The organism is Pseudomonas sp. IT-P100 (assembly GCF_949767185.1).
GTDB lineage: Bacteria > Pseudomonadota > Gammaproteobacteria > Pseudomonadales > Pseudomonadaceae > Aquipseudomonas > Aquipseudomonas fluorescens_B.
In genome coordinates this window covers 1-112,565 of record NZ_CATKQK010000005.1, presented here as the reverse complement: position 1 = coordinate 112,565, position 112,565 = coordinate 1, and the positions used below count along the sequence as shown (strand labels likewise).

105 protein-coding genes and 1 pseudogene (1 of these 106 running past the window's edge) are annotated in these 112,565 nt (G+C 60.7%); 57 read left to right on the top strand and 49 right to left on the bottom strand.

The annotated features are described in order from the left end of the window. The 6 genes from thiL to ACM6IQ_RS04410 all read left to right on the top strand — a co-directional run. Positions 1-545, top strand: the 3' portion of a protein-coding gene (gene thiL, locus ACM6IQ_RS04435) for a thiamine-phosphate kinase (RefSeq protein ID WP_414878144.1). The gene continues 421 nt to the left of window position 1, outside the view; only the last 545 of its 966 coding nucleotides appear in the window; the start codon falls outside the window, past its left edge; it ends in the stop codon at positions 543-545. Continuing rightward, positions 542-1,045 (top strand): phosphatidylglycerophosphatase A, encoded by a 504-nt coding sequence (locus tag ACM6IQ_RS04430; RefSeq protein ID WP_008033735.1) that lies wholly within the window; start codon positions 542-544, stop codon positions 1,043-1,045. Before thiL ends, ACM6IQ_RS04430 begins: the two co-directional genes overlap by 4 nt. A 24-nt stretch (positions 1,046-1,069) precedes the next feature. Next, a complete protein-coding gene (locus ACM6IQ_RS04425; RefSeq protein ID WP_414878143.1) occupies positions 1,070-1,807 on the top strand; it encodes a substrate-binding periplasmic protein in 738 nt (245 codons plus the stop codon). A gap of 175 nt (positions 1,808-1,982) precedes the next feature. Then, the gene (ribA, locus tag ACM6IQ_RS04420; protein ID WP_008033730.1) at positions 1,983-2,600 is read left to right on the top strand and encodes a GTP cyclohydrolase II; all 618 of its coding nucleotides are present in this window, start codon (positions 1,983-1,985) and stop codon (positions 2,598-2,600) included. Continuing rightward, positions 2,597-3,016: an MFS transporter gene (locus tag ACM6IQ_RS04415; protein WP_414878142.1), complete on the top strand. Its 420-nt coding sequence runs from the start codon at positions 2,597-2,599 to the stop codon at positions 3,014-3,016. Before ribA ends, ACM6IQ_RS04415 begins: the two co-directional genes overlap by 4 nt. Beyond that, on the top strand, positions 3,016-3,816 hold the full coding sequence (locus tag ACM6IQ_RS04410) for a cobalamin-binding protein (RefSeq protein ID WP_414878141.1): 801 nt from the start codon (positions 3,016-3,018) through the stop codon (positions 3,814-3,816). Before ACM6IQ_RS04415 ends, ACM6IQ_RS04410 begins: the two co-directional genes overlap by 1 nt. Positions 3,817-3,967: 151 nt before the next feature. Here the strand turns inward: ACM6IQ_RS04410 and ACM6IQ_RS04405 are convergent, their stop codons facing one another. The 4 genes from ACM6IQ_RS04405 to ACM6IQ_RS04390 form a co-directional block, all read right to left on the bottom strand. After that, a complete protein-coding gene (locus tag ACM6IQ_RS04405; protein WP_414878140.1) occupies positions 3,968-5,851 on the bottom strand; it encodes a TonB-dependent receptor domain-containing protein in 1,884 nt (627 codons plus the stop codon). A 170-nt stretch (positions 5,852-6,021) separates the two neighbouring features. After that, positions 6,022-7,920 (bottom strand): 1-deoxy-D-xylulose-5-phosphate synthase, encoded by a 1,899-nt coding sequence (dxs, locus tag ACM6IQ_RS04400; protein ID WP_017341031.1) that lies wholly within the window; start codon positions 7,918-7,920, stop codon positions 6,022-6,024. Between the two features lie 91 nt (positions 7,921-8,011). Further along, positions 8,012-8,899 (bottom strand): (2E,6E)-farnesyl diphosphate synthase, encoded by an 888-nt coding sequence (gene ispA / locus ACM6IQ_RS04395; RefSeq protein ID WP_017341030.1) that lies wholly within the window; start codon positions 8,897-8,899, stop codon positions 8,012-8,014. Further along, positions 8,896-9,138, bottom strand: coding sequence for an exodeoxyribonuclease VII small subunit (locus ACM6IQ_RS04390; RefSeq protein WP_007894317.1), 243 nt, complete (start codon positions 9,136-9,138; stop codon positions 8,896-8,898). Before ACM6IQ_RS04390 ends, ispA begins: the two co-directional genes overlap by 4 nt. Before the next feature lie 420 nt (positions 9,139-9,558). Between ACM6IQ_RS04390 and ACM6IQ_RS04385 the strand changes: the two genes are divergently transcribed. From ACM6IQ_RS04385 to ACM6IQ_RS04360, 6 genes are read left to right on the top strand one after another with little or no spacing between them, the layout of a single operon-like run. Next, complete coding sequence (locus tag ACM6IQ_RS04385; protein ID WP_414878139.1) at positions 9,559-10,350, top strand: YfaP family protein; 792 nt, start codon at positions 9,559-9,561, stop codon at positions 10,348-10,350. A gap of 37 nt (positions 10,351-10,387) precedes the next feature. Continuing rightward, on the top strand, positions 10,388-12,100 hold the full coding sequence (locus ACM6IQ_RS04380; RefSeq protein WP_414878138.1) for a DUF2138 domain-containing protein: 1,713 nt from the start codon (positions 10,388-10,390) through the stop codon (positions 12,098-12,100). Continuing rightward, positions 12,085-12,735, top strand: a complete 651-nt coding sequence (locus tag ACM6IQ_RS04375) for a DUF1175 domain-containing protein (RefSeq protein WP_414878168.1) — start codon at positions 12,085-12,087, stop codon at positions 12,733-12,735. The genes ACM6IQ_RS04380 and ACM6IQ_RS04375 overlap by 16 nt, the downstream gene beginning before the upstream one ends. Beyond that, positions 12,732-17,297: an alpha-2-macroglobulin family protein gene (locus tag ACM6IQ_RS04370; RefSeq protein WP_414878137.1), complete on the top strand. Its 4,566-nt coding sequence runs from the start codon at positions 12,732-12,734 to the stop codon at positions 17,295-17,297. The genes ACM6IQ_RS04375 and ACM6IQ_RS04370 overlap by 4 nt, the downstream gene beginning before the upstream one ends. Before the next feature lies 1 nt (position 17,298). Then, complete coding sequence (locus ACM6IQ_RS04365; protein ID WP_414878136.1) at positions 17,299-18,918, top strand: DUF2300 domain-containing protein; 1,620 nt, start codon at positions 17,299-17,301, stop codon at positions 18,916-18,918. Between the two features lie 3 nt (positions 18,919-18,921). After that, positions 18,922-19,737 (top strand): YfaP family protein, encoded by an 816-nt coding sequence (locus tag ACM6IQ_RS04360; protein WP_414878135.1) that lies wholly within the window; start codon positions 18,922-18,924, stop codon positions 19,735-19,737. A 244-nt stretch (positions 19,738-19,981) separates the two neighbouring features. Here ACM6IQ_RS04360 and ACM6IQ_RS04355 read toward each other — a convergent pair whose 3' ends face one another. The 14 genes and pseudogenes from ACM6IQ_RS04355 to ACM6IQ_RS04290 all read right to left on the bottom strand — a co-directional run bounded on the left by ACM6IQ_RS04355 (position 19,982) and on the right by ACM6IQ_RS04290 (position 33,580). After that, positions 19,982-21,067 (bottom strand): macro domain-containing protein, encoded by a 1,086-nt coding sequence (locus ACM6IQ_RS04355; protein WP_414878134.1) that lies wholly within the window; start codon positions 21,065-21,067, stop codon positions 19,982-19,984. Then, positions 21,064-21,708 (bottom strand): DUF4433 domain-containing protein, encoded by a 645-nt coding sequence (locus ACM6IQ_RS04350; protein WP_414878133.1) that lies wholly within the window; start codon positions 21,706-21,708, stop codon positions 21,064-21,066. Before ACM6IQ_RS04350 ends, ACM6IQ_RS04355 begins: the two co-directional genes overlap by 4 nt. Continuing rightward, positions 21,705-22,277: a DarT ssDNA thymidine ADP-ribosyltransferase family protein gene (locus ACM6IQ_RS04345; RefSeq protein ID WP_414878132.1), complete on the bottom strand. Its 573-nt coding sequence runs from the start codon at positions 22,275-22,277 to the stop codon at positions 21,705-21,707. Before ACM6IQ_RS04345 ends, ACM6IQ_RS04350 begins: the two co-directional genes overlap by 4 nt. 188 nt (positions 22,278-22,465) lie before the next feature. Further along, positions 22,466-23,059 (bottom strand): annotated as a pseudogene (locus ACM6IQ_RS04340) (restriction endonuclease). A gap of 11 nt (positions 23,060-23,070) precedes the next feature. Continuing rightward, on the bottom strand, positions 23,071-23,385 hold the full coding sequence (locus tag ACM6IQ_RS04335; protein ID WP_414878131.1) for a winged helix-turn-helix domain-containing protein: 315 nt from the start codon (positions 23,383-23,385) through the stop codon (positions 23,071-23,073). Positions 23,386-24,034: 649 nt separating this feature from the next. Continuing rightward, entirely contained in the window at positions 24,035-24,787 is a 753-nt protein-coding gene (locus ACM6IQ_RS04330; RefSeq protein ID WP_414878130.1) for a S24 family peptidase, read from the bottom strand. Positions 24,788-25,013: 226 nt separating this feature from the next. Then, positions 25,014-25,541: an inorganic diphosphatase gene (gene ppa / locus ACM6IQ_RS04325; RefSeq protein WP_003205933.1), complete on the bottom strand. Its 528-nt coding sequence runs from the start codon at positions 25,539-25,541 to the stop codon at positions 25,014-25,016. Positions 25,542-25,654: 113 nt separating this feature from the next. Next, the gene (locus tag ACM6IQ_RS04320) at positions 25,655-26,467 is read right to left on the bottom strand and encodes a zinc-dependent peptidase (protein ID WP_017341021.1); all 813 of its coding nucleotides are present in this window, start codon (positions 26,465-26,467) and stop codon (positions 25,655-25,657) included. Positions 26,468-26,470: 3 nt separating this feature from the next. Next, positions 26,471-27,127, bottom strand: coding sequence for a DedA family protein (locus ACM6IQ_RS04315; protein WP_017341020.1), 657 nt, complete (start codon positions 27,125-27,127; stop codon positions 26,471-26,473). A 364-nt stretch (positions 27,128-27,491) separates the two neighbouring features. Further along, a complete protein-coding gene (locus ACM6IQ_RS04310; protein ID WP_017341019.1) occupies positions 27,492-27,953 on the bottom strand; it encodes a GNAT family N-acetyltransferase in 462 nt (153 codons plus the stop codon). A 114-nt stretch (positions 27,954-28,067) separates the two neighbouring features. Then, a complete protein-coding gene (gene eutC / locus ACM6IQ_RS04305) occupies positions 28,068-28,892 on the bottom strand; it encodes an ethanolamine ammonia-lyase subunit EutC (protein ID WP_414878129.1) in 825 nt (274 codons plus the stop codon). 8 nt (positions 28,893-28,900) lie between these two features. Then, the gene (locus ACM6IQ_RS04300; RefSeq protein ID WP_414878128.1) at positions 28,901-30,295 is read right to left on the bottom strand and encodes an ethanolamine ammonia-lyase subunit EutB; all 1,395 of its coding nucleotides are present in this window, start codon (positions 30,293-30,295) and stop codon (positions 28,901-28,903) included. 198 nt (positions 30,296-30,493) lie between these two features. Beyond that, a complete protein-coding gene (gene eat, locus ACM6IQ_RS04295) occupies positions 30,494-31,864 on the bottom strand; it encodes an ethanolamine permease (protein ID WP_414878127.1) in 1,371 nt (456 codons plus the stop codon). A 195-nt stretch (positions 31,865-32,059) separates the two neighbouring features. Beyond that, a complete protein-coding gene (locus ACM6IQ_RS04290; protein WP_017341015.1) occupies positions 32,060-33,580 on the bottom strand; it encodes an aldehyde dehydrogenase family protein in 1,521 nt (506 codons plus the stop codon). A gap of 449 nt (positions 33,581-34,029) precedes the next feature. On the opposite strand from ACM6IQ_RS04290, the gene ACM6IQ_RS04285 reads away from it, so the two are divergent. The 4 genes from ACM6IQ_RS04285 (at position 34,030) to ACM6IQ_RS04270 (ending at position 38,402) form a co-directional block, all read left to right on the top strand. Next, positions 34,030-35,943, top strand: coding sequence for a sigma-54-dependent Fis family transcriptional regulator (locus tag ACM6IQ_RS04285; protein WP_017341014.1), 1,914 nt, complete (start codon positions 34,030-34,032; stop codon positions 35,941-35,943). Positions 35,944-36,146: 203 nt separating this feature from the next. Beyond that, a complete protein-coding gene (mpl, locus tag ACM6IQ_RS04280) occupies positions 36,147-37,496 on the top strand; it encodes a UDP-N-acetylmuramate:L-alanyl-gamma-D-glutamyl-meso-diaminopimelate ligase (RefSeq protein ID WP_017341013.1) in 1,350 nt (449 codons plus the stop codon). After that, entirely contained in the window at positions 37,493-38,125 is a 633-nt protein-coding gene (gene ubiX, locus ACM6IQ_RS04275; RefSeq protein ID WP_008035761.1) for a flavin prenyltransferase UbiX, read from the top strand. Before mpl ends, ubiX begins: the two co-directional genes overlap by 4 nt. After that, positions 38,118-38,402 carry a YceK/YidQ family lipoprotein gene (locus tag ACM6IQ_RS04270; RefSeq protein WP_017341012.1) on the top strand — a complete coding sequence of 95 codons (285 nt, stop codon included), beginning with the start codon at positions 38,118-38,120 and terminating at the stop codon, positions 38,400-38,402. Before ubiX ends, ACM6IQ_RS04270 begins: the two co-directional genes overlap by 8 nt. 120 nt (positions 38,403-38,522) lie before the next feature. Here ACM6IQ_RS04270 and ACM6IQ_RS04265 read toward each other — a convergent pair whose 3' ends face one another. From ACM6IQ_RS04265 to ACM6IQ_RS04255, 3 genes are all read right to left on the bottom strand, one after another. Continuing rightward, entirely contained in the window at positions 38,523-39,164 is a 642-nt protein-coding gene (locus ACM6IQ_RS04265) for an oxidoreductase (protein WP_017341011.1), read from the bottom strand. 27 nt (positions 39,165-39,191) lie between these two features. Then, the gene (locus ACM6IQ_RS04260; RefSeq protein ID WP_017341010.1) at positions 39,192-40,910 is read right to left on the bottom strand and encodes a C13 family peptidase; all 1,719 of its coding nucleotides are present in this window, start codon (positions 40,908-40,910) and stop codon (positions 39,192-39,194) included. A gap of 102 nt (positions 40,911-41,012) precedes the next feature. Beyond that, positions 41,013-41,468: a MaoC family dehydratase gene (locus ACM6IQ_RS04255; protein WP_017341009.1), complete on the bottom strand. Its 456-nt coding sequence runs from the start codon at positions 41,466-41,468 to the stop codon at positions 41,013-41,015. Between the two features lie 182 nt (positions 41,469-41,650). On the opposite strand from ACM6IQ_RS04255, the gene ACM6IQ_RS04250 reads away from it, so the two are divergent. From ACM6IQ_RS04250 to ACM6IQ_RS04240, 3 genes are read left to right on the top strand one after another with little or no spacing between them, the layout of a single operon-like run. Further along, positions 41,651-42,013, top strand: coding sequence for a CidA/LrgA family protein (locus ACM6IQ_RS04250; protein WP_414878126.1), 363 nt, complete (start codon positions 41,651-41,653; stop codon positions 42,011-42,013). Further along, positions 42,010-42,726: an LrgB family protein gene (locus tag ACM6IQ_RS04245; RefSeq protein ID WP_414878125.1), complete on the top strand. Its 717-nt coding sequence runs from the start codon at positions 42,010-42,012 to the stop codon at positions 42,724-42,726. Before ACM6IQ_RS04250 ends, ACM6IQ_RS04245 begins: the two co-directional genes overlap by 4 nt. Positions 42,727-42,736: 10 nt before the next feature. Further along, entirely contained in the window at positions 42,737-43,327 is a 591-nt protein-coding gene (locus ACM6IQ_RS04240; RefSeq protein ID WP_017341006.1) for an LON peptidase substrate-binding domain-containing protein, read from the top strand. 77 nt (positions 43,328-43,404) lie between these two features. Here the strand turns inward: ACM6IQ_RS04240 and ACM6IQ_RS04235 are convergent, their stop codons facing one another. Together ACM6IQ_RS04235 and ACM6IQ_RS04230 are read right to left on the bottom strand one after the other, a co-directional pair. Then, positions 43,405-44,721, bottom strand: a complete 1,317-nt coding sequence (locus ACM6IQ_RS04235; RefSeq protein ID WP_017341005.1) for a bifunctional DedA family/phosphatase PAP2 family protein — start codon at positions 44,719-44,721, stop codon at positions 43,405-43,407. A 107-nt stretch (positions 44,722-44,828) separates the two neighbouring features. Then, positions 44,829-45,527, bottom strand: a complete 699-nt coding sequence (locus ACM6IQ_RS04230; RefSeq protein WP_031319149.1) for a DNA-3-methyladenine glycosylase — start codon at positions 45,525-45,527, stop codon at positions 44,829-44,831. Positions 45,528-45,716: 189 nt separating this feature from the next. Between ACM6IQ_RS04230 and ACM6IQ_RS04225 the strand changes: the two genes are divergently transcribed. The 13 genes from ACM6IQ_RS04225 (at position 45,717) to ACM6IQ_RS04165 (ending at position 58,295) form a co-directional block, all read left to right on the top strand. After that, complete coding sequence (locus ACM6IQ_RS04225) at positions 45,717-46,988, top strand: glutamate-5-semialdehyde dehydrogenase (RefSeq protein WP_017341003.1); 1,272 nt, start codon at positions 45,717-45,719, stop codon at positions 46,986-46,988. Beyond that, positions 46,957-47,679, top strand: coding sequence for a nicotinate-nucleotide adenylyltransferase (gene nadD, locus ACM6IQ_RS04220; protein ID WP_033037434.1), 723 nt, complete (start codon positions 46,957-46,959; stop codon positions 47,677-47,679). The genes ACM6IQ_RS04225 and nadD overlap by 32 nt, the downstream gene beginning before the upstream one ends. A gap of 73 nt (positions 47,680-47,752) precedes the next feature. Beyond that, the gene (rsfS, locus tag ACM6IQ_RS04215; RefSeq protein ID WP_017341001.1) at positions 47,753-48,247 is read left to right on the top strand and encodes a ribosome silencing factor; all 495 of its coding nucleotides are present in this window, start codon (positions 47,753-47,755) and stop codon (positions 48,245-48,247) included. A gap of 9 nt (positions 48,248-48,256) precedes the next feature. Then, positions 48,257-48,724, top strand: a complete 468-nt coding sequence (gene rlmH, locus ACM6IQ_RS04210) for a 23S rRNA (pseudouridine(1915)-N(3))-methyltransferase RlmH (protein ID WP_007937439.1) — start codon at positions 48,257-48,259, stop codon at positions 48,722-48,724. A 9-nt stretch (positions 48,725-48,733) separates the two neighbouring features. After that, positions 48,734-50,629: a penicillin-binding protein 2 gene (gene mrdA / locus ACM6IQ_RS04205; protein ID WP_017341000.1), complete on the top strand. Its 1,896-nt coding sequence runs from the start codon at positions 48,734-48,736 to the stop codon at positions 50,627-50,629. Positions 50,630-50,660: 31 nt separating this feature from the next. Further along, positions 50,661-51,764, top strand: a complete 1,104-nt coding sequence (gene rodA, locus ACM6IQ_RS04200) for a rod shape-determining protein RodA (protein ID WP_050558263.1) — start codon at positions 50,661-50,663, stop codon at positions 51,762-51,764. A gap of 17 nt (positions 51,765-51,781) precedes the next feature. Beyond that, positions 51,782-52,792: a lytic murein transglycosylase B gene (gene mltB, locus ACM6IQ_RS04195; RefSeq protein WP_017340998.1), complete on the top strand. Its 1,011-nt coding sequence runs from the start codon at positions 51,782-51,784 to the stop codon at positions 52,790-52,792. Then, positions 52,792-53,805 carry a septal ring lytic transglycosylase RlpA family protein gene (locus ACM6IQ_RS04190; protein ID WP_017340997.1) on the top strand — a complete coding sequence of 338 codons (1,014 nt, stop codon included), beginning with the start codon at positions 52,792-52,794 and terminating at the stop codon, positions 53,803-53,805. The genes mltB and ACM6IQ_RS04190 overlap by 1 nt, the downstream gene beginning before the upstream one ends. Positions 53,806-53,986: 181 nt before the next feature. Then, on the top strand, positions 53,987-55,144 hold the full coding sequence (locus ACM6IQ_RS04185; protein ID WP_414878124.1) for a D-alanyl-D-alanine carboxypeptidase family protein: 1,158 nt from the start codon (positions 53,987-53,989) through the stop codon (positions 55,142-55,144). A gap of 80 nt (positions 55,145-55,224) precedes the next feature. Next, positions 55,225-55,500 carry a DUF493 domain-containing protein gene (locus ACM6IQ_RS04180; RefSeq protein ID WP_017340995.1) on the top strand — a complete coding sequence of 92 codons (276 nt, stop codon included), beginning with the start codon at positions 55,225-55,227 and terminating at the stop codon, positions 55,498-55,500. Further along, entirely contained in the window at positions 55,500-56,147 is a 648-nt protein-coding gene (gene lipB, locus ACM6IQ_RS04175; protein WP_017340994.1) for a lipoyl(octanoyl) transferase LipB, read from the top strand. The genes ACM6IQ_RS04180 and lipB overlap by 1 nt, the downstream gene beginning before the upstream one ends. A gap of 1 nt (position 56,148) precedes the next feature. Then, entirely contained in the window at positions 56,149-57,171 is a 1,023-nt protein-coding gene (lipA, locus tag ACM6IQ_RS04170; protein ID WP_007946663.1) for a lipoyl synthase, read from the top strand. 176 nt (positions 57,172-57,347) lie between these two features. Next, on the top strand, positions 57,348-58,295 hold the full coding sequence (locus tag ACM6IQ_RS04165; RefSeq protein ID WP_017340993.1) for a S66 peptidase family protein: 948 nt from the start codon (positions 57,348-57,350) through the stop codon (positions 58,293-58,295). 95 nt (positions 58,296-58,390) lie between these two features. On the opposite strand, the gene ACM6IQ_RS04160 is transcribed toward ACM6IQ_RS04165, so the two are convergent. The 5 genes from ACM6IQ_RS04160 to leuS form a co-directional block, all read right to left on the bottom strand. Continuing rightward, positions 58,391-59,713, bottom strand: a complete 1,323-nt coding sequence (locus ACM6IQ_RS04160) for a lytic murein transglycosylase (protein ID WP_017340992.1) — start codon at positions 59,711-59,713, stop codon at positions 58,391-58,393. Positions 59,714-59,775: 62 nt separating this feature from the next. Further along, a complete protein-coding gene (gene arfA, locus ACM6IQ_RS04155) occupies positions 59,776-59,940 on the bottom strand; it encodes an alternative ribosome rescue factor ArfA (RefSeq protein WP_017340991.1) in 165 nt (54 codons plus the stop codon). Positions 59,941-60,052: 112 nt separating this feature from the next. After that, positions 60,053-61,090 carry a DNA polymerase III subunit delta gene (gene holA / locus ACM6IQ_RS04150; RefSeq protein WP_017340990.1) on the bottom strand — a complete coding sequence of 346 codons (1,038 nt, stop codon included), beginning with the start codon at positions 61,088-61,090 and terminating at the stop codon, positions 60,053-60,055. Between the two features lie 39 nt (positions 61,091-61,129). Continuing rightward, the gene (gene lptE / locus ACM6IQ_RS04145) at positions 61,130-61,735 is read right to left on the bottom strand and encodes an LPS assembly lipoprotein LptE (RefSeq protein ID WP_017340989.1); all 606 of its coding nucleotides are present in this window, start codon (positions 61,733-61,735) and stop codon (positions 61,130-61,132) included. An 86-nt stretch (positions 61,736-61,821) separates the two neighbouring features. Then, a complete protein-coding gene (gene leuS / locus ACM6IQ_RS04140) occupies positions 61,822-64,428 on the bottom strand; it encodes a leucine--tRNA ligase (protein WP_414878123.1) in 2,607 nt (868 codons plus the stop codon). A gap of 279 nt (positions 64,429-64,707) precedes the next feature. Between leuS and ACM6IQ_RS04135 the strand changes: the two genes are divergently transcribed. Together ACM6IQ_RS04135 and ACM6IQ_RS04130 are read left to right on the top strand one after the other, a co-directional pair. Beyond that, a complete protein-coding gene (locus ACM6IQ_RS04135; RefSeq protein ID WP_017340987.1) occupies positions 64,708-65,028 on the top strand; it encodes a hypothetical protein in 321 nt (106 codons plus the stop codon). Between the two features lie 107 nt (positions 65,029-65,135). Next, entirely contained in the window at positions 65,136-65,897 is a 762-nt protein-coding gene (locus tag ACM6IQ_RS04130) for a YdcF family protein (protein WP_414878122.1), read from the top strand. A gap of 22 nt (positions 65,898-65,919) precedes the next feature. Here the strand turns inward: ACM6IQ_RS04130 and lnt are convergent, their stop codons facing one another. The 5 genes from lnt to miaB form a co-directional block, all read right to left on the bottom strand. Then, positions 65,920-67,443 carry an apolipoprotein N-acyltransferase gene (gene lnt / locus ACM6IQ_RS04125; RefSeq protein WP_017340985.1) on the bottom strand — a complete coding sequence of 508 codons (1,524 nt, stop codon included), beginning with the start codon at positions 67,441-67,443 and terminating at the stop codon, positions 65,920-65,922. A 14-nt stretch (positions 67,444-67,457) separates the two neighbouring features. Next, positions 67,458-68,297, bottom strand: a complete 840-nt coding sequence (locus ACM6IQ_RS04120; protein WP_017340984.1) for an HlyC/CorC family transporter — start codon at positions 68,295-68,297, stop codon at positions 67,458-67,460. A gap of 5 nt (positions 68,298-68,302) precedes the next feature. After that, positions 68,303-68,797 (bottom strand): rRNA maturation RNase YbeY, encoded by a 495-nt coding sequence (gene ybeY / locus ACM6IQ_RS04115; RefSeq protein WP_017340983.1) that lies wholly within the window; start codon positions 68,795-68,797, stop codon positions 68,303-68,305. Beyond that, complete coding sequence (locus ACM6IQ_RS04110; RefSeq protein WP_031319147.1) at positions 68,790-69,794, bottom strand: PhoH family protein; 1,005 nt, start codon at positions 69,792-69,794, stop codon at positions 68,790-68,792. The genes ybeY and ACM6IQ_RS04110 overlap by 8 nt, the downstream gene beginning before the upstream one ends. Positions 69,795-70,010: 216 nt before the next feature. Beyond that, entirely contained in the window at positions 70,011-71,339 is a 1,329-nt protein-coding gene (gene miaB / locus ACM6IQ_RS04105; protein WP_031319146.1) for a tRNA (N6-isopentenyl adenosine(37)-C2)-methylthiotransferase MiaB, read from the bottom strand. 135 nt (positions 71,340-71,474) lie between these two features. Between miaB and ACM6IQ_RS04100 the strand changes: the two genes are divergently transcribed. Continuing rightward, complete coding sequence (locus tag ACM6IQ_RS04100) at positions 71,475-71,804, top strand: DUF1820 family protein (RefSeq protein ID WP_007894425.1); 330 nt, start codon at positions 71,475-71,477, stop codon at positions 71,802-71,804. A gap of 179 nt (positions 71,805-71,983) precedes the next feature. On the opposite strand, the gene ACM6IQ_RS04095 is transcribed toward ACM6IQ_RS04100, so the two are convergent. From ACM6IQ_RS04095 to ACM6IQ_RS04080, 4 genes are all read right to left on the bottom strand, one after another. Beyond that, positions 71,984-72,538: a tetratricopeptide repeat protein gene (locus tag ACM6IQ_RS04095; RefSeq protein WP_017340980.1), complete on the bottom strand. Its 555-nt coding sequence runs from the start codon at positions 72,536-72,538 to the stop codon at positions 71,984-71,986. 224 nt (positions 72,539-72,762) lie between these two features. After that, complete coding sequence (gene hemL, locus ACM6IQ_RS04090; protein WP_017340979.1) at positions 72,763-74,046, bottom strand: glutamate-1-semialdehyde 2,1-aminomutase; 1,284 nt, start codon at positions 74,044-74,046, stop codon at positions 72,763-72,765. 29 nt (positions 74,047-74,075) lie between these two features. Next, positions 74,076-74,699 carry a thiamine phosphate synthase gene (gene thiE / locus ACM6IQ_RS04085; RefSeq protein ID WP_017340978.1) on the bottom strand — a complete coding sequence of 208 codons (624 nt, stop codon included), beginning with the start codon at positions 74,697-74,699 and terminating at the stop codon, positions 74,076-74,078. Positions 74,700-74,717: 18 nt separating this feature from the next. Continuing rightward, entirely contained in the window at positions 74,718-75,515 is a 798-nt protein-coding gene (locus ACM6IQ_RS04080; protein WP_017340977.1) for a hydroxymethylpyrimidine/phosphomethylpyrimidine kinase, read from the bottom strand. A 314-nt stretch (positions 75,516-75,829) separates the two neighbouring features. Here ACM6IQ_RS04080 and ACM6IQ_RS04075 point away from each other — a divergent pair, with 314 nt between their 5' ends. The 4 genes from ACM6IQ_RS04075 (at position 75,830) to ACM6IQ_RS04060 (ending at position 82,235) form a co-directional block, all read left to right on the top strand. Continuing rightward, positions 75,830-78,214, top strand: a complete 2,385-nt coding sequence (locus tag ACM6IQ_RS04075; protein WP_414878121.1) for a 7TM diverse intracellular signaling domain-containing protein — start codon at positions 75,830-75,832, stop codon at positions 78,212-78,214. 73 nt (positions 78,215-78,287) lie between these two features. Then, positions 78,288-79,934, top strand: a complete 1,647-nt coding sequence (locus ACM6IQ_RS04070) for an acyl-CoA dehydrogenase family protein (RefSeq protein WP_017340975.1) — start codon at positions 78,288-78,290, stop codon at positions 79,932-79,934. Between the two features lie 88 nt (positions 79,935-80,022). Continuing rightward, entirely contained in the window at positions 80,023-81,522 is a 1,500-nt protein-coding gene (gene amn / locus ACM6IQ_RS04065) for an AMP nucleosidase (protein WP_193393003.1), read from the top strand. Between the two features lie 71 nt (positions 81,523-81,593). Further along, positions 81,594-82,235, top strand: a complete 642-nt coding sequence (locus ACM6IQ_RS04060; protein WP_017340973.1) for a pseudouridine synthase — start codon at positions 81,594-81,596, stop codon at positions 82,233-82,235. Here the strand turns inward: ACM6IQ_RS04060 and ACM6IQ_RS04055 are convergent. Further along, on the bottom strand, positions 82,230-82,439 hold the full coding sequence (locus ACM6IQ_RS04055) for a DUF2788 domain-containing protein (protein WP_007937369.1): 210 nt from the start codon (positions 82,437-82,439) through the stop codon (positions 82,230-82,232). The genes ACM6IQ_RS04060 and ACM6IQ_RS04055 overlap by 6 nt on opposite strands. Positions 82,440-82,653: 214 nt before the next feature. Further along, positions 82,654-83,133 carry an Lrp/AsnC family transcriptional regulator gene (locus ACM6IQ_RS04050; protein ID WP_007894448.1) on the bottom strand — a complete coding sequence of 160 codons (480 nt, stop codon included), beginning with the start codon at positions 83,131-83,133 and terminating at the stop codon, positions 82,654-82,656. A 438-nt stretch (positions 83,134-83,571) separates the two neighbouring features. Here ACM6IQ_RS04050 and ACM6IQ_RS04045 point away from each other — a divergent pair, with 438 nt between their 5' ends. Further along, positions 83,572-84,600: a DUF6515 family protein gene (locus ACM6IQ_RS04045; RefSeq protein ID WP_414878120.1), complete on the top strand. Its 1,029-nt coding sequence runs from the start codon at positions 83,572-83,574 to the stop codon at positions 84,598-84,600. Here ACM6IQ_RS04045 and ACM6IQ_RS04040 read toward each other — a convergent pair. Then, positions 84,585-85,493, bottom strand: a complete 909-nt coding sequence (locus ACM6IQ_RS04040; RefSeq protein WP_017340971.1) for a cation diffusion facilitator family transporter — start codon at positions 85,491-85,493, stop codon at positions 84,585-84,587. The genes ACM6IQ_RS04045 and ACM6IQ_RS04040 overlap by 16 nt on opposite strands. 29 nt (positions 85,494-85,522) lie before the next feature. Beyond that, a complete protein-coding gene (locus ACM6IQ_RS04035) occupies positions 85,523-85,942 on the bottom strand; it encodes a hypothetical protein (protein ID WP_017340970.1) in 420 nt (139 codons plus the stop codon). 109 nt (positions 85,943-86,051) lie between these two features. Here ACM6IQ_RS04035 and hrpB point away from each other — a divergent pair, with 109 nt between their 5' ends. Then, positions 86,052-88,568: an ATP-dependent helicase HrpB gene (hrpB, locus tag ACM6IQ_RS04030; protein ID WP_414878119.1), complete on the top strand. Its 2,517-nt coding sequence runs from the start codon at positions 86,052-86,054 to the stop codon at positions 88,566-88,568. A gap of 61 nt (positions 88,569-88,629) precedes the next feature. On the opposite strand, the gene ACM6IQ_RS04025 is transcribed toward hrpB, so the two are convergent. Further along, positions 88,630-89,550, bottom strand: a complete 921-nt coding sequence (locus tag ACM6IQ_RS04025; protein ID WP_031319135.1) for a LysR substrate-binding domain-containing protein — start codon at positions 89,548-89,550, stop codon at positions 88,630-88,632. A gap of 225 nt (positions 89,551-89,775) precedes the next feature. Between ACM6IQ_RS04025 and ACM6IQ_RS04020 the strand changes: the two genes are divergently transcribed. The 5 genes from ACM6IQ_RS04020 (at position 89,776) to ACM6IQ_RS04000 (ending at position 95,692) form a co-directional block, all read left to right on the top strand. Beyond that, positions 89,776-91,269 (top strand): aldehyde dehydrogenase, encoded by a 1,494-nt coding sequence (locus ACM6IQ_RS04020; RefSeq protein ID WP_414878118.1) that lies wholly within the window; start codon positions 89,776-89,778, stop codon positions 91,267-91,269. A 31-nt stretch (positions 91,270-91,300) separates the two neighbouring features. Next, positions 91,301-92,671 carry an aspartate aminotransferase family protein gene (locus ACM6IQ_RS04015; protein WP_017340923.1) on the top strand — a complete coding sequence of 457 codons (1,371 nt, stop codon included), beginning with the start codon at positions 91,301-91,303 and terminating at the stop codon, positions 92,669-92,671. Between the two features lie 400 nt (positions 92,672-93,071). Next, a complete protein-coding gene (locus tag ACM6IQ_RS04010; protein WP_414878117.1) occupies positions 93,072-94,058 on the top strand; it encodes an ABC transporter substrate-binding protein in 987 nt (328 codons plus the stop codon). Positions 94,059-94,067: 9 nt separating this feature from the next. Next, positions 94,068-94,871, top strand: coding sequence for an ABC transporter permease (locus tag ACM6IQ_RS04005; protein ID WP_008149230.1), 804 nt, complete (start codon positions 94,068-94,070; stop codon positions 94,869-94,871). Continuing rightward, positions 94,859-95,692: an ABC transporter ATP-binding protein gene (locus ACM6IQ_RS04000; RefSeq protein WP_017340921.1), complete on the top strand. Its 834-nt coding sequence runs from the start codon at positions 94,859-94,861 to the stop codon at positions 95,690-95,692. Before ACM6IQ_RS04005 ends, ACM6IQ_RS04000 begins: the two co-directional genes overlap by 13 nt. A gap of 40 nt (positions 95,693-95,732) precedes the next feature. Here the strand turns inward: ACM6IQ_RS04000 and ACM6IQ_RS03995 are convergent, their stop codons facing one another. After that, on the bottom strand, positions 95,733-96,812 hold the full coding sequence (locus ACM6IQ_RS03995; protein WP_414878116.1) for an endonuclease/exonuclease/phosphatase family protein: 1,080 nt from the start codon (positions 96,810-96,812) through the stop codon (positions 95,733-95,735). Between the two features lie 67 nt (positions 96,813-96,879). Beyond that, positions 96,880-97,554 (bottom strand): YciC family protein, encoded by a 675-nt coding sequence (locus tag ACM6IQ_RS03990; protein WP_414878167.1) that lies wholly within the window; start codon positions 97,552-97,554, stop codon positions 96,880-96,882. 178 nt (positions 97,555-97,732) lie between these two features. Here ACM6IQ_RS03990 and ACM6IQ_RS03985 point away from each other — a divergent pair, with 178 nt between their 5' ends. The 4 genes from ACM6IQ_RS03985 (at position 97,733) to ACM6IQ_RS03970 (ending at position 100,830) form a co-directional block, all read left to right on the top strand. Next, positions 97,733-98,479 (top strand): DUF2076 domain-containing protein, encoded by a 747-nt coding sequence (locus tag ACM6IQ_RS03985; protein ID WP_414878115.1) that lies wholly within the window; start codon positions 97,733-97,735, stop codon positions 98,477-98,479. Positions 98,480-98,731: 252 nt separating this feature from the next. Further along, a complete protein-coding gene (locus ACM6IQ_RS03980; RefSeq protein ID WP_017340917.1) occupies positions 98,732-99,211 on the top strand; it encodes an NYN domain-containing protein in 480 nt (159 codons plus the stop codon). Between the two features lie 22 nt (positions 99,212-99,233). Next, positions 99,234-99,845 (top strand): PolC-type DNA polymerase III, encoded by a 612-nt coding sequence (locus ACM6IQ_RS03975; protein ID WP_414878114.1) that lies wholly within the window; start codon positions 99,234-99,236, stop codon positions 99,843-99,845. 469 nt (positions 99,846-100,314) lie between these two features. Then, the gene (locus ACM6IQ_RS03970; protein WP_017340915.1) at positions 100,315-100,830 is read left to right on the top strand and encodes a Bro-N domain-containing protein; all 516 of its coding nucleotides are present in this window, start codon (positions 100,315-100,317) and stop codon (positions 100,828-100,830) included. A gap of 153 nt (positions 100,831-100,983) precedes the next feature. Here ACM6IQ_RS03970 and ACM6IQ_RS03965 read toward each other — a convergent pair whose 3' ends face one another. Next, positions 100,984-101,439: an Lrp/AsnC family transcriptional regulator gene (locus ACM6IQ_RS03965; RefSeq protein ID WP_017340914.1), complete on the bottom strand. Its 456-nt coding sequence runs from the start codon at positions 101,437-101,439 to the stop codon at positions 100,984-100,986. A 165-nt stretch (positions 101,440-101,604) separates the two neighbouring features. On the opposite strand from ACM6IQ_RS03965, the gene yedA reads away from it, so the two are divergent. After that, positions 101,605-102,531 carry a drug/metabolite exporter YedA gene (gene yedA, locus ACM6IQ_RS03960; protein WP_414878113.1) on the top strand — a complete coding sequence of 309 codons (927 nt, stop codon included), beginning with the start codon at positions 101,605-101,607 and terminating at the stop codon, positions 102,529-102,531. A 65-nt stretch (positions 102,532-102,596) separates the two neighbouring features. After that, entirely contained in the window at positions 102,597-103,931 is a 1,335-nt protein-coding gene (locus tag ACM6IQ_RS03955) for a DEAD/DEAH box helicase (protein ID WP_017340912.1), read from the top strand. Positions 103,932-104,034: 103 nt separating this feature from the next. Here the strand turns inward: ACM6IQ_RS03955 and ACM6IQ_RS03950 are convergent, their stop codons facing one another. Both ACM6IQ_RS03950 and ACM6IQ_RS03945 read right to left on the bottom strand, forming a co-directional pair. After that, complete coding sequence (locus ACM6IQ_RS03950) at positions 104,035-105,276, bottom strand: TIGR03862 family flavoprotein (RefSeq protein ID WP_414878112.1); 1,242 nt, start codon at positions 105,274-105,276, stop codon at positions 104,035-104,037. Between the two features lie 220 nt (positions 105,277-105,496). Then, the gene (locus tag ACM6IQ_RS03945) at positions 105,497-106,417 is read right to left on the bottom strand and encodes a histone deacetylase (RefSeq protein ID WP_414878111.1); all 921 of its coding nucleotides are present in this window, start codon (positions 106,415-106,417) and stop codon (positions 105,497-105,499) included. A 91-nt stretch (positions 106,418-106,508) separates the two neighbouring features. Here ACM6IQ_RS03945 and ACM6IQ_RS03940 point away from each other — a divergent pair, with 91 nt between their 5' ends. From ACM6IQ_RS03940 to ACM6IQ_RS03930, 3 genes are all read left to right on the top strand, one after another. Continuing rightward, a complete protein-coding gene (locus ACM6IQ_RS03940; protein ID WP_414878110.1) occupies positions 106,509-107,078 on the top strand; it encodes a GNAT family N-acetyltransferase in 570 nt (189 codons plus the stop codon). Between the two features lie 106 nt (positions 107,079-107,184). Further along, a complete protein-coding gene (gene tesB / locus ACM6IQ_RS03935; protein ID WP_017340908.1) occupies positions 107,185-108,054 on the top strand; it encodes an acyl-CoA thioesterase II in 870 nt (289 codons plus the stop codon). Continuing rightward, positions 108,051-108,638 (top strand): HAD family hydrolase, encoded by a 588-nt coding sequence (locus ACM6IQ_RS03930; protein ID WP_017340907.1) that lies wholly within the window; start codon positions 108,051-108,053, stop codon positions 108,636-108,638. Before tesB ends, ACM6IQ_RS03930 begins: the two co-directional genes overlap by 4 nt. A 12-nt stretch (positions 108,639-108,650) precedes the next feature. Here the strand turns inward: ACM6IQ_RS03930 and ACM6IQ_RS03925 are convergent, their stop codons facing one another. Both ACM6IQ_RS03925 and ACM6IQ_RS03920 read right to left on the bottom strand, forming a co-directional pair. Further along, on the bottom strand, positions 108,651-109,607 hold the full coding sequence (locus ACM6IQ_RS03925) for an alpha/beta hydrolase (RefSeq protein WP_414878109.1): 957 nt from the start codon (positions 109,605-109,607) through the stop codon (positions 108,651-108,653). Continuing rightward, positions 109,608-110,498, bottom strand: a complete 891-nt coding sequence (locus ACM6IQ_RS03920) for a neutral zinc metallopeptidase (RefSeq protein ID WP_414878108.1) — start codon at positions 110,496-110,498, stop codon at positions 109,608-109,610. It lies immediately after the preceding gene. A gap of 253 nt (positions 110,499-110,751) precedes the next feature. Here ACM6IQ_RS03920 and ACM6IQ_RS03915 point away from each other — a divergent pair, with 253 nt between their 5' ends. Both ACM6IQ_RS03915 and ACM6IQ_RS03910 read left to right on the top strand, forming a co-directional pair. Beyond that, entirely contained in the window at positions 110,752-111,528 is a 777-nt protein-coding gene (locus ACM6IQ_RS03915; protein ID WP_017340904.1) for an IclR family transcriptional regulator, read from the top strand. 111 nt (positions 111,529-111,639) lie between these two features. Next, on the top strand, positions 111,640-112,518 hold the full coding sequence (locus ACM6IQ_RS03910; RefSeq protein ID WP_414878107.1) for a DMT family transporter: 879 nt from the start codon (positions 111,640-111,642) through the stop codon (positions 112,516-112,518). Positions 112,519-112,565 lie beyond the last annotated feature (47 nt).

The window sequence follows — 112,565 nt, the reverse complement described above, 5'->3', positions numbered from 1 at the left end:
GCAAGGCGCTGACCCGCAGCGGCGCTCAGGTCGGCGATTTGCTGTGTGTCGGCGGTGAGCTGGGCAACGCCGCCGGGGCCTTGCCCCTGGTGCTCGGTCAGCGAACTGCCGAAGCCGCCATCGCCGATCCGTTGCTGGCGCATTACTGGTCGCCGCAACCGCAACTCGCGTTGGGTCGGGCTTTGCGCGGCAAGGCGACGTCGGCGCTGGACATCTCCGACGGCCTGCTCGCCGATTGCGGGCACATTGCGCTCGCGTCGAAGGTCGGCATTCAGGTTGAACGGGACCGATTGCCGCTGTCGAAGGCTTTAGTGGCCTTCCTCGGTCAACCGGGTGCCGAACACGCTGCCCTGAGCGGCGGAGACGATTACGTGCTGGCCTTCACCTTACCGTCCGTCGAGTTGTCGCGGATGGTGGCAGATGGCTGGCCAATTCATGTGGTCGGGCGTGTGGTGACGGGGCAGGGCGTCGTGCTGCTGGATGCTGCCGGACAAGACATCACCCCGCAAACCCGGGGCTATCAACATTTTCGGGAGACACCGTGACAGATCATCCCAAACAGGTTCCGGCGGAGTTCGTACCGCCGTCGGTCTGGCGCAATCCATGGCATTTCCTGGCGTTCGGCTTCGGTTCGGGCACCTTGCCAAAGGCACCGGGCACCTGGGGTTCCTTGGTTGCGCTACCCTTTATTCCGTTGTGGCAGATGCTGCCCGACTGGGGTTACTGGCTGATGCTGGGCATCACCATGCTGTTCGGCTTCTGGCTGTGCGGCAAAGTGGCCGACGATTTGCGGGTGCACGACCACGAAGGCATCGTCTGGGACGAAATGGTCGGGATGTGGATCACTCTCTGGCTGGTGCCGGAAGGCTGGTACTGGTTGCTCGCGGGTTTTCTGGTGTTCCGCTTCTTCGACATTCTCAAGCCGTGGCCGATTCACTGGATCGACCGGCACGTGCACGGCGGCGTCGGGATCATGCTCGACGACGTATTGGCCGGGGTGTTCGCGTGGTTGGCGATGCAGGGGCTGGTATGGATTTTCGCCTGATGAGTGGCGAAGCAGGAGACTAGGATGGCTCGACGCTGGTTGGCTCTGACGGGTTTCGCCCTGTTTGCTTCCCTCGCCCTGGCGGGGGAGGCAGTGACGACGCCAGCGGTGATTCATCTGGCCAGCGAAGACTGGGAAGACTACACCGCCGCCGATGGCCATGGTCTGGGTTGGGACGTGCTGCGTGAAGTCTTCGAGCCGGCCGGGGTCAAGCTGGACATCCGCACCGAACCTTACATTCGCGCCATCGGCCTGGCCCAGCGGGGCGAAGTGGACGCCTGTGTCGGCGGCTATCGCGATGAAGTCAGCGACCTGCTGTATCCGCGTTGGAATTACGACACCGATCACATCTACGCCCTGGGGCTGGCCAGTAACCCGGCGCCGACCCCGGAGACCCTGGGCAACTATCGACTGGCCTGGGTTCGCGGTTATGATTTCCAGAATTACCTGCCCAACATAAACCGCTATAACGAAGTCGTTCGGCGCACTGGCATTCTGTCGATGCTGACCCACGACCGCGCCGATTTCTACATCGACGCGCTGACCGAGGTGGATTACATCGTCCGCCAGGCCAAGGATCCGTCCCAGTTCCGACGCACGCACATCGCGGAATTGCCGCTGTACCTGTGTTTTGCCGATACGCCCAAGGCGCGGGAGTTGATGGCTCTGTTCGACCGGCGAATGGAGGTGCTGGTCAAAAACGGCCGGCTGAAACCGATCTTCGAACGCTGGAAACAACCCTATCCCTTCGATTCGAACTGAACAAAGCTCCTGCGCAGGTGATGATTCCTGTGTTCGCTCCCACAGGGCTAGAACAGGGCGGGGATCAAACTTTTAGATCGTTATGCTCCATAATTCAGCCTAAGCGTCTGTAGGAACGTGCTGTTACAATGCCGCGTCTGCGAATCTCCAGTACCTATTGATCAGGAGCACACCGGTGCCTGTCGTTTTTGTCGCCGCTTCCAAGCTGCCAACGCCTTTTGCGCAATTCACCATGCACGGCTTTCTCGATGAAGAGAACGGGCGTGAGCACGTCGTGCTGAGCCTCGGTGAGTTCGACGACGGTGCCCCGGTACTCGGCCGCTTGCACTCCGAATGCCTGACGGGCGATGCCTTGTTCAGCCAGCGCTGTGACTGCGGCTCGCAACTCGAGGCCGCGTTGCAGGCCATCGCCCGGGAAGGCCGTGGCGTGTTGCTGTACTTGCGTCAGGAAGGCCGTGGCATTGGCCTGCTGAACAAGATCCGCGCCTATGAATTGCAGGACGGCGGTGCCGACACCGTTGAAGCCAACGAGCGTCTGGGCTTCGCCGCGGACCAGCGCGACTACGCCATGTGCCTGCCAATGCTCGAGCATCTGGGTGTGAAATCCCTGCGTCTGATGACCAACAACCCACGCAAGGTCAAAGCGTTGACCGACATGGGCATTGTGGTTGCCGAGCGCGTTCCGTTGCACACCGGCCACAATCCGCACAACAAACTCTACCTGGCCACCAAGGCCAGCAAGCTTGACCACATGATGGGCAACGAGCATCAGGGCGAGGTAGACCGGGCGTGACCCGCGGTCAGGTGCGGCGGCGACTGGCCGTCAGCTGGTGGCAATACCTGGCGCTGGCCTTGGTGCCGCTGTTCGTGATCAACGGCGTATTCGGCCAGGGCGAGGCGCTTTTGCCAGTGTTGGCGATGCCATTGTTCATCGCCGGTGTGGCGTCGATGTTTGTCAGCCTGAAGTTTTTTGGTGGCTACAAACACGCGCTGATCGTCACCCAGAAAGCCCTCGATACCCCTGAAGAGCCTGCCGCCTGGATTACCCTCGCCGCTAAGCGCCGTTCAGCGTTTCTCGCGGCCGGCCTGCCTGCCTGGATTGGCGCTCTGGCGGTGTTCGTCGGGCTCGAAGCGGTGCCGTTGGTGCTGTTGGCGCTGTCGACAACGGTGCTGTTCTATCTCTACCGTATTCCGCGTCAACTCGGCTGATGCGCCGCATCGGGCTGGCGGTTCTGCTGCTGGCCGTCAGCGGCATGGCCTCTGCTATCGAACGCGTCGTCAGTCTCGCGCCGTCTCTGTCTGAAATCGTTGTTGAACTGGGTTCAGCCGATCTTCTGGTCGGTGTGCTCGATGCCGGCGATCGTCCTGCTGAACTCAAGGACCTTCCTTCCGTTGGCCGCTACGGCCAATTGGACATGGAACGGCTGCTCAGCCTGAAACCTGATTTGCTGCTGCTCTGGCCCGGCAGCGTCGGCCCGGCCCAGCGTGAACAACTCAAGCGCTTGAACATCCCGACCTACGTCGCCGATCCGCACAACCTTGAACAACTGACCGCGCAAATCGAGGCGATCGCCCTGCAGCTCGGCCGTCCCGAGCGTGGCGTTTCATTGGCCAGCGATCTGCGTCAGCGCCTCGATGCACTGCGCCAGCGCTATCGACGGGACGAACCGTTACGAGTGTTTTATCAGGTCTGGGATCGTCCGCTGTACACCGTCGGCGGCGGGCAGATCATCAGTGATGCGCTGGAAGTGTGCGGTGCGCGCAATGTGTTTGCCGACCTGACATTGCCCGCGCCGCAGGTCAGTGTGGAGGCGGTGTTGCAGCGTAATCCCGAGGTGATCCTGGCCAGCGATCAGGCGCAGCTGGAGACGTGGAAGGCCTGGCCACAGGTGGCGGCGGTAGCGCAGGATCAATTGCGGTTGGTGCTGGACAAGGGCCTGGAACGGCCGAGTGGGCAGATGATCGGAGCGACTGCGAAGCTTTGCCACATCATCGCGCCGGACCGCTGACCTGTGGCGAGGGAGCTTGCTCCCGCCGGGCTGCGAAGCGGCCCCAAATCCGTCAGTGCGTTACTTCAGGTGGGATCGCGTCAGCCTGTTTTGCGACTGCTGCGCAGTCGAGCGGGAGCAAGCTCCCTCGCCACAGGTGATCGGGTTGCTCTTAGAGCTCCGGTGTCCACGTCACCCCAAACATCCACGCCCGTTCTTCCTCACGATAGCCAAACTGGCTGCCGTCATGGCTGTACAGCGCCCGGCTGTACCCCTTGTCCAGCAGGTTATCGACCTTCAGCTCAAGCTTGATCTCACGATTCAGCGCCCAACTGCTGCGCAGTCCCAGCAGTGCATACCCGCCTAATGGCTGCTGATTTTTCTCATCGTCATAACTGCTGCTCACCGCTTGCCAACTGGCGCCGAGACCCAGTCGATCGAACTGCCGATCCAGGTCCAGGCTCAACGTCCGCCGTGCGCGACGCGCCAGGGTGTGGCCACTGTCGCGATCCCGCGGGTCTATGATCGCCACGCCAAGAGCGCTCTGCCAGCCAAACAGTTCCTGCTTCAACGCCGCTTCAAATCCGTTGATCCGCGCGGAGGCGACGTTCTGCGGGCGGTCGTTGCTGCCGAAGATGATCGCGTCCTTGAGGTCGGTGCGATACAGCGAGGCTTCGAGGCGGCTGAAATCGGTCAGCTGACTGCGCCACTGCAGCTCATAGCTTTTCGAGGTTTCAGGCTTCAGGTCCGGATTGCTGAAACCCGGGTAATACAAGTCATTGAACGTCGGTGCGCGAAAGCCTTCGCTGTAGGTCAGCAGCACGTCGTTGTCCGGGTTCAGCGGCAAGGTGAACGTGCCGCTCCAGCTGTTCTGGCTGCCGAACTGCTGGTTCTGGTCGTGGCGCAGGCCCAGTTCCGTGGAGAAGCTGTCCGCCTGATAACGATGCTGGATAAACGCCGCGCGGTTCCAGCGGCTGTCCTCGTCGAATGCGGTGCTGCTGTTGATGCGGTCTTCGTACCAGTCGCCGCCGAGGATCAGGCTGTTGCGCTCGTTCAGCGTCAGGTCGTTCTGCCAGTTCACTGAGTCGCGATACGTATTGAACACGCTGCGTTCGTCGCTGAGCTTGTCGAAGGACTTCTCGCGATTCTCGCTGTGGCCGAATTCGACGCGGGATTTCCACTGGTCGTTGATGCGCGCGTCGACGTAACTGCTGACGCTGCTCACCGTGAATTCGTTGTAAGGCTGCTGCTGTAGCGATTTGAACGTGGTGGTATCAAAGCGGCCGAACGGATTGTCGAATGCGCTTTTGCCACGGTTATCCAGCAGGTTGGCGCCGATTTCGACGTCATCGGTGAGGGCGTGACTCAGGCTCAGGCTCAACGACTTGTTGCGATACTCATCGTGATCGCCATCGCTCGGGTACGACTCGTGGGTGCGATTGATCCCGGCGGTTTCATCAAGGCTGGCGCCCAGGTTGAAGCGGGTTTGCTCATTGCCACCGGATAATCCGAGGCTGCGCTCCCACGTCTGGTTGCTGCCAAAACCCATATGCAGACGCGGTTGCAGGCCTTGTTCTACGCCACGGCGGGTGAAAATCTGGATGACCCCGCCAATCGCATCGCTGCCGTAAATCACCGAACGGGAGCCGCGCAGCACTTCCACGCGCTCGATCTGTTCGATGTTGAGGTGTTGCAGGTTGCTGTCGCCGGACGTCGAGTTGCCGATGCGTTGACCGTCCACCAGCACCAGGCTCTGCGCCGACTTTGTCCCCCGAATGTAAATCCCCGGCAGGCTGCCGCGCCCGCCGGTTTGGCCGACCTGCACGCCCGGCACCCTACGCAGCAAGTCGGTGACGCTGCCCGGTTGCAGGCGGTCGATGTCTTCGCGGGTGAACACGGTGTTGGCGGCGCTGCTGTCGTTGCGGGCTTCGACCTGGCGGTTGGCGCTGATCAGCACGTCGGGCAGCTTCAGGGCCTGGTCGCGTTCGAAGGTGTCGGCCAGCAGGTGTCCGGACGGTAGAAGCGTCAGCGTCAGGGCGAGGGGGGAGAGTTTCATGGGCAGTCCGTTGACGCTTTAAAGCGAATACAAGTTTTGAAGGGCACAGAAAACCAATGTGGGAGCGAGCCTGCTCGCGATTGCGGTCTGTCAGTCAACATCTACATTGACTGACAGACCGCAATCGCGAGCAGGCTCGCTCCCACAGGGTATTGCATTTATTCAGCGGGTCAGATGTTCAGCAGTTCCAGGCGTTCACGCACCGACGCTTCAATGCCGGCTTCATCCAACCCGCACTCGGCCAGCATTTGCGCCGGCTTGGCGTGCTCGACATAGCTGTCCGGCAAGCCCAGGTGCAGCATCGACTTGAGGATGTTTTCCCGGGCGAGGAATTCGCTCACCGCACCACCGGCACCGCCCATGATCGCGTTTTCTTCGATGGTCACCAGCAACTCATGGCTGCCGGCAATCTCGCGAACCAGCGCTTCATCCAGCGGTTTGACGAAACGCATGTCGACCACGGTGGCATCCAGCGTCTCGGCGACTTTCAGCGCTTCGGCCAGTTGTACGCCAAACACCAGCAGGGCAACTTTGCTGCCCTGGCGGCGAACCACGCCTTTGCCGATTTCGATCGGTTGCAGGTCTTTTTCGATGGTTGCGTTCGGGCCGTTGCCGCGCGGGTAACGCACCGCCGCCGGGCCGTTGTACAGGTGGCCGGTGGTGAGCATTTTGCGCAGTTCGTTTTCATCGCTCGGGGTCATCACCAGCATGCCGGGGATGCAGCGCAGGAACGACAGATCGAAACTGCCCGCGTGCGTCGGGCCGTCTTCGCCCACCAGGCCTGCGCGGTCGATGGCGAACAGCACGTCGAGGTTTTGCACCGCGACGTCGTGGATCAGTTGATCGTAGCCGCGTTGCAGGAAGGTCGAGTAAATCGCCACCACCGGTTTCGCACCTTCGCAGGCCATGCCGGCCGCGAAGGTCACGGCGTGTTGCTCGGCGATGGCTACGTCGAAATAGCGCAGCGGAAAACGCTCGCTGAACGCCACCAGATCGGAGCCTTCCTTCATCGCCGGTGTAATACCGACCAGGCGTGGATCAGAAGCCGCCATGTCGCACAGCCATTCACCGAACACACCGGAATACTTCGGCCCGCCCGCCTTTTTCGGCGCAGCGGCCGGTGCGTCGACGGGTTCGAGCTTGGTGATCGCGTGGTAACCGATCGGGTCGACTTCCGCCGGGGCGAAGCCTTTGCCTTTCTTGGTGACGACGTGCAGGAATTGCGGGCCTTTCAGATCGCGCATGTTGCGCAGGGTGGCGATCAGGGTTGGCAGGTCGTGGCCATCGATCGGGCCGATGTAGTTCCAGCCCAACTCTTCGAACAGCGTGCCGGGGACCAGCATGCCTTTGGCGTATTCTTCGGTGCGGCGGGCGATTTCCCAGGCGCCGGGCAGGCGCGACAGGACCTTTTTGCTGCCTTCGCGCATGCTCGCGTAGGTGCGGCTGGAAAGGATTTTCGCCAGGTAATTCGACAAGCCACCGACGTTGCGCGAGATCGACATGTCGTTGTCGTTGAGGATCACCAGCATGTTGGCGTTCACTTCCGGCGCGTGGTTCAGCGCTTCGAACGCCATGCCGGCGGTCAACGCGCCGTCGCCGATCACCGCAATGGCCTTGCGATCACTGTTCTGCAGGCGGGCTGCAATGGCCATGCCCAGCGCTGCGCTGATCGAAGTGCTGGAGTGGCCGACGCCAAAGGTGTCGTACTCGCTCTCGGAACGACGCGGGAAGGCTGCAACGCCGTCCTTCTGGCGCAGGGTGGCCATGCGCTCGCGACGGCCGGTGAGGATTTTGTGCGGATAAGCCTGATGACCCACGTCCCACACCAGCCGGTCGTCCGGGGTGTCGAAGACGTAATGCAACGCGATGGTCAGCTCGATGACGCCCAGGCCTGCACCGAAATGCCCGCCGGTCTGACCGACCGTGTAGAGCAATTCCAGGCGCAACTCATCGGCCAGGGTTTCCAGCTCGGCTTCGCCTAACCGGCGCAGGCCGTCCGGCGTGTTGGCACGGTCGAGCAGGGGCGTGGTCGGGCGCTTGCGGGGAATCTCATGAAACGTCGTGGGCATCAGGCGAATCGTTATAGGTATAGAAGAGGCGGCAGTTTACCTGATGCATCGGCCCCTGCCCACGCGTTGGTCTTTTTTGGCGGATACGCCGTCAGCTGCGGCGGTCGACGATATAACGGGCCAGGTCGCGCAACGGCTCGGCGGCCGCGTCAAACGGTCGCAGCGCGTGCAGGGCCTGGTCGCGCAGTTCCAGGGCGTAGGCCTTGGCCGCATCGAGGCCGAGCAGGGCCGGGTAGGTCGGCTTGTCGCGAGCGATGTCGGCGCCCTGGCGTTTGCCAAGGGTCTCGGTGTCACTTTCGACGTCAAGAATGTCGTCCTGCACTTGAAATGCCAGGCCAATGGCCTGTGCATACGCCTTCAAGGACTTCAGTTCGTCCTTCTCGGCACGGCCGCTGGCCAGGGCGCCGAGTTTGACGCTGACCTCGATCAGCGCGCCGGTCTTGTGCCGGTGCATGGTTTCCAAGGCTTTTTGATCGAGCTTCAAGCCCACCGAACCGAGGTCGATGGCTTGGCCGCCGACCATGCCCGCCGGGCCTGCCGCCAACGCCAGAGCGCTGACCATTTGCAGGCGAATCTCTGCCTCCGATGAGCTCAGGCGCGGGTCGAGCAGGGCGCTGAACGCCAGGCTCTGCAAACCGTCGCCGGCGAGAATCGCGCAGGCTTCATCGAATTTTTTGTGGGTGGTTGGCTGGCCGCGCCGCAGATCGTCGTCGTCCATCGCCGGCAGATCGTCGTGAACCAGAGAGTAAGCGTGAATCAGCTCCACCGCGCAGGCCGCGCCGTTGGCTTGCTCAGCCTTGCCGCCCAACGCTTCGCACGCGGCGTAGGCCAGCAATGGACGAACGCGTTTACCGCCGTTCATCACGCTGTAGCGCATGGCTTCGTACAGCCGCGCGAGTTCCGGGCTTGGCGCGTTGAACAAGGTTTCCAGTGCCGCATTGACGCGGGCCTGGCTGGTCGCCGAATACGCTGCAATCATTCTGGTTGATCCGCGTCGAAGGGTTCCTCGGCCAGCTCGCCATCACGCTCGAGCAGCACTTGAACCTTTTGCTCGGCCTGGGCCAGCGCTGCCTGGCAATCGCGGGTCAGACCGATGCCCTGCTCGAAAGCGGTCAGCGAGTCTTCCAGCGACAGTTCGCCGTTCTCCAGTCGCTCCACCAGCGTTTGCAGGTCGGCGAGGGATTGTTCGAAATCCAGTGCAGCTTTTTTACGGGCCATGGCGGCGATTTCCGGTTGACGTTAAACCGGCGCGACACTAGCAGACATGGGGGTTATGGGCAAATGAGCGGCCGTTGTCAGCTGGGGATTTGGTTGAACACCATCACCCCCCCGCTGCCTGATACACCGTCATCGCAGGCAAGCCAGCTCCCACAGGGTTTCGGATACATCCGCGAGAACAGAATTGTTCGGCTCATTTTGTGAGCCGAATAAGGCTGCTATTCGGCTCACGCCTGACAACATCGTGATAACCCCCGCAATTCGAGATGTATCCGATTGTTAAAAATCCTCCAAATGGCTAACCTTCGCGGCTTCTACGACCCAATAGTCACGGGTCTTTCTGACGAAACGCAGTTTTTGGATCTGTAACGCGCCGAGGATCAGGCGCAAGGTTTCGTTATGCATGGCAGGAGGCGTCACATGCGTTCATTTTTTCTATGCCTGATGGGGTGGGTCTGCGCGACGGCTGCCTGCGCCGAGCCGACGGCCGAGCTGTCGGAGCCGGTGGGCGGCTGGCGCTACAACGGCCTGCTCGATCGCAGCGAAAACCCACAAGTGGCCTATCCCACGCCGCCCATCGACCGGGGCGTGCAGCGCAATCGCACGATGATCCAGGGCCAGCTCAAGGCCATTGGCACGCAACGCGGGCCGCACACGCTGGCGGTCAACGGCAATCCATTGAACCTCTACACCGACGACCAAGGACGTTTCGCCCGGCCGTACGCGTTTGGCGCCGGTTCCAATAGCGTCGAAGTGCGCAGTGCCGAAGGCAAATCCCTCAAGCGCGTTCAGTTCTACGAAGCCAATAACCTGCGCACCCCGGCGCGGATTCGCGTGGTGCTGGGTTGGGACGATCCGAAGGCTGAACTCGACCTGCACATTATTACCCCCGACGGCCAGCATGCGTTCTGGGCTCGCCCGGCGATGAGCAACGGCGGAGGCCTGGACCCGGACGGCGTCGATGGCCCCGGCCCGGAAATGTTCACCATGACCGCGCCGCTGCATGGCACCTATCTGGTTTACGTGAACTATTGGGGCAACTTCGGCAGCGGCGGCTATAACTTCGATGAGACCAGCAACCAGAACGAGGTGATCACCTCGCAAATCAATCTGGTGCTCAACGAAAACACCGTCGACGAAAAACGCGAGACCTTCATCGTGCCCCTGCGCGCGATCGGTGACCTGCTGCTGGTCAAGACTTTCAACTATTAAGCATCCCGCTCCACGGATGACATCGGGTTTTGTGAACATGAGCGATAACACTGTTTCTCCGGCCGCCGAAACGCCTGCAGCCAAAACTCCTCGCCGCTGGCCGGCGCTGCTGGTCGGGCTGGTCCTGGTGGCCGGTGTCGCGGCCGGGTTGGGCTGGTTCATGCACAAACCCAAGGCGCCTCCGGCGGAGTTGGCCAGCGACAAACTGGGCATGAGCCGGCCGGACGGTCTGCTCGAAACCCACTCCTTGAGCCAGTTGCCCAAGGACTTGCTGGCGGTGCCGTTCCTCAAGGAAACCCTCACCGAAGATTTCGTCTTCTATTACGAAGCCCATGCCGATCGCCTTGGCTTGATCGGCAGTCTGCGCCGGATCATTTACGAGCATGACCTGAAGTTGCAGGACAGCCTGATTGAACAGCTTTTCGATCAACCGGCGGACGTAGCGCTGTGGCGCGGGGCGGATGGCCGTCTGAAAGATTTTTTGTTGGTGATGGATCGTGGTGGTCTGGCCAAAGTGCTGGAGCCGCTGGCGAAAGTGGCGCTGGATGATTCGCAGCTGACCCAGCTCAGTGAGATCAAGGTCGGCGGTGATGTGGTGCCGCTTTATCAGCTCACCTACAACCACAGCAAAGCGCTGCTGTTCGCCTCCCATGGCGACAAACTGGTGGTGCTGTCCAACCCGGCCAAACTCTACGAGACCGGCCACGGTCCGGTCGATGAACCCGGCATGGTCTCGACTGAATCGCTGGAAGCACTGCTTGGCGGGCAGAAACTGTTCCCCGAAGCCTTCGGCCTGCCACCCCGCGCCCCTGAAGTGAAACAACGCCTCTCGGTCAATTCCAGCGTCCTGGCCATGGGTTACCAGCGTTTCATCCCGAACTTCGCCGGCCTGCGTTTCGATATGGACGACAAGGGCTGGCACAGCTTCCTCGCCATGGACGAACTGGAAAACCAGCCGGACTTCGATTTCAAACCGATCTGGCAAGCCATGCCGATGGGGGCCAGCGCTTGTGTGGCGCTACCGCTCGCCGCCGAACAACAGAAACCGTTGCTGGTGAAACTCGGCGCCGAAGAAACCGTGGCCCAGGCCCTGACCGAACACATGGCCGGTGCTGCCGGCCTCTGCTGGTACGCCGATTCGCGGCTGTACACGCCGCTGCTGGTGGCCAGCCTGAACGATGATGACAGCGCCAAACTCGACGGCGACCTGGGCAGCCTTTTCGGTTCGATGGTCGGCGCCTACGAAGGCAACGTCGAAGAACACGCGTTCCCGGTGGTGGAAAAACAGGAAGGTGAACACCACCAGTGGCAGCGTCAGGTCAGCTCCAACTTCGGCCCTTACAAAGCCAAGGATGCTGAGAACCCGGACGCGATCACCGGCAAGGCCTTCATGAAAGTCAGCCTGGCGCGCCACGGTTCGACGCTGCTGTTTTCCCTCGATGACAAGCTGGTGGACAAAGCCCTCGGCACCCTCGACAAACGTTTCCCGCCGATGGCCGACGTGGTGCCGAAAGACCTGCTGATGCCGGTCTACTTCGGCCCGGATTCCATGGCGCAACTGATGCAACAGGAAACCCTCGACAGCCTGCCGCAGGACATGGAGCCGGTGTTCTATAACGCCGCGCAAACTTACCTGATCCCGAAACTGCGCAAGCTCGGTGGCTACGGAAAATACGCGCTGACGTTGCCGGAAGGCAGCGAGCCCGACGGCCACTGGCAATGGCTGCCACTGGAATGGAAAGCCCTGTGACCGCACTTATCCGAGGCCTCGGCCTGCTGGCGATGTTGCTCGGCAGTCGCGCATTTGCCAGTGACGCCGCGCCGCTCGACCCGCAGCAATCCCAGGTGTTTCGCGCCTGGTTCGTGCGCATCGCCCAGGAACAACTGACCCAAGGCCCGAGCCCGCGCTGGTATCAGCAGGACTGCGCAGGGCTGGTGCGTTTTGCCGCCAACGAAGCGCTGAAAGTCCATGACGACAAATGGCTGCGCAGCAATGGCCTGTCCAACCGCTACCTGCCGCCGGAGTTGCAACTGAGCGACGCCCAACGCGGCCTCGCCCAGCAATGGCAGCAGGGCGGCGGCAAGGTCGGGCCTTACGTCAACGCGATCAAACTGATTCAGTTCAACAGCCATCTGGTGGGCCGCGACGTGGCGCAAGCGCGGCCCGGCGACCTGATGTTTTTCGATCAGGGCGACGACCAGCACCTGATGATCTGGATGGGCCGCTACATCGCCTATCACACCGGCACTACCACCCCCACTGACAACGGCATGCGATCCGCGAGCCTGCAGCAACTCATGACATGGAAGGACACCCGATGGATACCCGACGCAGCCAACCCCAACTTCATCGGCGTCTATCGACTGAACTTTCTCTCCCAATGACCGGTGCCCGCATGCTGCGCTTTCTGTCTCTATTGTTGGTGTTGGTCCTGCCTGTTTCGGCAGTGAACGCCGAAGATACCGTCGAGCCGAGCGGCTACACGCCGGTGGCCGGTGAAAGTTTTTTCCTGCTGGCGGACAGCAGTTTTGCCAGTGACGAGCAGGCGATGGTGCGCCTCGAAGCGCCGGGCCGTGACTATCGCCGCTTCCGCATGGAGCCCTACGGCGGCGCGGACATTCGGGTGTATCGCATCGACAAGCCGCTGGATTTCCTCAAGCGCCAGAAGAACCTGCATCGCGTGGTCAGCGACGGCCAATTCAAGGGTGAAGGTCTGTCGAACACCCTCGCGTACCTGTGGGACAACTGGTACCGAAAATCCCGTCGCGTGATGCAGCGGGCGTTTTCCTACGAGTCGCGCAAACAAGTCACCGAGGAAGTACCTGAGCTGAAGATGGGCACCGCGATTGCCGCGCCAACGCCTTACGACGCCCAGCCGCAATTCGCACTGATTCCAGGCCTGCCGGTGGTCAGCCAGTTCCGTTATCCGCTGTGGCAAGCCAAACCGATCCAGCCACCAGAAGGCGTGAATCTGGCCGGTTCGTCCAGCGAGTTCGTCACTGTCGCGCCAGGCAACGTGTACATCCCGTTGGGCAACCTGAAGCCGGGCCTGTATCTGGTGGAAGCACTGATCGGCAAGTACCGCGCGACCACCATGGTCTTCGTCTCCAACACCGTCGCCGTGAGCAAGATTGCCGGTGATGAACTGCTGGTCTGGGCGGCGCGCAAACACGAAGGCAGTTCGGTGCCTAAGGTGAATGTGCTGTGGACCGATGGCCTCGGGGTAATGAGCAGTGGCGCCACCGACGCCGATGGTTTGCTGCGTCTGAAACACGTCAGCCCGGAGCGTTCGTTCGTGATCGGCGAGGACGAAGAGGGCGGGGTGTTTGTCTCCGAGAACTTCTATTACGACAGCGAAATCTACGACACCAAACTCTATGCCTTCACCGACCGGCCGCTGTATCGGCCGGGGGATTGGGTGTCGCTGAAAATCGTCGGTCGCGAGTTCAAGAACGCCCGGGATTCCGTGGCACCGACCGCTGCCGACGTCAACGTGACGGTACTCGATGCCACCGGCACCGCGCTGCAATCGCTGGCGCTGAAGCTTGATTCCAAGGCTGGCACTCAAGGCCGATTCCAGTTGCCGGATAACGCCGTGGCCGGCGGTTATGAACTGCGTTTCAGCTACAAGGACCAGGCCTACAGCAGCGCTTTCCGGGTTGCCGAATACATCAAGCCGCACTTCGAAATCTCGTTGAACCTGGCCAAGCAGGATTACCGCACCGGCGAGCCGGTCAAAGGCAGCCTGGTGCTGCTGTACCCGGACGGCAAGCCCGTCGCGAATGCCAAACTGACCCTGAGCCTGCGCGCCCAGCAACTGTCGATGGTCGATAACGAGCTGCAATACCTCGGGCAATTCCCGGTGGAACTGACCAGTACCGAATTGACCACCGACGCCAAAGGCAACGCGACCCTCGACCTGCCCGCCGCCGAGAAACCGAGCCGCTACATGCTCACCGTTTTCGCCAGCGATGGTGCGGCGTATCGGGTCAGGACCACCAAGGAAATCCTCATCGACCGGGGGGCCGCGAGTTTCAGTCTGCGGGCGCCGCAGCGCTTCAGTGCGGTGGGTGACAAGGTTGTTTTCAGCTACGCCAACGAAGGTGGCAGCGAGCAGAGCAAAGCGGTCACGCCGAGCGGCTACAGCTGGGTGCGTCTGGAAGATCAGAGCACCGGTGAAGGCAAACTTGCCGCATCCGATAAGGGCTTCACGCTGGCGTTCGAGCGTCCTGGCACTTACAACCTGACCTTGAAGGATGACCACGGTCGCGTGGTCGGCGCCACAGGCCATTCAGTCACCGGCGATGGCGTCAAAGCCGTGCCTGGCACCGTGGAAATCGTCCTCGACAAACCCGAGTACAAGGCAGGCGACGAAGCCCTTGCGCTGATCACTTTCCCGGAGCCCGTCAGCGATGCACTGCTGTCGCTTGAACGGGACAAGGTCGAGGCGACTGCGCTGCTGTCCAAGGGCGGTGACTGGCTGAAGATGGAAAAACTCAGCGACACCCAATACCGAGCACGCATCCCGGTGAAGGACAATTTCGCGCCGAACCTGACGTTCTCGGTTCTGTACACCAAGGGCGGTCAATACAGCTTCCAGAACGCCGGCATCAAGGTGATTGCGCCGCAGATCGACGTGGCTATCACCACCGACAAAGAAGCGTATCAACCGGGCGATACCGTGTCCGTCGACCTCACCACCCAATTCGCCGGCAAGCCGATTCCGGCGCACCTGACGGTCAGCGTGGTCGACGAAATGGTCTACGCGCTGCAACCGGAAGTCGCGCCGACCATCGACCAGTTCTTCTACCATCCACGCCGCAACAACGTGCGCACCAGCGCCAGTCTGTCGTTCATCAGTTACGACGTCGCGTTGCCGGGCAGCCCAGGCGCGCCGGGCAAAGCCAATCGCAGCGAGCGAGGCGTGAAAGTGCTGGAGCGGCCACGTCGTGAAGACGTCGACACCGCCGCATGGCAGCCGGAATTGATCACCGACGCCAACGGCAAAACCCGCTTCACCTTCAAGATGCCGGACTCGCTGACCCGCTGGCGCATCACCGCGCGAGCCATCGCCGATGACGGTCAGGTCGGGCAGAAAAAGCAATTCGTGCGCTCGGAAAAACCGCTGTACCTGAAGTGGAGCGGCCCGAGCAAATTTCGTACGGGCGACAAGCCGGATCTCGGTGTGTTCGCCTTCAGCCAGGCGGACAAACCGGTCAAGGCTGAGCTGGTGATTCATTTCGCCGGTGCCGAACAGCGGGTGCCGGTGACGCTGAACAACGGCATCAACTACGTCGCGTTGCCGGCGTTCGACTTGGCCACGGGCGAGTGGACCGCCGAGTTGGTGCTGGACGGCAAAACCGCTGACGCGCTGGCCGTGCGCCTGACCGCGACCGGCGAAGGCTGGCAGGTCACACAAAGCCAAAGCCTGGACGTGGCCAGCGGCGACACGCCGCTGACCTTGCCGGTGGACGCAACGGACATTCGCCTGCGGCTGGATGACAGCCCGCAAGCGATGTTCCGCTCGGCGCTCGACGATCTGTTGAGTTATCCGTACGGCGGCGTCGAGCAGACGGCCAGTCGTTTGCTGCCGTTGAGCATCGCGTACCCGACCTTGTCGTCGAACCCGCAGATCCGTGATCGCTTGCGGTTGATCATGCAAAACAGCCGTCTGCGCCTGGTGCAAATGGCCGGGCCTTCGGCGAGCTTCACCTGGTGGGGCATGGACGGCGAGCCGGATGCGTTTCTCACGGCTTACGCGTATTACGCCGACTGGCACGCCAGCAAAGCCTTGGAACTGAGCCTGCCGCCGGAGCATTGGCAGCGGGTGCTGGAGGTCTATTCGAAACAGGCCAAAAATACGCCGCTGTTGCAGAGAGCGCTGATCCTGTCGTTCGCCAAACAGATGCAATTGCCGGTGAACACCTTGCTCAGCGGTTTGATGGATGATCTGGCGAAAGCGGGCGAGGGCAACGCCGCGAACCTGATGGAGGATGGCGAAGACAGCCTCGTCATGAGTGATCCGGATTCGGCGCTCGGGTTGGCGGCTGCGCGTGCGTTGACGGCATCGTTGGCTCGTCAGTCCAAGGTGACATTGCCCGATGCTTTCAATCGTCAATTGGCCGATGCGCAACAGCGTCTGGCGGTCAGTTCCCAGCCGTTTGCCGAAGCGTTGAACCTGTCGTTGCAAGCCTTCGATCAGGCTCACGCGCAAGCCTTGTTGCAACGTCTGTTGCCGCAGCAATCAACCCTGGAGCGCGCGTTGGCGCTGACCTGGTTGCAACGCAGCATCGAGCAGGCTTCGCCGACCATCGCACTGGCACCGGGTGACGGCTGGAAGAAAAACTACGGTGATACCGGTGAGATGTATTGGACGTGGCAGGGCGCTGCGCCCGTACCGGCAGTGTTGTCGCTGACCGGGACGCAAGAGCGCCCGTTGCGGGCAGCGTTGAGTTTCCAGACTAAACAACCGCCGGTTGATCCGATGGCCGTGACCATCACCCGTCGCCTGTCGCGTCTGGTGCCGGGTGACGCGGCCTTCACCTTCAAACTCGAAGCGGTTGGCAGCAAGCCGTTGTCCAGCGACAGCCTGTATCTGGACGAAGTGATCATCACCAGCAAAGCCGCCAAGCCGCTGCGTTACGGGATGATCGAAGTGCCTCTGCCGCCGGGCGCGGATGTCGAGCGCACCACGTGGGGCATCAAATTGATGGGCAAGGCCGGTACTGAACCGACTGCGCTGGAGAAGGCGCGCTTCGAACCGGGTCAGATGGCTTACGCGATTCCGGTGGACGCCCTGAGTGGTGAATTGCGGCTGCGTCATCTGGTGCGCTTCTCGCAGAAAGGCCAGTTCAACCTGCCGCCAGTGCGTTTCACTCAGGTCTACGCGCCACAGCATCAGGCTCTGGAACAGAAACCGGCGCTGGGTCAGGTCACGGTCAACTGACATGACCCGACGTTTGGTCTGGTGGCTGCTGTGTTTGATCCCTGCGCTGGCGACAGCGCAGGACGAACCGTTGCGACTGGGCTTCAAGGGTGAATTGCTGGCGCTGAGCCCGACTCAGGTGATTTCTCGCGAGCCTTTGCCCGACGCTTTGCAGACGCCGTTGGGCAGTGTGTGGAAGTTGTTTGTCTACGGCTGGCTGGTGGACACCGGTGCCCGAGAGCCGGCGTATGAATGTCGCGGGCAGTCGAAAGAAGAAGTTTATTGTTGCACCGCGGACGGCAAGATCGAACGTGATCAGGCGCTGGTGAAGTCCTGCGGTTTGTATTTTGAGCCTGCTCGGTTGGGTATTTCCGGCACAGGTTGGCGCACGTATTGGCAGGCACGGAAAGCGCCCGAGTGGCTGCTGGACTTGCCTTCGTTGCAGCCGTCCACGCGGGTTTCGGTGGTGGAACTACTGCGAATGTTGGCCGTGATGCCCGCACAGGATCAGGCGCGGCGGGTGTTGCTTGATGTGGTGTTGAATGCCGCTGACGGCAATGTCGTCGGCGAACTCGGTAGCCGGTTGCGGGTGAAAACCTGGAGCTGGTTGGGTGATCACGATCCATCGTCGCGTCAGGGTGGGTTTGCCGGTTGGACCGTGGATGGCACGCCGATCTGGGCCGGTGGGCGCGGGACCAGTCAGATGGTTCTGCGCAATTACGGTCAGGCGTTGGCGTCGGTGTTGCCGGTTGATTGGCCGTTGGATGCGGGGCGCTGCGTTGAAGTCGGCTTGTTTTCTCGTTATCCGATTGGACGCGTTCTGGCGGGGGATAGGGTTGTGTCTTCCGGGCCTTTGCAGGGCGACTATCGCGTTGAATTCGCCAATGGCAATCAACTGGATATTCACAGCGACGGTGAGCTGTTTTTGGTGGGCGACAATCTGGTCGCCCGTCTGGATCGCGAAGAATACGTCGCCCGAGTGCTGCAACGGGAAGCCAAACCTGAACCCGCCGAAGCCGCCAAAGCCCTGGCCGTCGCCATTCGCACCTACCTGCTGCAAAACGCCACCCGCCACGGCGACTGCCTGAGCATCGACGACAGCAGCAGTCGCCAGCGGGTCGCACCACGCCCGGCCACCGCCGAATCGCGCCACATCGCCGCGTGGACCAGCGACCTCGTCCTCGCCGGCAGCACCGTCACCTACCACTCCGACCAACCCGGCCCGGACAAACTCTCCTGGCAACAAGCCGTCGAGCAAGCCAACGCCGGCCAACGCTACGACGCCATCCTGCTGCACGCCTACCCGCGCGCCAGCCTCAGCCGCTGGGACAACCCCGTCGCCTCCTGCGACGTACTGCCCGCCGCGCAAGACTGGCTGCAAACCCAACGCCGCGGCTGGCGTGCGCGATTGGACAGCGAGGTCGGCTACAACGAAGTCAGCACGTTCGCCGTCTGCCGCCTCGCCTTCGGCCGCCCCTATGTCGACCGAGAGCGTCAGCGCATCTACGTGCGCGGCGTGCTGTCGCTGCAAGACCGCCTCGACCTGACCCACGAATACCTGCACCTGGCTTTTGAAGCTCATCCCAACGGCCAGGATGAAACCTACATTGAAGGGCTCGCCCGCCACCTCTTGCTGGAATAGGCCATGAAACTCCGTTATCCACAGGTCTTCCTGTTCCTTTGTTCTGTTTGTATGTTGCCGACGGTTTCCGCGGCTGAAAGCGCCGCCAAACTCGACACCCCCGTCGGCGGCTGGCGCACCGGTGCGGTCGAGGGCGAAGGCGAAAACTTCCGCCAGACTGTCAACTACCCGGCTTCCTCGGTGAACACGCCGGCAGGACAGGCCAACACCGCACGCATCACCGGCCAGATCAAAGCCACACCCAAGTCCACTGAACCCGGCCGATTGATCGTCAACGGCGTCAGCATGCCGCTGAAGATCGACTCCGCTGGCCGCTTCGATCGACCGTTCTCCTTCCCCAACGGCAGCAACAGCGTCGAAGTCCGCAGCCCCGATGGCCAGCAGCGCCACCGCACGCAATTTCTCAATACCAGTGGCGGCGCCACCCCGGCGAAATTGCGCGTGTTACTGGCCTGGGACAGCGACGGTACGGATCTGGACTTGCACCTCGTCACGCCCGATGGCGCGCACATCTGGTATGGCGATCGGGTTGTGGCGAATGGTGCGGCGCTGGATGTGGACGTGACGACGGGGTATGGCCCGGAAATTTTTGCCATGCCAGCGCCGATCAAGGGGCAGTATTTGGTGTATGTGAATTACTTCGGGGGCGGGTATCGCAGTGATGAGGACGGGCAGGAAAATGCGGTTCAACCGCTGACCACGGCGCAGGTGACGGTGATTACGGAGGAGGGGACGCCGGACGAGAAGATGGAGACTTTTCTGGTGCCGATGCGGGCGGTGGGGGAGTTGACGTTGGTTCAGTCGTTTAGTTATCCGTGACGGGGAAAGGTCACGGTGCTGCAGCGGGTATCAAATTGTGCAGCAGCTTGCTGCACAATTGCTTGAGTGCAATCAGGCAGAATTGGTCAGCAGGCTGCTGACCAATTCGGAGTGTTCAAACGTCGTCTAATTTGGCGGCTGAACAGTCGAGATGATCCAGGCGTACCGTTACTCGCTGAGGTGCTACAAGCTGCTACCTAGCTGTCCAACTGTTTTTGGACAATCATCGTTGGTAGTGAGGTTATCAGGCAGCCATTTCAGGATTAAAACTACTGGATGTCAGACGTTTGAGTGCAATATCAAGCGACGTATCGTCGAACAGCTTGCTCTTGCGAGCGGCAGCACCAGCTCCGCCGTCCCAGTGCTTCAACGCTTCGCGTAAGGCAGGAACGGTCGGGGATACCTTCTCCTGACTCAGCAACCAATCGACTGTCGCCAGCAATTCCATGCCGAAGGGCGACTCAAAGCCGTCGATTAACTCAGCAGTGCGCTCCAAGGCTTCGGAATACTCCTTGGCCTCTGTCTTTAGATATGTTTGTAAAAAGGCTTTGCGCTCTTGGTCAAACCAGATCACATCACTGATACCCGCATCACTGATGCGCTTGTCACAATGCAAATAGCTGCCATCCAGGTTATTGAGCAGATGCTCCAACCGATTGGCATATGGCCCATATTTATGAGCAACAAACTTAAGATTCAGTGGGTTTTCAGTGTCTGGTAGCTTCTCAATGGCACGCTCCAGGAACCAGGCCAGCTTCTGAATCTCAAGCAGGCTGCATTCCATACCCAAAACCCAGTAGCGTCGGACCAATTCAGCAATGAGTGCACGAGCTGGTGTGAGCTTTTCCACACCGTTACGCTTGGCGACATTCAGATACTGGTTGGAAGGCTCGAATACCAACACATCGACATCCAGATCACTCAGTACATCAACAATCTGTTCGCGAACTTCTGGCCATTTCAAACCACCATTGCCCGCACCTAGCGGTGGAACTGCCACGGACTTCACGTCGTTTTCAATCAGGAAGCGACGCAGATCGTGCAAGCCTTCGGTAATCCACGCCATCTGCGACGGTGATCGCCAGTGACGTTTGGTAGGAAAGTTTACGATCCAGCGAGGACCGTCGAGCTCGTTGACTGCCGTTACATGAACCTTGCCTGTCACAACCTCATTAGCCTTGCAGGCCGCCGAATACAGACGGTAATTCTCCGCGAAGCGTTCTTTGAACATCAGCGCGATACCTTTGCCCATCACACCCACGGTATTCACAGTGTTGACGAGGGCTTCGGTTTTGGCTTCCAAAAGGTTGCCTTGGGTAAATTTGATCATTGGAAATACCATCCCGGACGCGCATGAACAGACAGCGTCAGGCCTCTAGCGGCCACGTCCTGCTCTATGCGTTCTTTCATTGCATCGGTGTAGCACATGATGCCAAGGAGTCCTGTAATCGGTAGGTGATGGTGAATCAGCGCTTCGGCCTGATAACGCTCCATCTTTCGAGGGTCATCAGGATCACGTTTGAAGTCGCGCCGTTGAAGGATAGACCAATCGATCTCGCCGAGATTCGCCAAGTCGCTGTAATAGTCTGTCCAATCCGGGTAGGCATGTGCGTTTGTGAAGACAAACGGTAGGCCCAGCTCTTCAACGCGGTAGAGACTGGAGACGAGAATTACAATCTCGTCGTTTTTTCGCTGCTGAACGCTCCACCCGGAGTGAATGTTTTTCATCATCACAGAGAAGGGTGTGAAATAGAAGGGTACGTAGTCGGCCAATACGCCCGCTGGGGGAATAGGAACACAGCGATTCCGGCGCTTGTCGATCAAGTCAGCGTTGCCAATATTCACGTACTGCGGTGCCTTCGCATCGGAGCTGGCGCAATGCAACCCATTGTCCAGAATCCAAGGCAGGTTATCGCGGTGGACGATCCGCCAAATCAGAGCCTTCTCTGGATTCAGACTGCTGTAAATCATCTAAGAAACATTCCCCGATTCACTCCGATTTGTACAGTAACACCGGCCTCGCGCATTTTAGTCTCGCAGAGGGTCTCAATCTCGGCATTAGAAACAAAAATTTTGAAGAAATCGTCAGGGGAAACAATATCGGGAGACAGGCACTCTGCCATGCAAATGCTTTTGCAGTGTGGATCGTGGTAGTCCCTTTCATTCATGACGTCCCAATTGATAGCCTCGAAGCCTTCGGCGTAGTCGAGTAGCTGAATGGCATCATTAGCCAACGGATGGTGAGGAATGACCTTCCAATTGTTCCTAATGGCGAAGTTTCGATGGACCGAGATCACGACGAATTGGGATTCAGGTCTACTGCGCTGGACGCTCCCATCGAACGGGTTCGCGGCGAACCAGTGAAAGGGGACGTAACGCTCTAAATCAAGAGCCTGTCTTTTTCTCAGGATTTCCGCATCAGCCACGTCTGCGAACGCATCGAGTTGCGCTCGTGGCTTCAGGCCGTTCTGAAAAATGCTGCTCAGATTATCAAGAGAGGTGAGGTGGTAGAGAAGTTTTTGTTCCTTGATGTCCGGCATGTTGGTCTCCTTGACCTATGCATGAGCTGAATTGGCTTCATCCCTGCTAACTCTTCCGTGCCAGTAACGACCTTGGAGAAGAACTCATACATTAGTACGGTTCGGCAGGACGCTTTGCGTGATTCTATGGTGATATCACTCAGGCCCACAAGCGTCATCGGGGGATGCTATGTTCGCCAGACTCACGCTCACTCCTCATCAAAATAATCACGATCCAGCGCCGGCAACCGCAACAATCGCGACGTAACGCCCACCTCATGATCCATCATCAGATGTACCAGTCGCGTGCCATCCACCAACACAATCCCGTCCACCGATTTGGCAAAGTCGACAGCGTGTGCCGTGAAACCGGAGGTGGTGATGAACACCCCACGCTTAGCCTTTTGCCCGGCGAGTGCACCGTAGAATGCCTGCAACTCAGGGCGGCCTACCGTGTTCTGCCAGCGTTTGGCTTAAACGTAAACCTTTTCCAATCCCAGTTTGTCGAGGGAGATGATCCCATCAATGCCGGCATCCCCAGACCCACCGACACGCTGCAAGTCATTGCGACTAGCGCCGTATCCCAGGCGATGAAGCACATCCAGCACAATCACTTCGAAGCGGTTGGGGCTGACCTGTAACAAGTTATCCAAAAGGTCGGCGGCTGTGGCGTCGCGCAATTCCTGGAGGGCTTGTTCAAGCCGATCATCCGGGCTGGCGGTGGCGGAGGTGGCGTCAGGTTCGACAGGCGTTTCGTCATCAAGCGGGGCGGCGTCAGGGGCGACTTTCAGCTTCACATTCATATAGCCAATGGCTAAATGCTCCACTTCATCGGAAGGCATGGGAGCAGGGTGGTCCTTGGCGTAGGCCACACCCGCGTCAGTAATTTCCAATACCCGCGTTTGGCACTGCTGGAAAGGCCAGCGCGCTTGAGCCGATCGTGCGCCCAACCCGCTCTGTTCTTATAGGTCGTCTGCCCACTGGCTATCAGTTCCTCACGCTGCTCTAAAGTCAGTTGCAACATTTTTGCTGCAGCTTCATAGGCATCCCTAGCGGGAACTCCATCGGGTTTCGTGGCGAGAAACCGCAGAATCGGCTCGATGAACTGATCGTAAGTTGGAACGGACATGGACGCTTCCCTGTGATAGCTAGGTATTGGGCGGGTCGCGGGCGAGTATAAGTTAACGACCGCTTAGGTATCCCTCACGAGTGAGCCGTTGATGCTGAGAAAGCGTAAGTCACTGTGTCTTGGGTAGCCTGTCGACGTAGAACAGAGCTTTGTGAAAGTAGGACGAAACTGTTGATTTGGCAAAAGCAGAGAGTTTCAGAAGTGCGAGTGACTTCCCGCAGACATTAAAAAGCCGGCTTGTGGCCGGCTTCTCGGGGACTGGCTTGGTTCATTTTTGGTAAACCGCGCCAGCCTTCAAAACGTACACCCGGATCTTGCGTCCGGCTGTGGGACTCGGCGAGAAAATCATCTGCCTTGTCGGTGCGATCGGAGCCGCGGGGCGGGTCGATGCGCAAATGTGGGGCGCAGCATACTGATTTTTTTGGAGAATTCCCAGCTTGGTGTGCGACCTAGAGCTATTCCCGTGACTTGTAGGAGCTGGCGAAGCTGTGGCGAGGGGATTTAGCGAAGCGTCGCACCGCCCCGTTCGGCGGCGAAGCCGTCGTTATTCATTGGGCGCGGTGTGGCAGGAACAACAGGGGCCGCTTCGCAGCCCGACGGGGATAAATCCCCTCGCCACAGCTTCGCCAGCTGCTACACGGTTATGTGTTTACAGAAAGGGTATAGGTGGCCTGCGTTTGTTCAGGGTCGACCACCAGAACACCCATCCCAGCACCCTGATGTTTTCTTCTTCGATTTGCGGAGGTCTGATGACCTCGTCCGGGTATTCGGCGCTGTTGTGGCTGCGCATGCGAATCGCGTTGCCCGGCACCCGGCTCAGGTACTTGATGCGCAACATGCCGTCGTGCTCGATGGCGTAGATCTCTCCGTCGACAATTTGCGTGAGCCCGCGATCAATGGCGACGATGGAGCCGTCTTCGATTCTTTCGGCCATGCTGTTGCCGACCATCCGGGCGCAGATGGCGTCGGCGTGATTGATTTCCAGGGAGTCGAGATCGCTTCGTGGCAGGCGGATCGATTCGCTGGGGTCTTTGATGACGTGGGTTTTGTCAGCGCCGGGTGTGATGGCCGTTTCTTTGTAAAAGGGCAGTTCGATGTCGACGGGTTCGATGACCCGATAGGTGCCGCGGATCGACTGGGCGTCGAAGGCGTTGCCGGAGTCGTCGACCAGACGTAATTCCCTGGCGTCTTTTGGCCCTTCCCCGGTTTTCAGCCATTCGCTGTTCACGGAGAGTCTTCTGGCGACATCCTCCATGCGGTAGTCGGGCACTCCGCGGGAATACCAGTTGTGGACAGTTTGAGGGTCGGAAATGCCCAGGAATTCGGCAAATCTCGTGGTCGTGATTTGGACCTCTTTCAGGAGCATTCTGAATCGTGGGCCGCAGGTTTTGTTCTTTTTCATAAACACGAGTCTAGCCGCGCGGCATAAGGCTTTGATTCAACAAAACGTTCAAATTTGACGTGAAATTTAAGTCTTGATGTAAGACGTCTTTGGTAAGAATTAAACAAGGAAAAACCGCTGCACCCGCCAGTTAAACGTGCTGTTTAAGCTGATTCAAACACGCACAAAAAACCCCGGATCAACCGGGGTTTTTTCAAGTCGTCAGTGGCGCAAGGCCAGTGGCGTCTCAGCCTTTATAGGCAGCAACCGACTTGGTGATCGCTTCGCGGGCGGCGTCTGCACCGGCCCAGCCTTCGATTTTCACCCATTTGCCTTTTTCGAGATCTTTGTAGTTCGCGAAGAAGTGCTCGATCTGCTGAATCAGCAGGGGTGGCAGGTCGGTGTATTCCTTCACGTCGACGTACAGCTGGGACAGCTTGTCGTGCGGGACTGCGATGACTTTGGCATCGCCGCCGCCGTCGTCGGTCATGTTCAGGATGCCGACCGGACGGGCGCGGATGACGGAGCCTGGAGCAACCGGGTAAGGGGTCACGACCAGCACGTCGAGGGGATCACCGTCGTCAGCCAGGGTGTTCGGGATGTAACCGTAGTTGGCCGGGTAGAACATCGGGGTGGCCATGAAACGGTCAACGAACAGGCAATCGCTGTCTTTGTCGATTTCGTATTTGATCGGCGCGTGGTTGGCCGGAATCTCGATCGCGACGTAGATGTCGTTCGGCAGGTCTTTGCCAGCCGGAATCTTGCTGTAGCTCATTGGGCGGTGCCCCCGTTAGTTGACCAAAAACACTTGGCCGGATTGACCAAAAAGTGGCGGCGATTATAGGCATATTCCGCCGTCGATGCCATGCACCAAGGGTCTTGTAGACCTTAGTCGCGTGCCTGATAGACCGGGTCTTCGGCCAGAAGTTGCCGCAGCCGGGCCAATGGGTCCTGTCGGTAAAACAGCTTCAGCTGTTCATACACCCGAGGATACGCCTCGTGCAGCAAATCCGGAGCGCTGAAGAAGTATTCGCTGGTCACCGCAAAGAACTCGGCGGGGTTTTCCGCCGCATACGGGTCGATGGCGGTTTCGGCGTCAGGGTTGCGCTCCAGTTGCCGGTCGAGGTCGTCGTAGGCCTCTTGCATCACCCTGGCCCAGTCGCTGACGCGCATGTCGGCGTGCAGCGGCGGCAGGCCATTGGCGTCGCCGTTGAGCATGTCGAGTTTGTGCGCGAGTTCGTGGATCACCAGGTTGTAGCCCTCCCAGCCGCCACTGGCCATCACGCCGGGCCAGGCGAGGATGATAGGGCCTTGCTGCCAGGCCTCACCGCTGTGCTCGCCGTCCCATTCGTGCTCCACGCCACTGGCGTCGCGATGGCGCTGGGGGCTGAGGAAGTCGTCGGGGTAGAGGACGATTTCGTGAAAACCCTGATACCAGTTCAGATCGCCCAGGTTCAGCAAGGGCAATTGCGCCTGGGCGGCGAGCAGCAAGCGCTGTTCCTGATGGAGTTCGACGCCGGGCAGGGCGGTCAGGTGTTTGTCTTCCAGGAACAACACACTGGCCTCGCGCAGCCATTGGTCTTCAGCGGCGCTGATGCCGTCGAGAAAACTCAGGTGATGGCGCACCCGCTGCCACATGTCATCGGCAATCGGGTGTCTGGCGAGAATGCGCCGGCGACGCCAGGCGCTGAGCGACCACATCGCTCAGCGGGGTTCGGCTTTGGAGGCGGAGCTGCCGAAGCGGCTGCGGACCAGGCCAATGATCATTGGCACCAGCGACAGCAGGATGATGGCCACTACCAGCAGCGACAGGTTTTGCTTGATGAACGGAACGTTGCCGAAGAAGTAACCGAGGGTCACCAGGCCGCCCACCCAAAGGATGGTGCCGAGGACGCTGAAGGCAAAGAAACGCGGATAAGGCATTTTTGCCACGCCGGCGACGAACGGTGCGAAGGTGCGGATGATCGGCAGGAACCGCGCCAGGGTCACGGTTTTGCCACCGTGCTTGTCGTAGAAATCGTGGGTTTGTTGCAGGTAATCGCGACGGAAGATTTTCGAGTTCGGATTGCTGAACAGACGTTCGCCTGCCGTTCGTCCGATGACGTAGTTGGTGCTGTCACCGAGGATCGCCGCGAGCATCAGCAAACCGCCCAGCAGCACAGGGTCCATGCCGCCACCCGCCGCCACGGCACCCGCAATAAACAGCAAGGAATCACCCGGCAGGAAGGGCATCACCACCAGGCCGGTTTCGCAGAAGATCACCAGAAACAGAATGGCGTAGATCCATGGCCCGTAGTTGTTCACCAGCAAGTCGAGGTAAACATCGAGATGCAGGATAAGGTCGAGCGGGTTGAAATCCATGGGGGGCACCTGTGGTGACGGCCCGACTCGGCAGGCCTGTGCGGATGACTTCGCGTAAGGCTACAGACGGGTGTAGTTTTTCTTACAAGCCGGAAAGGTCGGCATTATACGGGCTGGAAAGTGAAAAGCGCGTCGAGTTTGTAGCGGGGGATGTCGTTCAAATCACAGTCCGACAGGCTGCACACACCACCTGTGGCGAGGGAGCTTGCTCCCGCTGGAGGGCGAAGCACTCCCAGAGCCTGAGTTCGCGGTCAGTCAGGGGAATTACATTGGCCGATTTTACGACGGCTGCGCAGCCGAGCGGGACGGTGCGGCGATCCGACGAGCTCCTTTGCCACAAAGAGCTCGCCACAGCGTGGAGGGGTTACAGCTCGTCGCTGATCGGCAACACGTAGTTCTTGAACTCGGTGTCTTCCTTGAACCCGATGGATTCGTAGGTTTTCTGCGCGATCTGGTTGTCGCTGCTGGTGGAAACGCGCATGCGCACGGCGTTGGTTTCCTTGGCCATTTTTTTCGCGGTGCGCATCAGATTGTCGGCGACCAACTGACGGCGTGCGTCTTCAGCGACGTAGATATCATTGAGGATCCACACGCGTTTGAGCGAAAGCGACGAAAAGCTCGGGTACAGCTGACAGAAACCCATCAGCTTCTTGTCGTCGTCATCGGCCAGGGCCAGGTAGATCACCGATTCCTTGCGGCGCAGACGTTTCTCGAGGAACGCCCGGGACGAGTCCGGATACGGCAGGGAACCATAAAACTCGCGATATTTGACGAACAACGGGGTCAGCAGGTCCAGGTGTTCGAGGGTCGCTTGAATAATCCGCATCGATAGGTCTCGTCTTCAAGTGGCTGTCTTGCTCTGACGGCGAACGGTTCTCACTCGGGCAGCCGTGTTTCGATCCTGCCTGAAACCGAATGAGAAACGCAATGCGGAAACGGTTCAGGCCTTCGGCGAATTCAGTAGGAAATTACCTTTGATGTCCGCTCCTGCGTCCGACTCCAGCGTCAGAAGCTGCGCTTCGTCCTTCAGGTTGACCCCCGACAGCTGCCGTCGACAGGCTTCACGCATCAAATAAAGCAAACGGTGTGCCGCCATGCCATAACTCAAGCCTTCCAGTCGCACATTGGAGATGCAGTTGCGGTAAGCATCAGTCAGGCCGACCTTTGGACTGTAGGTGAAATATAACCCCAGGCTGTCTGGCGAGCTGAGTCCAGGGCGTTCGCCGATCAGGATCACCACCATTTTTGCGCCCAGCAGCTCACCAATTTCATCGGACACAGCGACCCGGCCTTGCTCTACCAGAATCACCGGAGAAACCGTCCAGCCATCGACTTCGATCTGCTCTCGCATGCGCGCCAGGAAGGGCGCCGTGTGACGGTGCACAGCCAGTGCCGACAAACCATCGGCCACGACAATCACCAGATCGACGCCGCCGGGATGGGCTGAAGCATGATTGCGCAAGATTTGCGCCGACTCATCGCTCAATTTCCGCCCCAGGTCAGGGCGCTGCAAATAAGTGTCCCGGTTTGCGGCGGCGCTGTGCAGGAGCACACTTTCGTATCCGCACTCGGCCAATTGGGCGGTGAGCCCGGCATGGTCGAAGGGCAGGTGCACCGCGTCCCGGGCCTGGGCGTGGGCGTACTGAAAATCCAGCTGTGCGCTGGTGGGCATGCTGGTGCCGGTGCGGCCCAGGGCAATCCGCGCCGGGGTCAGGCGCCGCAGTGCCAGCAATGGATTTTCTGCATTAACAGGCGGTTTGTCCATTTCGACACTCATCCCAGTTGCCCCAACGCCTGGCGGAAGGCGGGCGGCAGGCTGTCGCCGAAATGAATCTTGCCGTCTGCCTGGGTGAAGATGCCCATTCTGGCCAGCCACTGTTCGAATTCCGGAGCCGGCTTCAAGCCCAGGGTTTGTCGGGCATAGAGCGCGTCGTGGAACGAGGTGGTCTGGTAATTGAGCATGATGTCGTCGGATCCGGGGATGCCCATGATGAAGTTGATCCCGGCCACGCCCAGCAGGGTCAGCAGGGTGTCCATGTCGTCTTGATCGGCTTCGGCGTGATTGGTGTAACAGATGTCGCAGCCCATCGGCACGCCGAGCAATTTGCCGCAGAAGTGGTCTTCCAGACCGGCACGGATGATCTGTTTGCCGTTGTAGAGGTACTCCGGGCCGATGAACCCTACAACCGTGTTCACCAGAAACGGTTTGAAGTGTCGCGCCACGGCGTAGGCTCGGGTTTCGCAGGTCTGTTGATCGAGGCCGTGGTGGGCGTTGGCCGACAGAGCGCTGCCCTGGCCGGTCTCGAAATACATGAGGTTTTGCCCCAAGGTGCCGCGATTCAGGCCCAAACCGGCGTCATAGCCTTCCTGCAAAACGTTCAGGTTGATGCCGAAGCTGGCATTGGCCGCTTCGGTGCCGGCGATCGACTGGAATACCAGGTCCAGTGGAACGCCGCGATTGATCGCTTCGATGGACGTGGTGACGTGGGTCAGCACGCAGGCCTGTGTAGGAATCTCATAGCGCTGGATGATCGCGTCGAGCATTTCCAGCATTGCGCAAATCGAGGCGATGCTGTCGGTGGCCGGGTTGATGCCGATCATCGCGTCGCCGTTGCCGTACAACAGACCGTCGAGAATGCTCGCGGCGATGCCCGCCGGTTCGTCGGTGGGATGATTGGGTTGCAGGCGTGTGGATAAGCGTCCGCGCAATCCCATGGTGCCGCGGAATTGCGTGACCACGCGGATTTTCTGCGCGACCAGCACCAGGTCCTGCACGCGCATGATTTTCGACACGGCCGCGGCCATTTCCGGCGTCAGTCCGGGGGCGAGGGCGCGCAGGCTCTGTTCGTCGGCAGCGTCACTGAGCAGCCAGTCACGGAATCCGCCGACCGTCAGGTGGCTGACCGTGGCGAAGGCTTGTTTGTCGTGGGTGTCGATGATCAGTCGGGTGACTTCATCGGCCTCATAGGGAATCAGCACTTCCTGCAGGAAATGAGTCAGCGGGATATCGGCCAGGGCCATTTGCGCGGCCACACGCTCGCCATCGTTGAGGGCGGCGACGCCGGCCAGAAAGTCCCCGGAACGCGCCGGGCTGGCCTTGGCCATGACCTCTTTCAGGCTGGCGAAGCGATAGGTCTGGGCGCCGACGGAATGGGCAAATGTGGCCACGGTGTCCTCCTGATTCTATAAATGTCTCAAATACACCGCCGAACCCTTGTGGGAGCCAGCCTGCTGGCGATTGCAGTGTGTCAGTCGAAATCCATGCTGACTGTCAGGCCGCAATCGCCAGCAGGCTGGCTCCCACAAGGGAACTGTGTGCACTTCAATAAAGCAGGCGCCGGGCTCATGGCCCGGCGCCGGTGCAACTCAGACGCCTTCGAGCATCGCATCCGCCGGCGCATCGAAGCGCTGCTTGGCGGTCAGTTGGAAATACAGATAACCGGCCGCCATGAACCCGAGGAACACGCAGCCGATCAGCGGGTTGAACCACGCCATCGCCACCAGGCACACCACCGCCAGGAACAGCGCAATCCCCGGGACGATCGGATAGCCCGGCGCGCGGAAGGAACGCTCCAGGTTCGGCTCGGTTTTACGCAGTTTGAACAGGCTCAGCATACTGATGATGTACATCACGATGGCGCCGAATACCGACATGGTGATCATTGCCGCCGTCAGGGTCATCCCTTGCAGGTTGACCAGGCCGTCGCTGTAGATCGCCGCGATGCCGATCACGCCGCCGGCCAGAATGGCCCGGTGCGGGGTCTGGAAGCGCGACAGTTTGGCCAGCGAGCGAGGCAGGTAACCGGCACGGGCCAGGGCGAAGAACTGGCGCGAGTAACCGAGAATGATCCCGTGGAAGCTCGCCACCAGCCCGAACAGGCCGATCCAGACCAGCATGTGCATCCAGGTCGAATTGTTGCCGACCACGGCTTTCATCGCCTGGGGCAATGGGTCGTTGATGTTCGACAGTTGACGCCAGTCGCCCACGCCGCCCGCCATCACCATCACGCCGATCGCGAGGAACACCAGGGTCAGAATGCCGCTGACGTAGGCCTTGGGAATCGTGCGTTTCGGGTCGTTGGCTTCTTCAGCTGCCATCGCCGCGCCTTCAATGGCGAGGAAAAACCAGATCGCAAACGGGATCGCCGCAAAGATGCCGGGGATGGAGGCAATGGTGAACTCGTTCGAGCCCGACCAGCCGTTGAGCACGAAGTTACTGAAGCTGAAGCCCGGCGCGACCACGCCCATGAACACCAGCAACTCGGCGACGGCCAGAACGGTGACCACCAGTTCGAAGGTCGCGGCGATGCTGACGCCGAGGATATTCAAGGTCATGAAGACGAAATAGGCGCCAACGGCTGCAATCTTGGGGTCAAGTTCCGGGTATTGCACATTCAGATAAGCGCCGATGGCCATCGCAATGGCGGGTGGCGCAAAGACGAACTCAATCAGGGTGGCGATGCCGGCGATGAGGCCGCCTTTCTCGCCAAAGGCCCGCCGGCTGTAGGCAAACGGCCCGCCCGCATGGGGAATGGCGGTGGTCAATTCGGTGAAGCTGAAGATGAAGCAGGTGTACATCGTCGCCACCATCAGCGCGGTGACGAGGAAACCCAGGGTGCCTGCGGTGCCCCAGCCGTAACTCCAGCCGAAGTATTCGCCGGAAATCACCAGGCCGACGGCAATGCCCCATAAATGCAGGGTGCCGAGTGTGGGTTTGAGCTGTGTGGAAGAAGTCATAAGTCCTCGCTGTCTTTTTTATTGTTTGATCTGTTGGACTTTCGGGAACTGCATTTACCTGTAGAGCGGGCACGCAAAGCCCGTGCCAGAGCGGCAGGGCGATGATTTGATGTTGTCGTTCAGGGCGCCATCGCGGGCAAGCCCGCGATGACTATCGAAAGGGCGACACGGGAATACCCGTGTGGCCCCGGGTTTTTAGAAGAACCCCAACGGATTGATGTCGTAGCTCACCAGCAGGTTTTTGGTCTGCTGATAGTGGTCGAGCATCATTTTGTGGGTTTCACGACCGACGCCGGATTTTTTGTAACCGCCGAACGCGGCATGCGCCGGGTACAGGTGGTAGCAGTTGGTCCACACGCGACCGGCCTTGATGGCGCGGCCCATGCGATAGGCGCGGTTGATGTCGCGGGTCCAGAGGCCGGCACCCAGGCCGAACTCGGTGTCGTTGGCGATGGCCAGGGCTTCGGCTTCGTCCTTGAACGTGGTGATGCTCACCACAGGGCCAAAGATTTCTTCCTGGAACACGCGCATTTTGTTGGTGCCCTTGAGCAGGGTCGGCTGGATGTAATAACCCGTCGCCAGGCTGCCCTCGAGTTTTTCGATCTTGCCGCCAGTCAGCAGTTCGGCGCCTTCGCCCTTGGCGATTTCCAGGTACGAAAGGATTTTGTCGAACTGTTGCTCGGACGCCTGTGCGCCGACCATGGTGTCGGTGTCCAGCGGGTCGCCACGTTTGATTTGCAGGACTTTGTTCATGACCACTTTCATGAATTCGTCGTAGATCGACTCTTGTACCAGTGCGCGGGACGGGCAGGTGCAGACTTCGCCCTGGTTGAAGAATGCCAGCACGAGGCCTTCGGCAGCTTTCTCGATGAACGACGGTTCGGCCTTCATGATGTCTTCGAAGAAAATGTTCGGCGACTTGCCACCCAGCTCCACGGTGGACGGAATGATGTTTTCGGCGGCGCATTTCATGATGTGCGAGCCGACCGGGGTCGAGCCGGTGAAGGCTATCTTGGCAATGCGCTTGCTGGTGGCCAGAGCCTCACCGGCCTCTTTGCCGAAGCCTTGCACCACGTTCAGCACGCCCGGCGGCAGCAGGTCGCCGATCAGCTCCATCAGCACGGTGATGCCCAGCGGGGTTTGCTCGGCAGGCTTGAGCACCACGCAGTTACCGGCGGCCAGGGCCGGGGCGAGTTTCCAGGCGGCCATCAGGATCGGGAAGTTCCACGGGATGATCTGCCCGACAACGCCCAGTGGTTCATGGATGTGATAAGCCACAGTGTTGCCGTCGATCTCGGCAGCGCTGCCTTCCTGCGCGCGGATGCAACCGGCGAAATAACGGAAATGGTCCGCGGCCAGCGGGATGTCGGCGTTGAGCGTTTCACGCACGGCTTTGCCGTTGTCCCAGGATTCGGTGATTGCCAGCAGTTCGAGGTTCTGTTCGATGCGGTCGGCGATTTTCAGCAGCACCAGCGAGCGAGCCTGTGCGGACGTGGCGCCCCAGGCGTCGGCAGCGGCGTGGGCAGCGTCCAGGGCCTTGTCGATGTCTTCGGCCGTGGAACGCGGGAATTCGGCAATCGGTTGGCCATTCACTGGCGAGGTATTGGTGAAGTACTGACCTTTGACAGGCGCGACGAACTCGCCGCCGATGTAGTTACCGTATTTGCTCTTGAACGAAACGATAGCGCCTTCAGTACCGGGGTGAGCGTAACGCATGATGTTTTCTCCTTGGCTTTTTGTATTTGTAAGGAAGAGCGCCTGTGCGCTTGCTTTAAGCGTAGAGCAAAGGCCGGGCCACTGCCCTGCAGGTCAGGAAAATCAAGGCTTTGCGCGATTTTTGTCGGACGGACGGGCTGCGCCTGTGACGCTTTCGGTACGGTGCCCGTGACACTTTGTGCCGTTTGTGGGACAGCCTGTGACCGGGCGGTCTTGCCAGCATTGCATTGGGTCGATGGCTGGAGGATGCTGGACCACAATTGCCACACGGATAACGTGTGTGGCGAGGGGGCTTGCTCCCGCTGGGTTGCGAAGCGGCCCCGGATATGTCTGCCGGTCAGGTTTGGCGAGCGCTTCGCACTCGAGCGGGAGCAAGCTCCCTCGCCACAGGATGTGTTCCAGGCTCCTTAGTGGGGTTTCAGCACAGCTCTCGGAGAGAATAATAAGAAATGCACGACAACCATTTGAGTCGCCATGCCCAGCAAGTGCTGACCGTGACCCAGGGCAAATCCCACCTGCACGGTCCCGGCAGCGACCCGTCCATCGCCCGGTCCTGGCTGCGCTGTCTTGAGGACTATCACCTCGACCCCGCCCTGACCATGGCGCCGACGGTGCTGGAGCATGGCCGCGTCCTTGAAAGCCGCGAGCGCTTGCAGCAAGTGCTGCACATCGCCGGCAACGAAATGAGCAGCCTGCATCAGCAACTCTCCGGCGCCGGTCATGCGGTGCTGCTGACCGATGCGCGCGGGGTGATCCTCAACTGCGTGACTGCGCCCGCCGAGCGGAAGATTTTCGAACGCGCCGGCCTCTGGCTCGGCGCCGACTGGAGCGAAGCCTGCGAAGGCACTAACGGCATTGGCACCTGCCTGGTGGAACGCCAATCGCTGACCATCCACCAGGACGAACACTTTCGCGGCCGCCACACCGGCCTGACCTGCTCGGCGAGCCCGGTGTTCGACCCGCATGGCGAATTGCTGGCGGTGCTCGACGTGTCCTCGGCGCGTCACGACGTCTCGCGGCAAAGCCAGTTTCACACCATGGCGCTGGTCAATCTGTCGGCGAAGATGATCGAGAGCTGCTACTTCCTGCGTTACTTCGACAATCAGTGGTTGCTGCGCTTCCACCTGCAGGCCGAATCCGTCGGGCTGTTCAGCGAAGGGTTGCTGGCGTTCGACGGGGAAGGGCGGATCTGCGCGGTCAACCAGAGTGCGCTCAACCTGTTGGGCCATGTTCGCGGCGGACTGCTGGGGAAACCGGTCGAGGCGTTTTTCGATTGCTCGCTGGACGAGTTGCTGGGCCGAGCGAGTGTGAATGCCAGCGCCAGTTGGCCGCTGCGCACCCGCGACGGGCGAAGTCTGTTTGCCGTGTTGCGTGGTCAGCCGCGCAGCATTCCGGTGCCCGTGGTGCCTGCTCCGGTGATCAGCGAGCCGTCGCGGTTGTCGGGCATATGTTTGGGCGACGTCGGGTTGCAGGAAGATTTTCGCAAGTCCCTTCGCGTCTTCGAACGGGACGTACCGCTGCTGATCAACGGCGAAACCGGCTCCGGCAAGGAGGCCTTCGCCAAGGCGGTGCATCAGGCCAGTCAGCGGGCGCAAAAGGCCTTCGTTGCGCTCAATTGTGCGGCCATCCCCGAAAGCCTGATCGAGAGCGAACTGTTCGGTTATCGCGGCGGCAGCTTCACTGGTGCGCGCAAGGAAGGCATGCGCGGCAAGTTGCAGCAGGCAGATGGCGGGACATTATTTCTGGATGAAATCGGCGACATGCCCCTGGCATTGCAGACCCGGCTATTAAGGGTGCTCGAAGACCGGCAAGTCGTGCCGATTGGCGGTGAGCCGGAGTCGGTCAACGTCCGGATCATCAGCGCCACTCACCGTAATTTGCTGGAACGGGTGCAGGACGGCAGCTTCCGCGAGGATTTGTATTACCGGCTCAACGGTCTGGAGATCGCACTGCCGGCGTTGCGCGAGCGCAGTGACAAATCCCAGTTGCTCGATTTTCTGCTGGCGCAAGAGGCGGGCGGGGAGACGGTGCTGATTGATGAGCCGGCACGCCAGGCCTTGCTGGGTTTTGCCTGGCCCGGAAATGTGCGGCAGTTGCGCAATGTGCTGCGCACGTTGGCAGCGTTGTGCGACGGCGGGCGGATCGGGCTGGAGGATTTGCCGGTGATGATTCGTCAGGCGCGACCGATGCCGGTGGTTGCCGTTGACCAGCCTTCCGAACACCCCTTGGACGATGCCGAGCGGCTGGCGTTGTTGAATGTGCTGGAACAGACGCGCTGGCATATGACGCATACCGCCGAACAGCTTGGTGTCAGCCGCAATACCCTTTACCGAAAACTGCGCAAGCACGGGATTGCCCGGTAAACCGCTTTTGTGGCGAGGGAGCTCGCTCCCGTCGCAATCAAGGAATGCAATAAGCCAGAGTAATCGCGAGCGCAGGTGGGGGCCGCTGCACGCCCCCGCGGGAGCAAGCTCCCTCGCCACAGTGGTGGTGGCAAGTCTCAGCTAAAGAGTGCGATTTCTGCCTCTCTAAGCTAACCTGCGGCCATGTTTTACGAGGTCGACTAATGCACATTCATATTCTTGGTATCTGCGGCACTTTCATGGGTTCGATGGCGGTTCTGGCCAAAGAGCTGGGCCATCATGTGACCGGCTCCGATGCCAACGTCTATCCGCCGATGAGCACTCAACTTGAGGCTCAGGGCATTCAGTTGACCCAGGGCTACGACCCGGCGCAACTCGATCCGGCCCCGGATCTGGTGGTCATCGGCAACGCCATGTCCCGCGGCAATCCGGCGGTCGAATACGTCCTGAATAAGGGCTTGCCGTATGTCTCCGGCCCGCAGTGGCTGGCCGATCACGTGTTGCAAGGTCGCTGGGTGCTGGCCGTCGCCGGCACGCATGGCAAAACCACCACCAGCAGCATGCTCGCCTGGGTGCTGGAGCACGCGGGCATGAGCCCCGGTTTCCTGATTGGCGGCGTGCCGCAGAATTTCTCGGTGTCGGCGCGTCTGGGCGGCACGCCGTTCTTCGTGATCGAAGCCGACGAATACGACAGTGCATTTTTCGACAAGCGCTCCAAGTTTGTTCACTACCGCCCCCGTACGGCGATTCTGAACAACCTGGAGTTCGATCACGCCGACATCTTCCCTGATCTGGCGGCTATCGAGCGACAGTTCCACCATTTGGTGCGGACTATCCCGAGTGAAGGCCTGGTGATCCACCCGACCACCGAACCGGCCTTGCTGCGTGTGATCGAGATGGGCTGCTGGACCCCGGTGCAAACCACCGGCGCTGGTGGTCAGTGGCAGGTCAAACTGCTGAGTGAAGACGGTTCGACATTCGAAGTGATGTTCGAAGGCGTCGCTCAAGGCGTGGTCGAGTGGGACATGACCGGTCAACACAACGTCGCCAACGCCTTGGCCACCTTGGCGGCGGCGCGGCATGTCGGTGTCGTGCCGTCCATGGGCATCGCTGCGTTGAGCGCGTTCAAAAGCGTGAAGCGCCGGATGGAAAAAGTCGCCGAAGTCCGTGGCATCACCATCTACGACGACTTCGCTCACCACCCGACTGCCATCGCCACGACCCTCGACGGTCTGCGTAAACGCATTGGCGACGCGCCATTGATCGCCATCATCGAGCCGCGCTCCAATTCCATGAAGCTCGGCGCTCACCGTGATGGCTTGCCGGAAAGCGTGGTCGATGCCGATCAAGTGATTTGGTACGCACCGGCCAACCTCGGCTGGGACCTGAGCGCTACCGCGGCGCTGTGCACGGTGCCGTCGATTGTCAGCGATTCTCTGGAAGGCATTATCGAGCGCGTGAAAAGCCAGGCTCAACCCGGCACTCACGTGGTGATCATGAGCAACGGCGGCTTCGGCGGCCTGCACGGCAAACTGGCCGAGGCGCTCAAATGAACAATGGCCCGGAACGCATCACGCTGGCGATGACCGGCGCTTCGGGCGCCCAGTACGGTTTGCGCCTGCTGGACTGCCTGATTCGCGAAGATCGCGAGGTGCACTTCCTGATCTCCAAGGCTGCGCAGCTGGTGATGGCCACCGAAACCGACGTTACGTTGCCGCCGAAAACCCAGATGATGCAGGCCTTTCTCACCGAATACACCGGCGCTGCCGCGGGGCAGATTCGGGTGTACGGCAAGGAGGACTGGATGTCGCCGGTGGCCTCGGGCTCCGGCGCGCCGTCGGCGATGGTGGTGGTGCCGTGTTCGACCGGCACGCTGTCGGCTATCGCGACCGGTGCTTGTAACAACCTGATCGAACGGGCCGCTGACGTCACACTGAAAGAGCGTCGCCAGCTGATCCTGGTGCCGCGCGAAGCGCCGTATTCGAGTATTCATCTGGAGCACATGCTCAAGTTGTCGAACATGGGTGTGACGATCTTGCCCGCGTCGCCGGGCTTCTATCATCAGCCACAAACCATCGATGACCTGATCGACTTCGTCGTGGCGCGGATTCTCAACCTGCTGAACATCCCGCAAGACATGCTGCCGCGTTGGGGCGAACACCATCTGACCAGCGATGAATAAGCTGCTGATGGTTGTGCTGGCTCTGCAACTGGCGGGCTGTGCCACGGTGCGCACGCTGGATGCTGCCAAGCCGGGGGCTCCGGTGGTGTATGCGGGAACGCGACTGGATTTGTACGCCATGAATGGCGGTTGCTGCGCGATGGACCGTTTTGGGGCAGAAGCACCGAGCTATCCTGGTATTGATCTGCCGGCCAGTGCTTTGCTGGATACGTTGCTGTTGCCGTTGTCGGTGTTGACGGTGATCGGCGTGAGTTTTCAGGCGACCGGCGGGTTGTAGGAGTAAGCGAGGCTTTTTGTGGCGAGGGAGCTTGCTCCCGCTGGGCTGCGCAGCAGTCCCAATTTATGGGGCCGCTACGCGACCCAGCGGGAGCAAGCTCCCTCGCGACAGGTTCGCGGGTTACTTGCCGAGCTTGCGCAACTCATCCGACTCGACAATCCGCACCCCATCCTGCTCCTCCAGCGCCAGCCGCCACATCGCGCGAGCCAGTTGGCAGGCTTCGATGCCGTGGTATTTGCCCGGGATCAGGCGGGACAACGGACCGGCGAACAGCTCGGCCGGCCGAGGCTCGATACGATCGCCCAGCAATACCGAAGGCCGGCAAATGGTCAGTTGCGGCCAGTTTTGCGCGCGCAATGCGTATTCCATCTCGCCCTTAACCCGGTTGTAGAAAATCGAGGATCTGCGATCGGCCCCCAGGGCGCTGATCACGATCAAGTGCCGCGCGCCCATTTCCCGCGCCCGTTTGGCGAAAGCCACCACCATGTCGAGATCGACCGCGCGAAACGCCTCTTCCGAGCCAGCCTGTTTGATCGTGGTGCCAAGACAGCAGTAGGCGATGTCGACGCGACCGTTCAGTTGCGGCAGGAATTCCGCCGGATCGCCGACCGGGTTTTCCAGGTGGGGGTGCTTGGCCAACGGCCGGCGTGAGGGGGCCAATACGCGCGTGATCGTAGGCTCGTTGAGCAGGCGATCAAGCAAGTGTTCACCGGTCAGGCCGGTAGCTCCGGCAAGCAATACATGCTGAGGCGTCAAGTACATAGTGTTTCCCCCTTGATACTGATCAGCTTAGTTGCTCTTTGCATCCTTGTTGCTGATAGAGACACTTTGTAGCGCTTTTCGTGCCTGCTGTTTGCGTAACAGCTGCCAGTGGGAGAGTACGGTTTTCGGTGCCCAGATCTGCGGTTCAGAGGCTTCGAAGCTGTCCGCCAGTTCCCGCTCGGCCACGGTGGCCCTGGCCAGCTTGAAGGCTTGTTCCAGGTCGTCGGTCTGATTCAGGGCCTGGGCGAACAGCGCATCGCCGAAGTAAGTGAAGTTGGCTTCTTCCGTGCAACCGAAGGACACACGGTCGGCCCGCGCGGCCGCCATGATCAGCGTGCGTTCGTCCTTGAGGGCGGGGATGAAACCACCGGAGTAGCAAGACGAAATCACAATGATCTTGTCGCGGTTTTTCAGCGGTGCGAGCACGGCAGCGAGTTCGTCCGCCGGCAGGTCGGACAGTTCCATGCGCGGCTGATCGAGTACGAGTTCGTGTTCGCTGGTGCCGTGGCTGGTCAGGTAGATGAAGATCAAGTCTTCCGGACCGCTGCGTTCGGCCAGCGTCAACGCGGCGCGGCGCAGGTTTTCCCGGGTGGCCATCGGCCGATCGACGAGATGGTCGCGGTGGTTCACCAGGCGAATCTGGCCAAACGCACCGAAGCGGCTGGTCAGCATATTGCTGACGTAATCGGATTCGCGCAGGAACACGCTCTGCTTGCCGTCACCGCCCAGCGTCAGGGTGTACAACTCGATCGCCGGGGTCGAGGCCGGCACATTGGCCAGCGCATCTTCGAGCAAGCGCCCCTGAGCCAGCAGGCCAAGCTCGAGGCTGTCGGGCAGCAGCTTGCCATCGGCATCGCGCACTCGCTGGCCATTGACCCAGGTGCCGCTCTGTACGGTGCCATCGGTCAACACCAGCGTGCCATGACCTTGATAACTGTCGCCGTCGAACTGACCGATGTAGAAACTGCCGTCGGGCAGGTTCAGCCGGCCCTGGCCAGTGAAGCGCCAGTCGCTGAACTGGCCGATGTAGTGGCTGCCGTCCGCACCGATCAACTCGCCCTTGCCGTTCAGCGAACCTTCCTTGAATTGGCCCAGCCAGACATCGCCGTCGGCATTCTCGTAGCGGCCCTTGCCGTGCAGTTGGTTGTTCTTGAAGCCGCCGACGTAGATGTCGCCTTCGGCGCTGTTGAAAGTCCCGTTGCCTTCCAGCTGACCGTCCTTGAAATGTCCGGTGAACTGATTGCCGCTGGCGTCACCGCGCTGGCCTTCGCCGTTGGGCTTGCCATGGGCGAACTGGCCTTGATACGAGCTGCCGTCATCGAGTTCCAGACGTCCGAGCCCTGAATATTGATCGGCCTTGAACTCGCCGCGGTAAGTCATGCCGTTTTCTTTGAGGGTGCCTTCGCCTTCGCGCCGACCCGCCTTGAAACCGCCGGTGTAGCTGCTGCCGCTGGTGGTCAGGGTGCCCTGGCCGTCGAACAGCCCGAGGTTGAAATTACCGCGATACACTTCGCCGTTGCTGCCGTGCCATTCGCCCGGGCCATGCCATTGACCCTTGTCGAAACTTCCGGCGTACCAGCTGCCGTTCGGGTAGTCGACGCGACCCTGGCCTTGCAGCAATCCGTTGACCAGGTCGCCGCGATAGCGTCCGCCATCCGGCAGGCGCGCATCGGGCGGCAACAGCGATTCGCCGTCGCCGCAAGCGGTGAGCATCAGGGTCAAGGCAATGAGTGCAAGTGAGCGCATAGCGGGATCCGGGCAATTAGGCGACCGAGTATGCCGCAGCTCTATGACCTTAAATAGAGAGAGGTCGCGAAACAGCGTGAGCTGCTTCGCATCCGGGAGGGTTTACACGAAGCAGAGTGACAATGGCTCGGCGATGTAGGCCGGTTTTTCCGAACCTTCGATCTCGAGCGTGGCGGTGGCTTTGAGCAGCCATTGGCCGGGTTTCTTCTCGGTGACTTCGGTCAGGTCGACCTTGAGCCGCACTTTCGAGTTGACCTTGACCGGCTGAATGAACCGCACGCTGTCGAGGCCGTAATTGACCACCATCTTCAAGCCTTCGGGCAGGATGAGGATGTCTTCCATCAGTTTGGGGATCAGCGAAAGCGACAGGAAACCGTGTGCAATGGTGCTGCCAAATGGCGTTTGCGCGGCTTTGACCGGGTCGACATGGATGAACTGATAGTCCCCTGTGGCTTCGGCGAACAGGTTGATGCGCTCCTGATCGATGGTGAGCCATTCGGAACGTCCAAGTTCCTTGCCGACATAATCTTTGAGCTCTGCAACGGGAACATAGGGCATTGAGACTCTCCTTGGGTTCATCGGTTTTATAGTTTTGAGGTGGGGGGATTTGACCTCCCGGATTACCACTTTAGATCAACATGGCGAATTGCTCCGGTCAACCGACCATGCTTTTGGCGAATGCCGGTCCATAGCGTTGGCATGCTTATAATGCCGGGCGCGATTTTTTGGGGAGAGGACGGATGTTGTTACGTGGCCTGACCTGGCTGGTGTTGTTCCAATTGCTGGGCACAGCCATCAACCATTTGTTATTGCCGGTGCTGCCGGGGCCGATTATCGGCCTGCTGCTTCTGCTGGTGTACCTGATCTGTCGTGGGCAGGTGGGCGAACCGCTCAACCTGGCCGCGAGCAGCCTGCTGCGTTACCTGCCGTTGCTGCTGGTGCCACCGGCTGTGGGCGTGATGGTGTACGCCAAGGACATTGCCGCGGACTTCTGGGCCATTGTCGGTGCGCTGGTGTTGTCGCTGCTGTTGTCCATGGCCTTCGCCGGTGTGCTGATGCAGCGCATGGTCAAGCGTCACGCGCGCCGCGAGGACTCGCAATGATCCTGGACTGGCAAGGCGCCTGGATGTCGGTGATTCATCATCCGTTGTTCGGCATCGGCATTACCCTCGGCGCTTATCAACTGGTGTTGGCGGCGTTCGAGAAAACCCGCTGGATCTTTCTGCAGCCCGTGCTGGTCTCCATGTTGCTGGTGATTGGCGTTTTGGTGGGCTGCGGCCTGACGTACGCCGAGTACCGCAAGAGCACCGAGATCCTCAGCATTTTGCTCGGCCCCGCCACGGTCGCGCTGGCTGTACCGCTTTACCTCAATCTGCGGCGGATCCGGCAGTTGTTCTGGCCGATATTTACTACGCTGGTGATAGGCGGTGTCGTCGCCACCGGCATGGGCGTGTTGCTGGGCTGGTCGTTCGGTGCCGAACACATGATCCTGATGACCATGGCGCCGAAGTCGGTGACCTCGCCGATCGCCATGCTGGTGGCCGAGCAGATTGGCGGCGTCGCGGCGCTGGCGGCGGTGTTTGTGTTGATCACCGGCGTGATCGGGGCGATCTTTGGGCCGAGCCTGCTGAATCGGCTCGGCGTCCACAGCCCCGAGGCGCGCGGCATGGCGCTGGGCATGACTGCCCATGCGGTCGGCACCGCGGTGGCCATGCAGGAAAGTGAAGAATGCGGCGCCTTCGCGGCGCTGGCAATGAGTCTGATGGGCGTGGCCACGGCGGTGTTCCTGCCGTTGGCGGTGTCGATGGTGGTGTAAGGAAATGTCTATGAGCTTGCCGCTTTTCCCGCTGAACACGGTGCTGTTTCCTGGCTGCATCCTCGACTTGCAGATCTTCGAGGCGCGCTACCTGGACATGATCAGCCGCTGCATGAAACAGGGCGGCGGTTTCGGCGTGGTGTGCATTCTTGATGGCGAAGAAGTCGGCATCGCTCCGGCGGGCTATGCGCTGGTCGGCTGTGAAGCACTGATTACCGACTTCAAACAGCAGGACAACGGCTTGCTGGGCATTCGGGTACAGGGCGGACGGCGTTTTCACGTGTTGCGCACCGAGGTCCAGCGCGATCAGTTGACGGTCGCCGAGGTCGAGTGGCTGGAAGACGAGCCCGAGCAACCGTTGCAGGATGAGGACGCCGACCTGGTTGCACTGCTCAAGGCCCTGGCCGAACACCCGATGGTCGAAGCCTTGAACATGGGCACCGAGGCGACCGGGCAACAGTCGCTGGCCAATCAGTTGGCGTACCTGTTGCCGTTTGCCGAATTGGACAAAATCGACCTGCTGCAACTCGACGATCCGCAGCAGCGACTGGATGCGATCCAGGCACTGCTGGATGAGTTGCAGGGTGAATTGTTTGCCTGATGAAAAGATCGCAGCCTTCGGCAGCTCCTACATGGGTAAGGCGTAGGAACTTGCTGAAGGCTGCGATTTTTTGATCTTCAATAGGCGTATCTCACCATCGCATGCGGTAAATGCCGCAACGCAAAGAACCCGAACAGCGCCACCATCGCCGGCAACACCAGCCACCAGATCCTGGGCGGCATGGCATTGAGCGGTGTCCGGCGCTGACTTAGCCCCAGGCTCGCCGCACAGACACACGCCGCCAGCATTGCGCCGGCCAGCACATCCGTGGGCCAGTGCGCGCCCAGATAGACGCGTGACAGCGCGATCGCGAGTGCCGGCAGGCAGCCCAACAGCAACCAGGTCAGACGCATCCGCGGGGGTTGTCCGCGACCAGCCAGAACGGCGAGGGTCAGAAACAGTGCGAAGGCCCCGGAGGCGTGACCGCTGGGCATGCTGTAGCTCACCAACGGATCGCTCAAGACTTCCGGGCGCACGCGGGCGAAAAACTGTTTGGTAAACGTGTTGCCGAGCGCCGTGAAGAGCAATGTGCTCCCCGCAAAAATCGCCTGTCGCCATTGCCGGGCCACCAGCAGCAGCCCGGTCAGCAGGGCGCTGAACAGCAGCATGTTGCGGAACTCGCCAATCAGCGTGAAGGTGACGGCGACTTCATCGAGCGTCGGGCTGCGGTGTTCCTGCACCAGCGTCATGACGCCCTGATCGAGGGCGGTCAGGTGCGGGTAGCCGATAAACAGCCCCGCGAGGATCAGTAAGCTCATGCTGGTGATCAGTATTGTGGCTTTGCGATGGCGGCGCAGGCTGCTGGTCACGCTCAAGCCCACCATCACCGCGATGCTGCCGGCAACGATCCCGGCCTCAGGCCAGAAACCTTCCGGCAACGGCAAACGAATCGCAGCCCCCGTGGCCCAGCCGGGCAACAGGTAGGCGACGCTCCAACCGGCAGCGGCCAGCAGGCTGACAGCGACGAAGCGCGGGAAGGGCATGTCGAACATCCCGGCAACCATCGGCAGCATGGGCCGCAACGGCCCGATGAAACGCCCGACCAAAAGACTGGCAATGCCATAGCGCTGGAAGTAAGCCTCGGCGCCGGCGATCCATTCCGGATGATGGCGCAGGCCGGGCAGGCGCCGAATGTTCTGATGGAAATGTCGCCCCACAAAGTAGGAAACGATATCGCCCAGTACGCCGGCGGCGAATCCGAGCAACAATGTTTCGCTCAACGACAGCGCGCCGCTACCGGCCAGCACCGCGACGGCAAACAGCAACACCGTGCCGGGTACGATCAGCCCGGCAATCGCCAGGCATTCCACGAAGGCCACAATGAAAACCGCCGCGGCCAGCCACTGCGGGTTTGTCGCCAGCCATCCGGTCACGCTATCGAGCCAAGGGCCCATAAAAACAACTCCATTGAATTTCTATAAACGCCTTCAGGGCGAGCAAACCTTCCCAAACACCACACAAGCCCCGCAGAGATTGCGGATGCTTCAAGTTCTTTGATTGTTCATGTCAGCAAAAAATAATCGCGACCTTCGACCTGCCCCCGTCGCAGCGGGTTCCGCGTGCAATACGGCGCGTAAGCCGCGTCGACGAAGCGGTACATCAAGTGTTCGTCACGCCCATGGGGAATGCCCAGGCGTGTGGTTTGAATGATATGGCCAGGTGCCGGGCCGACATCCTCCACCAGCAGCACTTCATGATCGAAGCGCTTGGCGTCCCAGACCGGCACCTTCAAACCCAGCGCCTTGCACAGCAATGTTTGCCCGGCGCAAAGTTTTTGCGAAGGGCGAGGGCGACCCTGGGCATCAGGATTGTTCAACAGCATTTGCGCCAGGCTCGCCGGGCCGCTCAACTCATCGACCCACGGATAGGCGGATTTGATCAAAACCGCATTGCCTGGACCTTGAGCGCTGAAATTCAGGGAGTCGCCGCCCCGGGCGTAATACATATAGATGTGGCCGCCATCCAGAAACAAAGCCTTACGCTTTTCTGTGTAGCCGAGAGAGGCATGGCTGCCTTTTTCTTCGAAGTAATAGGCTTCTGTCTCGATGATCCGGGCGCTGAGCCACAAGTCACCTACCCGGTGACGGATGACTTTGCCCAGTAAATCCCGGGCCAGCGTTTGCGCATCCCGGTCGAAAAACGCGTCCGGGAGCCCTGTAGGCAGGCTCGCAGCGGGCGCACGAACAGTCAGGTTGGACATGATGAGCGGCATTTATCAAAGCTGATTGAGTCGTGATGATAACAATTTGCAGCTTAATCACGGCTGAACGTCGGCAAATTGCCCTCCATTTCGACCATCCGCCCGTCACCGCTGTTAGTCGGGGGACGCGACAGCTATAATCTGCCGCTTTACTCTTTACCAAGACCTTAGCAAAGACCACCACCGACCATGACTGAGTCCGTTCTCGACTACATGACCCGCCTGGGTCGCGCTGCCCGCGAAGCGTCGCGCATCATCGGCCGTGCCAGCACCGCGCAGAAAAACCGCGCCTTGCAGGCTGCTGCCAATGCGCTGGACGCCGCGCGTGCCGAGCTGACGGCTGCCAACGAGCTGGATCTGGCCGCGGGTCGCGCCAATGGTCTGGAGCCTGCGCTGCTGGAACGCCTGGCGCTGACCCCGGAGCGTATCGACGGCATGATCGTCGGTCTGCGTCAGGTTGCAGCGTTGCCGGACCCGGTCGGGGCCATTCGCGACATGAGCTTCCGTCCGTCGGGGATTCAGGTCGGCAAGATGCGCGTGCCGCTGGGCGTGATCGGGATCATCTACGAATCCCGGCCCAACGTGACCATCGATGCTGCCAGCCTGTGCCTGAAGTCGGGCAATGCGACCATCCTGCGTGGCGGTTCCGAGGCGATCAATTCCAACCGCGCCATCGCCGCCTGCATCCAGCGCGGTCTGGCCGAGGCCGATCTGCCGTCCGCCGTGGTTCAAGTGGTCGAGACCACTGACCGCGCCGCGGTGGGGGCGCTGATCACCATGCCTGAATACGTCGACGTCATCGTGCCCCGTGGCGGCCGTGGCCTGATCGAACGGATCAGTCGCGACGCTCGCGTGCCGGTGATCAAGCATCTGGACGGCATCTGCCACGTTTATGTCAGTGCTCACGCCGATTTGCCGAAAGCCCAACGCATTGCCTTCAACGCCAAGACTTACCGTTATGGCATCTGCGGTGCGATGGAAACGCTGTTGGTGGATCAAACCGTTGCCAAAGATTTCCTGCCGTCGATGGCTGCACAGTTCCGCGAAAAAGGCGTTGAGCTGCGTGGTTGCGAGCGCACTCGGGCGATCATCGATGCCGCGGCGGCCACTGAAGACGACTGGCACACTGAATACCTGGCGCCGATCCTTTCGATCCGCGTGGTCGACGGTCTGGACCAGGCCATCGAGCACATTAATAAGTACGGCTCCCATCACACCGATTCGATCGTCAGCGAAAACCTTGCAGACACTCGGCGTTTCGTCGCGGAAGTCGATTCGTCATCGGTGATGATCAATACGCCGACCTGCTTCGCTGACGGCTTCGAATACGGATTGGGTGCCGAGATTGGCATTTCTACTGATAAGCTGCACGCCCGTGGCCCGGTGGGTCTCGAAGGCCTGACCTGCGAGAAGTACATCGTGGTCGGTGATGGCCAGTTGCGCGGCCAGGCGTCGGTCTGACTTGGGCGACCTTAATCCGTCAGCCCCGGTAACTGCCAGCGAACCTGCGCCTCGACGTATCGGCATGCTGGGCGGGACGTTCGACCCGGTGCACATCGGCCATTTGCGCGGTGCGCTGGAAGTCGCCGAATCGCTGGCGCTCGATGAGTTGCGACTGACACCCAGTGCCAGGCCGCCTCATCGAGGCACGCCGCAGGTCTCGGCGAAGGACCGTCTGGCGATGGTCGAGTGCGCGGTGGCCGGTGTGGCCCCGTTGGTGGTGGACGCCCGTGAATTGCTGCGGGACAAACCGTCCTACACCATCGATACCCTGGAACTGATGCGTGCCGAACTGGCCGCTGAAGACCAGGTTTTTCTACTTTTGGGCTGGGACGCATTTTGCGGCCTGCCCACTTGGCACCGCTGGGAAGAGTTGCTCCAGCATTGCCACATCCTGGTGCTGCAACGCCCGGATGCCGACAGCGAACCGCCGGATGCCTTGCGCAACCTGCTGGCAGCGCGCTCGGTGAGCGACCCGCTGGCCCTCAAAGGGCCGAGCGGACAGATTGCATTCGTCTGGCAGACGCCGCTCGCGGTATCCGCCACCCAGATCCGTCAACTGCTGGCCAGCGGTAAGTCGGTACGTTTCCTGGTGCCCGACGCGGTCCTGGCCTACATCGATGCGCACGGACTCTACCGTGCGCCGAACTGAATGGGAGTGCTTCAAGGCACGTGATACCAACGTGTATTGAACCACCCGAACACATGAGCAAAACGAGTTTTATATGACTGACAAAGACGTAGCTAAAGTTAAGCGCAAAGGCACATTCAAGAGCGCCCCGCTGCCAGTAGAAGTGCCAACTGGCCCTGAGCTGGTCGGCGAAGAACTGGTGAAGGTTGCCGTAGCGGCCCTGGAAGACGTGAAGGCCCAGGACATTCAGGTGATCGACGTTCGTGAAAAGCAGAGCATCACTGACTTCATGATCATCGCCACCGGTACCTCCAACCGCCAGATCGGCGCGATGCTGGACAAGGTCCGCGAAGCGGTCAAGGCTAAGGGCGTCAAGCCACTGGGTGAAGAAGGCAAGGGCGACAGCGACTGGGTCCTGCTGGATATGGACGACGTCATCGTGCACATGATGACCGCCTCGGCTCGCCAGTTCTATGACCTGGAGCGCCTGTGGGCCGGTGCAGAGCAGAGCCGTTCGGCCAGCGCTGCGCACCACAGCCCGGAAAACACCCATGAGCACTTCACCAAGCTCAACAAAGACCAGCAATAAGGGACCGCTGTGCGACTGCGACTGATCGCCGTCGGTTCACGCATGCCCAAATGGGTGGAAGAAGGCTGGCATGAATATGCCAAGCGTCTTCCGTCCGAGCTGGCGCTGGAACTGGTGGAAATACCGCTCAATACCCGTGGCAAGAACGCCGACGTGGCGCGCTTCATCCGTCAGGAAGGCGAAGCCATGCTGGCCAAGGTCGGGCCGAACGAGCGCGTTGTCACCCTCGAAGTCCACGGCAAGCCCTGGAGCACGGAGCAGTTGGCGGTCGAGCTCGATCGCTGGCGGCTGGATTCGCGCACGGTGAATTTCATGGTCGGCGGCCCCGAAGGGCTGGCGCCGGAAGTCTGTGCGCGGGCCGATCAGCGCTGGTCCTTGTCGCCGTTGACGTTGCCGCACCCGCTGGTGCGGATTCTGATCGGCGAACAGCTGTACCGTGCCTGGACAGTTCTGTCCGGCCACCCTTACCACAAGTAGTTCTGCCTCATGCCCCAGCCGATCCGCATCAAGGACCACGAAAAAGACGCCCGTCTGGTGCGTGGCCGCGTCGTGTTCGGGGCAATTGCAGTGGTGGCGCTGATCGGCGTGCTGATCGCGCGCCTGTATTTCCTCCAGGTGATTCAGTACGAGTACCACTCGACCCTGTCGGAAAACAACCGCGTGCATGTGCAGCCGATTCCGCCCACCCGTGGGCTGATCTTCGACCGCAATGGCGTGGTGGTGGCCGACAACCGGCCGAGCTTCAGCCTGAGCATGACCCGCGAGCGTTCCGGCGACTGGCAGCAAGTGCTCGATGTGATCGTCGAAGTGCTGGAGCTGACGCCCGAGGATCGGGTGATCTTCGAGAAACGCATGCGCCAGGGGCGACGGCCATTCGAGCCGGTGCCGATTCTGTTCGAACTGACCGAAGAACAGATCGCCCGCATCGCCGTGAACCAGTTCCGCTTGCCGGGAGTTGAAGTGGTTGCGCAACTGGTGCGGCATTACCCGCAGGGCGCGCACTTTGCGCACTCGGTGGGTTACATGGGGCGGATCAACGAGAAGGAGCTGAAGTCCCTCGATCCGGTCAATTACAGCGGCACCCACCACATCGGCAAGACCGGCATCGAGCGCTTCTACGAGCCCGAGTTGCACGGTCAGGTGGGTTACGAAGAAGTCGAAACCAACGCACGAGGCCGCGTATTGCGGGTGCTCAAGCGTACCGATCCGATTCCCGGCAAGGACATCGTCCTGAGCCTGGACATCAAATTGCAGGAAGCCGCCGAAGCAGCGCTCGGCGGTCGCCGTGGCGCGGTGGTAGCGCTGGACCCGAAAACCGGCGAAGTACTGGCAATGGTCAGTCAGCCGAGTTTCGACCCCAACCTGTTCGTCACCGGCATCAGCTTCAAAGCCTATTCCGAGTTGCGCGACTCCATCGACCGGCCGCTGTTCAACCGCGTGCTGCGTGGTCTGTACCCGCCGGGTTCGACCATCAAGCCGGCGGTGGCGATTGCCGGTCTGGATTCGGGCGTGGTCACGGCGTCGACCCGGGTCTTCGACCCCGGTTACTACCAACTGCCCAACTACGACCACAAATACCGTAACTGGAACCGTACCGGTGACGGCTATGTCGACCTGGACACGGCGATCATGCGGTCCAACGACACCTACTTCTATGACCTGGCGCACAAGCTGGGGATTGATCGCCTGTCGGCCTACATGGGCAAGTTCGGCATCGGCCAGAAGGTCTCCCTGGACATGTTCGAAGAGTCGCCGGGGCTGATGCCGTCCCGTGAGTGGAAGCGCGCGACCCGTCGTCAGGCCTGGTTCCCGGGCGAAACACTGATTCTCGGGATCGGCCAGGGCTACATGCAATCCACGCCGCTGCAACTGGCCCAGGCCACGGCGCTGGTGGCCAACAAAGGTGTATGGAACCGTCCGCACCTGGCCAAGACCGTCGAAGGCGAACGGCCCAAAGATGACAATCCGATGCCGGACATCATCCTGCGCGATCCGTCCGACTGGACCAAGGTCAACCATGGTATGCAGCAGGTAATGCATGGCGCCCGTGGTACCGCGCGCAAGGCATCGATCGGCGCGCAATACCGGATCGCGGGCAAAAGTGGTACGGCCCAGGTGGTTGCGATCAAGCAGGGTGAGAAGTACGACCGCTCCAAGGTTCAGGAACGTCACCGTGACCACGCTTTGTTCGTCGGCTTCGCGCCGGCTGACAACCCGCAAATCGTGGTGTCGGTGATGGTCGAGAACGGCGAGTCCGGTTCCGGCGTCGCCGCACCGGTGGTGCGCCAGGTCATGGACGCCTGGCTCCTGGACCAGGACGGCCGACTGAAAGCCGAATACGCCAGCCCAATCAGTGCGGAGGCTACGGCCCGTGAAGAGTAATTTCGATCGCATCCTTTCCAGTGAGGATGTGATGCGTCGCCGCGCGACGCTGTTGCAACGCATGCACATCGACGGCCCGTTGCTGATCCTGCTGCTGACCCTCGCGGCCGGTAGCCTGTTCGTGCTGTATTCGGCCAGCGGCAAGAGCTGGGATCTGCTGGCCAAGCAAGCCACGTCGTTCGGCATCGGCCTGGTGTCGATGATCGTCATCGCCCAGTTCGAGCCGCGCTTCATGGCTCGCTGGGTGCCGGTGGGTTACGTGCTCGGCGTGCTGTTGCTGGTGGTGGTGGACGTCATGGGCCACAACGCCATGGGCGCCACGCGCTGGATCAACATTCCCGGGGTGATCCGCTTCCAGCCTTCGGAGTTCATGAAGATCCTGATGCCGGCGACCATTGCCTGGTACTTGTCCAAGCGCACCTTGCCGCCGCAGCTCAAGCATGTGGGCGTCAGTCTGTTTCTGATTGGTTTGCCGTTCATTCTGATCGTGCGCCAGCCCGACCTCGGTACTTCGCTGCTGATTCTCGCGGGCGGTGCGTTCGTGCTGTTCATGGGTGGCCTGCGCTGGCGCTGGATTCTCAGCGTGCTGGCCGCGGCCGTCCCGGTGGCCGTGGGGATGTGGTTTTTCATCATGCACGACTACCAGAAGCAGCGAATCCTGACGTTCCTCGACCCGGAAAGCGATCCGCTGGGCACGGGCTGGAACATTATCCAGTCGAAAGCGGCCATTGGCTCCGGCGGCGTATTCGGCAAAGGCTGGCTGCTGGGCACCCAGTCGCACCTGGACTTCCTCCCGGAAAGCCACACCGACTTCATTATTGCGGTCATGGGCGAGGAGTTCGGCCTGGTCGGCATCTGCGCGCTGCTGCTGATTTACTTGCTATTGATCGGCCGCGGGCTGGTGATTACCGCCCAGGCCCAGACATTGTTCGGCAAATTGCTCGCGGGCGCCCTGACCATGACGTTTTTTGTTTACGTTTTCGTCAACATAGGTATGGTCAGTGGCCTGTTGCCGGTTGTGGGGGTGCCGTTGCCGTTCATTAGCTACGGAGGAACTTCGCTGGTAACGCTGCTGTCAGCGTTTGGGGTTTTGATGTCGATCCATACCCATCGTAAGTGGATCGCGCAAGTTTGAATAAGGTGAAGATTTCAATGCAAGTAATGCGTGGCTGGGCGACTCGATACGCGCCATGGGTCGGCCTGGTAAGCATCCTTGGCACTGCGCAGGACGCGTTGGCCGGCGATTACGAAGGCACACCCCAGGTGGCCGAATTCGTCGGTGAAATGACCCGCGACTACGGCTTTGCCGGTGAACAGCTGATGGGCGTGTTCCGCGAAGCCGAGCGCAAGCAAACGATTCTGGACGCGATCTCGAAACCCGCCGAGCGGGTCAAGCAGTGGAACGAATATCGTCCGATGTTCATTACCGACGCGCGCATTGCCCGCGGCGTGGATTTCTGGCGGCAGCACGAGGCGGTACTGGCACGCGCCGAGCAGGAATACGGTGTCCCGGCCCAGGTGATTGTCTCGATCATCGGCGTTGAGACCTTTTTCGGTCGCAATACCGGCAATTACCGGGTAATCGACGCCTTGTCGACCCTGGGTTTCGACTATCCTCCCCGTGCCGAATTCTTCCGCAAGGAATTGCGTGAGTTCCTGTTGCTGGCCCGAGAAGAACAGGTCGATCCACTGACCCTCAAGGGCTCCTACGCCGGGGCGATGGGCTTGCCGCAGTTCATGCCGAGCAGCTTCCGCGCCTATGCGGTGGATTTCGACGGTGACGGCCACATTAATATCTGGACCAATCCGGACGATGCCATCGGCAGCGTTGCCAGTTACTTCAAACGTCACGGCTGGGTGGCCGGTGAACCGGTGGTCAGCCGCGCGGATGTGCGTGGCGAGCAGGTCGACGAAGGTTTGACCACCGGCATCGAACCGACTAAAACCGTCGGGGAGTTGCGGGCGCTGGGGTGGTCAAGTCATGATGCGCTGCGCGATGATATGCCGGTCACGGCATTCCGCCTGGAAGGTGACAATGGCCCTGAATACTGGATGGGCCTGACGAATTTTTACGCAATCACGCGTTATAACCGCAGCGTGATGTACGCCATGGCGGTACATCAACTGTCTGAACAGCTGGTCCAAGCACGGGGCGTCAAGTAATGCGGGCATTGCCTATGAATAAACCCCTGAAGCTGATGGCATTCGCCGCGTTGGCGGTGCTGGTCGCCAGTTGTTCGACCAGCCGCTCGCCGACACAGAAGTCTTCTTCCACCGCCGTGCGCTCGGCGCCGGGGCTGGACATCAACCGCGCCCACAAAGATGGCGCACCGTGGTGGGATGTCGACGTATCGCGCATCCCGGATGCCACACCGACCCTGCACACCGGTCCTTACAAGGCCAACCCGTACACCGTACTGGGCAAGACTTACTTCCCGCTGCAGGAATCCAAGACCTACGTCGCCTCGGGCACGGCGTCCTGGTATGGCACCAAGTTCCACGGCCAGAACACCGCCAACGGCGAGGTCTATGACCTGTATGGCATGAGTGCCGCCCACAAGACCTTGCCACTGCCAAGTTACGTTCGGGTGACCAACCTGGACAACAACAAGACCGTGATCCTGCGGGTCAATGACCGTGGCCCGTTCTACTCGGACCGCATCATCGACTTGTCCTACGCGGCGGCGAAAAAACTCGGCTATGCCGAAACCGGTACTGCGCGGGTCAAGGTCGAAGGCATCGATCCGCAGCAATGGTGGGCGGCCAAGGGCCGTCCGGCACCTTTGATGCTCAACGAGCCGCAAGTCGCGCAAAATACCGCGCCGACGATTACCGCTTCGGCCGGTACGGTCGAACAATGGACGCCACCGCCGCAGCAACACGCCGCGGCCGTCGTGCCCGTGCAGATCGATGCAAAAAAAAACGCTTCTGTACCAGCCTCTGGCCAGTATCTGCAGGTGGGCGCGTTCGCCAACCCGGACGCTGCAGAACTCCTGAGATCGAAGCTCAGCGGGATGGTGAGCGCTCCGGTGTTCATCAGCTCGATCGTGCGCAATCAACAGACACTGCATCGGGTGCGCCTGGGGCCGATCGGCTCGCCGGGTGAAATCCAGCAAGTGCAGAACAGTGTGCGCCTGGCCAATCTCGGTTCGCCGAGCGTGGTCACCGCCGAGTAATACGTAGTACTTGATTGACGGTTCACTTGCAGTTTCAGGGGTGAACCTGGTTGTTGGCTCGTTGAAGAACAAAAGCCCGGCAAGGGTTCTGAGTGAACGACTGAACACGCGACAACCCGTTAGAAGGTTGTCTGATTAGTTTTGCCCTCGGGCAGTTTCCATTAGCGATTTCGAGAGACGGATGAACATCACCACCTTTGCCAAACGCCTGTGCCTTCTAGTCCCGCTGCTCCTCTCGCCTGCCGCTTTTGCGGTCGAGATGATGCCGTCGCCGCCACAACTGGCCGCCAAAGCCTACGTGCTCATGGATGCCAGCAGCGGCAACGTGCTGGTCGAGAACAACGGTGACCAGCGTCTGCCGCCTGCCAGCCTGACCAAGCTGATGACCGCGTACATCGCGACCCTGGAAATCCGTCGTGGCCAGATCGGCGAAAACGATCCGGTGACCGTCAGCGAAAACGCCTGGCGCACCGGCGGTTCGCGGATGTTCATCAAGGTCGGTTCGCAAGTGACGGTCAGCGACCTGCTGCACGGCATCATCATTCAGTCGGGCAACGACGCCAGTGTTGCGCTCTCCGAGCACATCGCCGGCAGCGAAGACGCTTTCGCCGACATGATGAACAAAACCGTGGCCGACCTGGGCATGACCAACAGCCACTTCATGAACCCGACCGGCCTGCCGAACCCGGAGCACTACTCGTCGGCCCACGACATGGCCGTGCTGGCTCGCGCGATCATCCACGAAGACCCGGCTCACTACGCGATCTACTCGCAGAAAGAGTTCTTCTGGAACGGCATCAAGCAACCTAACCGCAACCTGCTGCTGTGGCGCGACAAGACCGTTGACGGTCTGAAAACCGGCCACACCGAAGAAGCCGGCTACTGCATGGTGTCTTCGGCCGTTCGTGATGGCATGCGCCTGATCGCCGTGGTGTTCGGCACCAACAGCGAAGTGGCCCGCGCATCGGAAACCCAGAAGCTGCTGACCTATGGTTTCCGTTTCTTCGAAACCCAGACCTTCTATCAGAAAGGCGCCGAGCTGGCCCAGGCCCCTGTCTGGAAAGGCAGCACCAATCAAGTCAAGGCCGGCCTGGCTGAAGACCTGACCATGACCCTGCCAAAAGGCCAGCTGAAAAAGCTCGCCGCCAGCATGACCATGAACCCGCAACTGGTTGCGCCAATCGCCAAGGGCGACGTGATCGGCAAAGTCGAAGTGAAACTGGACGACAAGGTGGTGCACAGCGCTGACCTGATCGCCCTGGACGCGGTCGACGAGGGTGGTATCTTCCGTCGCATGTGGGATAGCATCCGTCTATTCTTCTACGGCTTGTTCAACTGAATTAGTGTGGACTCTCATGGCCCCGCTCCAATCCGGAGCGGGGCCATGTCCGTTGCCACGGCTTACGAGGCCGTTACGCCATGACAGACACCGAAGTAAATGCGCCAAAGATCGAATTCCCCTGCGCGGATTATCCGATCAAGGTGATCGGCGACACCGGCGTGGGTTTCAAGGACAAGATCATCGCGATCCTCGAGAAACACGCGACCGTTGACCACAAGACCCTGGCCGAGCGCCAGAGTACCAACGGCAAGTACACGACTATCCAGCTGCACATCATCGCCACCGGTCAAGAACAGCTGTACGACATCAACAGCGAGTTGCGGGCTACCGGTTTCGTGCACATGGTGCTGTGATGTCTGGCACGCTGGGCTTTCGCGACCTCGGCCAGATGGCATACGAGCCGGTCTGGCATGCCATGCAGCGCTTCACCAACGAGCGTGGTAGCGATGCCGCTGACGAGATCTGGCTGGTGGAACACCCACCGGTGTTCACCCAGGGCCAGGCCGGCAAGGCCGAGCACTTGTTGCTGCCAGGGGATATTCCGGTGGTGCAGGTCGATCGTGGTGGCCAGGTGACTTATCACGGCCCCGGTCAGTTGGTGGCCTACCTGTTGCTCGATGTACGCAAGCTCGGTTTCGGCGTGCGTGACCTGGTCACCCGCATGGAACACTGCCTGATCGAGCTGCTGGCCAGTTACGGCGTCACTGCCGCGGCGAAGCCGGATGCGCCGGGCGTCTACGTCGACGGCGCGAAAATCGCTTCCCTGGGTCTGCGGATCCGCCACGGTTGTTCCTTTCATGGCCTGGCCCTGAACGTGGACATGGACCTGGAACCGTTTCGACGGATTAATCCCTGCGGCTACGCCGGGCTGGCGATGACCCAGCTGAGCGATCACGCAGGATCGATTGAATTTGCCGAGGTAAGTGCCCGGCTGCGCGCGCAGCTCGTCAAACACCTCGACTATGCTGAGCAGACGACCCTAACGGGCGGAATCGACTGATATGACTACTGATGCAGTGCAAACCATGATCCCGACGCTGGATGTCACCGAGCGTCCGGCCCCGCGTGCCAAGGTAGAAGCCGGCGTCAAGCTGCGCGGCGCCGAGAAGGTTGCACGCATCCCGGTGAAGATCATCCCGACCACCGAACTGCCGAAGAAACCCGACTGGATCCGCGTGCGCATCCCGGTTTCCCCGGAAGTCGACCGCATCAAGGCCCTGCTGCGCAAACACAAGCTGCACAGCGTGTGCGAAGAAGCGTCCTGCCCGAACCTGGGCGAGTGCTTCTCCGGCGGCACCGCGACGTTCATGATCATGGGCGATATCTGCACCCGTCGCTGCCCGTTCTGCGACGTGGGCCACGGCCGTCCGAAACCACTGGACGTCAATGAGCCGGAAAGCCTGGCCATCGCCATTGCCGACCTGAAACTGAAATACGTGGTGATCACCTCGGTTGACCGCGACGACTTGCGTGACGGCGGTGCCCAGCACTTTGCCGACTGCATCCGCGAGATCCGCAAGCTGTCGCCGAATGTGCAGCTCGAAACCCTGGTTCCGGACTACCGTGGCCGCATGGACGTCGCGCTGGAAATCACCGCCGCCGAGCCACCGGATGTGTTCAACCACAACCTGGAAACCGTGCCGCGCCTGTACAAGGCTGCGCGTCCGGGTTCGGACTACCAGTGGTCGCTGACCCTGCTGCAACGCTTCAAGCAGATGATGCCGCACATTCCGACCAAGTCCGGCCTGATGCTGGGTCTGGGCGAGACAGACGAAGAAGTCATCGAAGTCATGAAGCGCATGCGTGAACACGACATCGACATGCTGACCCTGGGCCAGTACCTGCAACCGTCCCGCAGCCACTTGCCGGTGCAGCGTTTCGTGCACCCGGACACCTTCGCCTGGTTCGCCGAGGAAGGTTACAAAATGGGCTTCAAGAACGTCGCTTCCGGCCCGCTGGTACGTTCCTCGTACCACGCCGACGAGCAGGCGAAGCTGGTTAAAGCCGAGCTGATGTCGTCCTGATCACGCGGTGAGAAATACAAAATGCCCGCATGGCTTTCCGGCCTTGCGGGCATTTTTTCGCCTTGCCTACGGCGATCACCGTTTTTTCCTGCAACCTGCGGGGCGACTGACCCTCTTCTGTTTGTCCCCGTTCCTGACTACTGTGTGCTGAAGATTTCGCGCAGGGAGATTCATGGATGACCGTTCGACCGACCCACACACTGTTTCCACATACGCCGGTGCCGGCGTTGCCCCGGGAAGGGCTGATCGGCGTAATCGCGCCTGCCGGCCCCGCAGCCCTGGACACCGACAAAGCCGTGGCCTGGATGCGGGCTCGCGGTTACGCGCTGCGAATTTTTCCCGGTGTCTACGAGCAGGACGGCTACCTGGCCGGCAGCGACGATGTGCGCCTCAATGACTTGCACGCGGCGTTCGCCGACTGTGAGGTCGATGCAATTATTTGTCTGCGCGGCGGTTACGGCACACCGCGTTTGCTCGACCGCATCGATTTCGAGTTGCTGCAAAACAACGCCAAGCCGTTCATCGGCTACAGCGATATCACGGCGCTGCACCTGGCGATCAGCCGTTATGCGGGGTTCGTGACCTTTCATGGTCCGTTGCTCAATGCCGATCTGTTGGGTGACAAGCAAAAGCCTACCGAGGCTTCGTTTTTCAACATGCTCAGAGGGCAGGTGAAGGCGGGCAGCGTGCTGGCGCACCCGGTAGCCTATCCGTTGACGACCATCGAGCCAGGTATCGCTCACGGGCGCTTGTTGGGAGGCAATCTGGCGATGATTGCCGCGACCATGGGCACGCCTTATGAAATCGATGCCGAGGGCGTCATTCTGTTTATCGAGGACATCAACGAGCCGTTGTATCGGATTGACCGGCTGCTGACTCATCTGCGCCTGGCGGGCACGCTGGGCAAGCTGCGCGGGGTTCTGGTGGGGGATGTGGCGGGGGTCGATACGGTCGCGCTGGAGCGTTTGCTCAAGCAGACCTTTGAGCCGTTGCGGATACCGGTGCTGTCGGGGTGGCGCAGCGGGCATTGCGATCCGAACCTGACGTTGCCGCTGGGGGCGTTGGTGAGGCTGGATGCGGGGAGCAAGGAATTGGTGCTGGAGCAGGATGTGGTGGTCAGGTAAGTAGCGGGGCTACAAAAAAGATCGCAGCCTTCGGCAGCTCCTACAGGTGAATGCAAAACCCTGTAGGAGCAGCCGAAGGCTGCGATCTTTTGTTTTTAGCGGTTACGCAGGCCTTCGAGCAACTTGTGCGTCGGGTACCCATCCGCCGGCCAGCCAAACGACTGCTGCGCACTGCGAATCGCCTTGCGGGTGTTGGCACCAATGATGCCGTCGGCGGTGCCTGCATCGTATTTCTGGGCGCTCAGCAGGTTTTGCAGCTCGATCCGCTCGGTACGGCTCAGCGGCAAATCATCCTTGGGCCAGGTGCCGTTGATCAGACCCGCGCCGTTGAAACGTTCGGACAACAAACTGACCGCCAGCGCATAGGACGAAGAGTTGTTGTACTTGAGGATCGCACGGAAGTTGTCGAGCACCAGGAATGCCGGGCCGCGATAACCCGCCGGCAGCAACAGTGCCGCGGACAGGTATTCGGAGCCTGCTGGAACCTGCCCGCCGTTAGGCAGCGTCACGCCCAGTTGCCGCCATTCGGCGACAGTCTTGCGGATCGTGCCATCAGCCAGCACGTAGTTGAAGCTCCCCGGTAGCTGAACTTCAAAGCCCCACGGCTGACCTTTTTGCCAGCCAGAGCTTTGCAGGTAGTGGGCGGTCGAGGCCAGGGCGTCGGCGGAGCTGCCCCAGATGTCGCGGCGACCGTCGCCATCGAAGTCCACGGCATGGGTGTTGTAGGTGGTCGGGATGAACTGGGTCTGGCCCATGGCGCCGGCCCAGGAACCGAGCATCTGCTCCGGCTCGATATCACCCTGTTGCAGGATCTGCAGGGCCGCGATCAATTGCGCATGGGCGAAACCAGGACGCCGGCCTTCGTAGGCCAGGGTCGCCAGGGAGTTGATCACCGACTTGCTGCCCTGAAACTGGCCGAAGTTACTTTCCATGCCCCACACCGCGACCAGCGCCTGACGATCGACGCCGTAGCGTTGTTCGATGCTTTGCAGGATGTCGGCGTATTGGTTGACCAGTGCCTGGCCTTTGCGCACACGCAGCGGCGACAGGGCGCCGTCGAGGTATTCCCACACCGGGCGGGAAAACTCCGGCTGGCTGCGGTCGGCACGGATTACGCTGGTGTCCAGGCTGACATTGGCGAAGGCGCGATCAAACAGGTCGGCGCGGATGCCGGCGGCCAGGGCATCCTTGCGAAAACCCGCCTGCCATTCGGCGAAGGTCTGGGTCGGCAGGATGTCGAGATTTTCTCCGGTCGGCACCACGGGCGGGATCACCGCAGGGGCTGTCGCGACGGGAAGGGTCTGAAGCGGTTGGGCGTCGGCGGCGGTCGGTTTTTCCGCGCAGGCGACAAGCAGAACGAGGCTGGAGGCAGCTATCAATTGGCGCAGGTGCCAACGACGGGAAATACAAAAGGGCATGCACGGGTCCAGGGAATACGAATCAGGTGCAGACCTTAACATGTTGAGCGCTGGCTTGCCTTTCAGGCCGCCAGAAAGTAAGAAGCCTCCCAGTTGTCAGACTGGAAGGCTTCGCGGCGGTAGCTGCCTTTGCCCTTGCCGGCTCGTTCCTGACGGCTGCGGAACAGTGGCTGGGCGATGATGGATTTGGCCTTGTTGGGGCCATTTTTAGATGGCTTTTTGCTCATGATGATTTCTCGCAAGTGAGTGGGGGTTGCGGGGGAAATCATCTGCCGAAGTTGGGGTTCTGTCTACAGTGCAAATGGATGTGTTTTGTGTAGGAACCAGGATCTTTTGATCTTACTCCGCTGGCAACGACAATCTTTGCCCGGCCATCAACAGCGACAACCGACTCAGACTCATCCACGGCGAACCCGCAGCCTGGCCTTTGATCTGTGCGTCAATCCGCTGTGCTTCCAGCAACAGCTGCGCCCAGCGTTGTGCCGAGTAGCGTTGCAGGGCTTTGCTCATCAGCGGTTTGCGTTTGTCCCAGACCGGCGGTCGGGCAGAGCTGAAGGCTTTGTCCAGCGGCACGCCCTGACTGTATTGCAGCGACAGGTTGGCGAGCAGGCGCAGTTCACGGGCCAGGGCCCAGAGAATCACCGGCGGCTCGACGCCTTCACCGCGCAAGCCTTCGAGCATACGCAGGGCATGCGCTGCTTCACCGTTGAGAATCGCATCGGTCAAGCCGAAGACATCGAAGCGTGCACTGTCGGCCACCGCCGCTTGTACGGTCTCGACGGTGATCTGGCCGCCTTCGGCCATCAGCTTGAGCTTTTCGATTTCCTGGGCGGCGGCCAGCAGATTGCCTTCGACGCGCGCGGCGATCAGCTCGACGGCGTCCTGGCTGGCGGAGAGCCCGGCCTGGGACAAGCGCTGGCGGATCCAGCTCGGCAACTGGTTGGCATCCACCGGCCAGATTTGCACGAACTGAGTGTGCTGGCCTTCGACCAACGCCTTGCCCCACTTGGTTTTCTGCGCACTGCCATCGAGTTTTGGCAGGCTGATCAGCAACACGGTGTCTTCAGCTGGTCGCGAGCAGTATTCGATGAACGCGGCCGCCCCTTTGTCACCGGGTTTGCCGGACGGCAGACGCAGCTCCAGCAGGCGTTTTTCAGCGAACAACGACATGCTTGCGCCGGCCTGCAGCAACGTGCCCCAGTCGAAACTGGCGTCGGCGGCAAACACCTGGCGTTCGTCGAAACCCTGTTGGCGAGCGGCGGCACGAATGGCGTCAGCGGCTTCCTGGCACAGCAACGGGTCGTCGCCACTGATGACGTAGACCGGCGCGAGAGCACCTTGCAAGTGTTTGGCGAGTTGGGCGGGGGCGAGTTTCATAAGAGAGGGCGAACGGGGCGCCTGAGCGCCCCGTAAGTCTTACTGCTGCGGGATTTCGATAGGCGACTGACGCGGCGTTTCCGCTTCAGCCTTCTGTGCGGCTTCCAGTGCCGCAGCTTCAGCCTTGGCCTTGGCCTCGGCGGTCTGTTGCAACTGATCCAGCTGGGCCGGCGACAGTTGCTGCAAGCGCAGCATCATGCGTTGTACCAGTTCGCGACGGATCTCCTTGCGAGCATCGGTGGCTTCCTGATCGGAACCCACCAGGTTGTTGCCGTCGTGGATAAAGACTTTCTGCACTTCGAGCTTGTCGCTCAGCAGCGCAAGATTGTGCTCACCACGGATGTCGTAGTTGAGTACTGTAGTGACCTGGTACTCGCCAGTACGGCCGGCGCCCGCATAACTGAGGATGCGCTGGCTTTCCTGCTCATCGGCCAGCACCAGTTTGTAAGGTGCGCCCGTGTGGATATTGACGCCGCTGCTCTCCAGCAACTGACGCATCATGGTCACGGTTTCTCCATAGGAGTTGCGTGCACTCAGGTCGAGTTCCTTGAAGGCGAGTTCATAGGTACCGGTGCCGCGCAGCTGGAAACCGCAGGCGCTCAACAGGACCGCAAGGCCCATCACCAGCAAATTGCGTTTGATCATCTTGTTGCTCCCCTTGAAACCATGTGGGCCGACCGTGCGGCCCGAAAGGTTTTACTCGGCGCCAGGCTCCCTGGCGCCTGATCCAATTAGCTGGCGACGATATTGACCAGTTTCCCGGGCACTACGATCACTTTACGAATAGTCAGGCCATCGACGAAGCGCAGCACGTTCTCGTTGACACGGGCAGCGGCTTCGACTTCTTCGCGAGTCGCGGTGGCCGGCATCTCGATCTGGCCGCGCAGCTTGCCGTTGACCTGGATGACCAGCGTCAGGCTGTCCTGAACCAGTGCGGTTTCGTCCACCACCGGCCAACCGGCGTCGATCACCGGGTCTGCGTGACCCAGTTGATTCCACAGCTCGTGGCTGATGTGCGGGGTGATCGGAGCCAGCAGCAACGTCACGGCTTCCAGACCTTCATGAACCAGCGCGCGATCCTGTTCAGTGCCTTGCGGGGCCTTTTCCAGTACGTTCATCAGCGTCATCACCTGGGCGATGGCCGTGTTGAATTTGTGGTTCTGGCCGACGTCGTGGCTGGCCTGCTTGATGGCCAGGTGGATCGAACGGCGAACGGCTTTCTGCTCGTCGTTCAGGCTGGCGACGTCCAGGTTGCCCGGCAGGCCCTGAGTGACGTGGGCTTGAGCCAGGCGCCAGACGCGCTTGAGGAAACGGTGCGAACCTTCTACTCCGGAGTCGGACCATTCCGCGCTCATGTCGGGTGGCGAGGCGAACATCATGAACAGGCGGCAGGTATCTGCACCGAACTGGTCAATCATCGACTGAGGGTCGACGCCGTTGTTCTTTGACTTGGCCATCTTCTCGGTGCCGCCGATTTCTACCGGCAGGCCATCTGCGATCAGTTTGGCGCTGATGACCTTGGCCTTGCTGTCGCGTTCGAGTTCGACGTCCGCCGGATTGAACCAGGTGTAGGCACCGTTGGCTTCGCGACGATAGTAAGTCTCGGCGATCACCATGCCCTGGGTCAGCAGGTTCTTGAACGGCTCGTTGGAGCTCACCAGGCCTTCGTCGCGCATCAGCTTGTGGAAGAAGCGCGCGTACAGCAGGTGAAGGATCGCGTGTTCGATACCGCCGATGTATTGATCCACCGGCAACCAGTGATCGGCCGCCGATTTTTCCACCAGACCGCCTTCATAGTGTGGCGAGGCGTAACGGGCGTAGTACCACGAGGACTCGACGAAGGTGTCCATGGTGTCGGTTTCACGCTTGGCCGGTGCACCGCATTTCGGGCAACTGCACTCGTAGAACTCAGGCATGCGCGCCAATGGCGAACCAGCGCCGTCCGGTACCACGTCTTCGGGCAACACGACCGGCAGTTGATCTTCCGGGACCGGCACATCACCGCAGGTGGTGCAGTGGATGATCGGGATCGGGCAACCCCAGTAACGCTGGCGGCTGATGCCCCAGTCGCGCAGGCGGAACTGGGTGCGCGAGGCGCCGAGGTTCTTCTTGAGCAGCGCGACTTCAATGGCGTCGAACGCGCCTGGGAAGTCGAGGCCGTCGAATTCGCCGGAGTTGATCAGCGTGCCGTGCTCGCCGTACGCATCCTGCCAAGGGGCCGGGTTGGTGTCACCGGAACTGGTGCGCACCACGGATTTGATCGGCAGGTTGTACTTGGTGGCGAACTCGAAATCACGTTCATCGTGAGCCGGAACAGCCATCACCGCGCCATCGCCGTAGTGCATCAGCACATAGTTGGCGACCCATACCGGGAGTTTCTCGCCGGTCAGCGGGTGCTCGACGAACAGCGAGGTCGGCAGGCCCTTTTTCTCTTGAGTGGCGACGTCGGCTTCGGCGACGCTGCCGCCCTTGCATTCAGCGATGAACGCCTGCAGCTCAGGGTTGTTCTGTGCGGCCAGGGTGGCCAGGGGGTGTTCGGCGGCCACGGCAACGTAGGTCGCGCCCATCAGGGTGTCCGGACGGGTGGTGAAGACTTTCAGTGCGCCGGTTTCGCCGATGGAGTCGACGTTGTACGGGAACTGCACTTCCATGCCGCGGGATTTGCCGATCCAGTTGCGCTGCATTGTCTTGACCTGTTCAGGCCAGCCGGTCAGTTCGTCGAGGCTCTCCAGCAGCTCATCCGCGTAGGCGGTGATCTTGAAGTAGTACATCGGGATTTCGCGCTTTTCGATCAGCGCGCCGGAACGCCAGCCGCGACCGTCGATCACCTGTTCGTTGGCCAGGACGGTCTGGTCGACCGGGTCCCAGTTCACGGTGCCGCTTTTCTTGTAGATCACGCCTTTTTCGAACAGGCGGGTGAACAGCCATTGTTCCCAGCGGTAGTAATCCGGTTTGCAGGTGGTCACTTCACGGGACCAGTCCACCGCCAGGCCCAGGCTGCGCAGCTGGGTTTTCATGTAGGCGATGTTTTCGTAGGTCCACTTGGCGGGCGCTACGTTGTTCTTCATCGCGGCGTTTTCCGCCGGCATGCCGAAGGCGTCCCAACCCATGGGTTGCAGGACGTTCTTGCCTTGCATGCGCTGGTAGCGGGAGATCACGTCGCCGATGGTGTAGTTGCGCACGTGCCCCATGTGTAGCTTGCCGCTGGGGTAAGGGAACATCGACAGGCAGTAGAACGTCTCCTTGCCTGGCTGTTCACTGACTTCAAAGGACTTTTGCTCGTCCCAGAATGACTGGGCGGCGGCTTCGATTTCACGGGGCTGATATTGTTCGTGCATGGCTACTTTTGAACTGAATAGGGGTGGCCTAATCCTCTTCAATGCAACGCTGGACGGTGATCACGCCAAATCGGCGTTGCGGTGCCCAAGCGAGCTGGAAGTGGAGTTACAGGAAGCGCCGTAGCATACATGACCGCACTCTACCGAGGGAAACCCTGATTACTGCCGCGCGTCCTGCAAAAAGGGTCGCGAGGGCCGTTGGTCGCGGCATCCAGCCGGTTTGTTCAGCGAAGCTAAGCTCTAAATGGGGAGTGAGTCTTATCTTCAATGAGGTGAGGGATGGTTGAGTCACAGCAAAAAGTTACAAAGCCGGAGCTGTACGAAAGACTGATCGATCGTCTGGGAATGGCCCTGGACGCGGCAAAAACCGCTGGCCGATTGCGCGATGAATGCCCCCTTGAGCTGGAGTTGCGTGGCCTGAGCCCCGCAGAATTTGCACTGGTCAAGGCGTATCTGGACCGCTGTGAACGTGAAACACACGGATGCTTGTCAGAAGCAGTGAAGCAACTAGACGCACCACGTTCGGCCAAGATCATCTGGCTCAAGGACAAGGCACCGGGCAGGGACGCGGTAAAGGTCCGGTCTCTGCAATTCAAGTAAGGGCACTTGAAGCCATGACACATGGTTTTTTGAAGCATAGTCCTTCCGCATTTGTTGTCGCATTGCGTCAATCCACTTAGGCTTCGAGCATCTTCTGGAGATGCTCGATGCCTTTTCGTTATTTCGTAAAACAACTTCTGCTGCCGCCCGGCATTTTATTGCTGTTGCTGGCGCTTGCCTGGTGGTTTCGCCGCTCGAGGCCACGGCTGGCCGGACTGTGCTTTGCGCTGGGCTTCGGTGGCTTCTGGCTGATGAGTTTGCCGGTGGTAGTGCAATGGAGCGCCAAGGCGCTGGAGCGGGAGCCGGCGCTGGATCGCACCGAATGGGCGACCCTGAGTCAGCGCGCTGATGCGATCGTGGTGCTGGGTTCCGGGCGTGAGCGGGGCGATCTGGCTTGGGGCGACGATCAGCCGACCGGTGTCGGTCTGGAGCGAGAACGTTATGCCGCAAGACTGGCCAAGGCGTCAGGCTTGCCGATCCTGACCAGTGGCGGCCTGCATTACGGCACGCCACCGACAGAAGCCCGATTGATGGCGGACTCGTTACTCGATGATTTCGGTGTAACCGTGCGTTGGCAGGAAGGGCGCAGCCGTACAACCTGGGAAAATGCGCAGTTCAGTGCCGAGGTGTTGCTGCCACAGGGGATCAAGCGTGTTGTGGTCGTGACGCAGGCCTGGCACATGCCGCGGGCGGTCTGGAGTTTCCAGAAAGCAGGATTTGAGGTGGTGCCCGCACCAGTGGGGTTCCTAGGCGTGGACAATGCCCGGCCATTGGGTGGCTGGATGCCTGAGTTCAAGTCGATCTGGCAGAGCGGGCAGCTGATGAATGAGGCGGTGGGCCAGATCGGGTATTCATTGTTTTACCGCTGAAAATCTTTTGCAGGCGCTGCGATTAAACGGTTTTGGCCATCCGGTTCGCGATCAACGCCCAGCCAAACAACAACACGCACACGATGATCAACGGCCACGAACGCCATTGCAGGTAAGGCGTCAGGTTATGCATTGGCACCACTTCGCCGTACAGGATGCCGCGTTCGAACTGCGGGATCTGCGTGGTGATCTGACCGAACGGGTTGATGAGCCCGGTCACGCCGTTGTTGGTGGCACGGATCATCCAGCGGCCGGCCTCCAGCGCGCGCATCTGCGCCATCTGCAAATGTTGCAACGGGCCGATGGAAGTGCCGAACCAGGTGTCGTTGCTGATGGTCAGCAACAGATCGCTGCGAGCCGCGAGGCTGGCGGCAAACTCCGGGTAAACCACTTCGTAGCAGATGTACGGCGCAATCTGATAGCCCTTGGCTTGCAGCATCGCCTGATCGGCGGGGCCGCGGGCAAAGTCCGACATTGGCAGGTCGAAGAAGGCGATCAGGCCGCGCAGTATGTCCTGCAATGGCACGTATTCGCCGAACGGCACCAGCTTCTGCTTGAGGTAAGTGCCGTCGCCTTCGCCGACGACGGTGATGCCGTTGAAAAAACGCTTCTCGTGGCGGACTTCCTGGCGGATGGGTACGCCGGTGATCAGTGCGGTTTTACGCTCTGCGGCGAAATTGCCCATCATGCTCAGGTAGCCCTCGGCGGACTCCTTGAGCACCGGGACCGCCGTTTCCGGCCAGATCAGCAGGTCGACCCGTTTCGAGCTGAAGCTCATGTCGCGGTACAGCGCCAGCTGCGCGTTGAGCTGCGCCGGGTCCCACTTCATGCTTTGTTCGATATTGCCTTGAATCGCCGCGACGCTCAGCGCAGGGCCAGACGGGCTGGTCCAGGCATGGCCTTTAAGCGTGATGCCGGCGACCCAAGGGCCGACCAACAGCAGCGCACCCGCCACGATAAAGGCTTTGCGACCGGTCTTGATCAGGCGCGAAGCGTTGTAGATCAGTGCGGCGGTCAAGGCCAGGGTGAAGGACACCAGCCACATCCCGCCTACGGGGGCGAGCCCGGCCAACGGGCCGTCGAGCTGACTGTAACCGGAATAAAGCCATGGGAAGCCGGTGAGGAACCAGCCGCGAAACGCTTCCTGGCCGACCCACAACGCCGCAAACGCCATGGCATCGGCCAGCGGCGCCTCGTTGCGACGCAACCAGCGCGCCCAGATCCAGGCCGGCAGTGCGAAGAACCAGGCAATCGCCGCGGTGAACAGCAGCATCAGGAACCCGGCGAGCAGCACCGAAGCGCCGCCAAAGTTGTGAATGCTGTAGTAGATCCAGCTGGTGCCGGCGCCAAACAGGCCGAAACCGAAGCACCAGCCACGGCCCAGGGCCTGGCGGGGGCTCAGTTCACGTAAGCCGGCGTAGAAAAAGCCGACCGCCAGCAACGCCAGCGGCCAAATGTCGAACGGCGCCAGGGCCAGGGTGGTGAGTGCACCGGCCGCCACGGCCAGCAGGTTACCGGGCCAGCCGGGGCGGGTCATACGATGCATTTCAATCCTTAGAATTACCGGGCAATAGGCGTCAGGCGCAGCAAGTGAATCCGACGGCTGTCGGCGTTCAGGATGCGGAAGCGATAGGGGCCGATTTCAGTGATTTCATTGCGTTTCGGCAAGTGCCCGAACGCGCTCATCACGAGGCCACCGACGGTGTCGAACTCGTCGTTGGAGAATTCGCTGTCGAAGAACTCGTTGAAGTTTTCGATCGGCGTCAGGGCCTTGACCAGGAAATCACCGCTGGGAAGAGGCTTGATGTAGCTGTCTTCTTCGACGTCGTGCTCGTCTTCGATGTCGCCGACGATCTGTTCCAGTACGTCTTCGATGGTCACCAGACCCGCCACACCGCCGTACTCATCGATAACGATGGCCATGTGGTTGTGGTTGGCGCGGAACTCGCGCAGCAGCACATTCAGGCGCTTGGACTCGGGCACGAAGGTGGCCGGACGCAGCAGGTCCTTGATGTTGAAGCTGTCGCCGTTCTCCTTGAGGATCAACGGCAGCAAGTCCTTGGCCAGCAGCACGCCCATCACGTCATCGTGGCTTTCGCCGATGACCGGGTAACGGGAGTGGGCCGAGTCGACCACGGCCGGCAAAAACTCGCGGGGTGTCTGGGTCGCCTTGATGCTGATCATCTGCGAGCGCGGGACCATGATGTCCCGTACTTGCAAGTCCGCAACCTGGATGGCGCCTTCGACGATGGCCAGCGCTTCGCTGTCCAGCAACTTGTTTTGGTGCGCATCGCGCAGAAGCTCCAGCAGCTCCTGGCGGTTCTTCGGCTCGTGGGCAAAAGCCTGGGTGAGTTTACCCAGCCATGACTTCTGCCCGTTGCTCGATCGATCTTCGCTCATAGCGATTACTCTGAATCCTTTGTTGTCACGATAGTGGATGTTTCAATTTCGTCGTCCGCGTACGGATCGGGATAGCCCAGTTCGGCAAGCAACGTTCGTTCCAGCGCTTCCATTTCTTCGGCTTCATCGTCATCTATATGGTCGTAACCCAGCAGATGCAAGCAGCCGTGAATGACCAGATGTGCCCAGTGGGCCGTTGGCTCCTTGCCTTGTTCCGCGGCTTCGCGCTCGACCACCGCCACGCAGATCACCAGATCGCCCAGCAGCGGGATATCGAGAAACTCATCAGGCACGTCCGCCGGAAACGACAGCACGTTGGTGGCGTAATCTTTCTGCCGCCAGGTGTGGTTCAGTTCGCGGCCTTCGGCTTCGTCGACCAGGCGAATGGTCATTTCGGAGTCGGCGGTACGCTGGCGCAGGGCCAGTTCGCACCATTGGCGGAACTCGGCTTCGCTGGGGGCGGGCGCTTCAGTCGCGAGTTGCAGATCAAGCTCAAGCATCGCGGCGACTGTCCTTTGGCGTTTCGTCGGCCACGCGATTCTCGAAGCGCTCATAGGCTTCGACGATCCGCTGCACCAGTGGATGGCGCACAACGTCCTTGGGCATGAAATGGGTGAAGCTGATGCCCGGCACGTCTTTCAGCACTTCGATCACATGGTGCAGCCCGGACTTGGTGCCTTTGGGCAGGTCGACCTGGGTGATGTCACCGGTGATGACCGCCGTGGAGCCGAAGCCGATCCGGGTCAGGAACATTTTCATCTGCTCGACGGTGGTGTTCTGGCTTTCGTCGAGGATGATGAAACTGTTGTTCAGCGTGCGACCGCGCATGTAGGCCAGCGGCGCAACTTCGATCACCTGGCGCTCGATCAGCTTGGCGACGTATTCGAAGCCGAGCATTTCGTAGAGTGCGTCGTAGAGCGGGCGCAGGTACGGGTCGATCTTTTGCGACAGGTCGCCCGGCAGGAAGCCGAGTTTTTCGCCCGCTTCAACCGCCGGTCGGACCAGCAGGATGCGCCGGATCTGCTCGCGTTCCAGCGCGTCTACCGCGCAGGCGACGGCCAGGTAGGTCTTGCCGGTACCGGCCGGACCGATGCCGAAGTTGATGTCGTTACCGAGGATTTCCTTCACGTAGCGCAACTGATTCAAGCCACGAGGGCGAATCATGCCTTTCTTGGTGCGCAGGGCCACGGAGGGTTCGGACGGGGAAACGTTGTCCAGCGCTTCGACGGCCGATTCCTGCAGGAACAGGTGAACCACGTCCGGCGACAGCTCGGTACCTTTGGTTTCCCGGTACAGACGGCGCAGGAGGTTTTCCGCGGAGGTGGTGTGTTTGGGGTCGCCGATCAGCTCGAACTGGTTTCCGCGGTTGCGGATCTCGATGGTCAGGCGTTGCTCGATCAAGCGCAGGTGCTCGTCGAACATCCCGCACAGATTGGCGAAGCGGCGAGCCTCAAAGGGCTCGAGGATGAAACGATGTGGTTCTATGGGTGCGTTCAAGGTCGTATTTAGCCGCCCTGGGGCAATTAAGATGAAATCAAGGATAACGCCAGTGAGGCGGGTGCGAAAGCTCTTAAATGGATGCTGAAATTTGACGCCTGAACTGTGGCGAAGGGATTTATCCCCATTGGGCTGTGCAGCAGTCCTGTTTTTGGGGCTGCTGCACAGCCCAATGGGGATAAATCCCCTCGCCACAAAGGTTCTCTGTGACGGGGGTTACTGGATCAGCGAACCCCGCAGCGAGTGCGGTTGCGCCGCATCGATGTGCACATCGGCGAATTGGCCGATCAGGGTTGGATTGTCGCAGCGGAAGTTGACGATCCGGTTATTCTCGGTCCGGCCTTGCAGCTCGCCGGGGTCTTTTTTCGAGTAATCGGTGACCAGAATCCGCTGGATCGAACCGACCATTTGTCGGCTGATCTCGAAACCCTGCTGGTTCAGGCGATGTTGCAGGGCGTTCAGTCGTTCTTTTTTCAGCTCTTCCGGCGTTTCGTCGGCCAGATCGGCCGCCGGCGTGCCCGGGCGCTGGCTGTAGACAAACGAATAGGAGAAGTCGAAACCGACGTCTTCGATCAGCTTCATGGTTTGTTCGAAGTCTTTTTCGGTCTCGCCGGGGAAGCCGACGATAAAGTCCGAGCTGATGCAGATCCCTGGCACGGCCGCGCGCAACTTGCGCAGTTTGGATTTGTATTCCAGCGCGGTGTGGTTGCGCTTCATCGCCGAAAGAATGCGGTCCGAACCGGATTGCACCGGCAGGTGCAGGTGCTTCACCAGCTCCGGCACTTCGGCGTGAGCCTGGATCAGGCTGTCGGAGAACTCGAGCGGATGGGACGTGGTGTAGCGAATCCGATCGATGCCATCGACAGCCGCGACGACACGAATCAACTCGGCCAGATCCGCGAGGCGACCGTCGTGGGTGGTGCCGCGATAGCCGTTGACGTTCTGGCCCAACAACGTCACTTCCCGCACGCCGTTTTCAGCGAGGTGGATGATTTCGGCAATCACGTCATCGAACGGTCGGCTGACTTCTTCGCCGCGGGTGTAGGGCACTACGCAGAACGTGCAGTATTTGCTGCAGCCTTCCATGACCGAGACGTAAGCGCTCGGGCCATCGATGCGCGGCTCCGGCAAATGGTCGAATTTTTCGATTTCCGGGAACGAGACGTCCACTTGCGGCAATTTGGTGGCGCGGGCGGCGTCGATCATTTCCGGCAGGCGGTGCAGTGTTTGCGGACCGAAGACCACGTCGACATAAGGAGCGCGATCGCGGATGGCGGCGCCTTCCTGACTGGCGACACAACCGCCGACGGCAATCACCATCTCCGGGTTCGCCAGTTTCAGTTCACGCCAGCGGCCGAGCTGGGAATACACCCGGTCCTGGGCGCGTTCGCGGATCGAACAGGTGTTGAGCAGGATCACGTCGGCGTCTTCAGCGCGAGCGGTGACTTCCAGGGCCTGGTGTTCGCCCAGCAGATCGACCATGCGCGAGCTGTCGTACTCGTTCATCTGGCAACCGTGGGTTTCGATGTAAAGCTTCTTGGCCATGGATACAGTCATCACGTGATTCAAAGAACCGCGCATTATAGGGAACATGCTCCAAGGTTCCTACCGCTGTGCGTCCGGTGGCTATGCTATAGTTCGCGCCCTCATTTTTATCCCCCGATGTGTTGCTCGCCCACCATGACCAAACGTGAAGCTCCAATCTACAAGGTGATTTTCCTCAACCAGGGCCAGGTGTACGAAATGTACGCCAAGCAGATCTATCAAAGTGATCTGTGGGGCTTCCTGGAAGTGGAAGAGTTCGTCTTTGGCGAGCGCACGCAAGTGGTCGTCGACCCGAGCGAAGAGAAGCTCAAGGCTCAGTTCGAAGGTGTCGTGCGCAGTTTTGTGCCGATGCATTCGATCGTGCGCATCGACGAAGTCGAGCGTCTTGGCACGCCGAAAATCAGCGAAGCCCGCGGCGCGGTCGGCAATGTCATGCCGTTTCCGATGCCGATGCCGGAGAAGTAAGCAGGAAAGCTTTTGAAATGAACTGGGTTGTTTGTGGCGAGGGAGCTTGCTCCCGCTGGGGCGCGAAGCGGCCCTAAACTCTGCAAACACCGTTTTTCTGATTCACCGCATTGTTTGACGTTACGACTGCTGCGCAGCCGAGCGGGAGCAAGCTCCCTCGTCACAGGGGCCTGCGTCAATCAGGGCAGTGGCGAAAACGGTGTACGCCCATCGGCGCTTTGCAATTCCATCAGGTACTTGCGGAAGATCTGCCCAAGCACCTGAGTCGCTACCTCAAGTTCTTCACGCGGCATCTTCTCGGCGACTTCGTCCGCAGTATCCAGCGCTTCTTCCGCCCCATTGACCGCGGCCATTTTCAGCACGATATACGCCTGGACGTTATTGGCCGGTACGCCTTCGCCGTGGAAGAACATGGTGCCGAGTTTGAATTGCGCCTGGGCATGGCCTTGCAGCGAGGCCTTTTCGAAGTAATCCAGGGCTTTCTTGAGGTCGCGCGGGGTGTTTTTGCCGTCGTAGTAGAACTCACCCAACTCGTATTGCGCTTGCGCATCCCCGTCATCCGACGCTTTCTGGCAGGCGGCGAGCGCCTGTTCCAGGTCTTGCGGCTGGGTATTGAGGGTGCAGCGACCCATCGCTGGGATTAACAACGAGTTGCCGCCTGCTTGTGCGAGCGCGAGCAGGGGCTGAAGGAGCAACAGGCAGCCCAATGCAAGGGCGCGGCCGGTGCGGTTCATGGGAATCGACTTACCTCTGAGGGGCGCGCGGACCCATCGAGGGATCCAATAAGCGCGCATTATGAAATAAGCAGGGCCAACCTTACAAAGTCTTTACTCGTTTTTCTGCTGCGCGGGGAATATATCGCCCGGTTTACGGGGGATTATCGGCAGATGAGTAAGAAAAGACGCTGGAATGTAGGCAAAAGCTGACGCTGGCAATCGCCAACGTCAGCGGCTCAGCATTATTTCAGTGCGGCAAATGCGCGCTCGGCGGCATCCAGTGTCAGTTTCAACTCGGTTTCGCCGTGGGCAATCGAGGTGAAGCCGGCTTCGAATGCACTCGGCGCGAGGTACACGCCGCCTTCGAGCATCAGGTGGAAGAAACGGCCGAACAGCTTCGCGTCGCTGGCCATCACATCATCAAACGTGACGATGTCGTCGGCGCCGCTGAAGTACAGGCCGAACATGCCGCCGGCCTGCGTGGTCACGAACGGAATGCCAGCAGCATCGGCGCGCTGTTGCAGGCCATCGAGCAGGCGGCTGGTGTAGTCGCTCAGTTCGGCGTGGAAGCCGGGGCGGCTGATCAGGCGCAAAGTCGTCAGACCGGCCGCCATCGCCAGCGGGTTACCCGACAAGGTGCCCGCCTGATAAACCGGACCCAGTGGCGCGATGTGCGACATGATTTCGCGTTTGCCGCCGAAGCAGCCAACCGGCATGCCGCCACCGATGATCTTGCCGAACGTGGTCAGGTCTGGCGTGACGCCGTAATGCGCTTGAGCACCGCCGAGAGCGACGCGGAAACCGGTCATCACTTCGTCGAAAATCAGCACCACGCCGTGCTTGTCGCACAGGGTCCGCAGGCCTTCGAGGAAGCCCGGCGCCGGCGGTACGCAGTTCATGTTGCCGGCCACCGGCTCGACGATGATGCAGGCCACGTCCTGGCCGACTTCGGCGAGCATGGTTGCCACGGCGTCGATGTCGTTGAACGGCAGGGTCAGGGTGTGCTTGGCAAAGGAGGCCGGTACGCCGGCCGAGCTCGGCACGCCTTGGGTCAAGGCGCCGGAACCGGCCTTGACCAGCAGGCTGTCAGAGTGACCGTGGTAGCAGCCTTCGAACTTGATGATGCTGTCGCGGCCGGTAAAACCGCGGGCCAGGCGAATCGCGCTCATGGTCGCTTCGGTGCCGGAGCTGACCATGCGCACCATTTCCATCGACGGCACGATCGAGCAGACCAGGTCGGCCATTTCGGTTTCCATCTCGGTCGGGGCCCCGTACGACAAGCCGTGCTCCAGCTGTTTGCGTACCGCGTCCAGCACGTCCGGATGGCTGTGGCCGAGGATCATCGGGCCCCAGGAGCCGACGTAATCCACATAGCGCTTGTTGTCTTCGTCGGTGACGTAGGCGCCTTCCGCGTGTTTGAAGAACAACGGCGTGCCACCCACGCTCTTGAATGCGCGAACAGGCGAGTTCACGCCACCGGGAATGTGTTTCTGGGCATTGGCAAACAGGGTTTCGGAACGAGACATGATGGGACTCTCAAATCAGACTTTTAAGGCTACTTGGAAAGCAGGGCATTAAAGGCGCGGGCGCGACGGGTGACTTCCGCCGTGCTTTCGGCACCAAACAGGCCGTGGACCACCGCCAGCAGATCGACCCCGTGGGCCACCAGTGGCGCAGCGTTGTCCAGGGTGATGCCGCCGATTGCGCAGATCGGCAGGTGCAGTTTGCTGCGGGCCTGATCGAGCAACTCAAGGCTGCAGGTCGGTGCGCCGGGTTTGGTATTGGAGTTGAAGAAACGGCCGAAGGCGACGTAGCTGGCGCCTTCCTTGGCGGCTTGTTCGGCGAGTTCGAGTTGCGCGTGGCAGGTTGAACCGATGATCGCCTGGCGACCCAGCAGCGCACGGGCCGGGGTCAGCGGGCCATCGGTCTGGCCCAGGTGCACGCCGACGTTCAGGCGCGCAGCCAGCTCGGCGTCGTCATTGATGATCAACTGAGTCTTGTAGCGTTCGCACAGATCGCGCAGGGTTTCGGCCTCTCGCAAGCGGCGGGCCTCGTCGCTGCTCTTGTCGCGGTATTGCAGCAGGGTGACGCCGCCTTCCAGTGCGGCTTCCACGTACGACAGGAATTTACCGGCCAGCAACTGGCTATCGGTAATGGCGTAAAGGCCACGTAGTTTCATCGGACATGCCTCATGGCGTTACGAACAGAAATCCAGTGGCAGGCGGCGCGGCACGAACTGACCTTTGCCCAGCTGCTCTGCATCGCGCAGGGTGCGCCACGTGTAGTTAAGCGCGGTCTGCACGGCGCTGACGAGGTTTTCACCCTGGGCCAGACGACCGGCGAGGGCGCTGGCCAGTGTGCAACCGGAACCGTGGTAACTGCCGGGCAAGCGCTGGCAGGTGAAAGTTTCGCGACCACCGTCGCGGCTGTACAGGCGATTGTGGATTTCATCTTCATCGCCATGGCCGCCGGTGATCAGCAGGTGTTTGACGTAGGGCAGGAGTTTTTCAGCGCACTCGTCCGCGGTGCCTTCGGGCAGTTCGGCGAGGATGCGGGCTTCGGGAAGGTTAGGGGTGGCGATGATGGCCAAAGGCAGCAGGCGTTCGCGCATGGCGTAGCCGACTTCATCCTTGCCCAGTCGTCCGCCACCGCCGGCGCGCAGCACCGGGTCACAGACCATCGGCAAGTGCGGGTGCGCCTGCAGCAGTTCGACGACGGTGTCGACCATTTCCAGGGAGCCGAGCATGCCCAGTTTGACGGCAGCGACTTCGGAATCGTTGAGCACGGCGTTGGCCTGAGCCAGCACCCACTCTCGGTCGAGGACGCGGAAGTCAGTGACATTGACCGTGTCTTGCACGGTCAGGGCGGTGACGGCCGGGGCCGCATGACAACCCTGGGCAAGCAGGGCTTCGATATCTGCCTGCAAGCCGGCGCCACCACTTGGGTCGTGGCCGGAGAGACAGAGGACAACGGGGCGAGAGCTGTAGATATTCATGGTGCGCGAGCTTACCACCAAACATCGATTTTCGGGTGCAGTGCCCGCCAGTCCTGCCGATAGAGAGTCATGGGCTGGCAATGCCACTTGCCGGGATTGTCAGAATCTGACCGAGCAAACAGCTCTGGCTCAATGTGTTCCGCTGGAACGCCCGTACTAGAGCCTTTGCAGGAAATATTTCAATGGTGTTCAATGGCCATCAACGGCTATGCTAGAGTGGATCCAAACCAATAACAGGTAATACCGGTTTTACGTCTACTCAAAGGGAATGAGGGGCTTCCTGAGATAACCGGACAGGCCACGCTGGGGCTTAAATGCGCTATTTGCTGATGTTGCTGTTTTGCTTGCCCCTTATGGCGAGCGCAGTCGAATTCGATGAATTCACTCAAAGCCTGCCCTTGGGCCGAACCCTGCAAGTGTTCGAAGATGCCGATGGTCAGGCGACCATCGACGATATCCGTGCGCAAGCGGCGGCCGGACACTTCAAGCCCCACGATAAAGCCACCCTCAACGCCGGCTACTCGCGTTCGGTGTTCTGGCTGAAAATCGACTTGAATTACCGCCCGACCAACCCCGCGACCCAACGGACGTGGTTGCTGGAGCTGGCCTATCCTCCCCTCGATCACCTTGACCTGTACTTGCCCGATGCTGCCGGTGCCTATCGATTGGCCCGTCAGACCGGCGATGCCTTGCCGTTCGACAGTCGCGAAATTCGCCAGAACAACTATTTGTTCGATCTGAACTTCACCCCGGACCAACCGCAAACCCTGTACCTGCGCCTGCAGAGCGAAGGGTCGATCCAGGCGCCGGTCACGTTGTGGTCGAGCACGGCATTCCTTGAAGAACAGCCGGTGCGGCTCTACGTGCTGGGCCTGATTTACGGCGTGTTGCTGGGGATGCTGGTCTACAACCTGTTCATCTACCTCAGCGTGCGCGACACCAGCTACCTCTATTACATCTTCTACATTGCCTCGTTCGGGCTGTATCAACTGTCAGTGAACGGCGCGGCCGTGCAATATTTCTGGCCGAACAATCCCTGGTGGGCCAACGCCGCGACGCCGTTCTTCATCGGTTGTGCGGGGCTGTTCGGCAGTCAGTTCGCCCGCAGCTTCCTGCAAACGGCGACCCTCAATCGCTGGCTCGATCGCTTGCTGCTGGCGTTGATTGCATTCGGGGCGGTGGTCGTCGGGTTGTCGTTGATGACCAGTTACGCCCTGGCCTTGCGTCTGGCGACGACGCTGGCCCTGACGTTCACCGTGGTGATTTTCGCCGCGGGGTTTTTCGCCTGGTGGCGCGGCCTGCGGGTGGCGCGGTATTTCATCATCGCCTGGTCGGCGTTTTTGCTCGGCGGCATCATCAACACGCTGATGGTGCTGGGTTACCTGCCGAACGTGTTCCTGACCATGTATTCCAGCCAGATCGGCTCGGCCATCGAAGTGGCCCTGTTGTCCCTGGCCCTGGCCGACCGCATCAACGCCATGCGCGAGCAACAGGCGCAGACCTTGTTCGATGCCGGGCAAAAACTCGAAGTGCTCAACCAGCAACTGGCGCACAGCAACAAGCTCAAGGATGAATTCCTCGCCACGCTGACCCACGAATTGCGCACACCCATGAACGGTGTGATCGGTTCGCTGGAATTGATGCAAACCGTCGAGATGGACCCGGAACTGGAGCAATACCAGCAAACGGCCGCCGGTTCGGCGCGAGACATGATGCGCATGGTCAACGGCATCCTCACCCTGACCGAATTGCAGGCCGGCAAGCTCAAGGCCAATGCGTCCCCCTTCAGTTTGCGCAGTGTGGTCGATGCCCTGCGGGTGCAGTTCGAAGGCAATGCGTCAGGCAAGTCACTGGACTTCAAGGTTGACCTCGCGCCAGGCCTGCCGGACCGTTTGCACGGCGATAACATCAAGTTGGCGCAATGCCTGGAATGCCTGCTGGACAACGCCATCAAGTTCACTCGTGTGGGCGGCGTGGCGTTGCGGGTCACGGGTAAACCCGTAGGCCCCGACCGGGTGGCACTGTCCTTTGCAGTGATCGACACCGGTATCGGCTTCACCGATTTGGGCGAGGCGACGCTGTACCAGCGCTTTTTCCAGCTCGACGGCTCGATGACCCGGGAATACGGCGGTCTGGGCGTCGGCCTGGCGATCTGTCGGCAACTGGTCGACTTGCTTGGCGGGCATCTGACTCACCGCTCTGAGCCCGGTCGTGGCAGTCGCTTCCAGCTCGACGTCGAGTTTGAGTTGCCAGTGGTAGAGCGAGTCTCAACGCCCATGATGACGCGGGAGTTCCCGCGTCTGCGCCTGCCGCAGGACTGCACCGTGCTGCTGGTGGATGAAAACAGCATTAATCAGCTGGTGATGCGCGGCATGTTGCTCAAGCTCGGGTTCCGGGTGCGAACGGCCGACATTGGCGTGGCCGCGCTGGATCTCTTGCAGCGTGAAACCTTTGATGCCGTGCTGATCGATGGCCAATTGCCGTCGCTGGATGGCGCGTCACTGTGCTGCCAGATCCGTGCGCTGCCGGGCTGCGAGCAATTGCCGGTGTTCATGATTGCCTTGAGCGCTGATCGGGAACGCTGCCCAACGGGTGCCTTGATTGATCACCTGAGCAAGCCGGTGAAATTCGAAGACTTGCAGGCTGCCCTTTATCGTCGGGTGCTCTGTCCAGAACAAGGCGAAAGCGCCGACAGTTAGGCGGATATGCCACTTTGTTCGGCCTCGGGGCAGTGATTAACTGAATCCCTTGGCTGACCAAAGGAGCCCCGTCATGAACCTGCATCAGTTCGCCGAAACCCACGAAGTCACCAACCAGCCACCGTCGCTGGACGGCACTAACCTGTATCGCATCGATTTGCCGTTGCAGGAGTGGTCGCGGCGTTTCGGGGCCGGTTGGGCCGAATCGCGGATCGACGCCTATGGCGCGCTGGCCGGCGGGCCGCTGATGGACGCGGGGTTTCTGGCCAACCAGAACAAGCCGGTGTTCAGCAGTCACGACCGTTATGGTCATCGCATCGACCTGGTGGAGTTTCACCCGGCGTATCACGAACTGATGCGCACGGCGATCGAACACGGGCTGACGTCGCTGCCCTGGGCGCATCCGCAGTCCGGCGCTCACGTTGCCCGCGCCGCCATGACCTACCTGCACAGCCAGGCCGAAGCCGGCAGCGGTTGCCCGCTGACCATGACGTTCGCCAGCGTCCCGGCGATGCGCCTGCAACCGGATCTGGCCGAGCAGTGGCTGCCTAAAATCCTCGCCACCGAATACGACCCGCGCAACGTCGGCATGGCGCATAAGGCCGGCGTCACCATCGGCATGGCCATGACCGAGAAGCAGGGCGGCACCGATGTGCGGGCCAACACCACCAAGGCGTATCCGGTCGGTGCCGGCGGTCCGGGGCAGGCCTATGAACTGGTGGGCCACAAGTGGTTCTGTTCCGCGCCGATGTGCGATGCGTTCCTGACCCTGGCGCAGACCGACAAGGGTTTGACCTGTTTCCTGCTGCCGCGCCATCGTCCGGACGACACGCGCAATCAGTTCTACATCCAGCGCCTGAAGAACAAACTCGGCAATTGCTCCAACGCGTCCAGTGAAGTCGAATTCCGCGGTGCACTGGCGTGGATGGTCGGTGAAGAAGGGCGCGGCGTTCCGACCATCATTGAAATGGTGGCCATGACCCGCTTCGATTGCATGGTCGGTTCCAGCTCGTTGATGCGCCAGGCGTTGACCCAGGCCAGTCATCACTGCGCTCATCGCAGGGTTGGCGGCAAGCGGCTCAGTGAACAACCGTTGATGCAGAACGTGCTCGCCGATCTCGCGCTGGAAAGCGAAGCAGCCCTGGCGTTGAGCCTGCGCATGGGCAAGGCGCTGGATCATCTGGACGATGAACATGAAGCGAAATTCGCCCGTCTGGTGACAGCGGTGGGCAAGTACTGGATCTGCAAACGCGCGCCCGCCATGATCAACGAAGCCGCCGAGTGCATGGGCGGCGCGGGTTATGTCGAAGACAGCATCCTGCCGCGTTTGTACCGTGAGGCGCCGGTCAATTCGACGTGGGAAGGTTCCGGCAACGTGCAATGCCTGGACGTCCTGCGGGCGCTGTCGAAAGAACCGGGTGTGCTCGACGTGCTGTTCAGCGAGTTGGGCGATGGTCATGGCGACAAACGCCTGGCGGCGCACATCAGCCAATTGCAGGCCGCTTTCAAGGACACCAGCGACATTCAGTATCGTGCCCGCCAGCTCACCGAAGACATTGCCTTGGGGCTGCAGGCCAGGTTGTTGCTGGAGGCGGGCAACTCGGCGGTCAGCGATGCCTTTATCGCCAGTCGTCTGAATGGCGGCGGCCGAGTGTACGGTGCGTTGCCTCGGGGATTGGATGTGGAAGCGATCGTCGCCCGGTCAACCCCGCTTTTGTAAACATCACGGACTCAATGTAGGAGCATGGTGAACCTGGTGTCTGTGTATCAACACGCCACTGTTCCCGTGACGCGACGATGCAGGCAAGATGAAGACCTGCAAGTCAGAACACAGGATGCTGATCGTGACCGAAGCTTTTGTTGTCGTTCAAACCGCCGAGGAAGCCGTGGACCGGCTTGCTCACCTGCACAATCGTGCCACCACCGCGCTGAACCAGGCGCTCAAGCGTTATCTCAAGGATCGAGTTGAACCGGACGCCGAACAGCGTGCGATGTTTCGTTATCCTGAACTGCGTCTGACCTACCATTGCCAAGGCGAAGTCCCACAAACCACCCGTGCCTACGCCAAGGTGCAATTGCCGGGGACTTACAGCGTCACCGTCACCCATCCGGCGGCTTTCCGCAAATACCTGCTGGAGCAACTCGTACCGTTGATGCACGACTTCACCGTGACCGTGGAAGTCGGCATCAGCCAGCAGAACATTCCTTACCCCTACGTGGTCGAGCAGGGCGATGAGCTAGCCGGTTCCGGCGTGACCGCTGCCGTGCTGGCGCGGGTGTTCCCGAGCACCGACCTGTCTGCCGCCACCGATGGCATCGCTGACGGTCTGTACGATTGGGAAAACACCGATCCGCTGCCGCTGGCCCTGTTCGATGCGGCGCGGGTGGATTTCTCTCTGCGCCGCCTGGTGCATTACACCGGCAGCGACTGGCGCCATGTGCAACCGTGGATTCTACTGACCAACTACCACCGCTACGTTGACCAGTTCATCGTTCATGGCCTGGAGCAGTTGCGCAGCGACCCGCGTTTCGTGCGTATGGTGTTACCGGGCAACGTGATCATCGAAAAGAGCATGGACCACGGTGAAGCCTCGGCGATTGCGGCCGGTGTGGTTTGGCACCGCTATCAGATGCCGGCCTATCACCTGATCGCCAGTGACGGTCATGGTGTGACCCTGGTGAACATCGGCGTCGGCCCGTCCAACGCCAAGAACATCACCGACCATTTGGCGGTGCTGCGTCCGCATTGCTGGCTGATGATCGGTCATTGCGGTGGTTTGCGTCAGTCGCAGACCATTGGCGACTACGTGTTGGCTCACGCCTACATGCGCCGCGACGGGATTCTCGACCGGGTCGTGCCGCCGAACATTCCGATTCCTGCCCTGGCCGAAGTGCAGATGGCGTTGCAGCAAGCGGCCGCCAACATCACCGGCGAGAAGGGCGACGAGCTGAAAAAACGCCTGCGCACCGGCACCGTGCTGACCTACGACGACCGTAACTGGGAGTTGCGCTGGGCCCAGGAGCGTCCGCTGATCAACCTGTCCCGCGCCGTGGCGGTGGACATGGAAAGCGGCACCATCGCCGCCCAGGGTTATCGCTTGCGGGTGCCGTACGGCACGTTGCTCTGTGTCTCGGACAAACCGCTGCACAGCGAAATCAAGCTGCCGGGTTCGGCCAACGCCTTCTATGAGCGCGCGGTCAGCCAGCACTTGAAGATCGGTATCGAGGCGGTGGACCTGTTGCGCACCGAACTCAACTCGTTGCACTCGCGCAAGCTGCGCAGCTTCGACGAGCCGCCGTTCCGGTAACGGTTGTCATGGTCATTTGGCGGTCGGGGCACTAGCATTAGCAGCCCTGACCGTTAGATGTTCTCTTCGCCATGTCCCGTCCTCAACGTCCCGTTTCCCGCCGCCCTGGCGTGAAGCCTGCGCCATCTTCATCAGCCCCGCGCCGTGTCGCCAAAGCGCCACCGGCCGAGCCGAAGCTGATCCTGTTCAACAAACCCTTCGATGTGCTGACGCAATTCAGCGACGGCGAAGGGCGGGCGACGCTCAAGGACTACATCGAGATCCCCGGGATCTACCCGGCGGGACGCCTGGACCGTGACAGTGAAGGCTTGCTGTTGCTGACCAACGACGGCCAGCTTCAGGCGCGGATTGCCGATCCCAAACACAAACTGGCCAAGACCTATTGGGTGCAAGTGGAGGGCGAGCCGAGCGCTGAGCAGTTGCAGCGTTTGCGCGAGGGTGTCGAACTGAATGACGGCATGACCTTGCCCGCCGAAGCGCGGCAACTGGATGAGCCAGAGCTGTGGCCACGCAACCCGCCGGTGCGCTTTCGCAAAAGCGTGCCGACCAGTTGGCTGGAACTGGTGATTCGCGAGGGGCGTAACCGTCAGGTCCGGCGCATGACCGCGGCGGTCGGCTTGCCGACGTTGCGCCTGGTGCGGGTCAGGATCGGGGACTGGTCGATCGAAGGGCTCGATCAGGGCCAGTGGAAAGAAGTGCCGGCGCGCTTATAACGTCCCGGATTCGATCAGGCCGATTACCACGCTTTTGATCACGAACGCGGCCACGCCCAGGCCGAGTACGAAGAACAGGATGAACGAGCCAAAGCGCCCGGCCTTGGATTTTTTCGCCAGATCCCAGACGATGAAACCCATGAAAATGATCAGAATGCTGACCAGTCCGGTCATCATCCACTCTTCGAATACGGCAGGATCCATCAGGCAACTCCAGCGCGGGCGGGGCTAAAAGGCGCTGGAGTATACGGCATGGGAGAGTAGTGGAGGTGTGGGCTGCGGCGGTGTGTCGCACTGGTGGCGAGGGAGCTTGCTCCCGCCGGGGCGCGAAGCGGCCCCCGAATTTTATCTGTCACACTGTGTTGTCTGGTTTTACGACCGCTGCGCGGCCGAGCGGGAGCAAGCTCCCTCGCCACAATTAGCTGCGCAGATGAGTCAGCGGCAGTTCAGTGCTGTTCAACACCTGATTCAACACAAAACTCGAGCGCACACTCGTCACCCCTTCAATCCGGGTCAGATGCCCCAACAGCAATTTCTGGTAGTGGTCCATGTCCGGCACCACCACCTTGAGCTGATAGTCCGCATCCATGCCCGTGACCAGGCTGCATTCCAGCACTTGCGGCAACGTGCGAATGGCCGCTTCAAAGTTCTCGAACCGCTCCGGTGTGTGTCGGTCCATGCCGATCAGCACATAGGCGGTCAGGCTCAAGCCGAGCATCTTGCGGTCCAGCAGCGCCACCTGGCGGGTGATGTAACCGTCGTCCTCCAGTTGCTTGACCCGGCGCGAACACGGTGAAGGCGACAGGCCGATGCGTTCGGCCAGCTCCTGGTTGGAGATGCGCGCGTCACGCTGCAATTCCGCCAAAATGCTCAGGTCGTATCGGTCGAGTTTGCTCATCAATCAGGCCTTTGTCATATCAATTGCGGCAGATTATCTATCCAGGGTTAAAAATTGCGCAAGTCATGTTTATTTGAGCAATCTTCGCAATCATCTGTCGCCGCTGCAGGCCTATTCTTATCACCAGAATCACTGCTCGGACAAACAGTCCACAGCGGCTCGCCCAATCAGGCCTGCCGCGGCCGCCACCCCCACCGGGGATGTGCCGGCCCCCGAGCTGCACACTGTCCAGAAGACGGCGTGAGGTGAGCCGACGTCATAAGCGTCGAGCACGGACGAAGTTCTCAAAGGGAGGCCGACGGGTCTCCCTTTTCTTTTGCGTGCAATTTATCGCCGGCTTCCCTCAATAAATAAGTTTCGCGACTGATAACCTGTTGCAGAACCGGCCTGTGCTTTCCCAGTCTTACGTACAGGCCCTAACCCGCAGTGAGGAAAAGCATGAAGTCGCGCATCTGGCGTTTGGCCGGTGTTGGTTTGCTGTGTGTCAGTGTCACTGCGCAATCGCTGGCCGATGAGCCGCAGAACCGTGGTCCCGACAATGGGCAACGCGGCGACGGCCATCAGGGCAACAATCAGGGGCATGGCGGCAACAATCAACCACGCCCGCAGAACAACGAGATCATTCGCGGCGACAACAGTCGCCAGTTCGAGCAAAACGGGCAGCCGCGCAATGGCAGCCAGTGGCAAAACAATCAGCCTCGAGACAATCAGCCTCGCGACTTCAACAACCCGGTTCGGCCACCGCCGCCGCCACCCCAATTGCCGGCCAACGACCTGCCGATCCAGGGGCGGCCCGATACCGTGCGCCAGACCCAGCCGCCACAGCGTGGTTACTACAATGACGTGCCGCGGCGTAACGACAACAACCCGCACTGGCAGAACAACGGCCCGCGTCCCGATGATCATCGCTGGGCCGGTCGCCCGGACGGGCACGGTAATGGTTGGGGGCCAGGGCCGCAGTATCGTCCCGGTCATGTGATCGACCGCTTCCCCGACCGCGACTACCGCGTGCCCTATCGGGGCCAGGATTATTTCTACTCCGGCGGCTACTGGTACCGGCCGCTGGGCCCGCGTTATGTGGTGGTGCAGCCGCCACGCGGGATTCGCGTCGGCTACCTGCCGGATTACGCCCGCGAAGTGTGGATTGGTGGTGCGCTGTTGTTCCTCGCGGCCGGTTCGTATTACGCCTACCAGGAAACGACTCAGGATTACGTGGTGGTCGAGCCGCCCGTGCAACCGCAGCCGCAACCGGTCAGCAATGGTTATGACGTGGTGGCCTATCCGGCCAACGGTCAGTCGCCGGAGCAGGTCAATCAGGACGGGTACGAGTGCTATCAATATGCGGTGCAGCAGAGCGGTTTCGATCCGCGCACGGCCACCTATCAACCGGACCCGTCGGTGGTGCAAGCCTACCGTCAGGCCCAGGGTAACTGCCTGAGCAGCCGCGGGTATCAGGTGAGTTTCTGATTCTCCCCGGCGACGTTCACCACTTCCTGCGGGTCGGCGTGCACCAGTACTTCGGCTCGCGGGTAAGCGGCATGAATCGCATCCGCCGCCTGATCGCTGATGCCGTGGGCGACTGACAGGGTCAGCTCCCCCGGCAATTCCAAATGCAATTGCACGAACCACTGGTTGCCGGAAACCCGTGTGCGCAGGTCATGCGCACCCAATACGCCCGGAACGCTACAGGCCAGTTCGAGCATGTGCTGGCTCACATCCTGCGGCAGCTCCTCATCCATCAACACCGTAAAACTTTCCCGGGCGATCTGAATGGCGCTCCAGAGGATGTAAGCGGCAATCCCCAATCCAAACCACGCATCCACCTGATGCCAGCCATACCCGGCCAGCACTAGCGCGACCAGAATGCTGCCATTGAGCAGCAGGTCCGAACGGTAATGCAGGGAGTCGGCGCGCACGGCGTTGGAACCGGTGGCCTTGACCACCCGATGCTGCAACATCAGCAACGCCAGCGTCAGCGCCAGAGAGAACACAATCACGCCGATGCTGATCCACGGCGCACCCACCGGTTCCGGATGCTTGAGCCGGTCAAAAGCCTGCAGGGCTATCAGCACTGCACTGCCGCCAATGAACAACGCCTGCGCCATGCCCGCCAGTGACTCGGCCTTGCCATGCCCGTAACGGTGATCGTCGTCGGCAGGGCGCAAGGCGTAATGCACCGCCAGCAGGTTGAGCAGCGAGGTAACGCCGTCGAGGACGGAGTCGGTCAGCCCGGCGAGCATGCTGACCGAACCGCTCAGCCACCAGGCGATGCCTTTGGCGACGATCAACGTGCACGCCACCGCCACCGAGGCACGGGTCGCCAGCCGCAACAGGCGGGCGTGTTCGGAGCTGGAAATCATAGGTACGGCTATTCCTTCATGTGTACCGATTACGCGGCAGGTTGCAGGCCGAGCAGGGCCAGTTGCTGGGTGCTGCCCTTGTGCTGGATCAGGCGTGGGTCATCCAGCGGGAAGCTGCGGCCCAGCTCGGTTTCCAGAATAGTCTGCAACTTGTGGGTGTCGACCTTGCCGTCGGCGCCGATGGCTTCCTTGAGTTTTTCCGGCGCCACCTGCGCGGTTTCGCCCGGTGCGTAGTAGATCGCGCCGGTGGCGAAGTCGACCGCAAACGCGATCAGGCCGGGAATGATGTAGAACAGCAGGCCCACGGCATCCAGCGCGGCGATGGCCGGGTCGATCTTGCCGTCGATCTGCCCGCGACGATCAGGGTAGAAAATCGATCCGCAAGCCGTTACCTGGGTCAGCAGGGTTGCAACCAATACACCGCCAATCAAGCGAAAGGGAACACGCATAGGAAATCTCCTGAGTAGTCTTGAAACGAAAGGGCGTCTCTATGAATTAGGACCCTGATAAACGCCGAGCAGTTCGCCGTTATACTCGCGCCTCTGTTTGGGAGCCAGCATGATTTATTTGCCGATTGATGAAGTTTTACCCGCCCTGCGTGAAGCCTTGGCTACACGCCACGAAGCCGTGCTCGAAGCACCGCCCGGCGCCGGTAAAACCACCCGCGTGCCTTTGGCCCTGCTCAACGAGCCATGGCTGGCCGGGCAGACCATTCTGATGCTCGAACCGCGCCGGTTGGCCGCGCGTGCGGCAGCGGAGCGTCTGGCCAGTGAGCTGGGCGAAAAGGTCGGGGAAACCGTCGGCTATCGCATTCGGCTGGACAGCAAAGTCGGCCCCAACACCCGTATCGAAGTGGTCACCGAAGGCATCCTCACCCGCCGCTTGCAGGATGACCCTGCGCTGGAAGGCGTGGGTCTGCTGATCTTCGACGAATTCCATGAACGCAGTCTCGACGCCGATCTGGCGCTGGCCCTGAGCCTCAATGGCCGGGAACTGTTCCGCGACGATCAGCCGCTGAAAATCCTGTTGATGTCGGCAACGCTGGAAGGCGAACGCCTGGCCGGGCTGCTCGACGACGCGCCGATCCTGCGCAGCGAAGGCCGCATGTACCCGGTGGCGATGCGCTGGGGCCGGCCGTTCCAGCCCGGTGAATTCATCGAGCCGCGTCTGGTGCAGACGATTCTCGAAGCCCTGAACGACGAAACCGGCAGCCTCCTGGTATTCCTGCCGGGGCAAGCGGAAATCCGCCGGGTGCATCAACAACTGGCCGATGCGCTGGGCGAGAGTACGCAGGTGTTGCTCTGCCCGTTGCACGGTGAACTGGACCTGGCCGCGCAACGCGCCGCGATCGAGCCGGCGCCGGCAGGCAAGCGCAAAGTGGTGCTGGCGACCAACATCGCCGAGACCAGCCTGACCATCGACGGCGTGCGCGTGGTGATCGATGCCGGGTTGGCGCGGGTGCCGCGTTTCGATCCCGGCAGCGGCATGACCCGCCTCGACACGCAACGCATCTCCCGCGCCAGCGCCACCCAGCGCGCCGGTCGGGCAGGGCGGCTGGAGCAGGGCGTGTGTTATCGCTTGTGGTCGCAGGATCAGCACGAGCAACTGGCGGCGTACGCCAGTGCGGAGATTTTATCGGCGGACCTCGCCGGGCTGGCGTTGCAACTGGGTCGCTGGGGCGTGTCGCCGGGGCAGTTGGTGTGGCTCGACGTGCCACCGGCAGCGGCGTATGCCCAGGCGCTGGACTTGCTTGATCGACTGGGCGCACTGGACGGTGAAACGCTGACCCGTCACGGTCAGGCCATGGCCGAACTGCCGGCGCATCCGCGCATCGCCCATTTGTTGCTGCGTGGTCAGGCGCTGGGCCTGGCGGACATGGCGAGCGATGTCGCGGCACTGCTCGGCGAGCGCGATATCCTGCGCGGTGCCGGCGCCGATTTGCACAGCCGATTGGTGCTGCTGTCCGGCGAAGAACGTGCCGCGCGCGGTGCTCAGGGCGGCGTGCAACGGGCCCGGCAACTGGCGCGTCAGTATCGCGGTTACCTGCGCGGCAAACCGTCGGAGCCGGTCGGCGATCCGGATCATCCGCGTTGGCTCGGTGCACTGTTGGCGCTGGCCTATCCCGATCGTGTGGCGCAGCAACGTCGAGCGGGCGGCGCGGAATATCGCCTGGCCAACGGTCGCGCCGCGTTGTTCGCCGAAGCCGACAGTTTGATGAAGCAGCCATGGCTGGTGATCGCCGACCTGGGCAGTCGTCAGGGCCAGCGTGAAGAGCGAATTTATCTGGCCGCGGATTTCGATCCGGCGCTGTTCGATTCGGTGTTGGCCGAGCAAGTTCGGGTGGTCGATCAGCTGGATTGGGACGAGCGCGAAGGCGTATTGCGCGCCGAGCGTCAGCGCAAGGTCGGGGAGTTGATCCTCAGCCGTGAACCGTTGACCGGGCTCGATGAAACCGCGCGCAGTCAGGCGCTGGTGAATCTGGTGCGACGCAAGGGGCTGGAGCTGTTGCCGTGGACGCCGGAGTTGCGTCAGTGGCAGGCGCGAGTGGCGTTGTTGCGGCAGTTGGATCTGGGTAGCAAGAATGAGACTGAGTGGCCGGATGTCAGTGATGCTGCGCTGCTCAAAAGCCTCGAGCACTGGTTGATGCCGTATCTGGGGAAAGTCTCGCGGCTCAGTCATTTTGCCAATCTGGACTTGTCGAACATCGTTCATAACCTGCTGCCGTGGCCCTTGCCGCAGCGGCTGGATGAGCTGGCACCGCATCATTTGAGCGTGCCGTCGGGGTCGTCGATTCGCCTGGATTACAGCGAGCAGCCGCCGATTCTGGCGGTGCGGTTGCAGGAGTTGTTCGGCTTGGCCGAAACACCGCGCATCGCCGGTGGGCGCCAGGTGGTGAAGTTGCATCTGCTGTCCCCGGCGCGGCGGCCGGTGCAGGTGACCCAGGATCTGGCGAACTTCTGGCGCAGTACCTATGCCGAGGTGAAGAAGGATTTGAAGGGGCGGTATCCGAAGCATTACTGGCCGGATGATCCGCTGGTGGCCGAAGCGACCGCGCGGATCAAGCCGCGCAAATAATCCCTGAAACTGAACACAAGACCTGTGGCGAGGGAGCTTGCTTGTGGCGAGGTCATCTGACTCAGGTTCTTGTCGCAGCCTTCGCCGTCAATTGCTCCCGGCAGTAATCCGCAAACAACTGCGCCGGTTTGGTCAGTTGCCCGCGCTTCAGCCACGCCGCCACCAGCCCCGAGCCGGTGACGTCTTCGACGATGTCTACGCACACCACTTTCTGCCCGTCGTAGGTGCATTCCGAATGCGGGCGGGTGACCAGGATCGAGAAGCCGAACCCTTGCCCGACCATGCCCCGGACCATCTCGATCGACGGTGAGCTGAAGGCAATGTTTGGCGTAAGGCCAAGCTCTTCGAACAGGCTGACGAAGTAGGTCCGGCTCGGTTGCACGTCCAGCAGAATCATCGGCTCCAGGCACAGGTCGCGCAGTGATACTTGCTTGAGCTGCGCAAAGCGATGATCCGCCGGCAGCAGTGCATAAGGCCGCTGCGCCGGCATCAGCGGTTCGGTTTCGATGGTGGCGTCGAGGTCGTGTTCATAGAGGATCGCCAGGTCGAAGGTGCCCGACGTCAGCCCTTGCACCAGCTCTTGCTGCTCGCCGTCGCGGATGCGGATTTTCACCCCCGGATACAGCGCCGAGAACCCGGCAATCAATTGCGGCAGGTACAGCGGCGCGACGGTTTCGAAGCAGCCAATGTCGATTTGCCCGGCCACCACGTCGTTGTCGGCCAGGGCGTTTTGTTCGAACTCCTTGGCCATGCGCAACAGTTCCTGGGCCTTGCGGTAGAAGCGTGCACCGCTGGGGGTCAGGGACACGCCTTGCGCATGGTGACGGATCAGCAGTTGCACGCCGAAGCTGTCTTCCAGGCCTTTGATCGCCGTGGAGATCGCTGGCTGAGCGATGTACAGCTTGCGCGACGCCTCGGCGACGCTGCCGCATTCGACGGTGGTGATGAAGTACTTCAATTGACGCAGGTTGTAGGCAGCCACGGCAAACCTCGGGGTGGATGGACTCGACATCCAGGCAATTTTTGCGCCGACTGCATCCGTTCTGACGACGGTGTTGTTGTGCCTGAACAATAACCACATACCGCGCAACCGTGGAGATGGGCTGCCCAGTTTTTTCATGGTCTGCGAAGACATTTTTACTATTTTTCCTCGACACGGGCCTGGGCCACCATCCAGACACAAGAAAAGCCCTTGGAGCATCTGAACGTGTTCGAGCTTACCTACTGGCAAAACAAAGCCGCTGCGCTGACGTTTCCCGACCAGGCCCTGATCGATGGTCAACCCCGCTCGGCGCAGTCGGGCCAGACATTCGCCGCGATCAATCCAGCCACCGGCCAGCGTCTGGCCAGCGTGACCGCGTGCGGCGCTGAAGACGTCGACGTCGCGGTCAGAAATGCGCGGCAGGTGTTCGAGGCCGGCACCTGGGCGGCGCGTTCGCCGGCAGAGCGCAAACACGTGCTGCTGCGCCTGGCTGATCTGATCATGACCCACCGCGAAGAACTGGCGCTGCTCGATTCGCTGAACATGGGCAAACCGGTGATGGACGCCTACAACATCGACGTGCCGGGCGCCGCCGGAGTGTTTCGCTGGTACGCCGAAAGCCTCGACAAGCTCTACGACCAGATCGCCCCGAGCGCACAAAACGTGTTGGCAACCATCACCCGCGAAGCACTGGGCGTTGTCGCCGCTGTGGTGCCGTGGAACTTCCCGCTGGACATGGCCGCGTGGAAACTCGCGCCAGCGCTGGCGGCAGGCAATTCGGTGATCCTCAAGCCCGCCGAGCAGTCGCCGTTTTCCGCCCTGCGTCTGGCTCAGCTGGCGCTGGAAGCCGGGCTACCGGCGGGCGTGTTGAACGTGCTGCCTGGCCTCGGCGAACAAACCGGCAAAGCCCTCGGCTTACACCCGGACGTTGATTGTCTGGTCTTCACCGGCTCCACTGAAGTCGGCAAATATTTCATGCAGTATTCCGCGCAATCGAACCTGAAGCAGGTGTGGCTGGAATGCGGCGGCAAGAGCGCCAACCTGGTCTTCGCCGATTGTCAGGACCTGGATCTGGCGGCCGAGAAAGCCGCGTTCGGGATCTTCTTCAATCAGGGCGAAGTGTGTTCGGCCAACTCGCGGTTGCTGGTGCAGCGTTCGATTCATGACGAGCTCGTCGAGCGTCTCAAGGCGCAGGCCGAACGCTGGTTGCCGGGCGATCCGCTGGACCCGTCGAGCAGCGCCGGGGCGATTGTCGACAGCCGTCAGACCGCGCGCATCATGAAGTTCATCGAGCAGGCCGAACGCCTGGGCGCGACCAAGGTGTGTGGCGGTCGGCAGTCGATTTTCAACGGTTCCGACAACTTCATTCAACCGACGATTTTTACCGGCGTGAGCCCGGACATGCCGCTGTTTCGCGACGAAGTGTTCGGCCCGGTGCTGGCGGTCACCGCCTTCGACGACGAGGCACACGCCTTGCAACTGGCCAACGACAGCGTCTATGGACTGGCCGCGTCGCTGTGGACCGACGACCTCAATCGCGCCCACCGCGTGGCGCGTCAATTGCGCGCGGGCACGGTGTCGGTGAACAGCGTCGATGCGCTCGACGTGACCGTGCCGTTCGGTGGCGGCAAGCAGTCCGGCTTCGGTCGCGACCTGTCGCTGCACTCATTCGACAAATACACCCAGTTGAAGACCACCTGGTTTCAGCTGCGCTCATAACAGCCGCTCACAACAAAACGGAGAACTGGCGATGACCACACCACGTGAAACCCGCGACTACCAGGCCGCCGACGCTGCGCACCACATTCACGCATTCGTCGACCAGAAAGCGCTCAACGACGAAGGACCGCGGGTGATGGTCCGTGGCGAGCGCCTGCACCTGTGGGACAACGATGGCCGGCGTTACCTCGACGGCATGTCCGGGCTGTGGTGCACCAACCTCGGTTACGGGCGCAAGGACCTGGCGGCTGCGGCGACCCGACAGCTCGAGCAGCTGCCGTACTACAACATGTTTTTCCACACCACCCACCCGCAAGTGATCGAGCTGTCGGAGCTGTTGTTCAGTTTGTTGCCGGGGCACTACAGCCACGCGATCTACACCAACTCCGGCTCCGAAGCCAACGAGGTGCTGATCCGCACCGTGCGGCGTTACTGGACGATCCTCGGCAAGCCCGAGAAGAAAGTCATGATCGGGCGCTGGAACGGTTACCACGGCTCGACGCTGGCGGCGACGGCACTCGGTGGCATGAAGTTCATGCACGAAATGGGCGGCATGCTGCCGGACATCGAGCACATCGACGAGCCGTATTTCTTCGCCCACGAAGGCAACCTCACCCCGGCTGAATTCGGCCTGCGGGCGGCGCAGCAACTGGAAGCGAAGATTCTCGAACTCGGCGCCGACAAGGTCGCCGGTTTCATCGCAGAACCGTTCCAGGGCGCAGGCGGGATGATCTTCCCGCCAGACAGTTACTGGCCGGAAATTCAGCGGATCTGCCGCAAGTACGACGTGCTGTTGTGCGCCGACGAAGTGATCGGTGGCTTCGGTCGCACCGGCGAATGGTTCGCCCACGAGCACTTCGGTTTCGAGCCGGACACGCTGTCGATCGCCAAGGGCCTGACCTCCGGCTACATCCCCATGGGCGGGCTGATTCTGTCGAAGAAAATGGCGCAGGTATTGGTAGAGCAGGGCGGGGTATTTGCCCACGGCCTGACCTATTCGGGGCACCCGGTGGCGGCAGCGGTGGCCATCGCCAACCTCAAGGCGTTGCGTGATGAGGGCGTGGTGACGCGGGTCAAAAATGACATCGGGCCGTACCTGCAACAGTGCTTGCGCGAGGTGTTCGGCAATCACCCGTTGGTGGGCGATATTCAGGGCGTCGGCATGGTGGCGGCGTTGCAGTTGGCTGAAGATAAAACCAGTCGCAAGCGCTTTGCCAACGAGAACGACATTGCCTGGCGCTGCCGCACGATTGGCTTTGAAGAAGGGGTGATCATTCGTTCAACGCTGGGGCGGATGATCATGGCGCCGGCGTTGATTGCCAGTCGTGAAGAGGTTGATGAACTGGTTGGCAAAACCCTGAAAGCGGTTGACCGTACGGCTCAGGAATACGGCCGGCTCTGATATCGCAGGAAGGTCCTTCGGACCTTATCGCGAGCAGGCTCGCTCCCTCATTGGGACGGTGTCAACCTCGGTAGAGAGGACGACATGGAACCCCTGTGGGAGCGAGCCTGCTCGCGATAGCTTTCTCTCCCGCAACCTATCTCTAAGCTTTTGCACCCGTCCCGTGCACCCCCGCAAACAGCGCTCATTTTCAGTGCGCACTACCCAGTTTTTTCATCACTCCCAACGACATATTTCCTGATTTTCCTTCTCCCGGCCTTGCGCCAACATCGACCTCGCCAGACAGCCGAACGCTGCCCACAAAAAAGTCCATCAGAGACCACCCGTGGCAGCTCTTCTCCAAACGCCGCTGGCCGTACTGCCCATGACAAAACTAAATCAACAGCTTTGGGAGTGCTCCATGATCAAGTCCTTGCTTACCCGCGTTGCCCATCCATTGGCGATCACCGCCATTGCCGCGACGGTCGCTACCAGCGCCCAGGCCGGCACCCTCTCCATCGGCCACACCACGTGGGTCGGTTACGGCACGCTCTACCTCGCCCAGGACCTGGGCTACTTCAAGGAAAACGGTCTGACCGTTGAATTGCCCGTCGTCGAAGAAGCCTCGATGTACATGGCCGCGCAAGCGTCGGGTGAATTGTCCGGCTCGGCGTCGACCATCGATGAGGTGCTCAAGTACCGCCCGCAATTCTGCTTCAAGGCTGTAGCTGCACTGGATGACAGCCATGGTGGCGACGGTGTTCTGGTGGGCAAGGACGTCAAGAGTCTGCAGGAGCTGAAAGGCAAGGCCGTGGCGGTCAACGAAGGTTCCACCTCGCAATTCTGGCTGTCGTACTTGCTGAAAAAACACGGCATGAGCATGAGCGACATCACCGTGCAGAACATGACGGCCGACGACGCCGCCACCGCGTTCATCGCCGGTCGCGTGCCGGCCGCCGTGACCTGGGAACCGCACCTGTCGATGGTGCGCAGCAAGCAACAGGGCAAGGTGCTGATCGACAGCAGCAGCACGCCGGGGGTGATCGTCGATGTGGTTGCGCTCAACTGCACCGTCATCGAGAAGCAACCGGAAGACGTCAGGGCCTTGGTCGCCGGTCTGTACAAAGCGGTGCAGTACACCAAGGATCATCCGAAGGAAGCCTACAAAATCATGGCCAAGGGCGTCGGTGGTTACCTCGCCGATCCGAAGGAACTGGAAGCTGCCGCGCAAGGCGTGCGCTTCTACGATCAGGCCATGAGCGAAAAACTCCTGGGCTCGCCGGGCAAGCCGGGCGACAGCGAACCGCTGATCAAACTGGCCAATGAAACCGCCAGTGAATTGCAGGGCAAACCCTACAACGTCAGCAATGACGACCTGATCGACAACCGCTTCGTCACCCCGCTGTAGGAGGTTCGCATGTTCAAGCGCAATTCATGGCTGAGCCGCTGCATCACGCCCAAGACCGGCCTGCCGGTGTCGGTGATCTGGAGCGCGAGCGGTCTGGCCTGGGTGTTGTTGGTTGGCCTGTGGGCCGGTTTGTCTTACGGCGGCGTGGTGCCGGGCATGTTCCTGCCGACACCCGGCGCGGTGGTCGAAGCCGCTGTGCGCCTGAGCCGCGACGGCACGCTTGGCCTGCATGTGTGGGCCAGTCTTGAAGTGGTGATGGTCGGCTTCATTGTGTCGTCGCTGGTGGCGGTGCCGCTGGGGTTGCTGATGGGCAGCTTTCGCATCGTTCAGGCGTTCCTTGAGCCGATGGTGAATTTCATCCGCTACCTGCCGGTGACCTCGTTCGTGCCGCTGTTCATTCTGTGGATCGGCATCGGTCTGGAGCAGCGTGTCTCGGTGATCATCTTCGGCGTGTTTTTCCAGCAATTGGTAATGATCGCGGACGTATCCAAAGGCATCTCCAAAGACCTGATCAACGCGTCTTACACCTTGGGTTCAAACCGTCGCGATGCCGTGTTGCATGTGATCGCGCCGGCCTCGTTGCCGGGTGTGCTCGACACCTTGCGCGTGACCATGGGCTGGGCCTGGACTTACCTGGTGGTCGCCGAGCTGGTCGCCGCTTCCAGTGGCCTGGGTTACTTGAGCCTCAAGGCCATGCGTGGCTTTCAGGTGGATGTGATTTTCCTCGCCATCGCGATCATCGGCCTGTTGGGCCTGGTCACCGATCAACTGTTTCGTTTCCTTCGTCTGAGGATTGCCGCATGGGCTCAGTAACCGCCGTCAACCCGCGTTTCGTCACTCCGATGGCTGCCCCGGCGCACGCCGCGCCACGCCTTCAAGTGGACAAGGTCAGCCTGCGATATCAAAAGCCCGATGGCGGAATGTTCACCGCGCTGGATCAGGTTTCATTCGAAGTCCCGGATCAGCAATTCGCGGTGCTGGTGGGGCCGTCGGGTTGCGGCAAGTCGAGTTTGCTGTACCTCACTGCCGGCCTGAACGAGCCCACGGAAGGCGAGATCTACGTTGGCGGCCAGCAAGTGCAGGGCCCCGGCGCGGATCGCGGCATGGTGTTCCAGAGCTACACGCTGTTCCCGTGGCTGACCGTGCGCCAGAACGTCGAGTTCGGGCTCAAGCGTCGCGGCATGGCAGCGGCCCAGCGTAAGGAAATCGTCGATTACTACGTCAATGAAGTCGGCCTCGCCGGGTTCGCCGACAACTACGCCAAGCAGTTGTCCGGCGGCATGATGCAGCGCGTGGCGATCGCCCGGGCGTTGGCCAACGATCCGCAGATCCTGTTGATGGACGAACCCTTCGGCGCCCTCGACAGCCAGACGCGCCTGCAAATGCAGCAGCTGCTGTTGCGGGTCTGGGGTAATAGCAAGAAGACCGTGCTGTTCGTGACCCACGATATCGACGAGGCGATTTTATTGGGGGATCGAGTCTATGTGATGGGCGCCAGGCCTGGGCGGATCAAGCAGATTCTGGACGTGCCGATCGAACGCCCACGGACCCTGGACATGGTCATGGAGCGCTCGTTTATCGAGATGAAGCGCAATATTTTCGGGTTGCTGCATGACGAGCTGGAGGAACATTGAGTTCACCGCCGCTCCCACAGGTTTTGCATTCAGCCCGAAATTAGGGCGCCGCAGGCAGGAGGAACCGCGCAATCACCGGCAAATGATCGGAGATCCGCAAGGTATCGTCCTGCCGCACCGTCGCCTCGACGCGCTTGATCCGCGGGCTGTAAAACAGGTAATCGACGGTCCGGTCCGGGCCGTTCAGCCCCGGATCATTCGGGTAATGCGTCAGCCAGCGCGCCCGATCGATGCCGCTCGCGTCATTGTTGGTCGGAATCATCGGGTACTTGTCCCACAACACATGCAACGCGCTGTCAGCGGAGTAGGGCGCGCGTTGTTCGGAGGTCAGGCGTCGATATTGGCCCAGCGGCAACAGGTTGAAGTCGCCACCGATCAGCCATGCCGTGCCACGGCTTTCGTACTTGTCGAGGACTTTGGCCACCGCCGTCACCTGGGTCTGTAGCGTTTCATCAGGTTGGGTCGCGCGGTCCAGATGGGTGTTGAGCACCGCTATCTGAGCGCCGTCACTCAAGGGCAGGTAAGTGACCAGCAACGCATTTTTCGGTTGGAACTGGCGGCTGATGAGGTTGGCCGGCGCGACCGGCAATTGCAGGCGTTCGGCGTGATCGATCTGGTAGCGGCTGAGGGTTGCCAGTTGTCGACCGACACTGCCGAAGATGTGCGGTTGCGGCACGAAGTCGGCTTTCCAGTCGAAGGCATGAGTGCTACATGGATAGAGGTCTGCGAGGCGTTCCTGGAGCAGTTTGAACTGGTTCTGGTAATTGCTGGCCTTGGCGCCGTCATCGAGTTCTTGCAACAACACGATGTCCGGTTGTTCGTCGCGAATGACCCGCGCCACTTCATCGAGGCTGAAGGCCATGTCTGCAGGCGTCGGTTTTTCATCGCTGCCGGCGGCCAGGTCATTCCAGAACACATAGCGCTTGCCCGCCAGGTACTGAACGTTCCAGGTCATCACTTTCAACGCCTGGCCGGGCACCAGTGTCGGCGCTTGAGCATTACAGCCGACGGGCAAAACTTCCTTGGCTTCGGGGCGCCAGGTCAGGTTGTAGATCAGCAGGGCAATCAGGCCGATTGCAATCACCAGGCCCAGCAGGGTGTAGCGCAGTAGACGGGTCATGGCTCGGCTTATTAGCGTTACAAAAGATGGCCCCGAGCATAACCGAGAGCGGGGCCGAAGCCCACGCTTAGAGCGGCCGGTCGATTCTCTCGGGAACGTCGCTGATCAGCATGAACAAACGGAACAACACCACGCTGGTGAACAACTGCAAAAAGCTGTGAGCGCTGTCGATCAGCAAGGAAATCACCGGGTTCTGCGGCTCCGGGTAAACCTCCAGGGTCAAGCCCTTGAGCAACCACAACGGCCCCATCACACACAAAATGCACACCAGGATGCGCAGGAAATGGCCGCGGGTCAGGCGCAGGCTTTCCTTCATCGCGGCCAGTGGCGCCAGGCCGCGCAGCACCAGCAGGTACTCGCCGAACGCGAGGGTCACCATCAGCCAGATACCCGGCAGGAAATACAACGACAGGCCGATCAGGATCAGCAAGGTATTGAGCGCAGTGAGCAGGGCGAAGCGCGGCCACAGGTACGCGGACCTCGACAGCAGGTCACGGTTGCGCGGCGATTCGCCACGGCTGCGCGCATCGAGAAACAGGATCAGCGCGGCGGTGTACAGCGGATAGACCAGCAAACCGACGATCACGCTGATGCCAGGGAAACTGTCCGGCTCGGTCGAGTGATCCACCACTTGCTGAAGCAGCGCTTCGACGATCACCAGCGGCAGGCACAGCCGCACGATCTGGCCCAGATTGCGTTTGAAGAAATACAAAGAGTCACGCAGTACATCGAACGGATTCATCAGTCGGTATCGCAGGTTGAAAGCAGTGGCCCACTTTAACCGATGCAGCGCTTCGGGGCGCAAACGTAAACGTTCGGTAAAGGTCATTGAAACAACTTGTTTCAGCCTCCATTAAGGTCGAGCGCCGTATCCTCCCTGGAGAAGGTCAACGATTTCCCCGGCAATCTACGAGGTCGCCATGAACAGCGAAGAACAAACCCTGATCGATGGACTGTTTTCCCGGCTGCAACAGGCCGAAACGGATTCAGCCCCGCGCGACGCCCAGGCCGAGGCGCGGATCAAGGAACACCTGACTCGCCAACCCGCGGCGGGCTACTTCATGACCCAGGCCATTCTGGTGCAGGAGGCAGCGGTCAAGAGCCTCGACGCGCAGAACAAGCAACTGGCTCAGCAAGTCCAGCAATTGCAGGCCGAGCTGCAATCGGCCAAGGCGCAGACGGCGGCTCCGGCGCCGAGCGGCGGTGGCTTCCTGTCGAGCATTTTCGGCGGCAGTTCCCGTGAAGCGCCGGCCCAAAGTGCTCCGCCCTCCAATGGTGGCTGGCGTGAGCCGGGGCGGCAGTCGTTCAACTCGCCGCCGCCACAGCAGAACTTCGGTGCGCCGCCACCGCAGCAAAACTACGCGCCGCAACAGCAGCCTGTCGGTGGCGGTTTCCTCGGTGGCGCGCTGAAAACCGCCGCCGGTGTGGCGGGTGGCGTGATGCTGGCACAGGGCATCAGCAGCCTGTTCCACCACAACCAGCAGCCGGAAGTGGTTGAAGTGATCAAGGAAGAGCCGGCTCAGGTCAACGATCAAAGCGGCGGCAACGGTTGGGGCGACGATCAGCGTGTGGCTGACAACTCCGCTGATCAGGGCGGTTACGCCGACGCCGATTACAGCGATGACAGCTCATCGTTCTTCGGCGGCGACGACGACTCCTTCGTCTGATTGATTTTCTGTGGCGAGGGGATTTATCCCCGTTCGGCTGCGCAGCAGTCGTGTATTCGACCCTCTCCATTTATGTGAACGGACGCAGGGGGCTGCTTCGCAGCCCAGCGGGGATAAATCCCCTCGCCACAGGTTGCCATTCGTCCGAGGCATCCAAGATGCTTCGGGTCGATTATTCGCGGAACAATCCTCGAGGCTGGCATACTGGGCACCTTTCGGGCTCGGTGCCTGATCCAGCCTTGAGGAAAACCGGTGAAAAAAATTGCAGTGTTCGCCGATGTTCAAAACCTCTATTACACCGTGCGTCAGGCCTATGGTTGCCACTTCAACTACGCCGCGTTGTGGGCTGATATCAGCAAACAGGGCCAGATCGTCGAGGCCTACGCCTACGCGATCGACCGTGGCGACAGCAAACAACAGCAGTTCCAGCAGATCCTGCGCAACCTCGGTTTCACCGTGAAGCTCAAACCCTACATCCAGCGCAGCGACGGCTCGGCCAAGGGTGACTGGGACGTGGGCATCACCCTCGACATCATGGACGCCGCCGACCACGTCGACGAAGTGGTGCTGGCTTCTGGCGACGGTGATTTCGACATGCTGCTGGAGCGCATCATCGCCAAGCACGGCGTGCAAGCCGTGGCCTACGGCGTGCCAGGCCTGACGGCCAACTCGCTGATCCGCGCCGCCAGCCGCTACGTGCCGATCGAAGGCGCCTTGCTGCTCAAGAATTGATTTTTACGGAGTTGAAACAGGTTTGGAACGCATAGCAGTCATCGACTTTGAAACCACCGGGATCTCCCCGAGCAGCAGCTGCCGGGCCACGGAAATCGCCGTGGTGATCCTTGAACAGGGGCGCATCGTCGAGCGTTACCAGAGCCTGATGAACGCCGGCGTGCGCGTCCCGGCCTTCATCGAACAACTGACCGGCATCAGCAACACCATGTTGCGCACGGCGCCATCGGCCGAGCAGGTGATGAACGAGGTCAATGAGTTTGTCGGTATCACGCCCTTGCTGGCTCACAACGCGGCATTCGACCAGAAGTTCTGGGACTTTGAGCTGGGGCGGATCAAACGCACGCGGTTGCAGAACTTCGCCTGCTCGCTGTTGCTCGCCCGCCGCCTGATGCCCGCCGCACCGAATCACAAGCTCGGGACGCTCACCACCTTCGCCAGCCTGCCCAACACTGGCAAGGCTCACCGGGCCATGGCGGATGCCGAGATGGCCGCCAACCTGACGGCGCATCTGGCGCAGGAACTGCGGCAGAAGCATGGGTTGCGCGAGTTGTCCCATGATCTGCTGGTCAGCTTGCAGAAAGTGCCGGCGGCGAAGATCAATGAGCATCTCAAGCGCCATCGCGGGTTCTGACTGAAACACCGCAAATCCCCTGTGGGAGCGAGCCTGCTCGCGATGGCGGAGTGTCAGTCGACATCACTGTTGAAGATAAACCGCCATCGCGAGCAGGCTCGCTCCCACAGGGGCGGTGTTCAATTTCAAACCTTGTGTTTAAACACGCCTGAAACTCGACGATTGATCCTACCGAAACTTAAGGATTGTCTGTCTTGCCCCCCTTCTGCGGCGTCGATAACCTCTGGAACGTCGCTGACAATTCAGCGACCGGGCCTGCAAGCTCGTCGAGGTTTGATAGATAACTACAGTCGTACCTATAATCGCGTCGCTCTACTTGGCGCCCATCGATTTATGGTGGCTGTGTACGGGGTGACCTTCGGGTCTGCCGGGGTTGTCTATCGACTCGGTCTTGCAGACTCGTACACAGCTGCCACCCATCACCTGCAAGTGATGCTGGCATCTCCAACTTTTCGATGGATTATTCGCCATGATCAAAGTTACCCCCAATCCCCCCGAAGACTCTGCGCAACCCGTCGCGCACGAGGTGCACTTCATCCCCAAAACCTTCATCCGTCATCACATTCAGCTACGCGCACTTTTACTGCACGCAGAACCCTGGTTCTGCGCCCGCGATATCGGCCGGTTAATGGGTGTGGATATCAACGGCAGACATGCGCTCAAGCTCGATGCTGATCAGCGGCGGATGATGCATCTGTCCGGCAGCGATGAAGCGCAAGAAACCCTGATGCTCAGTGAGTCAGGCGTATACGCGATGCTGGTCTATCACTACTGCCCGGAAAACCGCCATTTGCGGCGTTGGCTGACCCACCATGTGGTGCCGATGTTGCGGGAGGAGGCGGGGCCCGTTTCGACGCAAGCGCCGCATATGCGAGCGATGGAATGGGCCGGCGGGACGCTGCGGCTGCTGCATTGGCGCAAAGAACCTTGGGTTCGCCTGCGTGATATGCCGGGTTTGTTGTCTGCCAGTTACAGCGGCGTCTGATATATCGCTTTCGCGGGCAAGCCTCGGTCCTACAGGATGGCATCGTACCTGTGGGAGCGAGCCTGCTCGCGAAGGCGGCGTATCAGTCGACATCAATGTTGAATGGTAAATCGCTATCGCGAGCAGGCTCGCTCCCACAGGGTCCGCGTTCGATCAAACTTTTCCATTCCCTTCCAACTGCCCCAACGGCACCCGCTTCTCTATCGCACTCGACAACACGATCGACGTCTTGCTGAACCCGAATTTGGCAATCCGGTTGATCAACTCCTCCAGCTCCGGCATCGAGCCCACCGCCGCTTGCATGATCACGCACGGATCCCCCGTTACCCGGTGGCATTCGGTCAGTTGCGGGATTTTGATCAGGTCGTCATAGGCCTTCTGGTTGCCGTGCTGGTTCAGGCGCAGTTCGATGACGCACTGGATCGGTAGCCCAAGCTTGGCCATGTCGACTTTCGCCTGATAACCGGTAATCACCCCGCTGGCTTCAAGTTTGGCCACGCGCTCGGCCACGGCCGGGGCGGACAGGTTGACCTTGCGCGCGAGGTCGGCGTAGGACGCGCGACCGTTTTCCAGCAGGGCGCTGAGGAGCATGCGGTCGTATTTGTCCATGGTCGGATTCCTGAAAAATGACTGACTTTCGAAAGCACGGTTTATAGCGCTGATCTCCGTGATTTGAAAAGTGTACCGGCGCTATAAACAGGTTTTGTAACTTATTTTATGCGGTTGGCCTTTCTAGAATAGCTGTTCATTTGTCCTTGCCTGCGAGCTGCCCCCATGCCTGGCCTGCGCCGTTTTCCCTTGCCGTTGATCGCTGCCTTTTTCGCGTTGTACGTGATTTGGGGCTCGACTTACCTGGTGATCCGTATCGGCGTGGAGTATTGGCCGCCCTTGCTGCTCGCCGGTATTCGCTTTGTCATTGCCGGGACCTTGATGTACGCGTTCCTGCGCTGGCGCGGGGCGCCGGCGCCGACCTGGGTGCAGTGGAAAGCGGCGGGGATCATCGGGATTTTGCTGTTGGCGTGCGGTAACGGCGGGGTCAGTGTGGCGGAGCACATGGGCGTCGCGTCCGGTGTCGCCGCGCTGGCGGTGGCGACGGTGCCGTTGTTTACCTTGCTCTGCGGCTATTTCTGGGGCGCGCGTAATACCCGTCTCGAATGGGCCGGGATTGTGCTCGGGCTGATCGGCATCGCCATGCTCAACCTCGGTTCCAACCTGCAATCGAGCCCGCTGGGTGCCCTGTTGCTGATCTTCGCGGCAGCTTCCTGGGCGTTTGGTTCGGTGTGGAGCAAACACTTGCCGCTGCCCCAGGGCGCGATGGCCAGTGCCGTGGAAATGCTGGTGGGGGGCGTGGCGTTGTTGATTGGTAGTGCCTTGAGCGGTGAGCATCTGGAGGCCATGCCGCCGATCGAAGGGTGGGCGGCGCTGGCCTATCTGACCTTCTTCGGTTCGATCATCGCCTTCAACGCTTACATGTACCTGTTGAAAAACGTGCGTCCGGCGGCGGCTACCAGTTACGCCTACGTCAACCCGGCGGTGGCGGTGTTGCTGGGGATCGTGTTTGTCGGCGAAACCATCGGTATCGAAGAAGCGCTGGCCATGCTGGTGATCATCAGTGCCGTGGTGTTGATCGGTTTGCCGCAGTGGCGCCGGGCGCCGCAACGACCGGCTGCCGTGGTGCAGACAGAATCGAGCGTGAATTAGGGTAAACTGCGCGCCATTGCACACTTGTTTCGCACAACCGCGCTGAATTCTCCTACGGTAATCCCATGACTTTCGCCACCCTTGGCCTGATCGAACCCTTGCTGCGCTCTCTCGAGACGCTCGGCTACCAGACCCCGACGCCGGTTCAGGCGCAAGCCATTCCGGCGGTGCTGGCCGGTCGCGACCTGATGGCCGCCGCCCAGACCGGCACTGGCAAGACCGCCGGTTTCGCTGTGCCGCTCCTGCAATTGCTGGCCATGGAAGGGCCGAAAGTCACTGCCAACTCGGTGCGCGCCCTGATTTTGGTGCCAACCCGCGAATTGGCCGAACAGGTTCACGAAGCCGTGCGTCAGTACGCCGAGAACCTGCCGCTGAGCACTTACGCGGTGTACGGCGGCGTCAGCATCAACCCGCAAATGATGAAGTTGCGCAAAGGCGTCGACCTGTTGGTGGCGACGCCGGGCCGTTTGCTCGACCTGTTCCGCCAGAACGCGCTGAAGTTCAACCAGCTGCAAACCCTGGTGCTGGACGAAGCGGACCGCATGCTCGACCTGGGCTTTTCCGAGGAGCTGGGGAACATTTACCGGGTGCTGCCGAAGAAACGTCAGACGCTGCTGTTCTCCGCGACCTTCTCCGATGCGATTCGCCTGCTGGCCGGGCAAATGCTCAACGATCCGCTGAGCATCGAAGTCAGCCCGCGCAACGTGGCGGCCAACACTGTGAAACAGTGGGTGGTGACGGTGGACAAGAAGCGCAAGCCGGAACTGTTCATCCACTTGCTGCGCAAGGGCAAGTGGAAGCAGGTGCTGGTGTTCGCCAAGACTCGCAATGGCGTGGACGCGTTGGTGGAAAAACTCCAGGGCCTGGGCATCAACGCCGACGGCATCCATGGCGACAAACCGCAGGCGACCCGCCAGCGTGCGCTGGACCGATTCAAGGCCAGTGAAGTGCAGATTCTGGTCGCCACTGACGTCGCGGCCCGTGGCCTGGATATCGAAGACCTGCCGTTGGTGGTCAATTTCGACCTGCCGATCGTGGCAGAGGACTACATCCACCGCATCGGTCGTACCGGCCGTGCGGGCGCCACCGGGCAGGCAATTTCGCTGGTGTGTGCCGATGAAGTGAATCTGCTGTCGGCCATCGAGACGTTGACGCGTCAGACGTTGCCTCGTCAGGTGGAACATGACTTCGAACCTGAGCACCGTGTGCCAGATACCGATGCCAGCGGTCAGGTGGTCAAGAAGCCGAAAAAGCCGAAGAAGCCAAAGACGTCCAGTGGCGGTAAACGCAATTTGGGCAAATGGGTCGAGAGCGGGGATGCTTCTGCACCGGAACCTTCGATCAAGCCTGTGCGAAAAGTGCCCGTGTTTAATACTGGGCCGCGTAAGCGTAAGCCTTGATTCGCTGCGGCGTCTGCTAGGCCGCCTTCGCTCCCACACTTGATCTCTGGTGTTCACAAATTATGTGTTCACAAAAGATCCAGTGAGGGAGCGCGCCGCGGTCTCAATCCTTGCGCTTGAGCCACTCCACCATCCCCAACCCGGCCGCTCGCCCACTGGCGAAACACGCGGTCAGCAAATAGCCCCCCGTCGGCGCTTCCCAATCCAGCATTTCCCCCGCGCAAAACACGCCAGGCAGTTGCTTGAGCATCAAACGTTCATCCATCGACTCGAACATCACGCCACCGGCGCTGCTGATGGCTTCGTCCAGTGGGCGGGTTTTTACCAGCGTCAGTGGCAACGCCTTGATCGCTTTGGCCAGTGAGGCCGGATCGGCGAAGCATTCTGCCGGCGTCAGTTCGCGCAGCAACGCCGCTTTCACACCATCAATCCCGAGCTGGCTGTGCAGATGCTTGGACATGGAGCGTGAACCGCGCGGTTTGCTCAGCGCCGCCTGAACTTTATCCACAGGCCTGCCCGGCAACAGGTCGAGGTGAATGGTCGCCGAGCCGTGTTGATTGATGGCTTCGCGGATCGGCGCTGACAGGGCGTAGATCAGGCTGCCTTCAATCCCGGTGGCCGTAATCACACATTCCCCGAGCCGCGGAACATCGTCGTTGAGCCCGATGGCGATGTTTTTCAGCGGCGCACCAGCGAATTTGCTGACCATCAATTCGCTCCAGGCCTGCACCTCGAAGCCGCAATTACTTGGCTGCAGCGGCATAAGTCCTACACCGCGCTGCTCCAGGGGCAACATCCACGCGCCGTCCGAACCGAGACGCGACCAGCTGCCGCCGCCGAGGGCCAGCAGGGTCGCGTCGGGTCGAATGTTTTTTTCGCCGTCGGGACTTTCGACACGCAATCCACCGTTGTCATCCCAGCCCAGCCAACGGTGGCGGGTGTGGATAACTACGCCGGCATCCCGCAACCGTTTGAGCCAGGCGCGCAACAGCGGCGCAGCTTTCATGTCGGTCGGAAACACCCGGCCAGAGCTGCCGACGAAGGTTTCGATGCCCAGGTCATGAATCCACTGGCACAGCGCCTCGGCACCAAAGGCACGGAGGAGCGGTGCAATCTGCGGTGCGCGTTCGGCGTAGCGTGAGAGAAAGGCCGGGTAGGCTTCGGAATGGGTGATGTTCATGCCACCGACCCCCGCCAAGAGAAACTTCCTGCCCACCGACGGCATGCCGTCGTACAGGTCGACCTTGATTCCGGCCCGGCTCAACACTTCGGCGGCCATCAGGCCGGCGGGGCCACCGCCGATGATGGCGACGTGAGGGGAGAGGGCGGCGGAAGATTGGGTCATGGGGAGTGCGCTGCGGTTTGACGGAATAGCCGCGCATTCTAGCAGTACACCATAACTGTGGGAGCGGGCTCGCCCGCTCCCACAGGGATTGGTGGCGTTTTCAATGGCTGGTCAAAAAACAACCACCGCTCTGAAGCCTATACCCGGCAGGGCCTGCAGGCCCTTTCACTCAGGTTATCCACAGGCAGCTCCACAGGCATTGTGGGTAAAGACTCATACCTCAATGACAACCTGATGACGTCCACACCCGTTGCGCACTGTGATGCAGGATTCCATGCCGCCGTGCTAACGCCTTGCGGTCCTTGCTGTAACCGCCGCCAATGACCCCGACCACAGGAATATCCCGCCCGAGGCAGTGGCGCATGACGCTTTCATCCCGAGCCGCCACGCCTTCGTCTGTCAGCTTCAGATAACCGAGCGCGTCGTCCTTATGCACATCCACCCCGGCGTCGTACAACACCAGGTCCGGTTGGTAGAGCGGCAGCAAGTAATTCAGCGCGTCGTCCACCACCTTCAGGTAGTCGGCATCGCCCATGCCTTTGGGCAACGGGATGTCCCAGTCACTTTCGGCCTTGCGTGCAGGAAAGTTCTTCTCGCAGTGCAGGGAAACAGTTACCGCTTCCGGGGTGTTGTGCAGGATCCGTGCAGTCCCGTCGCCCTGATGCACGTCGCAATCGAAGATCAGCACTCTATTCACACGACCGCTTTCCAGCAGGTAATGGCTGATCACCGCCAGGTCATTGAAGATGCAGAACCCCGCCGGGTAGTCGTAATGCGCATGATGCGTGCCGCCAGCGAGGTGACAGGCCAATCCATGTTCCAGCGCCTGTTCCGCCGCCAGCAACGAGCCGCCGACCGCGCGCACCGTGCGCCGGGCCAGTGCTTCGCTCCACGGCAGGCCGAGGCGCCGCTGGTCTTCGCGGGACAACTCGCCGCTCATGTAGCGTTCGATATAAGCAGCGTCATGGGCGAGGGCGAGAATTTCCGGCGGGCAGAGTTGCGGGCGCAGCAGGTCGGCGTCCCGGGTCAGCCCGCTGTCCACCAGGTGATCGCGCAACAGGCGAAACTTGTCCATCGGGAAGCGGTGATCCGCCGGGAATTCGGGGCTGTAGTCTTCGTGGTAGATCAGCGGCAGCGGCATGGCGGGCTTTTATCAAGTACGGCGGTAGGAATGAGTGAACGATCCTACCAGCGATGTAGACTTGCGGCATGGAAAGGGGGGAGTAAAAACGATGGAGCCGATACTGGAACTCGAGAGCGCGCGACTGCTGTTGCGGCAGTGGCGTGATGAAGATTTGCCGGCGTTTGCGGCGATGTGCGCCGATCCACAAGTGATGCGCTATTTTCCGGCGCCCCTGAGTCGGCTGGACAGTGCTTCGTTGATCGGACGCGCTCGCGGGCATTTTGCCGAGCATGGTTTCGGCCTGTGGGCGCTGGAGCGCAAGGACACCGGCGCGTTCATCGGTTTTACCGGCTTGGGTGTGGTCGGTTTCGACGCGCCGTTTACGCCGGCCATCGAAATCGGTTGGCGTCTGGCTCGCGAGCATTGGGGTCTTGGCTATGCCAGTGAAGCCGCATGGACCGCTCTGCGGTGCGGGTTTGACCGGCTGGCGCTGAAAGAAGTGGTGTCCTTTACCAGTGAAGCCAATCTGCCTTCGCAGAAAGTCATGCAGGCGATCGGCATGCAGCATGATTCAGCCGATGACTTCGAACACCCCAAGCTCGCGGCCGATCATCCCCTGCGTCACCATGTGCTGTACCGCATTACCCGTGAACAATGGCTGCAAACCTTGCATGGATAAGCCGGCCCGGACGTTTACAATGGCCACAATGATGGCCCTGGCCTGAACCTGAATCGACCGCCGCAGCCAAGACTGCGCGGCATAGCGTTGTGTGAGGAGAGTCTGAATGAGCCAAGTGTTGGATGATCTGGTCGACTTGCTGACCCTGGAACCGATTGAAGAAAACCTGTTCCGTGGCCGCAGTCAGGACCTGGGTTTTCGTCAGTTGTTCGGCGGTCAGGTGATCGGCCAGTCCCTGTCGGCGGCCAGTCAGACGGTCGAAGCCGCGCGCCATGTGCATTCGATGCACGGTTATTTCCTGCGTCCGGGCGACTCCGCGTTGCCTGTGGTGTATCAGGTTGACCGGGTGCGCGACGGCGGCAGTTTCAGCACGCGCCGGGTGACGGCGATCCAGAAGGGCAACCCGATCTTCACGTGCAGTGCCTCGTTCCAGTACGACGAAAAAGGCTTCGAGCACCAGGCCGAGATGCCGGTGGTGGTCGGCCCGGAGAACCTGCCGTCGGAGCTGGAACTGACTCAGCAGCGCGCCCACCTGATTCCCGAGCACATGCGTGAAAAACTGCTGTGCCCGAAACCGATCGAATTCCGACCGATCACCGAGAAAGATCCCTACAACCCGCAGCCGTCCGATCCGATCAAGTACGTCTGGTTTCGTGCCGACGGTGCCCTGGCCGATACCCCTGCGCTGCACAAATACCTGCTGGCCTACGCCTCGGATTTCGGTCTGCTGACCACGTCCATGCAGCCGCACGGAAAATCGGTCTGGCAGAAAGACATGCAGGTTGCCAGCCTCGATCACGCCCTGTGGTTCCACGCGGACCTGCGTGCCGATGACTGGTTGCTCTACGCCATGGACAGCCCATGGGCCGGCAATTCCCGTGGTTTTACCCGCGGCAGCGTGTTCAACCGCGCCGGGCAACTGGTGGCCTCGGTCACCCAGGAAGGCCTGATTCGTCACCGCAAGGATTGGGCATGAGCCTGTCCGAGGTGCGGCACTGGGTGTTCGACATGGACGGCACCCTGACGGTGGCCGTGCATGATTTCGCGGCGATTCGCGTGGCATTGGCGATCCCGGCCGAAGACGACATTCTGACCCACCTCGCGGCGCTGCCAGCCGATGAAGCCGCGGCCAAACACGCGTGGCTGCTGGAGCATGAACGGGATCTGGCGCTGGGTTCGAAACCGGCGCCGGGTGCCGTCGAGTTGGTGCGTGAGTTGGCAGGGCGCGGTTATCGTCTGGGCATTCTCACGCGCAATGCGCGGGAACTGGCGCATGTGACACTGGAGGCCATCGGCCTGGCGGACTGCTTCGCGGTGGAGGATGTGCTGGGGCGCGATGAAGCGCCACCCAAACCGCATCCCGGCGGTTTGTTGAAACTGGCCGAAGCCTGGAAGGTGCCGGCGAGCGAGATGGTGATGGTCGGTGATTACCGCTTTGATCTGGATTGCGGGCGGGCGGCGGGAACGCGGACGGTGTTGGTGAATCTGCCGGACAACCCGTGGCCGGAGTTGACCGATTGGCATGCGGCGGATTGTGTCGCATTGCGGGAATTGCTTTGAGCTTGAATTTTTTTACTGAAACAACGCTTTCTGCCCCTCCGGCGACGTAAACATCCCGTCCCCGTTATGCCCAACCCCAGGCACCTCGATCAGTTGCTGGTTCAATCCTTTCGGATGGCTGCGCTTTAAAAAATCAAAAAAACTGCGCCCGCGCGCCAATCGATAAGCCCCCTGGGCTTGGGCTTCACAGCTTTTATCCAGCCCCGGGTGATTCGGGTCGGTGTCCTGCTGCCCCAGCAGATAAACGATGTCACGCTGGACGTAGTTTTCCTCCAGCTGTGCGGGCGTTTGTCCTTCAGCATAAGCCGGCAGATCGCTCAAGCCGTACTTCCAGCGATGGAAGCCCGGGCAGCGGGCGTGACTGAAGGCCACCGGCCGTCGCTCGTCTAAATACGCATAAGAAGACGGGTTGGCGACGACATAACGCACGTGCACGCCAGCGGCCTTGAGCTCCGGTTGCTCGTGACTCAGCAACGCATAACGCTGAACCACCTGGGCCCCGCCCGAGTGGCCCGCGATGACGACATCTTTCACGTCTGGAAACTGTCGGCGATCACCGAGCCGGGCGATGATCTGGTCGAGAGCAGCGTAGGAACTCAGCGCAAACGGAGCGGTGGATACACCGCCGGCCATCCAGTCATTGCCCTGCCAGCGCAACACGGTGTCGGCCACTGGATGGAGTGCCACGTCGGTCTCATTGAGAAATTGCGGAGCAATCACCAGCGTATTCGCGCTTTGCCCGGCCTGCTCCGCCGCACGCTCGGCACTCTGGCGATAGGTATCGGCGTTGCGCAACCGTCCATGGATGATGATCAGCACGCGTTCGATTTTCGCCGGTGCCGGACCGATGCCCACCGCCATCTCACCTTCGTTCAACAATAGCCGTCCGGGGCTGATCTCCTTGACCCCCTGCTCGGCAGCCTGGGTACTTGCACAGGTGAACAACAGAACCAACAGCCACTTATTCATCTATAGGGTTTTCGCCGCAAAGGTATCGCACTGGCCGACCTGGCCTTGCGCAAATCCGGTTTTGAACCAGCGCACCCTTTGCGCCGACGTGCCATGGGTAAACGAGTCCGGCACCACGCGACCCTGACCTTGCTGTTGCAAGCGGTCGTCGCCGATGGCGTTGGCGGCATTCAAGGCTTCTTCGATGTCGCCCGGTTCCAGCCAGTTCAGGCGCTGCTGCGCGTTGTTGGCCCAGACACCCGCCAGGCAATCCGCCTGCAGTTCCTGACGCACCAGCAAACCACCGTCGCCTTCCATTTGCCGGCCTTGCTGGCGGGCGGTCTGAATTTTCGCCGAGACACCGAGCAAGGTCTGAACATGGTGTCCGACTTCGTGAGCGATCACGTAGGCCTGAGCGAAGTCACCCGCGGCGGAAAAGCGTTGCGACATCTCCTGGAAGAACGCCATGTCCAGGTAGACCTTCTGGTCTGCCGGGCAATAGAACGGACCGGTTGCCGACGTCGCCAGGCCGCACGCCGAATTCACCCGGTTGCTGAACAGCACCAGGGTCGGGTTCTTGTACTGCCGACCGGCCTGCTGAAAAATCTGGCCCCAGGTGTCTTCGGTGTCACCGAGGATCGAGCGTACGAATTCCGCCCCTTCATCATTGGCCGGCGGTGCCTTGCGGGTTTGCGTCGAGGCCGGTGCCGATTGCTCGGTCATTTGACCGGTCAGCTGCCCGAGGATCTGCAACGGGTCCTGGCCAGTGATCCAGCCGATCCCGACAATCAGGATGATCGCCGTCAGGCTCAGGCCCTTGCCGCCACCAAAGCGCATCCCGCCGCCACCGCCGACATCATCGCCACGGGCATCGACCACGTTGTCGCTGCGTCGGCCTTTTTTCCATAGCATGTGGGAATCCTCTGATTGTCCGTGGGGATGAGTGTTGCTGGTGAGTGAGAGCGGCGCCAGTCCGGTCGTCCGTCTTTCACTCGCTGGCCGGTAGGTTGCAGGCTGTAGGAACATGGATAACCCATCGAATTCCCTCAGGGGGCGGGTTTTTATCAAACAGTCGAGTGTCTGCGTCGCTCGGGCCGCGGGTTCCAGATTTCGCATTACCCGGTTCATCTTCTAGAATCAGGGCAAATCGAATTCGGAACCTCCCATGGCCGGCAGTCAGATCGAACGTGTCTTCAATGTGCTCGAAAGCCTCACCCGTGACCCTCGCGGTTTGCCTATGCAGATGCTCGCGGAGCAACTGGACATCCCTAAAAGCGCCACCCACCGTTTGCTCGCGGAGCTGATTCGGCTGGGTTATGTGCGGCAGAATCCGGAGAACCAGCGGTATCACTTGTCGACCAAACTGGTCGCGATGGGTTTTCGTTACCTGGCGGGCAGCGGCGCCGATATCGTTCAGCCCGTGCTGGATCGTCTGGCCCAGGAAACCGGGGAACTGGTGCGTCTTGGGCTCATCGAAGGTGAGCGGCAGATCTGGATCGCCAAATCCCAGGGCGCACGTTCGGGGTTGCGTTACGACCCGGACATGGGGCGTGATGCGCCGTTGTTCTACACGGCTTCGGGCCATGCGTGGCTGGCCTGCATGAGCGACGCCGAGGCCTTGTCGCTGGTGGAACGCCAGGGTGGCGACCGGCCGAAAGACCTGGGACCGAACGCACCGCGGTCCAACATTGAACTGCTGGAACGGCTGCGGCTGGCGCGGGAGCAAGGCTACGCCTGGGTCGAGGAAAGTTCGGCGGTGGGCACTTCGGCGATTGCGGCCGTGGTACGGCACCCCACCGATGGGCGAGTGATTGGCGTACTGAGCATTGCCGGTCCAAGCGCGCGGATGCCGGGAGCCCGACTTCATGAGTTGGCCCCTCTTTTGCTGAAATTTACCGAGGAATTGTCTGCAGCAAGCCTGGCGTCTGAGTTCTTCAATTAACGGCGCTGCTGAAATTGTGTGCGCTGTTCGCCCGGTTTTACGCTGCGGCTATGTAAGAATCTGGAACCAGGTTCTAAATTTAATTGAATTCGCGAGGCACAAGGGCAACCCATGACCGTCAGCACCCCGCTCTCCGGCGTAAACCAACCCTTCAAAGGGATTCTGCTGATCGTCGTCGCCACCTTCCTTTTCTCCAGCCACGATGCCTTGTCGAAATACCTTTCGGGGTTCTACCCGATTGTCATGGTGGTCTGGGCCCGTTACGTGGTTCACACCTTGTTGATGGCCGGGATTTTTCTGCCGCAATCCGGGCTGCGCGTCCTACGCACTAAACGGCCATCGCTGCAGTTGATGAGGGCGTTGTGTCTGCTGGGCACCAGTCTGTTTTTCACCACCGGCTTGCAGTACATCCCGTTGGCCGAAGCCACGGCGGTCAACTTTCTCGCCCCGGTTCTGGTGACTGCACTGTCGGTGCCGCTGCTGCGTGAGCGCGTCACCCGCGGCCAATGGATCGCGGTGATCTGCGGATTTGTCGGTGTGTTGATCATCGTCCACCCCGGTGGCGATCTGTTCACGCCAGCGGTTCTGCTGCCGCTCTGCTCGGCGCTGTTTTTCTGCTTCTATCAATTGCTCACCCGCAAGCTCAGTGAGATCGACAGCCCGACCACCAGCAACTTCTTTGCCGGCCTGTGCAACACCCTGGTGATGAGCGCATTGGTGCCCTTTTTCTGGCAAGTGCCGAGCATTGGGCATGGATTGATGATGGTGGCGTTAGGCGCCTGCGGGATGACGGCGCATCTGTTTCTGACCCAGGCTTTCCGCCACGCCGCGCCTGCGTTGCTGGCGCCGTTCGGGTACTGCCAGATTGTGTTTGCCGGGTTGCTGGGCTGGTTGCTGTTTTCCCACACCCCGACGCTCACGACGGTGGTCGGGATTGCGGTGATTTGCTGCAGCGGGTTGGCGGCGGCGTGGCAGCAAAGCCGCAAGTAGAGGATCACGGTAACAAACTGTGGGAGCGAGCTTTTTTGGCGGGGAGA

What these genes read in the sequence shown, in the direction of transcription:
- ACM6IQ_RS04425 (WP_414878143.1), top strand. Translation starts at nt 1,070, where the DNA reads ATGGCTCGACGCTGGTTGGCTCTGACGGGTTTCGCCCTGTTTGCTTCC.
- ACM6IQ_RS04410 (WP_414878141.1), top strand. Translation starts at nt 3,016, where the DNA reads ATGCGCCGCATCGGGCTGGCGGTTCTGCTGCTGGCCGTCAGCGGCATG.
- ACM6IQ_RS04405 (WP_414878140.1), bottom strand. Translation starts at nt 5,851, where the DNA reads ATGAAACTCTCCCCCCTCGCCCTGACGCTGACGCTTCTACCGTCCGGA.
- dxs (WP_017341031.1), bottom strand. Translation starts at nt 7,920, where the DNA reads ATGCCCACGACGTTTCATGAGATTCCCCGCAAGCGCCCGACCACGCCC.
- ispA (WP_017341030.1), bottom strand. Translation starts at nt 8,899, where the DNA reads ATGATTGCAGCGTATTCGGCGACCAGCCAGGCCCGCGTCAATGCGGCA.
- ACM6IQ_RS04390 (WP_007894317.1), bottom strand. Translation starts at nt 9,138, where the DNA reads ATGGCCCGTAAAAAAGCTGCACTGGATTTCGAACAATCCCTCGCCGAC.
- ACM6IQ_RS04385 (WP_414878139.1), top strand. Translation starts at nt 9,559, where the DNA reads ATGCGTTCATTTTTTCTATGCCTGATGGGGTGGGTCTGCGCGACGGCT.
- ACM6IQ_RS04380 (WP_414878138.1), top strand. Translation starts at nt 10,388, where the DNA reads ATGAGCGATAACACTGTTTCTCCGGCCGCCGAAACGCCTGCAGCCAAA.
- ACM6IQ_RS04375 (WP_414878168.1), top strand. Translation starts at nt 12,085, where the DNA reads ATGGAAAGCCCTGTGACCGCACTTATCCGAGGCCTCGGCCTGCTGGCG.
- ACM6IQ_RS04370 (WP_414878137.1), top strand. Translation starts at nt 12,732, where the DNA reads ATGACCGGTGCCCGCATGCTGCGCTTTCTGTCTCTATTGTTGGTGTTG.
- ACM6IQ_RS04365 (WP_414878136.1), top strand. Translation starts at nt 17,299, where the DNA reads ATGACCCGACGTTTGGTCTGGTGGCTGCTGTGTTTGATCCCTGCGCTG.
- ACM6IQ_RS04360 (WP_414878135.1), top strand. Translation starts at nt 18,922, where the DNA reads ATGAAACTCCGTTATCCACAGGTCTTCCTGTTCCTTTGTTCTGTTTGT.
- ACM6IQ_RS04355 (WP_414878134.1), bottom strand. Translation starts at nt 21,067, where the DNA reads ATGATCAAATTTACCCAAGGCAACCTTTTGGAAGCCAAAACCGAAGCC.
- ACM6IQ_RS04350 (WP_414878133.1), bottom strand. Translation starts at nt 21,708, where the DNA reads ATGATTTACAGCAGTCTGAATCCAGAGAAGGCTCTGATTTGGCGGATC.
- ACM6IQ_RS04345 (WP_414878132.1), bottom strand. Translation starts at nt 22,277, where the DNA reads ATGCCGGACATCAAGGAACAAAAACTTCTCTACCACCTCACCTCTCTT.
- ACM6IQ_RS04335 (WP_414878131.1), bottom strand. Translation starts at nt 23,385, where the DNA reads ATGTCCGTTCCAACTTACGATCAGTTCATCGAGCCGATTCTGCGGTTT.
- ACM6IQ_RS04330 (WP_414878130.1), bottom strand. Translation starts at nt 24,787, where the DNA reads ATGAAAAAGAACAAAACCTGCGGCCCACGATTCAGAATGCTCCTGAAA.
- ppa (WP_003205933.1), bottom strand. Translation starts at nt 25,541, where the DNA reads ATGAGCTACAGCAAGATTCCGGCTGGCAAAGACCTGCCGAACGACATC.
- ACM6IQ_RS04320 (WP_017341021.1), bottom strand. Translation starts at nt 26,467, where the DNA reads ATGTGGTCGCTCAGCGCCTGGCGTCGCCGGCGCATTCTCGCCAGACAC.
- ACM6IQ_RS04315 (WP_017341020.1), bottom strand. Translation starts at nt 27,127, where the DNA reads ATGGATTTCAACCCGCTCGACCTTATCCTGCATCTCGATGTTTACCTC.
- ACM6IQ_RS04310 (WP_017341019.1), bottom strand. Translation starts at nt 27,953, where the DNA reads ATGCGGATTATTCAAGCGACCCTCGAACACCTGGACCTGCTGACCCCG.
- eutC (WP_414878129.1), bottom strand. Translation starts at nt 28,892, where the DNA reads ATGGACAAACCGCCTGTTAATGCAGAAAATCCATTGCTGGCACTGCGG.
- eat (WP_414878127.1), bottom strand. Translation starts at nt 31,864, where the DNA reads ATGACTTCTTCCACACAGCTCAAACCCACACTCGGCACCCTGCATTTA.
- ACM6IQ_RS04290 (WP_017341015.1), bottom strand. Translation starts at nt 33,580, where the DNA reads ATGCGTTACGCTCACCCCGGTACTGAAGGCGCTATCGTTTCGTTCAAG.
- ACM6IQ_RS04285 (WP_017341014.1), top strand. Translation starts at nt 34,030, where the DNA reads ATGCACGACAACCATTTGAGTCGCCATGCCCAGCAAGTGCTGACCGTG.
- mpl (WP_017341013.1), top strand. Translation starts at nt 36,147, where the DNA reads ATGCACATTCATATTCTTGGTATCTGCGGCACTTTCATGGGTTCGATG.
- ubiX (WP_008035761.1), top strand. Translation starts at nt 37,493, where the DNA reads ATGAACAATGGCCCGGAACGCATCACGCTGGCGATGACCGGCGCTTCG.
- ACM6IQ_RS04270 (WP_017341012.1), top strand. Translation starts at nt 38,118, where the DNA reads ATGAATAAGCTGCTGATGGTTGTGCTGGCTCTGCAACTGGCGGGCTGT.
- ACM6IQ_RS04265 (WP_017341011.1), bottom strand. Translation starts at nt 39,164, where the DNA reads ATGTACTTGACGCCTCAGCATGTATTGCTTGCCGGAGCTACCGGCCTG.
- ACM6IQ_RS04260 (WP_017341010.1), bottom strand. Translation starts at nt 40,910, where the DNA reads ATGCGCTCACTTGCACTCATTGCCTTGACCCTGATGCTCACCGCTTGC.
- ACM6IQ_RS04255 (WP_017341009.1), bottom strand. Translation starts at nt 41,468, where the DNA reads ATGCCCTATGTTCCCGTTGCAGAGCTCAAAGATTATGTCGGCAAGGAA.
- ACM6IQ_RS04250 (WP_414878126.1), top strand. Translation starts at nt 41,651, where the DNA reads ATGTTGTTACGTGGCCTGACCTGGCTGGTGTTGTTCCAATTGCTGGGC.
- ACM6IQ_RS04245 (WP_414878125.1), top strand. Translation starts at nt 42,010, where the DNA reads ATGATCCTGGACTGGCAAGGCGCCTGGATGTCGGTGATTCATCATCCG.
- ACM6IQ_RS04240 (WP_017341006.1), top strand. Translation starts at nt 42,737, where the DNA reads ATGAGCTTGCCGCTTTTCCCGCTGAACACGGTGCTGTTTCCTGGCTGC.
- ACM6IQ_RS04235 (WP_017341005.1), bottom strand. Translation starts at nt 44,721, where the DNA reads ATGGGCCCTTGGCTCGATAGCGTGACCGGATGGCTGGCGACAAACCCG.
- ACM6IQ_RS04230 (WP_031319149.1), bottom strand. Translation starts at nt 45,527, where the DNA reads ATGTCCAACCTGACTGTTCGTGCGCCCGCTGCGAGCCTGCCTACAGGG.
- ACM6IQ_RS04225 (WP_017341003.1), top strand. Translation starts at nt 45,717, where the DNA reads ATGACTGAGTCCGTTCTCGACTACATGACCCGCCTGGGTCGCGCTGCC.
- nadD (WP_033037434.1), top strand. Translation starts at nt 46,957, where the DNA reads ATGGCCAGTTGCGCGGCCAGGCGTCGGTCTGACTTGGGCGACCTTAAT.
- rsfS (WP_017341001.1), top strand. Translation starts at nt 47,753, where the DNA reads ATGACTGACAAAGACGTAGCTAAAGTTAAGCGCAAAGGCACATTCAAG.
- mrdA (WP_017341000.1), top strand. Translation starts at nt 48,734, where the DNA reads ATGCCCCAGCCGATCCGCATCAAGGACCACGAAAAAGACGCCCGTCTG.
- rodA (WP_050558263.1), top strand. Translation starts at nt 50,661, where the DNA reads ATGCGTCGCCGCGCGACGCTGTTGCAACGCATGCACATCGACGGCCCG.
- mltB (WP_017340998.1), top strand. Translation starts at nt 51,782, where the DNA reads ATGCAAGTAATGCGTGGCTGGGCGACTCGATACGCGCCATGGGTCGGC.
- ACM6IQ_RS04190 (WP_017340997.1), top strand. Translation starts at nt 52,792, where the DNA reads ATGCGGGCATTGCCTATGAATAAACCCCTGAAGCTGATGGCATTCGCC.
- ACM6IQ_RS04185 (WP_414878124.1), top strand. Translation starts at nt 53,987, where the DNA reads ATGAACATCACCACCTTTGCCAAACGCCTGTGCCTTCTAGTCCCGCTG.
- ACM6IQ_RS04180 (WP_017340995.1), top strand. Translation starts at nt 55,225, where the DNA reads ATGACAGACACCGAAGTAAATGCGCCAAAGATCGAATTCCCCTGCGCG.
- lipB (WP_017340994.1), top strand. Translation starts at nt 55,500, where the DNA reads ATGTCTGGCACGCTGGGCTTTCGCGACCTCGGCCAGATGGCATACGAG.
- lipA (WP_007946663.1), top strand. Translation starts at nt 56,149, where the DNA reads ATGACTACTGATGCAGTGCAAACCATGATCCCGACGCTGGATGTCACC.
- ACM6IQ_RS04165 (WP_017340993.1), top strand. Translation starts at nt 57,348, where the DNA reads ATGACCGTTCGACCGACCCACACACTGTTTCCACATACGCCGGTGCCG.
- ACM6IQ_RS04160 (WP_017340992.1), bottom strand. Translation starts at nt 59,713, where the DNA reads ATGCCCTTTTGTATTTCCCGTCGTTGGCACCTGCGCCAATTGATAGCT.
- arfA (WP_017340991.1), bottom strand. Translation starts at nt 59,940, where the DNA reads ATGAGCAAAAAGCCATCTAAAAATGGCCCCAACAAGGCCAAATCCATC.
- holA (WP_017340990.1), bottom strand. Translation starts at nt 61,090, where the DNA reads ATGAAACTCGCCCCCGCCCAACTCGCCAAACACTTGCAAGGTGCTCTC.
- lptE (WP_017340989.1), bottom strand. Translation starts at nt 61,735, where the DNA reads ATGATCAAACGCAATTTGCTGGTGATGGGCCTTGCGGTCCTGTTGAGC.
- leuS (WP_414878123.1), bottom strand. Translation starts at nt 64,428, where the DNA reads ATGCACGAACAATATCAGCCCCGTGAAATCGAAGCCGCCGCCCAGTCA.
- ACM6IQ_RS04135 (WP_017340987.1), top strand. Translation starts at nt 64,708, where the DNA reads ATGGTTGAGTCACAGCAAAAAGTTACAAAGCCGGAGCTGTACGAAAGA.
- ACM6IQ_RS04130 (WP_414878122.1), top strand. Translation starts at nt 65,136, where the DNA reads ATGCCTTTTCGTTATTTCGTAAAACAACTTCTGCTGCCGCCCGGCATT.
- lnt (WP_017340985.1), bottom strand. Translation starts at nt 67,443, where the DNA reads ATGCATCGTATGACCCGCCCCGGCTGGCCCGGTAACCTGCTGGCCGTG.
- ACM6IQ_RS04120 (WP_017340984.1), bottom strand. Translation starts at nt 68,297, where the DNA reads ATGAGCGAAGATCGATCGAGCAACGGGCAGAAGTCATGGCTGGGTAAA.
- ybeY (WP_017340983.1), bottom strand. Translation starts at nt 68,797, where the DNA reads ATGCTTGAGCTTGATCTGCAACTCGCGACTGAAGCGCCCGCCCCCAGC.
- miaB (WP_031319146.1), bottom strand. Translation starts at nt 71,339, where the DNA reads ATGGCCAAGAAGCTTTACATCGAAACCCACGGTTGCCAGATGAACGAG.
- ACM6IQ_RS04100 (WP_007894425.1), top strand. Translation starts at nt 71,475, where the DNA reads ATGACCAAACGTGAAGCTCCAATCTACAAGGTGATTTTCCTCAACCAG.
- ACM6IQ_RS04095 (WP_017340980.1), bottom strand. Translation starts at nt 72,538, where the DNA reads ATGAACCGCACCGGCCGCGCCCTTGCATTGGGCTGCCTGTTGCTCCTT.
- hemL (WP_017340979.1), bottom strand. Translation starts at nt 74,046, where the DNA reads ATGTCTCGTTCCGAAACCCTGTTTGCCAATGCCCAGAAACACATTCCC.
- thiE (WP_017340978.1), bottom strand. Translation starts at nt 74,699, where the DNA reads ATGAAACTACGTGGCCTTTACGCCATTACCGATAGCCAGTTGCTGGCC.
- ACM6IQ_RS04080 (WP_017340977.1), bottom strand. Translation starts at nt 75,515, where the DNA reads ATGAATATCTACAGCTCTCGCCCCGTTGTCCTCTGTCTCTCCGGCCAC.
- ACM6IQ_RS04075 (WP_414878121.1), top strand. Translation starts at nt 75,830, where the DNA reads ATGCGCTATTTGCTGATGTTGCTGTTTTGCTTGCCCCTTATGGCGAGC.
- ACM6IQ_RS04070 (WP_017340975.1), top strand. Translation starts at nt 78,288, where the DNA reads ATGAACCTGCATCAGTTCGCCGAAACCCACGAAGTCACCAACCAGCCA.
- amn (WP_193393003.1), top strand. Translation starts at nt 80,023, where the DNA reads ATGAAGACCTGCAAGTCAGAACACAGGATGCTGATCGTGACCGAAGCT.
- ACM6IQ_RS04060 (WP_017340973.1), top strand. Translation starts at nt 81,594, where the DNA reads ATGTCCCGTCCTCAACGTCCCGTTTCCCGCCGCCCTGGCGTGAAGCCT.
- ACM6IQ_RS04055 (WP_007937369.1), bottom strand. Translation starts at nt 82,439, where the DNA reads ATGGATCCTGCCGTATTCGAAGAGTGGATGATGACCGGACTGGTCAGC.
- ACM6IQ_RS04050 (WP_007894448.1), bottom strand. Translation starts at nt 83,133, where the DNA reads ATGAGCAAACTCGACCGATACGACCTGAGCATTTTGGCGGAATTGCAG.
- ACM6IQ_RS04045 (WP_414878120.1), top strand. Translation starts at nt 83,572, where the DNA reads ATGAAGTCGCGCATCTGGCGTTTGGCCGGTGTTGGTTTGCTGTGTGTC.
- ACM6IQ_RS04040 (WP_017340971.1), bottom strand. Translation starts at nt 85,493, where the DNA reads ATGATTTCCAGCTCCGAACACGCCCGCCTGTTGCGGCTGGCGACCCGT.
- ACM6IQ_RS04035 (WP_017340970.1), bottom strand. Translation starts at nt 85,942, where the DNA reads ATGCGTGTTCCCTTTCGCTTGATTGGCGGTGTATTGGTTGCAACCCTG.
- hrpB (WP_414878119.1), top strand. Translation starts at nt 86,052, where the DNA reads ATGATTTATTTGCCGATTGATGAAGTTTTACCCGCCCTGCGTGAAGCC.
- ACM6IQ_RS04015 (WP_017340923.1), top strand. Translation starts at nt 91,301, where the DNA reads ATGACCACACCACGTGAAACCCGCGACTACCAGGCCGCCGACGCTGCG.
- ACM6IQ_RS04010 (WP_414878117.1), top strand. Translation starts at nt 93,072, where the DNA reads ATGATCAAGTCCTTGCTTACCCGCGTTGCCCATCCATTGGCGATCACC.
- ACM6IQ_RS04005 (WP_008149230.1), top strand. Translation starts at nt 94,068, where the DNA reads ATGTTCAAGCGCAATTCATGGCTGAGCCGCTGCATCACGCCCAAGACC.
- ACM6IQ_RS04000 (WP_017340921.1), top strand. Translation starts at nt 94,859, where the DNA reads ATGGGCTCAGTAACCGCCGTCAACCCGCGTTTCGTCACTCCGATGGCT.
- ACM6IQ_RS03995 (WP_414878116.1), bottom strand. Translation starts at nt 96,812, where the DNA reads ATGACCCGTCTACTGCGCTACACCCTGCTGGGCCTGGTGATTGCAATC.
- ACM6IQ_RS03990 (WP_414878167.1), bottom strand. Translation starts at nt 97,554, where the DNA reads ATGAATCCGTTCGATGTACTGCGTGACTCTTTGTATTTCTTCAAACGC.
- ACM6IQ_RS03985 (WP_414878115.1), top strand. Translation starts at nt 97,733, where the DNA reads ATGAACAGCGAAGAACAAACCCTGATCGATGGACTGTTTTCCCGGCTG.
- ACM6IQ_RS03970 (WP_017340915.1), top strand. Translation starts at nt 100,315, where the DNA reads ATGATCAAAGTTACCCCCAATCCCCCCGAAGACTCTGCGCAACCCGTC.
- ACM6IQ_RS03965 (WP_017340914.1), bottom strand. Translation starts at nt 101,439, where the DNA reads ATGGACAAATACGACCGCATGCTCCTCAGCGCCCTGCTGGAAAACGGT.
- yedA (WP_414878113.1), top strand. Translation starts at nt 101,605, where the DNA reads ATGCCTGGCCTGCGCCGTTTTCCCTTGCCGTTGATCGCTGCCTTTTTC.
- ACM6IQ_RS03955 (WP_017340912.1), top strand. Translation starts at nt 102,597, where the DNA reads ATGACTTTCGCCACCCTTGGCCTGATCGAACCCTTGCTGCGCTCTCTC.
- ACM6IQ_RS03950 (WP_414878112.1), bottom strand. Translation starts at nt 105,276, where the DNA reads ATGACCCAATCTTCCGCCGCCCTCTCCCCTCACGTCGCCATCATCGGC.
- ACM6IQ_RS03945 (WP_414878111.1), bottom strand. Translation starts at nt 106,417, where the DNA reads ATGCCGCTGCCGCTGATCTACCACGAAGACTACAGCCCCGAATTCCCG.
- ACM6IQ_RS03940 (WP_414878110.1), top strand. Translation starts at nt 106,509, where the DNA reads ATGGAGCCGATACTGGAACTCGAGAGCGCGCGACTGCTGTTGCGGCAG.
- tesB (WP_017340908.1), top strand. Translation starts at nt 107,185, where the DNA reads ATGAGCCAAGTGTTGGATGATCTGGTCGACTTGCTGACCCTGGAACCG.
- ACM6IQ_RS03930 (WP_017340907.1), top strand. Translation starts at nt 108,051, where the DNA reads ATGAGCCTGTCCGAGGTGCGGCACTGGGTGTTCGACATGGACGGCACC.
- ACM6IQ_RS03925 (WP_414878109.1), bottom strand. Translation starts at nt 109,607, where the DNA reads ATGAATAAGTGGCTGTTGGTTCTGTTGTTCACCTGTGCAAGTACCCAG.
- ACM6IQ_RS03920 (WP_414878108.1), bottom strand. Translation starts at nt 110,498, where the DNA reads ATGCTATGGAAAAAAGGCCGACGCAGCGACAACGTGGTCGATGCCCGT.
- ACM6IQ_RS03915 (WP_017340904.1), top strand. Translation starts at nt 110,752, where the DNA reads ATGGCCGGCAGTCAGATCGAACGTGTCTTCAATGTGCTCGAAAGCCTC.
- ACM6IQ_RS03910 (WP_414878107.1), top strand. Translation starts at nt 111,640, where the DNA reads ATGACCGTCAGCACCCCGCTCTCCGGCGTAAACCAACCCTTCAAAGGG.